The 115,343-nt window shown below is 30.5% G+C and carries 100 protein-coding genes, 6 tRNA genes, 3 rRNA genes and 2 riboswitches (2 of these 111 only partly in view); of the genes, 22 read left to right on the top strand and 87 right to left on the bottom strand.

Annotation, left to right across the window (positions count from 1 at the left end; all coding sequences use genetic code 11):
* The 11 genes from murB to NON08_RS07260 all read right to left on the bottom strand — a co-directional run.
* Nucleotides 1–566, bottom strand: the 5' portion of a protein-coding gene (gene murB / locus NON08_RS07310; RefSeq protein WP_256690803.1) for a UDP-N-acetylmuramate dehydrogenase. The gene continues 277 nt to the left of window position 1, outside the view; 566 of the gene's 843 nt are visible here — the first part of the coding sequence; it begins with the start codon at nucleotides 564–566; its stop codon lies beyond the left edge, outside the window.
* Nucleotides 553–1,902, bottom strand: a complete 1,350-nt coding sequence (gene murC / locus NON08_RS07305; RefSeq protein WP_256690802.1) for a UDP-N-acetylmuramate--L-alanine ligase — start codon at nucleotides 1,900–1,902, stop codon at nucleotides 553–555. The genes murB and murC overlap by 14 nt, the downstream gene beginning before the upstream one ends.
* Complete coding sequence (murG, locus tag NON08_RS07300) at nucleotides 1,903–2,979, bottom strand: undecaprenyldiphospho-muramoylpentapeptide beta-N-acetylglucosaminyltransferase (protein WP_256690801.1); 1,077 nt, start codon at nucleotides 2,977–2,979, stop codon at nucleotides 1,903–1,905.
* 10 nt (nucleotides 2,980–2,989) lie between these two features.
* On the bottom strand, nucleotides 2,990–4,303 hold the full coding sequence (gene murD / locus NON08_RS07295) for a UDP-N-acetylmuramoyl-L-alanine--D-glutamate ligase (RefSeq protein ID WP_256690800.1): 1,314 nt from the start codon (nucleotides 4,301–4,303) through the stop codon (nucleotides 2,990–2,992).
* Nucleotides 4,304–4,361: 58 nt separating this feature from the next.
* The gene (mraY, locus tag NON08_RS07290; protein WP_256690799.1) at nucleotides 4,362–5,450 is read right to left on the bottom strand and encodes a phospho-N-acetylmuramoyl-pentapeptide-transferase; all 1,089 of its coding nucleotides are present in this window, start codon (nucleotides 5,448–5,450) and stop codon (nucleotides 4,362–4,364) included.
* A gap of 17 nt (nucleotides 5,451–5,467) precedes the next feature.
* The gene (locus NON08_RS07285; protein WP_256690798.1) at nucleotides 5,468–6,796 is read right to left on the bottom strand and encodes a UDP-N-acetylmuramoyl-tripeptide--D-alanyl-D-alanine ligase; all 1,329 of its coding nucleotides are present in this window, start codon (nucleotides 6,794–6,796) and stop codon (nucleotides 5,468–5,470) included.
* A 27-nt stretch (nucleotides 6,797–6,823) separates the two neighbouring features.
* Nucleotides 6,824–7,714, bottom strand: coding sequence for a YegS/Rv2252/BmrU family lipid kinase (locus NON08_RS07280; RefSeq protein ID WP_256690797.1), 891 nt, complete (start codon nucleotides 7,712–7,714; stop codon nucleotides 6,824–6,826).
* A gap of 35 nt (nucleotides 7,715–7,749) precedes the next feature.
* Nucleotides 7,750–7,866, bottom strand: a 5S ribosomal RNA gene (rrf, locus tag NON08_RS07275).
* Between the two features lie 49 nt (nucleotides 7,867–7,915).
* Nucleotides 7,916–10,825, bottom strand: a 23S ribosomal RNA gene (locus NON08_RS07270).
* A 172-nt stretch (nucleotides 10,826–10,997) separates the two neighbouring features.
* A 16S ribosomal RNA gene (locus NON08_RS07265) occupies nucleotides 10,998–12,510 on the bottom strand.
* Together the 16S, 23S and 5S rRNA genes form the textbook arrangement of a ribosomal RNA operon.
* Nucleotides 12,511–12,704: 194 nt before the next feature.
* Nucleotides 12,705–13,559 (bottom strand): hypothetical protein, encoded by an 855-nt coding sequence (locus tag NON08_RS07260; protein ID WP_256690796.1) that lies wholly within the window; start codon nucleotides 13,557–13,559, stop codon nucleotides 12,705–12,707.
* Nucleotides 13,560–13,731: 172 nt separating this feature from the next.
* Here NON08_RS07260 and corA point away from each other — a divergent pair, with 172 nt between their 5' ends.
* From corA to bioD, 4 genes are read left to right on the top strand one after another with little or no spacing between them, the layout of a single operon-like run.
* Nucleotides 13,732–14,781: a magnesium/cobalt transporter CorA gene (gene corA, locus NON08_RS07255; protein ID WP_256690795.1), complete on the top strand. Its 1,050-nt coding sequence runs from the start codon at nucleotides 13,732–13,734 to the stop codon at nucleotides 14,779–14,781.
* Between the two features lie 45 nt (nucleotides 14,782–14,826).
* Nucleotides 14,827–15,651, top strand: coding sequence for a mechanosensitive ion channel family protein (locus tag NON08_RS07250; protein ID WP_256690794.1), 825 nt, complete (start codon nucleotides 14,827–14,829; stop codon nucleotides 15,649–15,651).
* A gap of 20 nt (nucleotides 15,652–15,671) precedes the next feature.
* Nucleotides 15,672–16,661, top strand: coding sequence for a biotin synthase BioB (bioB, locus tag NON08_RS07245; protein ID WP_256690793.1), 990 nt, complete (start codon nucleotides 15,672–15,674; stop codon nucleotides 16,659–16,661).
* Nucleotides 16,651–17,322: a dethiobiotin synthase gene (bioD, locus tag NON08_RS07240; RefSeq protein ID WP_256690792.1), complete on the top strand. Its 672-nt coding sequence runs from the start codon at nucleotides 16,651–16,653 to the stop codon at nucleotides 17,320–17,322. Before bioB ends, bioD begins: the two co-directional genes overlap by 11 nt.
* Before the next feature lie 42 nt (nucleotides 17,323–17,364).
* Here the strand turns inward: bioD and NON08_RS07235 are convergent, their stop codons facing one another.
* The 31 genes from NON08_RS07235 to NON08_RS07085 form a co-directional block, all read right to left on the bottom strand.
* On the bottom strand, nucleotides 17,365–18,783 hold the full coding sequence (locus NON08_RS07235; RefSeq protein ID WP_256690791.1) for an aspartate ammonia-lyase: 1,419 nt from the start codon (nucleotides 18,781–18,783) through the stop codon (nucleotides 17,365–17,367).
* A 175-nt stretch (nucleotides 18,784–18,958) separates the two neighbouring features.
* Nucleotides 18,959–19,669 carry a GntR family transcriptional regulator gene (locus NON08_RS07230; protein WP_256690790.1) on the bottom strand — a complete coding sequence of 237 codons (711 nt, stop codon included), beginning with the start codon at nucleotides 19,667–19,669 and terminating at the stop codon, nucleotides 18,959–18,961.
* A 116-nt stretch (nucleotides 19,670–19,785) separates the two neighbouring features.
* Nucleotides 19,786–20,190, bottom strand: a complete 405-nt coding sequence (gene cdd, locus NON08_RS07225; RefSeq protein ID WP_256690789.1) for a cytidine deaminase — start codon at nucleotides 20,188–20,190, stop codon at nucleotides 19,786–19,788.
* Between the two features lie 5 nt (nucleotides 20,191–20,195).
* A complete protein-coding gene (gene deoD, locus NON08_RS07220; protein WP_256690788.1) occupies nucleotides 20,196–20,900 on the bottom strand; it encodes a purine-nucleoside phosphorylase in 705 nt (234 codons plus the stop codon).
* 22 nt (nucleotides 20,901–20,922) lie between these two features.
* Nucleotides 20,923–22,104, bottom strand: coding sequence for a phosphopentomutase (locus NON08_RS07215; RefSeq protein WP_256690787.1), 1,182 nt, complete (start codon nucleotides 22,102–22,104; stop codon nucleotides 20,923–20,925).
* A 65-nt stretch (nucleotides 22,105–22,169) separates the two neighbouring features.
* Complete coding sequence (locus NON08_RS07210; protein ID WP_256690786.1) at nucleotides 22,170–23,135, bottom strand: BMP family lipoprotein; 966 nt, start codon at nucleotides 23,133–23,135, stop codon at nucleotides 22,170–22,172.
* Nucleotides 23,136–23,210: 75 nt separating this feature from the next.
* Complete coding sequence (locus NON08_RS07205; RefSeq protein ID WP_023051677.1) at nucleotides 23,211–23,498, bottom strand: metal-sensitive transcriptional regulator; 288 nt, start codon at nucleotides 23,496–23,498, stop codon at nucleotides 23,211–23,213.
* Between the two features lie 14 nt (nucleotides 23,499–23,512).
* Complete coding sequence (locus NON08_RS07200) at nucleotides 23,513–25,993, bottom strand: heavy metal translocating P-type ATPase (protein WP_256690784.1); 2,481 nt, start codon at nucleotides 25,991–25,993, stop codon at nucleotides 23,513–23,515.
* Nucleotides 25,994–26,082: 89 nt separating this feature from the next.
* On the bottom strand, nucleotides 26,083–27,144 hold the full coding sequence (gene disA, locus NON08_RS07195) for a DNA integrity scanning diadenylate cyclase DisA (RefSeq protein WP_256690783.1): 1,062 nt from the start codon (nucleotides 27,142–27,144) through the stop codon (nucleotides 26,083–26,085).
* Complete coding sequence (gene radA / locus NON08_RS07190) at nucleotides 27,137–28,522, bottom strand: DNA repair protein RadA (RefSeq protein WP_256690782.1); 1,386 nt, start codon at nucleotides 28,520–28,522, stop codon at nucleotides 27,137–27,139. Before radA ends, disA begins: the two co-directional genes overlap by 8 nt.
* A gap of 2 nt (nucleotides 28,523–28,524) precedes the next feature.
* Entirely contained in the window at nucleotides 28,525–29,007 is a 483-nt protein-coding gene (gene coaD / locus NON08_RS07185; RefSeq protein WP_256690781.1) for a pantetheine-phosphate adenylyltransferase, read from the bottom strand.
* A 7-nt stretch (nucleotides 29,008–29,014) separates the two neighbouring features.
* Nucleotides 29,015–30,481 (bottom strand): Rne/Rng family ribonuclease, encoded by a 1,467-nt coding sequence (locus NON08_RS07180; protein WP_256690780.1) that lies wholly within the window; start codon nucleotides 30,479–30,481, stop codon nucleotides 29,015–29,017.
* Nucleotides 30,453–31,502: an elongator complex protein 3 gene (locus tag NON08_RS07175; RefSeq protein ID WP_256690779.1), complete on the bottom strand. Its 1,050-nt coding sequence runs from the start codon at nucleotides 31,500–31,502 to the stop codon at nucleotides 30,453–30,455. Before NON08_RS07175 ends, NON08_RS07180 begins: the two co-directional genes overlap by 29 nt.
* Complete coding sequence (gene rnc / locus NON08_RS07170) at nucleotides 31,489–32,199, bottom strand: ribonuclease III (RefSeq protein ID WP_256690778.1); 711 nt, start codon at nucleotides 32,197–32,199, stop codon at nucleotides 31,489–31,491. The genes NON08_RS07175 and rnc overlap by 14 nt, the downstream gene beginning before the upstream one ends.
* Before the next feature lie 15 nt (nucleotides 32,200–32,214).
* Complete coding sequence (gene fabF, locus NON08_RS07165) at nucleotides 32,215–33,453, bottom strand: beta-ketoacyl-ACP synthase II (RefSeq protein WP_256690777.1); 1,239 nt, start codon at nucleotides 33,451–33,453, stop codon at nucleotides 32,215–32,217.
* A gap of 74 nt (nucleotides 33,454–33,527) precedes the next feature.
* On the bottom strand, nucleotides 33,528–33,752 hold the full coding sequence (gene acpP, locus NON08_RS07160) for an acyl carrier protein (protein ID WP_256690776.1): 225 nt from the start codon (nucleotides 33,750–33,752) through the stop codon (nucleotides 33,528–33,530).
* Between the two features lie 86 nt (nucleotides 33,753–33,838).
* Entirely contained in the window at nucleotides 33,839–34,744 is a 906-nt protein-coding gene (gene fabD, locus NON08_RS07155; RefSeq protein ID WP_256690775.1) for an ACP S-malonyltransferase, read from the bottom strand.
* 72 nt (nucleotides 34,745–34,816) lie between these two features.
* Nucleotides 34,817–35,809: a beta-ketoacyl-ACP synthase III gene (locus NON08_RS07150; RefSeq protein ID WP_256690774.1), complete on the bottom strand. Its 993-nt coding sequence runs from the start codon at nucleotides 35,807–35,809 to the stop codon at nucleotides 34,817–34,819.
* On the bottom strand, nucleotides 35,799–36,815 hold the full coding sequence (plsX, locus tag NON08_RS07145) for a phosphate acyltransferase PlsX (RefSeq protein ID WP_256690773.1): 1,017 nt from the start codon (nucleotides 36,813–36,815) through the stop codon (nucleotides 35,799–35,801). Before plsX ends, NON08_RS07150 begins: the two co-directional genes overlap by 11 nt.
* 99 nt (nucleotides 36,816–36,914) lie before the next feature.
* On the bottom strand, nucleotides 36,915–37,097 hold the full coding sequence (gene rpmF / locus NON08_RS07140; RefSeq protein ID WP_023051690.1) for a 50S ribosomal protein L32: 183 nt from the start codon (nucleotides 37,095–37,097) through the stop codon (nucleotides 36,915–36,917).
* A 36-nt stretch (nucleotides 37,098–37,133) separates the two neighbouring features.
* Complete coding sequence (locus NON08_RS07135) at nucleotides 37,134–37,616, bottom strand: YceD family protein (RefSeq protein ID WP_256690771.1); 483 nt, start codon at nucleotides 37,614–37,616, stop codon at nucleotides 37,134–37,136.
* Between the two features lie 89 nt (nucleotides 37,617–37,705).
* Nucleotides 37,706–38,800 carry a redox-regulated ATPase YchF gene (gene ychF / locus NON08_RS07130; RefSeq protein ID WP_256690770.1) on the bottom strand — a complete coding sequence of 365 codons (1,095 nt, stop codon included), beginning with the start codon at nucleotides 38,798–38,800 and terminating at the stop codon, nucleotides 37,706–37,708.
* Nucleotides 38,801–38,904: 104 nt separating this feature from the next.
* Nucleotides 38,905–40,380, bottom strand: a complete 1,476-nt coding sequence (locus NON08_RS07125) for a Na+/H+ antiporter NhaC family protein (protein ID WP_256691233.1) — start codon at nucleotides 40,378–40,380, stop codon at nucleotides 38,905–38,907.
* 116 nt (nucleotides 40,381–40,496) lie between these two features.
* Nucleotides 40,497–40,673: riboswitch (Lysine riboswitch) on the bottom strand.
* A 52-nt stretch (nucleotides 40,674–40,725) separates the two neighbouring features.
* Nucleotides 40,726–42,246: a 2,3-bisphosphoglycerate-independent phosphoglycerate mutase gene (gene gpmI, locus NON08_RS07120; protein ID WP_256690766.1), complete on the bottom strand. Its 1,521-nt coding sequence runs from the start codon at nucleotides 42,244–42,246 to the stop codon at nucleotides 40,726–40,728.
* Nucleotides 42,247–42,268: 22 nt separating this feature from the next.
* Nucleotides 42,269–43,027 carry a triose-phosphate isomerase gene (tpiA, locus tag NON08_RS07115; protein ID WP_256690765.1) on the bottom strand — a complete coding sequence of 253 codons (759 nt, stop codon included), beginning with the start codon at nucleotides 43,025–43,027 and terminating at the stop codon, nucleotides 42,269–42,271.
* Nucleotides 43,028–43,141: 114 nt separating this feature from the next.
* Complete coding sequence (locus tag NON08_RS07110; protein WP_256690764.1) at nucleotides 43,142–43,732, bottom strand: hypothetical protein; 591 nt, start codon at nucleotides 43,730–43,732, stop codon at nucleotides 43,142–43,144.
* Nucleotides 43,733–43,753: 21 nt separating this feature from the next.
* Nucleotides 43,754–44,236, bottom strand: a complete 483-nt coding sequence (locus NON08_RS07105; RefSeq protein ID WP_256690763.1) for a ComF family protein — start codon at nucleotides 44,234–44,236, stop codon at nucleotides 43,754–43,756.
* A 121-nt stretch (nucleotides 44,237–44,357) separates the two neighbouring features.
* The gene (locus tag NON08_RS07100) at nucleotides 44,358–44,579 is read right to left on the bottom strand and encodes a zinc ribbon domain-containing protein (RefSeq protein WP_256691232.1); all 222 of its coding nucleotides are present in this window, start codon (nucleotides 44,577–44,579) and stop codon (nucleotides 44,358–44,360) included.
* On the bottom strand, nucleotides 44,563–44,925 hold the full coding sequence (locus NON08_RS07095) for a YraN family protein (protein WP_256690761.1): 363 nt from the start codon (nucleotides 44,923–44,925) through the stop codon (nucleotides 44,563–44,565). Before NON08_RS07095 ends, NON08_RS07100 begins: the two co-directional genes overlap by 17 nt.
* Nucleotide 44,926: 1 nt before the next feature.
* Nucleotides 44,927–45,541 carry a ribonuclease HII gene (locus NON08_RS07090; RefSeq protein WP_256690759.1) on the bottom strand — a complete coding sequence of 205 codons (615 nt, stop codon included), beginning with the start codon at nucleotides 45,539–45,541 and terminating at the stop codon, nucleotides 44,927–44,929.
* 48 nt (nucleotides 45,542–45,589) lie between these two features.
* Nucleotides 45,590–46,540, bottom strand: coding sequence for an RluA family pseudouridine synthase (locus NON08_RS07085; protein ID WP_256690758.1), 951 nt, complete (start codon nucleotides 46,538–46,540; stop codon nucleotides 45,590–45,592).
* Between the two features lie 189 nt (nucleotides 46,541–46,729).
* On the opposite strand from NON08_RS07085, the gene NON08_RS07080 reads away from it, so the two are divergent.
* Entirely contained in the window at nucleotides 46,730–47,443 is a 714-nt protein-coding gene (locus tag NON08_RS07080; RefSeq protein ID WP_256690757.1) for a porin family protein, read from the top strand.
* A 54-nt stretch (nucleotides 47,444–47,497) separates the two neighbouring features.
* On the opposite strand, the gene NON08_RS07075 is transcribed toward NON08_RS07080, so the two are convergent.
* Complete coding sequence (locus NON08_RS07075) at nucleotides 47,498–48,283, bottom strand: family 1 encapsulin nanocompartment shell protein (protein ID WP_256690756.1); 786 nt, start codon at nucleotides 48,281–48,283, stop codon at nucleotides 47,498–47,500.
* 12 nt (nucleotides 48,284–48,295) lie between these two features.
* Nucleotides 48,296–48,658, bottom strand: coding sequence for a hypothetical protein (locus NON08_RS07070; protein ID WP_256690755.1), 363 nt, complete (start codon nucleotides 48,656–48,658; stop codon nucleotides 48,296–48,298).
* A 260-nt stretch (nucleotides 48,659–48,918) separates the two neighbouring features.
* Between NON08_RS07070 and NON08_RS07065 the strand changes: the two genes are divergently transcribed.
* Nucleotides 48,919–49,509 carry a sigma-70 family RNA polymerase sigma factor gene (locus tag NON08_RS07065; RefSeq protein ID WP_256690754.1) on the top strand — a complete coding sequence of 197 codons (591 nt, stop codon included), beginning with the start codon at nucleotides 48,919–48,921 and terminating at the stop codon, nucleotides 49,507–49,509.
* 34 nt (nucleotides 49,510–49,543) lie between these two features.
* Here NON08_RS07065 and NON08_RS07060 read toward each other — a convergent pair whose 3' ends face one another.
* Nucleotides 49,544–51,253 (bottom strand): proline--tRNA ligase, encoded by a 1,710-nt coding sequence (locus NON08_RS07060; protein ID WP_256690752.1) that lies wholly within the window; start codon nucleotides 51,251–51,253, stop codon nucleotides 49,544–49,546.
* A 54-nt stretch (nucleotides 51,254–51,307) separates the two neighbouring features.
* On the bottom strand, nucleotides 51,308–53,368 hold the full coding sequence (gene recG / locus NON08_RS07055) for an ATP-dependent DNA helicase RecG (RefSeq protein ID WP_256691231.1): 2,061 nt from the start codon (nucleotides 53,366–53,368) through the stop codon (nucleotides 51,308–51,310).
* Between the two features lie 169 nt (nucleotides 53,369–53,537).
* Nucleotides 53,538–53,613: riboswitch (cyclic di-GMP riboswitch) on the top strand.
* Nucleotides 53,614–53,694: 81 nt separating this feature from the next.
* Here recG and NON08_RS07050 point away from each other — a divergent pair.
* From NON08_RS07050 to NON08_RS07040, 3 genes are read left to right on the top strand one after another with little or no spacing between them, the layout of a single operon-like run.
* Entirely contained in the window at nucleotides 53,695–54,132 is a 438-nt protein-coding gene (locus NON08_RS07050; RefSeq protein WP_256690751.1) for a hypothetical protein, read from the top strand.
* Between the two features lie 44 nt (nucleotides 54,133–54,176).
* Nucleotides 54,177–54,605 carry a DUF4402 domain-containing protein gene (locus NON08_RS07045; RefSeq protein ID WP_256690750.1) on the top strand — a complete coding sequence of 143 codons (429 nt, stop codon included), beginning with the start codon at nucleotides 54,177–54,179 and terminating at the stop codon, nucleotides 54,603–54,605.
* Between the two features lie 48 nt (nucleotides 54,606–54,653).
* Nucleotides 54,654–55,109, top strand: coding sequence for a DUF4402 domain-containing protein (locus NON08_RS07040; protein WP_256690749.1), 456 nt, complete (start codon nucleotides 54,654–54,656; stop codon nucleotides 55,107–55,109).
* A gap of 33 nt (nucleotides 55,110–55,142) precedes the next feature.
* On the opposite strand, the gene NON08_RS07035 is transcribed toward NON08_RS07040, so the two are convergent.
* The 15 genes from NON08_RS07035 to NON08_RS06965 all read right to left on the bottom strand — a co-directional run bounded on the left by NON08_RS07035 (nucleotide 55,143) and on the right by NON08_RS06965 (nucleotide 61,323).
* Entirely contained in the window at nucleotides 55,143–55,889 is a 747-nt protein-coding gene (locus NON08_RS07035) for a YebC/PmpR family DNA-binding transcriptional regulator (protein ID WP_256690748.1), read from the bottom strand.
* Nucleotides 55,890–55,939: 50 nt separating this feature from the next.
* Nucleotides 55,940–56,992: a glycosyltransferase family 9 protein gene (locus NON08_RS07030; RefSeq protein WP_256690747.1), complete on the bottom strand. Its 1,053-nt coding sequence runs from the start codon at nucleotides 56,990–56,992 to the stop codon at nucleotides 55,940–55,942.
* 1 nt (nucleotide 56,993) lies between these two features.
* Nucleotides 56,994–57,572, bottom strand: a complete 579-nt coding sequence (locus NON08_RS07025) for a uracil-DNA glycosylase family protein (protein ID WP_256690746.1) — start codon at nucleotides 57,570–57,572, stop codon at nucleotides 56,994–56,996.
* Between the two features lie 9 nt (nucleotides 57,573–57,581).
* The gene (locus NON08_RS07020; RefSeq protein ID WP_256690745.1) at nucleotides 57,582–58,355 is read right to left on the bottom strand and encodes an MBL fold metallo-hydrolase; all 774 of its coding nucleotides are present in this window, start codon (nucleotides 58,353–58,355) and stop codon (nucleotides 57,582–57,584) included.
* An 88-nt stretch (nucleotides 58,356–58,443) separates the two neighbouring features.
* Nucleotides 58,444–58,605, bottom strand: a complete 162-nt coding sequence (locus NON08_RS07015) for a rubredoxin (RefSeq protein ID WP_256690744.1) — start codon at nucleotides 58,603–58,605, stop codon at nucleotides 58,444–58,446.
* A 21-nt stretch (nucleotides 58,606–58,626) separates the two neighbouring features.
* On the bottom strand, nucleotides 58,627–58,998 hold the full coding sequence (locus tag NON08_RS07010) for a desulfoferrodoxin family protein (protein WP_256690743.1): 372 nt from the start codon (nucleotides 58,996–58,998) through the stop codon (nucleotides 58,627–58,629).
* Nucleotides 58,999–59,047: 49 nt separating this feature from the next.
* Nucleotides 59,048–59,458, bottom strand: a complete 411-nt coding sequence (locus tag NON08_RS07005) for a Fur family transcriptional regulator (protein WP_256690741.1) — start codon at nucleotides 59,456–59,458, stop codon at nucleotides 59,048–59,050.
* 83 nt (nucleotides 59,459–59,541) lie between these two features.
* Nucleotides 59,542–59,994 carry a GNAT family N-acetyltransferase gene (locus NON08_RS07000; protein WP_256690740.1) on the bottom strand — a complete coding sequence of 151 codons (453 nt, stop codon included), beginning with the start codon at nucleotides 59,992–59,994 and terminating at the stop codon, nucleotides 59,542–59,544.
* A gap of 8 nt (nucleotides 59,995–60,002) precedes the next feature.
* On the bottom strand, nucleotides 60,003–60,737 hold the full coding sequence (gene truA / locus NON08_RS06995; protein ID WP_256690737.1) for a tRNA pseudouridine(38-40) synthase TruA: 735 nt from the start codon (nucleotides 60,735–60,737) through the stop codon (nucleotides 60,003–60,005).
* A 72-nt stretch (nucleotides 60,738–60,809) separates the two neighbouring features.
* Nucleotides 60,810–60,892 (bottom strand) — tRNA-Leu (locus NON08_RS06990).
* 7 nt (nucleotides 60,893–60,899) lie between these two features.
* Nucleotides 60,900–60,975, bottom strand: a tRNA-Lys gene (locus tag NON08_RS06985).
* Between the two features lie 17 nt (nucleotides 60,976–60,992).
* Nucleotides 60,993–61,068 (bottom strand) — tRNA-His (locus tag NON08_RS06980).
* A 4-nt stretch (nucleotides 61,069–61,072) separates the two neighbouring features.
* Nucleotides 61,073–61,149, bottom strand: a tRNA-Arg gene (locus NON08_RS06975).
* Between the two features lie 18 nt (nucleotides 61,150–61,167).
* A tRNA-Gly gene (locus NON08_RS06970) sits at nucleotides 61,168–61,243 on the bottom strand.
* A 3-nt stretch (nucleotides 61,244–61,246) separates the two neighbouring features.
* A tRNA-Pro gene (locus tag NON08_RS06965) sits at nucleotides 61,247–61,323 on the bottom strand.
* A gap of 221 nt (nucleotides 61,324–61,544) precedes the next feature.
* Between NON08_RS06965 and NON08_RS06960 the strand changes: the two genes are divergently transcribed.
* Entirely contained in the window at nucleotides 61,545–62,177 is a 633-nt protein-coding gene (locus NON08_RS06960) for an OmpA family protein (protein ID WP_256690736.1), read from the top strand.
* Between the two features lie 43 nt (nucleotides 62,178–62,220).
* Here NON08_RS06960 and NON08_RS06955 read toward each other — a convergent pair whose 3' ends face one another.
* The 8 genes from NON08_RS06955 to asrA all read right to left on the bottom strand — a co-directional run bounded on the left by NON08_RS06955 (nucleotide 62,221) and on the right by asrA (nucleotide 69,794).
* Nucleotides 62,221–62,577, bottom strand: a complete 357-nt coding sequence (locus NON08_RS06955; protein WP_256690735.1) for an FMN-binding protein — start codon at nucleotides 62,575–62,577, stop codon at nucleotides 62,221–62,223.
* 12 nt (nucleotides 62,578–62,589) lie between these two features.
* Nucleotides 62,590–64,143 carry a bifunctional metallophosphatase/5'-nucleotidase gene (locus tag NON08_RS06950; protein ID WP_256690734.1) on the bottom strand — a complete coding sequence of 518 codons (1,554 nt, stop codon included), beginning with the start codon at nucleotides 64,141–64,143 and terminating at the stop codon, nucleotides 62,590–62,592.
* Between the two features lie 110 nt (nucleotides 64,144–64,253).
* Nucleotides 64,254–64,730, bottom strand: a complete 477-nt coding sequence (locus NON08_RS06945; protein ID WP_256690733.1) for a hypothetical protein — start codon at nucleotides 64,728–64,730, stop codon at nucleotides 64,254–64,256.
* On the bottom strand, nucleotides 64,717–64,962 hold the full coding sequence (locus NON08_RS06940) for a hypothetical protein (protein ID WP_256690730.1): 246 nt from the start codon (nucleotides 64,960–64,962) through the stop codon (nucleotides 64,717–64,719). Before NON08_RS06940 ends, NON08_RS06945 begins: the two co-directional genes overlap by 14 nt.
* Nucleotides 64,963–64,980: 18 nt before the next feature.
* Nucleotides 64,981–66,738 (bottom strand): YeiH family protein, encoded by a 1,758-nt coding sequence (locus NON08_RS06935; RefSeq protein WP_256690728.1) that lies wholly within the window; start codon nucleotides 66,736–66,738, stop codon nucleotides 64,981–64,983.
* Between the two features lie 125 nt (nucleotides 66,739–66,863).
* The gene (asrC, locus tag NON08_RS06930; protein ID WP_256690726.1) at nucleotides 66,864–67,934 is read right to left on the bottom strand and encodes a sulfite reductase subunit C; all 1,071 of its coding nucleotides are present in this window, start codon (nucleotides 67,932–67,934) and stop codon (nucleotides 66,864–66,866) included.
* Nucleotides 67,935–67,947: 13 nt separating this feature from the next.
* Nucleotides 67,948–68,757 (bottom strand): anaerobic sulfite reductase subunit AsrB, encoded by an 810-nt coding sequence (asrB, locus tag NON08_RS06925; protein ID WP_256690725.1) that lies wholly within the window; start codon nucleotides 68,755–68,757, stop codon nucleotides 67,948–67,950.
* On the bottom strand, nucleotides 68,757–69,794 hold the full coding sequence (gene asrA, locus NON08_RS06920; protein WP_256690724.1) for an anaerobic sulfite reductase subunit AsrA: 1,038 nt from the start codon (nucleotides 69,792–69,794) through the stop codon (nucleotides 68,757–68,759). Before asrA ends, asrB begins: the two co-directional genes overlap by 1 nt.
* Nucleotides 69,795–70,136: 342 nt before the next feature.
* On the opposite strand from asrA, the gene NON08_RS06915 reads away from it, so the two are divergent.
* Nucleotides 70,137–71,009 (top strand): RluA family pseudouridine synthase, encoded by an 873-nt coding sequence (locus tag NON08_RS06915; RefSeq protein WP_256690723.1) that lies wholly within the window; start codon nucleotides 70,137–70,139, stop codon nucleotides 71,007–71,009.
* 48 nt (nucleotides 71,010–71,057) lie between these two features.
* Here the strand turns inward: NON08_RS06915 and NON08_RS06910 are convergent, their stop codons facing one another.
* Complete coding sequence (locus tag NON08_RS06910) at nucleotides 71,058–72,329, bottom strand: dicarboxylate/amino acid:cation symporter (protein WP_256690722.1); 1,272 nt, start codon at nucleotides 72,327–72,329, stop codon at nucleotides 71,058–71,060.
* A gap of 201 nt (nucleotides 72,330–72,530) precedes the next feature.
* Here NON08_RS06910 and NON08_RS06905 point away from each other — a divergent pair, with 201 nt between their 5' ends.
* The 5 genes from NON08_RS06905 (at nucleotide 72,531) to hdcA (ending at nucleotide 79,138) form a co-directional block, all read left to right on the top strand.
* Nucleotides 72,531–73,493, top strand: coding sequence for an aromatic acid exporter family protein (locus tag NON08_RS06905; protein WP_256690721.1), 963 nt, complete (start codon nucleotides 72,531–72,533; stop codon nucleotides 73,491–73,493).
* Between the two features lie 68 nt (nucleotides 73,494–73,561).
* Nucleotides 73,562–75,817, top strand: a complete 2,256-nt coding sequence (locus tag NON08_RS06900) for an Orn/Lys/Arg decarboxylase N-terminal domain-containing protein (protein ID WP_256690720.1) — start codon at nucleotides 73,562–73,564, stop codon at nucleotides 75,815–75,817.
* A 20-nt stretch (nucleotides 75,818–75,837) separates the two neighbouring features.
* The gene (locus NON08_RS06895) at nucleotides 75,838–77,301 is read left to right on the top strand and encodes a basic amino acid/polyamine antiporter (protein WP_256690719.1); all 1,464 of its coding nucleotides are present in this window, start codon (nucleotides 75,838–75,840) and stop codon (nucleotides 77,299–77,301) included.
* Nucleotides 77,302–77,320: 19 nt separating this feature from the next.
* Complete coding sequence (gene ctlX, locus NON08_RS06890; RefSeq protein WP_256690718.1) at nucleotides 77,321–78,241, top strand: citrulline utilization hydrolase CtlX; 921 nt, start codon at nucleotides 77,321–77,323, stop codon at nucleotides 78,239–78,241.
* A gap of 18 nt (nucleotides 78,242–78,259) precedes the next feature.
* Nucleotides 78,260–79,138 (top strand): histidine decarboxylase, pyruvoyl type, encoded by an 879-nt coding sequence (gene hdcA / locus NON08_RS06885; RefSeq protein WP_256690717.1) that lies wholly within the window; start codon nucleotides 78,260–78,262, stop codon nucleotides 79,136–79,138.
* Nucleotides 79,139–79,185: 47 nt separating this feature from the next.
* On the opposite strand, the gene NON08_RS06880 is transcribed toward hdcA, so the two are convergent.
* On the bottom strand, nucleotides 79,186–81,264 hold the full coding sequence (locus NON08_RS06880; protein ID WP_256690715.1) for an HD domain-containing phosphohydrolase: 2,079 nt from the start codon (nucleotides 81,262–81,264) through the stop codon (nucleotides 79,186–79,188).
* Nucleotides 81,265–81,521: 257 nt separating this feature from the next.
* Here NON08_RS06880 and gap point away from each other — a divergent pair, with 257 nt between their 5' ends.
* Entirely contained in the window at nucleotides 81,522–82,529 is a 1,008-nt protein-coding gene (gene gap, locus NON08_RS06875) for a type I glyceraldehyde-3-phosphate dehydrogenase (RefSeq protein ID WP_256690714.1), read from the top strand.
* A gap of 110 nt (nucleotides 82,530–82,639) precedes the next feature.
* A complete protein-coding gene (locus NON08_RS06870) occupies nucleotides 82,640–83,839 on the top strand; it encodes a phosphoglycerate kinase (protein ID WP_240219439.1) in 1,200 nt (399 codons plus the stop codon).
* Nucleotides 83,840–84,091: 252 nt separating this feature from the next.
* On the opposite strand, the gene NON08_RS06865 is transcribed toward NON08_RS06870, so the two are convergent.
* The 4 genes from NON08_RS06865 to NON08_RS06850 all read right to left on the bottom strand — a co-directional run bounded on the left by NON08_RS06865 (nucleotide 84,092) and on the right by NON08_RS06850 (nucleotide 89,621).
* Nucleotides 84,092–85,501, bottom strand: a complete 1,410-nt coding sequence (locus NON08_RS06865; protein ID WP_256690713.1) for a hypothetical protein — start codon at nucleotides 85,499–85,501, stop codon at nucleotides 84,092–84,094.
* Nucleotides 85,502–85,521: 20 nt separating this feature from the next.
* Nucleotides 85,522–86,490 carry a type I phosphomannose isomerase catalytic subunit gene (locus tag NON08_RS06860; protein WP_256690712.1) on the bottom strand — a complete coding sequence of 323 codons (969 nt, stop codon included), beginning with the start codon at nucleotides 86,488–86,490 and terminating at the stop codon, nucleotides 85,522–85,524.
* A 138-nt stretch (nucleotides 86,491–86,628) separates the two neighbouring features.
* Complete coding sequence (locus NON08_RS06855) at nucleotides 86,629–88,494, bottom strand: bifunctional metallophosphatase/5'-nucleotidase (protein WP_256690711.1); 1,866 nt, start codon at nucleotides 88,492–88,494, stop codon at nucleotides 86,629–86,631.
* Nucleotides 88,494–89,621 carry a YibE/F family protein gene (locus tag NON08_RS06850; RefSeq protein ID WP_256690710.1) on the bottom strand — a complete coding sequence of 376 codons (1,128 nt, stop codon included), beginning with the start codon at nucleotides 89,619–89,621 and terminating at the stop codon, nucleotides 88,494–88,496. Before NON08_RS06850 ends, NON08_RS06855 begins: the two co-directional genes overlap by 1 nt.
* A gap of 145 nt (nucleotides 89,622–89,766) precedes the next feature.
* On the opposite strand from NON08_RS06850, the gene NON08_RS06845 reads away from it, so the two are divergent.
* On the top strand, nucleotides 89,767–89,916 hold the full coding sequence (locus NON08_RS06845) for a hypothetical protein (RefSeq protein WP_256690709.1): 150 nt from the start codon (nucleotides 89,767–89,769) through the stop codon (nucleotides 89,914–89,916).
* Between the two features lie 117 nt (nucleotides 89,917–90,033).
* Nucleotides 90,034–90,594, top strand: a complete 561-nt coding sequence (locus NON08_RS06840) for a HutD family protein (RefSeq protein WP_256690708.1) — start codon at nucleotides 90,034–90,036, stop codon at nucleotides 90,592–90,594.
* 199 nt (nucleotides 90,595–90,793) lie between these two features.
* On the opposite strand, the gene NON08_RS06835 is transcribed toward NON08_RS06840, so the two are convergent.
* The 3 genes from NON08_RS06835 to NON08_RS06825 are packed head-to-tail and all read right to left on the bottom strand — an operon-like array spanning nucleotide 90,794 to nucleotide 101,327.
* Entirely contained in the window at nucleotides 90,794–94,426 is a 3,633-nt protein-coding gene (locus tag NON08_RS06835) for a hypothetical protein (protein ID WP_256690707.1), read from the bottom strand.
* Between the two features lie 5 nt (nucleotides 94,427–94,431).
* Nucleotides 94,432–97,758, bottom strand: a complete 3,327-nt coding sequence (locus NON08_RS06830) for a GEVED domain-containing protein (protein WP_256690706.1) — start codon at nucleotides 97,756–97,758, stop codon at nucleotides 94,432–94,434.
* Between the two features lie 14 nt (nucleotides 97,759–97,772).
* Nucleotides 97,773–101,327, bottom strand: a complete 3,555-nt coding sequence (locus tag NON08_RS06825; protein WP_256690705.1) for a hypothetical protein — start codon at nucleotides 101,325–101,327, stop codon at nucleotides 97,773–97,775.
* Nucleotides 101,328–101,643: 316 nt separating this feature from the next.
* Between NON08_RS06825 and NON08_RS06820 the strand changes: the two genes are divergently transcribed.
* Nucleotides 101,644–103,041, top strand: coding sequence for a hypothetical protein (locus NON08_RS06820; RefSeq protein ID WP_256690703.1), 1,398 nt, complete (start codon nucleotides 101,644–101,646; stop codon nucleotides 103,039–103,041).
* 41 nt (nucleotides 103,042–103,082) lie between these two features.
* Here the strand turns inward: NON08_RS06820 and NON08_RS06815 are convergent, their stop codons facing one another.
* The 6 genes from NON08_RS06815 to NON08_RS06790 form a co-directional block, all read right to left on the bottom strand.
* Nucleotides 103,083–104,408, bottom strand: coding sequence for an HTH domain-containing protein (locus tag NON08_RS06815; protein WP_256690702.1), 1,326 nt, complete (start codon nucleotides 104,406–104,408; stop codon nucleotides 103,083–103,085).
* Nucleotides 104,409–104,548: 140 nt separating this feature from the next.
* Nucleotides 104,549–105,061 carry a TlpA disulfide reductase family protein gene (locus tag NON08_RS06810; RefSeq protein WP_256690700.1) on the bottom strand — a complete coding sequence of 171 codons (513 nt, stop codon included), beginning with the start codon at nucleotides 105,059–105,061 and terminating at the stop codon, nucleotides 104,549–104,551.
* Nucleotides 105,045–107,663 carry a hypothetical protein gene (locus tag NON08_RS06805; RefSeq protein ID WP_256690699.1) on the bottom strand — a complete coding sequence of 873 codons (2,619 nt, stop codon included), beginning with the start codon at nucleotides 107,661–107,663 and terminating at the stop codon, nucleotides 105,045–105,047. The genes NON08_RS06810 and NON08_RS06805 overlap by 17 nt, the downstream gene beginning before the upstream one ends.
* Nucleotides 107,664–107,684: 21 nt before the next feature.
* Entirely contained in the window at nucleotides 107,685–108,521 is an 837-nt protein-coding gene (locus tag NON08_RS06800; protein ID WP_256690698.1) for a hypothetical protein, read from the bottom strand.
* Nucleotides 108,522–108,579: 58 nt separating this feature from the next.
* Complete coding sequence (locus NON08_RS06795; protein ID WP_256690697.1) at nucleotides 108,580–109,107, bottom strand: hypothetical protein; 528 nt, start codon at nucleotides 109,105–109,107, stop codon at nucleotides 108,580–108,582.
* Between the two features lie 53 nt (nucleotides 109,108–109,160).
* Nucleotides 109,161–109,928 carry a DUF916 domain-containing protein gene (locus tag NON08_RS06790; RefSeq protein WP_256690696.1) on the bottom strand — a complete coding sequence of 256 codons (768 nt, stop codon included), beginning with the start codon at nucleotides 109,926–109,928 and terminating at the stop codon, nucleotides 109,161–109,163.
* Nucleotides 109,929–110,126: 198 nt separating this feature from the next.
* Between NON08_RS06790 and NON08_RS06785 the strand changes: the two genes are divergently transcribed.
* Complete coding sequence (locus tag NON08_RS06785; protein WP_256690695.1) at nucleotides 110,127–112,250, top strand: HD domain-containing phosphohydrolase; 2,124 nt, start codon at nucleotides 110,127–110,129, stop codon at nucleotides 112,248–112,250.
* Here NON08_RS06785 and NON08_RS06780 read toward each other — a convergent pair.
* From NON08_RS06780 to NON08_RS06770, 3 genes are all read right to left on the bottom strand, one after another.
* Nucleotides 112,237–112,794 (bottom strand): GNAT family N-acetyltransferase, encoded by a 558-nt coding sequence (locus NON08_RS06780; RefSeq protein WP_256690694.1) that lies wholly within the window; start codon nucleotides 112,792–112,794, stop codon nucleotides 112,237–112,239. The two genes, NON08_RS06785 and NON08_RS06780, sit on opposite strands and share 14 nt — an antisense overlap.
* Entirely contained in the window at nucleotides 112,787–113,740 is a 954-nt protein-coding gene (locus NON08_RS06775) for a PTS fructose transporter subunit IIC (RefSeq protein ID WP_256690693.1), read from the bottom strand. The genes NON08_RS06780 and NON08_RS06775 overlap by 8 nt, the downstream gene beginning before the upstream one ends.
* 73 nt (nucleotides 113,741–113,813) lie before the next feature.
* Nucleotides 113,814–115,343, bottom strand: partial view of a fructose-specific PTS transporter subunit EIIC gene (locus tag NON08_RS06770; protein ID WP_256690692.1) — the 3' portion only. The gene runs 288 nt beyond the window's last position; 1,530 of the gene's 1,818 nt are visible here — the last part of the coding sequence; the start codon falls outside the window, past its right edge; it ends in the stop codon at nucleotides 113,814–113,816.

The following is a 115,343-nucleotide window of genomic DNA, read 5'->3' as shown; positions in this document are numbered from 1 at the left end:
AGTTTATATTTTTCTACAACTTCCTTTAAATATCCCTCTTCAAATTTAAATGTGGCACTTACTACAACCCATTTTTTTTCTTTTATCTCTGTCACTCTATATGAAAATTTTAAGTTTTCTTTTTTTATTTTTCTAAGCTCATTATTTTCATCTATAACTTCAACTGATATTATCTTATCAAAAATCTCTGTTCCATGAGCTCCACCATTCATAAAAACAAGTCCACCTACGCTTCCTGGTATTCCTGCTAAATTTTCTAATCCTGTGTAATTTTTTTCTTCCATATAATCTATTAATTTAGAAAAATCTAATCCAGCTCCAACTTCTACAATTCCATTTCCCTTATCATCTATATAATCAATTGCCTTAAGAGAGATAAATATTGTTTCTAAATCTCCATCAGCTATTAAAGTATTTGTTCCATTTCCTAAAATAAATGTATTCTCTTTCTCTTTTAAAATCTCCAATAATTCGTCTCTATTCTCTACTTCTATAAACTCTTTTGCCACTCCTCCTATCTTCATATTCGAGTGTTCTTTCATAATGTGATTTTTATATAACTTCATTTCCTATTCTCCCTATATTATCAGCTATTGTATGAGCTAGTGTAGATATACTTCCTGCCCCCATAAATAAAAATGTGGCAGCACCCTTTTCTCCTACTACTAATTTTTCTATTTCTTCATTTTTTTCTATTATTCTACAGTGCTTATGCCCTATCTTTTCTTTTAACTTTTCAAGAGTTACCCCAAACTCATTTTTTTCTCCAGCACTATAAACTGGCATTAATATAACCTCATCTACGCCTTCAAAACTTCCCTTAAACTCATTCAAAAGAAATTTTACACGACTATATCTATGAGGTTGAAATATAGCTACTGTTTTATTTTTTTCTATAGTTTTTGCTCCTTGAATTGTCGCTTTTATCTCTGTTGGATGATGAGCATAATCATCTATTATTCTTATTTTATCACTGTGAAGAATATCATATCTTCTTTTCGCACCTTTAAATTTCAAAAGTTTTTCTGCTATTATTTCTTTTTTAATTCCATATTTTTTTGCCAAATATATAACAGGTAATGCATTTTGAATATTATGATTTCCTGGAATTGATAATTCAAACTCTCCAAATAATTCTCCATCTATAGTTACCTTAAACTTTGTTTTTGAATCTATTATTCTAATATCTGTGGCTATTATATCTGAATTTAACTTTTTTATACTATATGTTTTTATATTTTCTCTATTTTTTATTAAATCTAAACTTTCTTGACAATCATCACAAACCAGAATTTCCTTTTTTGTTTGATCCATAAATTGCTTAAATGACTTTTTTATATTCTCAAGAGATCCATGATTTTCAAGATGATCTGCTTCAATATTTGTTATTATTGAAATTTCTGGTGTTAGATGTAAAAATGAGTTATCACTTTCATCTGCTTCTGCAATAAAAATCTCTGCTTTTCCACATCTAGCATTAGAACCGATCTCTGGTAGAATCCCTCCTACTACTATTGTTGGATCAATGTCTAGAAGTAATGATCCTAACATTGAACTTGTTGTTGTTTTACCGTGAGTTCCAGCTACTGCTATTCCTTTTTCTTTATTCATCAATAAAGATAACAACTCTCCTCTTTTAATTATCTTTATCCCCAACTCTTTAGCTCTTTGAATCTCAGGATTTTCCTGTTTTATTGCACTTGAAGCTACAACTAAATCTACTCCTTCTATATTTTTAGCTACATGCTCCCCATAAATTTTTATTCCTAAGCTCTCTAGTTCTTCAGTTACATAGTTTCTAGAAAGATCCGCTCCTGAAACCTCATAACCTTTTAGCTTCATAATTTTCGCTAATCCACTCATTCCAATACCATTTATTCCAATAAAATATATATTATTCATTTAACTCCTCCATATGTCTAAGCATTCAACAATTTTTTCAGCCGCATTGCTTTTCTTTAAATTTTTAGCTTTTTTGCTCATCTTGTTTAGCTCCTCTTCATTTTTTATTAATTCAAGAGCTTTTTCTAGCGCCTCTTCTGCTTTACTATCACTATATAAAAGAGCTGCTTCATTTTCTGATAATATTTTAGCATTTTGATATTGTCCAACTTTAATTGAGTTGTATGGTATCAAAATAGATGGTTTTTCTAACTGCATTATTTCAGAAACTGTAAGAGCACCTGCTCTACAAACAATTAAATCTGCTGCTGCCATAATATTTATCATATTATTAAAATACGGTTTTATTATATCACTGACTTTTATTTGCTGATCTTCTAATTTTTCATTAATTTCATTAAAGTTTTTTTCACCAGTTGCCCAATAAATCCTGATGCTTTTATCTTTATAAATATCTTTTAAACTTTTAATTACAGCTTCATTTAAAGATTTTGCTCCTAAACTTCCTCCAGTTATTAAAAGAACTTTTTCATCTTTTCCAATTTTTAATCGTTCTCTTTCTGTTTCTTTATCCATAGCGTAGATATCCTCTCTCAAAGGATTTCCAGTTACTAAAAATTTGTGCTGATCTTTTATTGATATCTCTTCATATGTTGTATCAAAAGCTAAAAAACATTTTTTTGCTATTTTATAAAATAACTTATTTGCCATTCCTAAATCCGCATTTTGTTCTTGTAAATATATTTTTTTTCCCAAAATCATTCCTGCTAACAACACTGGTATTGATATATAATTTCCAAATCCTATTATTATATCTGGCTGTTCTTTTTTTACAATTTTAAAAGCTTGTAAAAAAGCTTTCATATTTGATACTATTTTTTTTAGATTTTGAAATGGATAAACGTCTATTCCTAAAAACCTAAATCCTTCTTCTGGAACAAGATCCTTTTCCATTCTAGTAGAACTTCCTACAAATAAAACTTCCATATTTCTATTTAAAAGTTTCTTCCCCACTGCTAAAGCTGGATATATATGTCCTCCTGTTCCACCAGTTGTTATTATTATCTTTTTTTTCATAAACTCTCTCCTAATTAAAATAACGTATTACCAATTCTTTGAAAACTTTCCCTCTCTCTTCAAAGTTTTTAAATTGGTCAAAACTTGATGTTGCTGGTGAAAACAATATTATCTCCTCTTGATCTTTATCAATTTTTAGCTTTAATTCTTCTAAAACTTTATCTAAAGTTTTTAAATTAAAAACTTTATTTTTAGGATAATTTATTTTTGCTAATCCTTCTTCAAGTTTATTTGCTATATCTCCAATCAAATAAACCTCTTTAACATTGTTTTTAATTAATTTCTCCAATGGTGAAAGATCTAACTCTTTATCATAGCCACCACATATTAGAATCGGATTTTTGAAAGCTTCTACTGCAAATTTTGTTGAATCTATATTTGTTCCTTTAGAATCATTTATAAATTCTACTTTTCCATAGTTAAAAAATTTTTCCATTCTATGTTCTAAAGTTTTAGTAGAATATAAAAATTCTCTTATAAGATTAGTAGATATCCCTAATAATTTTCCTACAGTAACTATAAATAGCATATTTTCCAAGTTATGTTTTCCCTTTAAAGAAGCTAAATTTTCATTTAAAACAAGTTCTCTCTCATAATATATATCTCCTTCTTTTACAAAACATAATTCATTTTTATTTGTTTTATTCATTCCTATAAAAATTTTTTTTCCAGAAATTTTTTCAACTCTTTTTAAACTTTCAGCACATGAAGTATTTACTATAAAATATTCATTTTCCTTTTGATTCCTCCCTATATTAAACTTTGTGTCATAATAATGATCTAAAGTTTTGTATCGAGACAAATGATCTGGAGTCAAATTAACTATTAAAGATATGTCTGCTTTAAAATCTTTTATATTTTCTAATTGATAAGAACTTGCCTCTAAAACATAATAATCTAAACTCGGATTTTCCATAATAGTTTCACTAAAAGAATATCCAATATTTCCACATACTTTTGAAGTGTAACCTGCTTTTTCTAACATTTCATTAATTTTTGATGTTACTGTTGTTTTTCCATTTGTTCCTGTTATTGCTATTATTTTCCCTTTAATATTGTTATTTATTTTATATCTATAACCTAATTCTATATCATCAATTACTTCTATTTTTAACTCTAATGCTTTTTTTACTAAATTTGTATATGGTACTCCTGGACTTTTTATAAAAATATCTATTTTTTCGTTTTCTAGAATTTTTAGTCCTTCCTCTGAAGAAATATCCGTTTTATCATCAATTAAAAAAACTTCATATCCCATTTCTTTTAATGTTTTTTCTGAGCCTTTTCCACTAACTCCAGCTCCAAATACCATTGCTTTTCTCATGGATTTACCTCCTTATTTTTAAACGACAAAAACCACAGTGACTTTCACTGTGGTCTTATTATAGTATTCCTCTTAATCTCACTATACCTAAAGCTATCATTCCTAAAAATAATGCCACAATCCAAAATCTCATTGTCACCTTTGTCTCAGGTAATCCAGCCAATTCAAAGTGATGATGTATCGGTGCCATTCTAAATACTCTTTTTCCTCTCATTTTAAAAGAACCCACCTGAAGAATAACAGATATCGCTTCTAAAACAAATACTCCACCTATTATCGGTAAAAGAAGTTCTTGTTTTAAAAGAATTGCTACAACTCCCAAAATCCCTCCTAATGTCAAGGATCCTGTGTCTCCCATGAATATTTGAGCAGGATAAAAATTATACCATAAGAATCCTAATCCAGCTCCTATTAGAGCAGATAAAAACACCGATAACTCACCAATCCCTGCTATATAGTGTAAATTAAGGTGATTACTTAACTCTATATGACCTGTGAAATAAGCTATTATCCCTAAAATTGTTGCCCCTATTATTACAGGCATTATTGCTAGTCCATCTAATCCATCTGTTATATTTACTGCGTTTGAAGTTCCCATTAATACCAATGCTATAAAAATAAGCATCAAAAAACTTCCTAAATAAAAACTACTATTAGATATAACCGGATTTACAATTGATAAATCTAGAACTTTATTTCCTGTCAATCCAAACTCTTTTATAAAAAACCATGTTACAATGGCTATAAAACATTGTCCAATTAATTTCTTCTTCCCTGACAATCCTTTTTTGTTAACAGTAAATTTTTTATAATCATCTACAAATCCTATACTACTAAAAAGAATTGTTATAACAAACATTAAAATTAAAAATTTATTAAATAAATCACCAACTAATAATGATGTCAATAAAGTTCCAAAAATTATTAAAATTCCACCCATTGTTGGAGTTCCCTTTTTTGAAAAGTGGCTTACTGGTCCCTCTTCTCTTATAGACTCTCCAAATTTTTTTACCTTTAAATACTGTATAAACGGTTTTCCAGTTACTAAAACAACTAAAAATGCTAGTATAAAAGCTAAAAAACTTCTTAAATATATCGATTTAAGCCCCTCTAAAACTGGTAAATACCCTGCCAATAAATATAGCATCCCTCTTACTCCTTTAATTACATAATTATTTCTTCTAACTTCATCCCTCTTGATCCTTTTAATAAAACAGCTATATTTTCCATTTTATTCAGCTCATCTCTAATAATACTTTTTTCTGCAAAATAAGTTATTTTAGAATTATTTAAAATTTCTGAAGCTTTTTTCATTCTTTGACCATAAATAAATATTTTGTCAAAGCTATGCCTCAAAGCTTCTAATAAAATAATCTTATGATACTCTATTTCTTTCTCACCTAATTCTAAAGCATCCCCTAAAACAATAATTTTTTTTCTACTTAGTGGCAATGATGAGAAAGCTTTTAAAGCCATCTCCATTGATACCGGACTAGCATTATATGCATCATTTATAAAAAGTATTCCATCTTTTTCTATTTTTTCAAATCTCATAGAAGTTATTTTTATCTTTTCCAAAGATTGTTTTATCTCTTGATAAGACATACCTAATAATTTCCCTATAGAAATTGCAAAAGAAGCATTCACAGCATTATATAAGCCATTTAAAGGGACAAAATACTTTTCATCATTTAATCTAAAATGAACTCCTTCGTATACTTCAACTTCATCACTTATTTTAAAATTACTTTTCAAATCAAAACCAACTTTTAAAGTATCTAAATTTTTAAGATATGGATCATCACCATAAACTAATACATGATTTTTGTTTAAATATTTCAAAACTTCAGTCTTAGCTTTAAAAACATTATCTCTATTTATTAAAAATTCTAAGTGAGAATCTCCAATATTTGTTATTATAGCATAATCTGGCTTTGATATCTTAGATAACAAATCTATTTCTCCTAAATTGCTCATTCCCATCTCTAAAACAGCAACTTCATCCTTTTCATCCAATTGAAGAATTGAAAATGGTAATCCTATTTGATTGTTATAATTACCCAATGTTTTTTTTGCTTTATATTTATGTGATAAGACTCCAAATATTAAGTCTTTTGTTGTAGTTTTTCCTTCGCTACCTGTTACAGCTATAATTTTTATATTTAAATTTTCTCTATATATTTTAGCTATATCTTGTAAAAACTTTATACTATTTGAAACTTTTATTATTTTTGAGTTAATGATATCTAAATCTTTGTCACAGATAATAAGCTCAGCTCCTTTTTCAAGAGCTTCCTCTATATAGTTATTCCCATTATTTATAGCAATAAATAATGATCCCTTTTCTACTTTTTTACTATCCATTTGTACATTCTTAATTGATAATTCTTTTGGTACACTTATTTTTAGCTTTTGAAAATAGTCTGATAAAACTTTAGTAAATACTTTCAATTCTACATCCCCTTTTTTTATATTCGCTTCATATTTTACCATTTTTTTAGTACTCTTTTCAAATTTTTTTTAACCAATCCCTAAAACTTTTAATCCTTTATGGATACATTCTATTTCTATTGGCAATTTAGGTCCAGTTTCTCCATCAATATCTGTAGGATAATTCTCAATTCCAACTATTTTCATAAATTTAGTTTTAAAATATTTTACTGAATGAATATTCTTTTCTAAATGAGTTTTTGTTGCTAATGCTGCGCTTATTTCTGGAACATCAACAATAAAATCTGGTTTTAAAAGTAATACGTCAAAATATCCATCATCTAATTTTGCATTATAAGCTAATTCAAAATTTCCTGCACTTCTCCCATTAAAAACTAAAAGTGAAACCATATCAGTCATTGCACTATATTCATCACTTTCTAATATTATTTTTAATTTTTTTATTTTTGCAATCTCCTTTATACCATTTAAAACGTAAGCTAATTTTCCCATAGTTTTTATCATATTTCTATCTGTTGTTTGAGAGATTGTTGAAAAAACACCAATGCTAACTATATTTATAAAATATTGACTATTTATTTTTCCTAAATCTATCTCTTTTATCTCAGTTGATAATATTTTTCTACAAGCTTTTTCTATATTTTTAGGCATTCCTATAACATTTGCAAAATCATTAGCTGTTCCTGTTGGCAATACAGCAATTGGAATATCTATATTATTTTTTTTTAAAATATTAACAAAACTATTTATTGTTCCATCTCCACCAGAAATCAAAAAATGATGATAATCGTCTACATTTTCTAAAATTTCATTTTTATTACAACTATGTGAAACTCTAAAAATATCAACAATATATCCATGTTCTTGGTATACTTCAAAAATTTTATCCAGCTCTTTTAAAATTTTTCCACCACCTGAAACAGGATTATATATCAATTTTACTTTTCTTTTTTTTATCATATAATCATCCTCCAGTTTTTTGGGTATAAAAAAAAGATTGGCAACTTCCTATCCTCCCAGGGGGCTGCCCCCCAAGTACTTTCAGCGTTTATGGGCTTAACTTCCAGGTTCGAAATGTTACTGGGTGTACCTCCATAGCTATCGTTGCCAATCAATATTTATTTGTGTTCTTGAACACTTGAAACTATATAGTAGTATATTAAGGTTAAAACTTCGATATATTAGTATTGGTCAGCTAAAAGTCTCACAACTCTTACACCCCCAACCTATCAACCTCCTAGTCTCGAAGGTATCTTAAAGAGTACTTATCTTGAAGTCAGTTTCCCGCTTAGATGCTTTCAGCGGTTATCTGTTCCAAACGTGACTACCCAGCTGTGCCACTGGCGTGACAACTGGTACATCAGAGGTTTGTCCATCCCGGTCCTCTCGTACTAAGGACAGATCTTCTCAATACTCTAACGCCTACAGTGGATAGGGACCGAACTGTCTCACGACGTTCTGAACCCAGCTCACGTACCGCTTTAATGGGCGAACAGCCCAACCCTTGGGACCTTCTCCAGCCCCAGGATGCGATGAGCCGACATCGAGGTGCCAAACTCTACCGTCGATATGGACTCTCGGGTAGAATCAGCCTGTTATCCCCAGGGTAGCTTTTATCCGTTGAGCGACGACCCTTCCATTCGGAATCGCCGGATCACTATGTCCTGCTTTCGCACCTGCTCGACCCGTCAGTCTCGCAGTTAAGCTCTCTTATGCCATTGCACTCTACGGTTGATTTCCATCCAACCTGAGAGAACCTTTGAACGCCTCCGTTACTCTTTCGGAGGCGACCGCCCCAGTCAAACTGCCCACCTAGCACTGTCTTCGAGGGTACAAACCTCAAATTAGAATTCCGACATAGTATGGTTGGTATTCCACCAGTGACTCCGCGTAATCTAGCGACCACACATCTTAGTCTCCCAACTATCCTATACATACGATGCCAAAACCCAATACCAAGCTACAGTAAAGCTCCATGGGGTCTTTCCGTCCTACTGCAGGTAACCGGTATCTTCACCGGTAATACAATTTCACCAGGCCTCCCGTCAAGACAGCTCTCAGATCGTTACACCATTCGTGCAGGTCGGAACTTACCCGACAAGGAATTTCGCTACCTTAGGACCGTTATAGTTACGGCCGCCGTTCACCGGGGCTTCAATTCGGAGCTCTCACTCCTCCTCTTAACCTTCCGGCACTGGGCAGGTGTCAGCCCATATACGTCGCCTTACAGCTTAGCATAGACCTGTGTTTTTGTTAAACAGTCGCCTGAGACTCTTCACTGCGGCCTCTCATAGCTTTGCGTCGCGTGTACACTCACCATAAAAGGCACCCCTTCTCCCGAAGTTACGGGGCTATTTTGCAGAGTTCCTTAACGAGAGTTAGCCTGTCCGCCTTAGATTTCTCATCCTGACCACCTGTGTCGGTTTGGGGTACGGGCACTAATATCTTTATAACGCTTAGAAGCTTTTCTCGGCAGTGTGGTATTTGCACCTTCCATCTTACGACTCCTCATCACACCTCACGTTTAGTCTAGCGGATTTTCCTACTAGACCACGCTACATGCTTGAACTGGCACTTCCGTTCGCCAGCGTGCATAACCTCCTGCGTCCCTCCATCACTTGATATCAGTGGCACAGAAATATTAATCTGTTTTCCATTCGCCTACGCAATCTAGCCTCGGCTTAGGACCCGGCTTACCCAGGGGAGACAAACTTTACCCTGGAACCCTTGGTCTTCCGGCGTGGGGGATTCTCGCCCCATTCTCGCTACTTATTCCTGCATTCTCACTTCTGATACCTCCAGAGTCTCTTGTCGATTCTCCTTCAACGGCCTACAGAACGCTCTCCTACCAGTCGCTTACGCAACTCCACAGCTTCGGTTTATAACTTAGCCCCGTTACATTGTCGGCGCAGAGACTCTCGACCAGTGAGCTATTACGCACTCTTTAAAGGTATGGCTGCTTCTAAGCCAACCTCCTGGTTGTTTGTGAATCTCCACCTCCTTTCCCACTTAGTTATAATTAGGGACCTTAGCTGGTGGTCTGGGTTGTTTCCTTTTGACCATGGAAGTTAATTCCCATAGTCTCACTCCTGAGCTCTAGAATTATGGTATTCGGAGTTTGATTGACTTCGGTAAGCAGTATGCCCCCTAGGTCATTCAGTGCTCTACCCCCATAATTGAACACTCAAGGCTGCACCTAAATGCATTTCGGAGAGAACGAGCTATCTCCTGGTTCGATTGGCTTTTCACCCCTAAACCTACCTCATCTCCCAACTTTTCAACGGCGGTGAGTTCGGGCCTCCACTGTGTCTTACCACAGCACCCTGGACAGGCTTAGAACACCAGGTTCCTCCTCTATGCCCAGCGACTATCTGGCCCTATTCAGACTCGCTTTCCTTCGGCTCCGTTAAACTTAACCTTGCCACTGAACGTAACTCGCAGGATCATTCTCCAAAAGGCACGCCATCACCCCAAAGGGCTCTGACCGCTTGTAAGCACACGATTTCAGGTTCTATTTCACTCCCCTCCCGGGGTTCTTTTCACCTTTCCCTCACGGTACTATGCGCTATCGGTAAGTAAGAGTATTTAGCCTTACGAGATATGGTCCTCGCAGATTCACACAGAATTCCTCGTGTTCCGTGCTACTTGGGAGAGATCATACATTTGATACGGTTTACCTGTACGAGGCTTTCACTCTCTACGGCAGGCCTTTCCAGACCTTTCCAGTTCGGCGTATCATAATGTCGAATACCTTGCAGTTCTTCAGACGATCTTCCCGCTACCCCGTAGATGCAACGGCTGCATCCTTGGCACATCTACGGTTTGGGCTCACCCCCGTTCGCTCGCCGGTACTTAGGGACCGTGTTTACTTTCTTTTCCTCGGGTTACTTAGATGTTTCAGTTCACCCGGTTCCCTCTTTCGTGCTAAGACTCCATCTTAGCAGATTTCTCCATTCGGAAATCTTGGCATCACAGTTCGATTGCAACTCCACCAAGCTTATCGCAGCTTACCACGTCCTTCATCGGCTCTTACTTCCTAGGCATCCTTCGTGTGCCCTTAATATTTTAACCTTGTAATATAATTCATATTATTTAGACAGACTAACTACTCAATTTAAGATTGACTTAAAAATGAATTGTTAGTTAATTTAGAATATTTTCTCAATATCTACTATATAGTTTCCAATGTCCAAGTTTGATAGTAAAGAACACTATCAATCGAATAGAGAAATAGTCTCCTTAGAAAGGAGGTGATCCATCCGCACGTTCCCGTACGGATACCTTGTTACGACTTCACCCCAATCGCTAATCACACCTTAGGAACATCCCTCCTTACGGTTAGGCCTGCTACTTCAGGTGCAACCAACTCTCGTGGTGTGACGGGCGGTGTGTACAAGACCCGAGAACGTATTCACCGCAACATGCTGATTTGCGATTACTAGCGATTCCAACTTCATGTACTCGAGTTGCAGAGTACAATCCGAACTAAGAACAGCTTTAAGAGATTAGCTCACCCTCGCGGGTTGGCAACTCTCTGTACTGCCCATTGTAGCACGTGTGTAGCCCAGCGTATAAGGGGCATGATGACTTGACGTCATCCCCACCTTCCTCCTGCTCATCGCAGGCAGTATCGCATGAGTGCTCAACTTAATGGTAGCAACATACAATAGGGGTTGCGCTCGTTGCGGGACTTAACCCAACATCTCACGACACGAGCTGACGACAGCCATGCACCACCTGTCACTAAGTTCCGGCAAGCCGGCACGAATCTATCTCTAGAAACTTCTTAGGATGTCAAACGCTGGTAAGGTTTCTCGCGTTGCGTCGAATTAAACCACATGCTCCACCGCTTGTGCGGGTCCCCGTCAATTCCTTTGAGTTTCACACTTGCGTGCGTACTCCCCAGGCGGATCACTTATCGCGTTAGCTTGGGCGCTGAGGTTCGACCCCCAACACCTAGTGATCATCGTTTACGGCGTGGACTACCAGGGTATCTAATCCTGTTTGCTCCCCACGCTTTCGCGCTTCAGCGTCAGTATCTGTCCAGTGAGCTGACTTCTCCATCGGCATTCCTACAAATATCTACGAATTTCACCTCTACACTTGTAGTTCCGCCCACCTCTCCAGTACTCTAGAAAAACAGTTTCCAACGCAATACGGAGTTGAGCCCCGCATTTTAACATCAGACTTATTTTTCCGCCTAGACGCGCTTTACGCCCAATAAATCCGGATAACGCTTGCGACATACGTATTACCGCGGCTGCTGGCACGTATTTAGCCGTCGCTTCTTCTGTTGGTACCGTCACTTTCTTCTTCCCAACTGAAAGCACTTTACAATCCGAAGACCTTCATCGTGCACACAGAATTGCTGGATCAGGCTTGTGGCCCATTGTCCAATATTCCCCACTGCTGCCTCCCGTAGGAGTAAGGGCCGTGTCTCAGTCCCCTTGTGGCCGTTCACCCTCTCAGGCCGGCTATCCATCGTCGCCTTGGTGGGCCGTTACCCCACCAACTAGCTAATGGAACGCAAGGCTCTCTCTTGGCGCATATAGCTTTCATAAGTTTCCCATGCGAGAATCTCATAATATCCGGTATTAGCTGTCGTTTCCAACAGTTGTCCCAGACCAAGAGGCAAGTTCCTTACGCGTTACTCACCCGTCCGCCATCCTCATTACCCGAAGGTAAATCGAATCGACTTGCATGTGTTAAGCATTCTGTCAGCGTTCATCCTGAGCCAGGATCAAACTCTTCATTCAAATATATTTAAAGTCCTAAGACTTACGTTTACACCATTTATTGGTTTGCCATTTCTGGCATTTGTTATTTTCATAACTTCTGACTATTTTCTCTATTCGGTTGTTAATGTCCTTTTCTATAATTCTTGCCGGCGGTGTTTCCCGCTGACAAAAATTATAGTATCATAAATTTTAAACTTCGTCAACAAGTTTTTTTATTTTTTTAATATTTGTTTTTCTTTTATATCTAACTCTTCAATAAAAATAAGGTTTTCAATTAGTAATTTTTCTTTTACCTCATCACAAAACTTTTCTCCTAAACTATACTTTAACGTTTCACCATATGCCATTATCAATGGAAAATATTCTTGCTCTAAAAAACCTTCTGGATTTTTTCTTCTAAATTTTGAACTTTGTGTAAGCTCTTTATTTATACAGGGCGTATCATAGTAATCTTCAATTGTAAAGCCAGTAGTAAAATCATCTGGAACAGTTATGTATAATAAACTCTCATCATCTTCTGTTATAATATCTATAGGCCATAAGCTACAAACTAAAGGTTTTTTCTTAACAATCTCTTCAATGCCTGATTCATTTTCTAAACAAATAGCATGAAGTGAACAAAGCACTGATTCATTATTTGGTTTAAATGAACATGTACAAAGGGAAACTTCATTCTCTACCACTTCATTAGGAACCATACACGAATCTTCTTCTATACTTTTTATTATTTCTTCAATCTTATACCCACATTCTAATAAAATATCAATATTTTTAGTTTTTTTATTATAGCTTTCTATGTTATCTAAAATAAACTCTCTTGTATTTTTCTCATAAATCACTGGATTATCAGCACAACATGGATCTTGGCAATTAAAGCAATCAAAGTTAGCTAAATTTGAAAAAGCTGTATAATCAACAATAGCTTCATACGTTTTTCCTCTTAATATAACTTCAGTTTTTAATATGTCTACTCTAGAAAAATGCTCTCTTAACATTTCTTCTCTTTTTTTATTCACTTTATAAACTTCTTCACCTTTAGGATGATTTAAAAATAAAAAATAATTCATAACTTTCTCCTTAAAAACTTAATTTACTATTTCTATTTTAACATACTTTCCTATTTTTTTACAATTTTTCACTCTTCATTTATCTTGTTTTATTTACCTGTTGTTTTTCTTTTATTGATATAGTAAGATATAGTATAATATATTACTATACTATCTAATAGGAGGTACTATTTTGAATAAAAAAGTTGGATTACAACCAGGAACTCTTCTTTATACCGGTGATCGACAATCAACCTTAGAGATTCCTATAACTCACTACACTTACAATCATGAATCTTTCAAAAAAAATAGTTTTATTTTTAGAGATGATCTTTTTATAGAATTACATCCTTCACATGTCAATTGGTTAAATATTGGAGGTATTCATAATACAGATCTTATAAAAAAAGTAGGGGAAGCTTTTAATATTGATTCATTAATTTTAGAAGACTTGTTAAACAGTTCCCAAAGACCTAAGTTAGAAATTAGAGATGATTACATTTTTATCACTTTAAAAATGATTTCTCACTCTAGCAAAAAGCACAAATATGAATATGAGCAAATATCTTTTATATTATTTTCTAATCTTTTAATAACCTTTCAAGAAAATCCATTTGATGTTTTTGACAGTATTAGATGTCGGATTGAAAAAAGAAGTGGACGTCTTAGAACAAAAAAGGAAGGATATTTAACTTACTCTTTAATTGATAGAATAGTTGATAACTATTTTGTCATTATTGAAGATTTAGAAGAAAGAATTGATGATTTAGAAGATAAAGTTACTACCGATCCTAAAAAAGAAGATTTTGATGAAATATTAGAGCTAAAAAAAGAGCTCCTAAAATTCAGAAGAGCATTAACTCCTTTAAAAGAAGTCTCTTCAAAATTTAAAGATTCTGATATTCAAGAATATCTTGGAGAAGATATAGATATCTATTTACGTGATTTGCAAGATCATATAATTATAGCAAACGAATCAAACGATGCTCTTTTTAATAGAGGCAATGAACTTTTACAGCTTTATCACTCTACTATTAGTACTGGAATGAACGAGATTATGAAAGTTTTAACTATGATTTCTAGCATATTTATTCCCTTAAGTTTTCTTGCTGGGTTATACGGTATGAACTTTGAGCATATGCCTGAATTAAGCTGGAAATATGGATATTTTATACTTTTAGGAATTATGGGATCTATAATTGCAGGAACTGCTTATTTCTTCAAAAAGAAAAAATGGTGGTAACATTTAATTTTATTTATAATTTTTTACATAGGAGGATTTCAACAAATGGAACAAACACTGGCAACTTTTATCAACGAATTTACTGCTGCTCTTGCTAAATCAGCACCTATATTCATTAAAAAATTGATTTTTTTAGCAATTTTATGGGTTACTTATAGACCTGTTCAAGGATTTATTATGAAAGCTTTCAATAAGTTTTTATCACTAAAAAAACTTGACGAACTTTTAGTACATTTTTTACAGTCTTTTTTAAATATTTTAATAATTATATTTTATGCTTTAAATATAATTCAAATACTTGGTATTGAAATGACATCTATCTTAGCACTTCTTGGATCTATTGGTATCGGTATTGGACTTGCCTTAAAAGGAAGTTTGTCTGACCTTGCTGGTGGTATGCAAATACTAGCTTCTAGATATTTTACTAAGGGAGACTATATTATAACTTGTAGCGTTGAAGGAACTGTTCAAAGAATAACTTTCCTTTACACTGTTTTACACACTGTAGATAACAAGTTTGTTGTTGTACCTAACGGTAAACTTTCTGGTGAGGTTATTGTTAATGCTGGTGCTAATGCTGAAAGAAGAGTAGATTGCGTATTCTCTGTTTCGTACGATACATCTATCGATCAAGTTAAAGAACTTTTAACTGACATTGCTAAAAACCACCATCTAATTCTTCAGGATAAAGATATCTTTGTAAGACTTAGTAAACATAACTCAAGTTCATTGGATTTTACAATGAGAGTTTGGGCGAAAAAGGAGCACTACTGGGACGTATTCTTCGATCTTCAAGAGCTTGTTAAAAAGAAATTTGATGAAAACGGAATTGAAATCCCATACAACAAACTTGATGTTTATCAAAAATAATTTTAGAGGTGACTATTAATTTGAAAGACTTTATTCTTACTTTAAAAAAAAATATACTTAACGGTAAGCAAATCTCTTTTGATGAAGCTAAACGACTCTTAGATTTAGACGTTACAACACAATTAGATGATATTTTGTTTTTATCTAATTGTGCAAACGAAATTAGAAAGTTCTTTTGTGGAGATAATTTTAATCTTTGTACTATTATGAATGCAAAGTCAGGAAAATGCCCAGAAGATTGTAAATATTGCGCTCAATCAGCGCATTTTAAAACATCTTCTCCTGTATATCCCTTGACAAATAAAGACGAAGCTTTAAAGCTTGCTCTAGATGTAGAAAGAGAAGGCGCAAATAGGTTTGCTTTAGTTACAAGTGGAAGAGGGCTATTTTCTTCAAAAGAGACACTAGAGATTTCCAATATTTATAAATTTATAAATAAAAATTCAAACATTCATCTTTGTGCCTCTCATGGTCTACTTACAAAAGAATCTGCAAAAGCTTTAAAAGAGGCTGGTGTAAAAACATATCACCACAACCTTGAAACTTCTAGAGAGTTTTACGATAAAATTTGTACTACTCATACTTTCCAAGATAGAGTTGATACAGTTTTAATTGCTCAACAAGCAGGATTAGAAGTTTGTAGTGGAGGAATATTTGGTTTAGGTGAAACTTCTATTGATAGGCTTAATATGGCTTTTGAATTAAGAGAGCTAAACATTAAATCAATACCTTTAAATTTTTTAACTCCTATTCCTGGAACACCTATGGAAAATTATCAACCTCTAGAACCTATGGAAATTATTAAAACTATTGCAATTTATCGTTTTATTCTTCCTGATTCTTCTTTAAGATATGCTGGAGGAAGACTACAATTAGGTAATTTGGAAGTTCAAGGAATTAAAGGTGGAATAAATTCAGCTTTAACAGGAAACTTTTTAACAACTACAGGAAGTACAATCTCATCTGATAAAGAGATGATTATAAAGGAGGGGTTTATTCTTGATAAATAAAGTGAATATTGGTTATTTTATTATAGGAACAGATACTGATATCGGAAAAACCTACGTTTCTTCTCTTATCTTTAAATCTCTAAAAGATTATAATATAGGTTACTATAAACCTTTTCAAACAGGATGTTACTTAGAAAATGAAAATTTAGTTCCATTAGATCCTAAGTTTTTATGTGATTTTAGTGAAGTTACACTAAAAGATGAGATGACTACTTATCTTTTTAAAACTCCTGTTTCTCCTCATTTAGCTTCTGAATTAGAAAATATCCCCATTATTATGGAAAATATTTTCAAACAGTGGAATACCTTAAGTTCTAAATACCAAACAACTTTTATTGAAGCTGCCGGCGGAATATATGTTCCTATAATTCGTAATCAATACTTCATGTTTGATTTCATAAAAGACTTAAATATTCCAGTTATACTTGTTTGTTCAACAAAAGTTGGATCTATAAATCATACAATGCTTACAATTAATTTTTTAAAGGAAAAAAATATTCCAGTTCAAGGTGTTATCTTTAACAACTACACTGGTGAATTCTATGAAGCTGATAATATAAAAGTAGTTTTAGAAACTAGTAAAATAAAAAATCATATTGTTATTAAAAATGGTGATGAAATCATTTCACAGGAAAAACTTATTTCTTTTTTATGTAAATAAAAAAACGATCTACTTGTACGTAGATCGTTTTTTATTAAATTTTTATCTATTTTTCAACAAACTCTTTCCTGGTATCCCTGGCTTCGTCATCTCAAAAGGATTTAAAATTATATCTAACTCCTCTTTTGTTAACAACTTTCTTTCTAAAATCAAATCTACAACTGATACTCCAGTTTTTATAGATGTTTTTGCTATATCTGCTGCATTTTTATAACCTATATGAGGATTTAACGCTGTTATCGTTCCAACACTCATATCAACTAATTGTTGACATCTTTCTTTATTAGCCGTAATTCCAACTAAACAATTATCTATCAATGTATTTACACCATTTTTTAAAATTTCTATAGATTGAAAAAGATTAAAAAATAATACCGGTTCAAATACATTTAATTCTAGCTGTCCTGCTTCAGCAGCTTTAGTTACTGTTTGATCATTTCCAAAAATTTGAAAACAAACTTGATTCATAACTTCTGGAATCACAGGATTTACTTTTCCTGGCATTATTGATGATCCTGGTTGTTGCTGAGGTAAGTTGATTTCAGCTAACCCTGTTTTTGGTCCTGAAGCCATTAATCTTAAATCATTAGCCATTTTTGATAAGTTAACTGCTGTAACCTTAAGTGCTGAAGATAGCCATACAAAACTATCTAAATTTCTTGTTCCATCAACTAAATCATCAGCTTGAATAAAGTTAACTCCTGTAACTTCTGATAAAATTCTAACAACATCCTCTACATATTTAGTATCTGCATTAATACCTGTTCCTACTGCTGTAGCTCCCATATTAACAGTTTTTAAATCTTCTAGAGCCATCTTTATTCTTTTTATATCTCTTGCTATAGGCTGAGCATAAGCTTTAAACTCTTGTCCTAATCTAATAGGCACTGCATCCTGTAAATGAGTTCTACCCATTTTTATAACATTATCAAACTCTATACTTTTATTCAACAGAGTTTCGTTTAATCTCTCTAAAGTTTTCAATAATTCATCAGACATCATTTGTAAAGCTAATTTTCCAGCTGTAGGAATTACATCGTTCGTTGATTGCCCGTAGTTTACATGATCATTTGGATGAACTTTATCATATTTTCCCAATTCTCCACCTAATAGTTCCCCAGCTCTATTAGCAATAACCTCATTCATATTCATATTCATTGATGTCCCTGCCCCACCTTGAATAACATCAGTTATGAATTGATCTATAAATTTCCCTTCTATAATCTCTTCAGATGCTTTAACAATAGCTTCTACAATTTCCTCATCTAACATTCCTGCTTCTAAGTTTGCAATGGCCGAAGCTTTTTTTACGTATGCCAAAGCTTTTATAAAATCATTTCCTAATTTATATCCAGTAATATGAAAATTATTTTTACCTCTCAATGATTGAACTCCATAATATGCATGCACAGGTACCTCTAATACTCCTATTGAATCACTTTCTAATCTAAACTTCTCCAACTTTTTCACCTTCCCTTTATTTTCCCCAGAACATAAAAATCCAAAGTATAAAATTTTATTTTCATTTTGTTTCTTTTTGAAAATAAACATTTCGTTCTTTATCCGTTCATTCGTGCTTTTATGTTTTAAAGTATACTGGTTTTTTTTTAAAAGTCAAGGTATTTTTAATACATTTTTATTTTAATAATATAAATGTATCATCTTTAGAAACTTCTTCTTTAATTTCAAAATATTCTGGATTTTCAGCTTCTAATTTTTTTAATTTTAGAAGTGTTCTTCCTAAATGATGTTCTAACATTCCTCTTAATTTTTCTATATCTTTTTTTTCTAGAGCCTCTAGTATTTCTTCGTGTTCTTTAACAACAGATATATCACTAGTTTTATTTTTAGCATTTAAAACACGAACCCTTTGATAATGACCCGTTCCATTTAAAGCTAGCTCCCACAATCCTGGAATTCCTGCTTTTTCAAATATCATTTTATGGAAGTCATTATCCATTTTATGAAATTCTAAATAATTACGATTTCCCTCACAATATACTCTTTGCATTTTTATGTTTGTTCTTAAATCCTCTATAAACTCTTCATCTAAAGTTTCTATTACTCTTTCAAAAGCTGCTGTTTCTAAAGCAACTCTTAAAACTTTTGCCTCAAGAACTTTTTGAGCACTAATTTTCGTTACAAAAGTTCCTTTTTGCGGAATGCTTTCTATTAATTGATCATGCTTTAAAAGAATCAAAGCTTCCCTAATAGGAGTTCTACTCATTCCTAATTTTTCACCTATAACTTTTTCACTAAGTTCACTTCCTGGTTTTAAATTTAATTCAAATATATTTCTCTTTAATATCTTGTATGCGTAAGCAGAGTTGCTATTTTCTCTTGACATTACTTCCTCCTAAAATTTAATTTTAAATATATCTTTATAATAGAATATACTAGTTACTTTGTCAAACTCAATATTTCAACATAAAAAATAGAGGTGATATACACCTCTATTTTACACTATAGTTCAAATCCATATGGTAATAATTCTTCCATTGACATTATTTTGTAATCTCTTTTTAAATTCCCTAAAATAATTACTGTATCATCATTTGCAAACTCTTTTATAACCTGTCTACATGCTCCACACGGACTTACAGGTCCTGTTGTATCTGCTACAACAGCTATTAATTTTATTTTTCTCATACCTTTACTTGCCGCAGCAAAAATTGCACTTCTTTCTGCACAATTAGAAAGTCCATAAGAACCATTTTCTATATTTGCGCCTGATGTTTCGTTTCCATTTTCATCTACTAATACTGCTCCCACTTTAAACTTCGAGTATGGTGCATAAGCATTCTCTCTTGCTGCGATAGCCTTATCAATATATTCTAAAATTATTTTTTTGTCTAATTGTTTTTTCATAATAATTACTCCGCTACACTTTCTAATGCAATTTCTATCATATCTCTTAAAGTTGTCTGTCTTTCTTGAGATGTTGTTTCTTCTCCAGTTACTAACGAATCTGAAATTGTTAATATAGTTAAAGCTTTCGCATTATACTTAGCTGCTATAGTATAAAGTGCAGCTGTTTCCATCTCAACACATAAAACTCCAAATTCTGCCCATTTTTTATAAGATTCGAAATTATCTCCGTAAAACTCATCTGCTGTTAATACATTTCCACCTTTTACTGCTATTCCTTTTGCTTTAGCAGCTTCAGCAGCTTTCATAAATAATCCAAAGTCTGCTGTAGGGGCATAATCTGCTCCACCAAATCTAAGTCTATTCATTCCTGAAGTTGTTGATGATGACATCGCTAAAATTACATCTCTTACTTTTACATCTTCTCTGTATGAACCTGCCGTTCCAACTCTAATAAGATTTTTTACTCCGTACTCTCTTATAAGTTCATTTACATATATTGATATTGATGGAACTCCCATTCCTGTTCCTTGAACAGAAATTCTTTTCCCTTTATAAGTTCCCGTGAATCCATACATACCTCTAACTTCATTATAACAAACAACATCTTCTAAAAATGTTTCTGCTATCCATTTAGCTCTTAATGGATCTCCTGGTAATAATACTGTTTCTGCTATTTCTCCCTTTTTTGCTCCTATATGTACACTCATTTTACCCTCCTAATTGGTCTTTTTATTTTGTTATTTTATCAGCAAAGCTTCCTTTTAAGTTTGTTCTTCCTAATAAAAGCTCCTCTATTGTTGCAGCTATTGTTGAAAACCCTTCTTGGACTCCTAAATCAACATTTTCTTTTAAATTTTTCCCGTACACTAATACTGGAATATACTCTCTTGTGTGATCACTTCCTTTGTATGTAGGGTCACATCCATGGTCTGCAGTTAAAACAAGTATTTCATTTTCTTTTAAATTTTCCATTATCTCAGGTAAATAGTTATCAAATTCTTCTAAAGCTAATTTATACCCTTTTGGGTCTCTTCTATGACCATATTTCATATCAAAATCAACTAAATTAGTAAATATAATTCCTTTTGTATCTTTTTTTAGTTCATCTATAGTTTTTAAAATACCATCTAAATTATCTTTATTTGTTCCTCTGCTTTCAGTTATTCCCACACCAGCAAAAATATCACTTGTTTTTCCAATTCCAATTACATCTAATCCTGATTTTTTTATTCTATCTAGCATGCTTTCAATTGGAGGTTCCACTGAATAATCATGTCTATTTGATGTTCTAACAAACTCTCCAGCTCTTTTCCCTGTATAAGGTCTTGCTATAACTCTCGCTACTGGAGATAGCTCGCTACATATTTCTAGTGCTTTTTTACACGCTGAATAAAGCTCATCTAAACTAATTAACTCCTCGTTTGCTGCAATTTGAAATACTGGGTCTGCTGATGTATAAACTATCCAAGCTCCTGTAGCTAATTGTTCTTCTCCATAAACATCTAAAACATCTGTTCCTGAATATGGTAAATTGCAAATTACTTTTCTTCCAGTAGCTTTTTCAAAAGCTTCTATTGTCTCTTTTGGAAATCCATTGGCATAAGTTGGGAATGCTTTCTCTTGAACTATTCCTGCAATCTCCCAATGACCTGTTGTTGTGTCCTTCCCTTTAGAAAGCTCTAGTGCTTTTCCATAAGCTCCAGAAGCAACGTTTGTTTTATCAACTCCCAGAATTTCTGTTATATTTCCTAAACCTAATCTCTCCATATTCTTTAGATTTAATCCACCTGTTGCAAGGGCTATATTTCCTAGTGTATTTGTCCCCTCATCTCCAAACTCTTTCGCATCTGGTAAAGCCCCAACTCCAGCACTGTCAAGTACTATTAGTGTAACTCTTTCTATTTTTTCCATAGTAATCCATCTCCTTTTTTATGAGGTAACAAAAGGCTGATCAAATATGACCAGCCCCCCATTTATTATTTATCACTTACCTTAATTTCTCCAGCCATTAATTTAGCTTTTATTTCTTCAAATTTAGCAAGTTTTTCTGCACCTATAATCTCTTTTGTAAATTGGAAATCTGTTACTCCAACTCCATTTTCTTTAGCTCCATAAACAGCTAATCCTGGTACAAACTCTCCTTTAGTTAAAGCTTTTATTGTATCAAAAACTCCAACATCAACATTTTTTAACATTGATGTTAATACAGTTCCTGGCTCTACACCATCTTGATTTGAGTCAACTCCAATAGCAAATACACCCTTTTCTTTTGCTGCTGCGATAACTCCCATTCCTGTTCCACCAGCTGCATGATATATTACATCTGCACCTTGATTGATTTCAGAAATTGCATTTTCTTTACCTCTTACTGGGTCATTAAATGGATTTGGTCCAGTTGTGTATACAGAGAAGAATTTAACCTTAGGATTTACATACTCTGCACCTTGCTTAAATCCAACTTCGAATTTTTTAATTAAAGGATTTTCCATTCCTCCAACAAATCCAACTGCATTATTTTTTGTCATTAATCCAGCTATAACTCCAACTAAGAAAGATCCCTCTTCCTCTTTAAATACCATTGACTTAACATTTGGTAAATCTACTACATCATCAATCATTAAAAACTTTGCATCTGGATAGTCCGCTGCAACTGTTCTTGCTGATTCTGTCATTTGGAATCCTGTAGCTATTATCAAATCATATCCAGCTTCAGCATACTCTCTTAAAAACTCTTCATCCTCTGCAGGAGAAGCAGGTTCAACATATTTAAATTCAATCCCTAACTCTTTTTGTGCTTGCTCTAATCCTCTGTAAGCAGCGTCATTAAATGACTTATCTCCCAACCCTCCAGTAGAAAGAACTATTCCTACTCTAGTTGGTTTTGCTGCAAATAATCCAATTGCTAACATCATTGACATTACAAAAGTAACTATTTTTCTCATTAACACCCTCCTAAATAACTTTATACTAGTAGAATTTTAACATATTATTAACTTAAATCAAAGAAAAATTTACTATTATTTCATCATTTTTCCTAATGTATATATTAATTCATCGATTACTTTGTTCTCTTCATTATTTTTTATCCCTGATACAACACACTTTCTCAAATGATTTTCTAGTATAACTTTTGCTATTCCATCTAAAGCTGCTTTAGCTGATGATATTTGATTTAGTACATCATCACAATAAGCATCTTCTTCTATCATTCTTTTTATTCCTCTAATTTGTCCTTCTACTCTATTTGCTCTTGCAATAAGCTTCTTTTTGTCACCACATATTTTATTTGAACAATTATCTTCCATAAATCCTCCTGTTACTATTTAAACCACTTTAATCTCAAGGCATTTGAAACAACAGAAACAGAACTCATTGCCATTGCTGCTCCAGCTATCATAGGATTTAAAAGATGTCCTGTAAATGGATACAGTATTCCTGCAGCCACAGGTATTCCTAGGCCATTATATATAAATGCCCAAAATAAATTTTGCTTTATATTTTTCATCGTTGCTCTACTTAACTCTATAGCTTTTGGTACATCTTTTATATTTTTACTCATCAAAACTATATCTGCACTTTCTAAAGCAATATCCGCTCCTCCACCCACAGCAATTCCTATATCAGCTTGTGTTAATGCGGGTGAGTCATTAATTCCATCTCCAACCATTGCTACTTTTTTACCTGAAATTTGTAGTTTCTTTATTTGTGAATATTTTTGCTCAGGAGATACCTCTGCTATAACTTTTGTCAATCCAACTTCTTTTGCAATTGCTCTCGCTGTTCTCTCATTATCACCAGTTAACATTATAACATCTATCCCAATATTTTTTAACTCTTCAATAACAACTTTAGAGCTTTCTCTAACTTTATCTGCTATTGCTATCATTCCAAGATATGTATCCTTAGCTGCTATGTATATAACTGTCTTTCCTTCATCAAATAGTTTTGCTCCCTCTTCTAAATGCTCTTCTATATTGATATTATATCTATCCATTATTTTTTTATTACCTACTATTACTTCTACATCTCCAACAGGGGTATCTTCTAATGTTCCTGTAACCCCTTCTCCTGTAACCGAATTAAAACTTCTCACACTAAACATCTCAAGTTTTCTTAAGTTTACCTCTCTCATAATAGCATCTGCTAAAGGATGTTCTGAATTTTGTTCTAAACTTCCAACTACTTTTAAGAGTACATTTTCTTCCAATCTATTAGATAATATATTTGTTACTGTAGGTCTCCCCATAGTTATTGTACCAGTTTTATCAAATACAACAGTATCGACCTTACAAGTTTTTTCTAAAGCTTCTCCTGATTTTATTAAAATTCCTAACTCTGCTCCTCTTCCTGTTCCAACCATTATAGCTGTGGGAGTAGCTAGCCCTAAAGAACAAGGACACGCTATTACTAGAACTGAAATCAATATTGTTAAAGCAAACACACTTGGCGTTTCATTTAGTGATACTAATCCTAAAGTTCCTACAATATACCATGTTAAACTTGAGATTACTGCTATTGCAATAACTACTGGTACAAAATAACTAGATATAACATCTGCCATTCTAGCTATTGGAGCTTTTGAACCTTGAGCATTTTCAACAAGTCTTATTATTCTAGAAAGAGTTGTATTTTCTCCAGTTTCTGTAACTTCTATTTTTAAACTCCCAGTTCCATTTATAGTAGCTCCATAAACTTTACTTCCATCTATTTTTTTTACAGGTATACTCTCTCCTGTCAACATTGCTTCATCAACACTTGAAATACCATCTATTACAACTCCATCTGTAGGAATTGATTCTCCTGGTTTAATCAAAAGAACATCTCCTACTTCAACTTCTTCTATATCAACTGTTACTATTTTTCCATTTCTAAAAAGATTTGCTCTTTTACTTTGTAAACTCATTAATTTTTTTATAGCTTCAGATGTCTTTCCTTTACTCACATTTTCTAAATATTTTCCCAAAGATATTAAAGCAATTATCACTACCCCTGATTCATAATAAAGATTATGAACAAAATGTAAATCACCTTCATATATTTTAAACGTTCCATATAAACTGTATATGAATGCTGCTCCTGTTCCTAAAGCTATTAAAGAATCCATACTAGGAGTTTTGGATTTTAATTTTTTTAATCCCGATATATAAAAATCTCTACCAACATAAACAACTGGTATTGAAAGAATCAGTTGAATCATTGCAAACAATAGTGGATTTGTATCATAATGAATTACATTTGGTACAGGTAACCCTATCATACTTCCCATTGATATGTAAAATATTATTGCTCCAAAGATTATAGCTATTAAAAATTCATTAAATTCTCTTTTTAGTTCTAATTTTTTCTCTTCTGCTCTTCTATCTATTACCTCTTCTGTTATTCTCTCTCCTGTATATCCAAACTTTGCTATTAAATGGAATACTTCTGATAGTTTTACTATAGCCGAATCATAAGTTATTGTAGCCTTTTCTGTAGCTAAATTTACAACTATCGAATCTACTCCCTTCATTCCTGAAATTATTTTTTCTACAGTTCCTACACAACTTTGACAATGCAATCCCTTAATTGAAAAGATAACTGTTTTCAAATCTTTAATCTCTTCTAAAGTATATCCTAGAGGAACAATTTTATTTTTTACATCCTCTTCCTTTATAACTTTTTCATCAAAATTAACAAACAATTCTTCTGTAGCTAAATTTACTTTAGCATTATTAATTCCTTGTGTAGATGTTAATATTTTTTCTATTAATGCCACACAACTTTGACAAGTAACATTCCCAATTCTATATCTTTTTTCCATTTTAACACCTCCTATTTTATAGGGTACACCCCTATAGTATGATAATAACATACAAATAAAAAAAAATCCACTCTTTATTGAGTAGATTTTTATTTTTCTAATTCAACTGTTACCTTCAATCTCTTTAAACCTGTTTGAATTGCTTTTATTTTAAATTTACTGATTCCTTTTATTTCTAAAAGCTCTTCTGTTGAAGCTTCTTGTATTTTCGATAAATTTCCATAATTATTTACTATTTTATCAATATCTCTTTTTGTTAATTTTGTTATTTTATCTAAAATTCTATATCCCTTTGGTGTTACTCTATTGCCCAAAGTTGAGTATGTTTTTCCGTAATCTAAAACTGCTGATAATTTTTCTAGTTCTTTTAATTCATCATCAGTTAATTTAGATAGTCTATCTGTTATTTCATCTAAATCAAAAGGAGAGTTAGAACAATTCCAATAATCTCTTAAAAAATCTTCTTTCTCGCTTTCTATATCTTGGATTAAATCATTTAAATGTAGTCTGACAAGTCTTCCATCGACTCCTAATTCAGTCATATAAGCATTCATTTCTTGAAATATTCTTGTTACTTTTTCAAATCTTTGTAATACAACAGTTACTTCGTATAGTGTAACTAAATCATCTAATTCAAGAATTGTTAAATTACCTAAAGCTTTATCTAAAACAAATCTGTAACGCTCTAAAGTATTTAAACCTTGTGATGCTTCTCCCATTAAATCTGGAGTATTTCTGAGCCTATGTTTCATTTCTCCCTTATATATAGTTACAACTTTTTTTCTTTCGGATACAGCAATTACCAATTTATCTGTTTGTTTTGCTACTCTTTGAGCTGTTCTATGTCTTGTACCACTTTCATTTGTTGAAAATCTCATACTTGGTTGTAAATGAACATTTGCTGAATGAATTCTTGTTATATCAGAATCTAATATTATAGCTCCATCCATTTTACACAATTCAAATAATTTCTCTGGTGTATATTCACAATTTATTTCAAATCCCCCGTCCATAATTTTTTGAACCTCATTATCTAGACCAACAACTATTAAAGCTCCCATTTCACCATCTAAAACATTATGTATTCCCTCTCTTAATCTTGTTCCTGGAGCCAAAAGAGAAAGAATCTCTAAGAATTCTGGGTTATTCATCTTTACTCATCCTCTCTAAAAATTCTTCTAAATTTTTTAAATATATTATCTTTAATTTATAACTATTTTTTTCTATCTCTTTTCTATTTGCTTCCGGAACATAAACCCCTTTAAATCCTAACTTTTCTAATTCTCTTAGTCTTCTATCTATAAAGAAAGCTTTTCTTATTTCTCCTCTTAAACCCAATTCACCAATAGCTGCTATTTTTTGACTAATAGCTACATTTCTATATAGAGAAACTATAGATATTAAAGCCCCTAAGTCCGCTGCTGGATCATTTATAGACAGTCCACCTGGAATATTTATAAAAAGGTCCTTCATTCCTAAACTTAATCCCATTCTTTTTTCCGCAATTGCTGTTAATATTTGCATTCTATTTCTATCAAACCCCTGAACAATCCTTTTAGGTATTCCAATTGTACAATCTGTTAAAAGGGTTTGTATCTCTAAAAGAAAAACTTTAGTTCCTTCTAAAACAGGAACTACCATACTTCCAATATTTTTTTCATCTCTTTCGCTTAAGAAAAATTCTGAAGAATTTTTAACTTCATGAATTCCTGTATCTTCCATACTAAATACTGCTAACTCATTTGTAGAACCAAATCTATTTTTCAAACTTCTTAGTATTCTATAAAAAAGTCCTTCTTCTCCCTCAAAATGGAATACAGCATCAACCATATGTTCTAATAATTTCGGTCCTGCAACTTTACCATCTTTCGTTATATGACCCACTATAAAAAATGAAACTTCATTTTTTTTAGCAAGTTCTATAATTTTCAAAGTACACTCTCTTATTTGGGTAGGTGTCCCTGGAATAGAATCTACATCTGAATTATACAGTGTTTGAATCGAATCAACAATAACTATTTTTGGTTTTTTTGTAATAACATACTCATATATACTCTGAATATCTGTTTCTGACATTAAATAAAGATTCTCTGAATATATCCCTAATCTCTCACCTCTAGATTTTATCTGAGCTGGCGATTCCTCTCCTGAAACATAAAGAACATCGCCATATTCTGTATATTCTTTAGCTGTCTGTAAAAGCAAAGTTGACTTTCCAATTCCTGGATTACCTGTTATTAAAACAACTTCTCCCTTTACTAAGCCTCCACCTAGGATTCTGTCAAATTCAGATATTTTAGTTTTATATCTAAAATTTTTTTCGATTTGGACATTGGCAAATGAAACTACTTTTTCTTGTATATTAACTAATGAATTTGTGGATGATTTTATACTTTTAGCTGCTATAGGTGAAATTTCGATTTCCTCTTCAAAAGTTCCCCACTCACCGCATCCATCACATTTTCCCATCCATTTTATAGTTTTAAAACCACATTCACTACATACATAAAAACTTTTTGCCTTTGCCATCATTACTCCTTAAATCTTTTTTTTATCTTTTCTATTACATATTCATCTAAATAATTGTCTAATTTACCATTATATAGGGCTAGTTCTCTAACAACAGAAGAACTTACATATAAGTACTCTTTAGATGCTGGAATAAAAACTGTTTCTATCTCACCTTCGGATATATCGTAATTTCCATAAGCTAAAGATAACTCATATTCATAGTCTATTACAGCTCTCAATCCTCTGATTATATATCGACACTTTATTTCTTTCATATAATCAACTAAGAGTCCACTATGTTCAACTACCTCTATATTTTTTATTCCTTTTAAGGTTTCTTCAACCATTTCTTTACGCTCTTCTAAAGAAAACAATGTTTTTTTCGAGTTATTATTTAAAACTGCAACAACTAATTTATCACACATTTTACTAGCTCTTTTTATTATCTCTTTATGTCCTTTTGTTATAGGATCAAACGTTCCTGAATATAAAGCTAATTTCATTCGACACCTAACTTTCTAATATTATTTCATAGTCTTTTAATAAATCCCTATTTTTACTAGTTATTTCAATTGATTTTCCAGAATTTTGTAAAAGAGCTTTTATAAATTCTAAATAAATTTCTTCTATTTTCTCTTTTACAGAAGGTTTTGTAACTATTTTTACTTTTTTTATATCTTTTTCTTGTATTATATCTTTTAGCTCTTTTATTATATTTTCAACAATTGCTCTACTTCCTTTTATTTTACCAGTTCCCTTACACATAGGACATTCATCTTGAAAATAATAGCTAAGTGGTTTTCCTAATCTTTTTCTCGTCATCTCAACTAATCCTAAATCAGTAAAATGAATTATATTAGTTTTAACTCTATCTTTCACTAAATTCTCTTCTAAAACCTTTAGTACTTTTTCTTTATCTTCTTCAATTTTCATATCGATAAAGTCTATTATTATTATACCACTTAAATTTCTTATTCTAAGTTGTCTTGCTATCTCTTCTGCTGCTTCTATATTTGTTTTAACAACAGTTTCTTCTAAGCTCATACTTCCAATATTCTTACCAGTATTAACATCTATACTTACTAATGCTTCTGTTTTTTCAATTACAATAGATCCTCCACACTCTAACATAGTAGTAGTTTCTAAAGATTTTTCTATCTCTTTTTGAATTCCATATTTATAGAAAATCTCCTCTTTTTCAGAGTATAATTTTATTTTCATTTTAGGTATACCTTCAGTAAAAGCTCTTACATAGTCTATTATCTCCCAATAAACCTCTTCATTATCAACAATTATTTCATCTATATCATTACCTATGATATCTCTTAATACTTTGCTTACAATACCATTATCTTTATATAAAAGATCACCTATTTTTGATTGTTTTATTTTAACCTCTATTTCTTCCCATTTTTTAATTAAATATTGCAATTCTTTTTCAAAGTGATAAATACTTTTTCCTTCTGCTGCTGTTCTTATAATAACTCCCATTCCTTCAGGAACTATTTCTGTAAATAATTTTTCTAACCTTTCTCTTTCTACTTCATTTTTTATTTTTTTAGAAATGGCGATATGATTATTATTTGGCATCAACACTAAAAACTTTCCAGGAATTGTATAGTGAGTAGTTACTCTAGCACCTTTACTTCCTCTTGGATCACTTAAAACTTGAACTACTACATCATCACCAACATTTAGAAGTTCATCAATTGGCTTTACACTATTTGCTATTCCTATTAAATATTTCTCTTCAAAATCTCTCAAATCCTTAACATACAAAAATCCATTTTTTTCAAGTCCTATATTGACAAAAGCTGATTCCATCCCAGGTAAAACATTGGCAACCTTTCCTTTATATATATTACCGTTTAATGTCCCTTCTCCCTCTCTTTCAATATGAACTTCCATAACTTTTCCATTCTCTAAAACTGCTGCTCTTGTTTTAAATTTATTGGTATTTATTATTACTTGGTTCATCTATCTCTCCCCTAAGAACCTGTTTCCACGAGTAAATCTTTTCATTGACTTTAATTGCATCTATCTTCATTGTATTATTTATTTTAATCTTTAGATTCTTTCCTAATTTTTCTCTATTAATTTTATTTATTCCTACAATTTTGGAAACATTCCGTTCATTTGTTTCTACTTCTAACTTTTCCTCTATATCATTTATTTTTTTTAGAAAATCATAATATATTTCACCAACTACTAATTCACGAAAAGCTGGATGGAATGGTCCCCCTAAGACATTCTCATTATCATTTAATTCTTCAGTTGGTTGCAATCCAACTCTAACAATATTTATATTATTATAATCTAAAAGTGAGTATATTTTTTTACATCTTTTTATTGCTTCGTTTAGTGATAAAGGAATATATCTTCCCTTTTTAAACATGTCTGCCATTTCAGTTTCTTTTATAACTAATGTTGGATATATTCTAGCTATATCAGGTTTTAATTCAACTGTTTTTATTGCACTTAAAAAATCACTTTCATCACTAGATCCAGGTAATCCTAACATAAGTTGTATCCCTAATTCAATACCTGCTTCTTTTATTAATCGTGAAGCTATATATACTTTCTCCATCGGATAAAATCTATGTGTTTGAATTAATACTTGTTCATCTAACGATTGAACTCCTAACTCTACAGTAGTTACTCCATATTTTTTTAGCATATCTACTATCTCTTTATTTATATAATCTGGTCTTGTAGATAACCTTATTCCATCAACAAAACCTTTTTTTATATATTCATAAACTACAGCTAGATATTCCTCTTGCAATTTTATAGAAATTCCTGTAAAAGTTCCACCAAAAAAAGCCACCTCTTTCTTGGATTTTTTTGGAAGAGTTTTTAAGTATGTTTCAATTATACTTTTTATATCTTCTGTAGTTACATCTGTTTCTCTACCATTAATTTTTTTTTGATTACAGAAAACACAATCATTTGGACATCCAAAATGACTTATAAAAATTGGAATATTATAGTGTTTCATAAAGTTTTACTCCCAAATTTTTGCAGATATCTTTTGCTGCTGATTGTTCTGCACTTTTTTTATTTTTTCCTTTTCCATATCCTTTTAAATCATCTTTTATAATTGCAACAACCTCAAAAACTTTTAAATGATCTGGTCCCACTTCGCTTACTACTTGATACGTTGGGATTATCTTATATTCTTTCTGACTGTACTCCTGCAATATTGTTTTAAAATCAAGTATATCTTCATTTTCATTTATATGTTCAATTGGATATTTTAAATATTTCATGGCTATATTTTTAGCTGTTACAAAATCTGAATCTAAATAGATTGCTCCTAATATAGCTTCAAAAACATCTCCTAATATCGAGTTTCTTTCTCTTCCACCTGTTAATTCTTCACCTTTACTTAGCATTAAATATTGACCAAAATCTAAATTTTTTGATATCTTTGCCAATACAGGCTCACTTACTACCATAGCTTTTAACTTTGCTAAATCTCCTTCCAAAGCATTTGGATAACTTTTATATAAATACTCTGTTACAATAAGATCTAGAACTGCGTCTCCTAGCAGTTCTAGTCTCTCATTATTTAACTTTCTGTATTTAGCGTGTTCATTACCAAAAGATCTATGGATAAGTGCATTTTTTAATAGTTCCTTATTATTAAAGGTATAACCTATTTTATCTTCTAATTCTAGATATGATTTTTTCACTTATCTTCTCCTTTTTTATTTATATTTTCTCATTGCTATTACAGCATTATGTCCACCAAATCCTAATGAACTTGACATTGCAACTTCAATCTCTCTTTTTACCATTTCATTCGGAGTATAGTTTAAATCTAATGTTGGATCTGGATTATCTAAGTTTATAGTAGGTGGTACTACCCCTTCTGCTATTGATAGAGCTAAAATTACTCCTTCAATTCCACCTGCTGCTCCTAATCCATGCCCTGTTGCACCTTTTGTTGAAGATATATTCATCTTATATGCTGCTTCACCGAAAGCATCTTTTATTGCAGCAGTTTCATTTCTATCATTAGCTGGTGTTGATGTTCCATGAGCGTTAATATATCCAACTTCTTCAGGTTTTATATTTCCCTCTTCCATAGCCATAACAAATGCTCTTGTTGCTCCTTCTCCACCTTCTGCTGGAGATGTTATGTGATAAGCATCGCAAGTTTCACCGTATCCTACTACTTCTGCATATATTTTTGCTCCTCTTGCTTTTGCTGATTCTAACTCTTCTAAAATAAGAATTCCTGCTCCCTCTCCCATAACAAATCCGTCTCTATCTGCTGTAAAAGGTCTTGAAGCTTTTTGTGGCTCATCATTTCTAGTCGATAAAGCTTTCATATTTGCAAAAGCATTTATAGCAAACTTTGTTATACAAGCTTCTGTTCCACCTGTAATCATTGCATCTGTTCTTCCTGATTTTATCATCTCATAAGAATCACCAATTGAGTGAGTTCCTGCCGCACATGCTGTTACTACAGCCTTATTAGGCCCTTTAGCTCCAAAATATATTCCTACATTTCCTGATGCCATGTTATTTATCATAGCTGGAATTGTAAATGGAGATATTCTTCTTGCTCCCTTTTCTAACATTGTTCCATATTGATCTTCAAAAATTTCTATTCCACCAATTCCTGACGATACAATTGTTCCAACTTTAGTTGCATTTTTTTCATCTATAACAAGACCTGAGTCCTCTAATGCCATTTTTGCAGCGGCAATTGCAAATTGTGTATTTCTAGCTAATTTTTTTACCTCTTTTTTTTCTATTCCAAACTCAGTTGGATCAAAGTCAGTAACCTCTCCTGCTATCTTAACAGCACTCTCTGTTGTATCAAAAGATTTAATCTCTTTTATTCCACATTTTCCAGCTTTTATAGCTTCCCAAGATTTTTCCGTCCCAGTTCCCAGTGAAGTTATTAAACCAACTCCTGTTACAACTACTCTTCTCATTATTTATCCACCTCTTTATTATTTTTCCAAAAAATATAACTAAAGGGGTACTTTCATACCCCTTTGAATTTATCTTACTTATTTGCCTCAATGTAGTTTACAACATCTTGAACAGTTTTAATTTTCTCTGCTTCTGTATCAGGAATCTCTACGTCGAACTCCTCTTCAAAAGCCATTATTAACTCAACAGTATCTAATGAATCTGCTCCTAAATCCTCTACGAAGTTTGCCTCTAAAGTTACTTGATCAGCGTCAACTCCTAATTGCTCTACAACTATTTCTCTTATTTTATCTAACATTTGTTTTCCTCCTAATTTTTAAATTATTTATATTAATATATTAGCAAATTTAATATATTTTTTCAAGTTTTATAATCTTTAAAAGACTAAGCTAAATCTGAAAGTTTTTCTACATTGATAACTTCAATCTCTTTATCAATTTTCTTTATTAAGCCATTCAATACTTTTCCTGGCCCAATCTCATATATAGTCGTCACTCCATTATCTTTTAAAGTCGTTATTGTATCTACCCATTTTACAGGTCCAAAACTTTGTCTGTATAACTCTTCTTTTAATTCCTCTACTGTTGTTATTTCTTTTGCTGTAGTATTAGCTATTAATGGTATCTCAGAATTTTTAAACTTAAACTCTTCTAAAGCTTCTTTTAGTATTTGTCCAGCTGGTTGCATTAAACTCGAGTGAAATGGTCCTGAAACAGCTAATTCCATAGCTCTTCTTGCTCCTGCTTCTTTTAAAGCAATACAAGCTTTTCCAATAGCTTCTTTTTCTCCAGCTATTACAGTTTGCTTTGGTTCATTGAAATTTACAGCTTCCACAACTCCGTCAATTTCTTTTAAAGTTTCAACTATTTTATCAGAATCAAGCCCTATTATTGCTGCCATTGTTCCTGAAACTTCTCCTGAAACTTTGCTCATAGCTCTTCCTCTTAAAGAAGTTAACTTTACTGTATCTTCCATTGATAAAAATCCAGCAGATCCTATTGCTGAGTATTCTCCTACTGAATGTCCTGCTACAAAATCTGGATTTATTCCTTTTGCTCTTAATAATTTTTCTAAAACTAAACTCATAGCGACTATTGCTGGTTGAGTATTTTTAGTATCTTTTAACTCTTCCTCAGTTCCTTCAAACATAACCGCTTTTAAATCAAAATCTAAATTAGAGAAGATCTTATCAAACTCCTTTTTAGCTATTTCGTTATTTTCATAAAGTTCTTTTCCCATTCCAACATACTGTGTACCTTGACCAGGAAAAACAAAAGCTATTTTACTCATCTTAACTCCTTTTTTATAAATAACATGTGTTTTTTAATATACCATATTATTTTTACTATGTCAATTTTAAATTTAATACGACCACTTTATAATCATTGATGCATATGTTAACCCTGCTCCAAATCCTGTTAAAGCAATTGTATCTCCTTTCTTAACAAGCCCTTTCTCTAGAGCTTCTCCTAAAGCTAATCCTATTGAAGCTGAAGAAGTATTTCCATATCTATTTAAATTTAAATAGAATTTTTCCATTGGAATTTCAAGTCTTTTTGAAGCTGCTTCAATTATTCTTACATTTGCTTGATGTGGAAATACCATGTCTATATCCTCTGCTTTTAAATTTGCACCCTCTAAAGCTTCTAATGTCGCTTTTGGAAGAGCTTTTACAGCAAACTTAAACACATCTTGCCCTTTCATTTGTAAAAAGTTAGATCTCTCATCTAAAACTTCTTGACTTAATGGTTTTCTAGTTCCACCTGCTGGTGTTCTTAAAGCCCCTTTTATATCGGCTTCAGCTCCTAAGAATTGAGATATCATTCCGTATCCATCTTCTACTTCTGCTACTACTGCTGCTGCTGCTCCGTCTCCAAATAAAACACAAGTATTTCTATCTTGCATATCTACACATTTCGAAAGAACTTCTGCTCCTATAACTAATATTTTTTTATTCATTCCTGATGATATAAGTCCTTTTGCCATTGTTAATGCATATACAAATCCACTACAAGCCGCATTTATATCAACTGCTGCTGCATTCACAGCTCCTATTAACTCTTGCACAACACAAGCTGTACTTTGAATTGGATAATCAGGTGTTGTTGTAGCTAAAATTATCATATCTATATCTTCTGCAGAGATTCCAGCTTTTTCTAAAGCTTTTTTCGATGCTTCTGCTCCAAGATCTGATGTAGCTTGATTTTCACTTGCAAACCTTCTTTCCTCTATTCCAGTTCTTGTTCTAATCCACTCATCTGATGTATCTATAATTTTTTCAAAATCAAAATTTGTCATTACATTTTCTGGAACATATGTTCCTAATCCTATTATACCTACATTTTTAAGCTTCATCGCTTCCTCCTTGGCTCTGTTTCATTACCTCTGTTAATCTATCTATAAATTTGTCTTCAGCAAACTTATTGGCAACTTTTAAAGCATTTTTTATTCCTCTAGCTGTTGAATTCCCGTGAGCTTTTATAGAGATTCCATTTATTCCTAAAAATAATGCTCCTCCATATTCAGAAGAATCCAATTTTCTTTTTAAATTTTTAAAAATAGGCTTTAGAAAAAGAGCTCCTATTTTTCCTAATAAACTTTTTTGAATTTCATCTTTTAATATAGAAAATATAAATTTAGCTGTACCTTCAGCTGTTTTCAAGACCATATTTCCTGTAAAACCATCAGTTACAACTACATCTACATCTCCGTCCATCATCTCTCTACTCTCTATATTTCCTATAAAGTTTATTTTATCATTATTTTTTAGAAGATTAAAGGCTTCTCTTGTTATTTCATTTCCTTTTCCCTCTTCCGTTCCAATATTGAGCAATCCAACTCTTGGATTATTTACTCCGAACATTTCTTCGTAATACAATGATCCCATTAATCCAAATTGGTTTATGAATTCAGGTCTACAATCTGCATTAGCTCCAACATCCATTAGAACTATATCTCTTTTTTTACTAGGAAATATTGTTGTTATGGCCGGTCTTAAAACTCCTTTTATTCTTCTTAGTTTCAATTGACTAGCACTAATTAGAGCTCCTGTATTACCAGCAGAAACTGACGCTTCTACATCTCCTGATTTTACTAGCTCTAACATTCTATTCATAGATGAATCTTTTTTTGTTTTTACAGCCGTCATTGGGTCATCTGTCATTTCTACCACTTCTCTAGCATCAAAGATCTCTATTCTATTTTTATCATATGTATACTTTTTTAATTCTTCTTCTATTTTTTCTTTTTTTCCAACTAAAACCACAGTTAAATTTTTTAGTTCATCTAAAGCCTGTACTGCTCCTTTTACTGTTTCAAAAGGTGCAAAATCTCCACCCATGGCATCTAAAGCGATTCTCATATTTTCTCCTCAATCAATATATAATTATTAAGTATTATATCATATTTTGGGAAATAAAAAAAAGCAAGATTTAACTATCCCGCTTTTTTTTATAAGATATTACTCTACTTCAGTAGCTAATACTTGCTTTCCGTTGTAATCTCCACATGCAAGACAAACTCTGTGCGGTCTTCTTGGTGCTCCACATTTGTCACAAGTAGCTAAAGTAGAACCTGTTAATGCGTGGTGAGATCTTCTCATGTTTTTCTTAGCTTTCGAAGTTTTCTTCTTAGGTACTGCCATCTTAGTTTCCCTCCTAATACATTCATATTTAAAAATTTAAAATTTTATGTCTAATAATTGCTGCCATCTTGGGTCAACATCTTCTTTAGAGTATTTCTCTACTTCAGAAGTATCCGAACACTCTGGAAGACATGCCTCATATTGTGACAAATCAAGTATTATATATTCTCTAACCAGATTTGAGATATTTATTTCGCTATTTACAGCTTCTTCAAAATGTTTGTCTCCAAACTCCTCTTCTGGCTTCAGACTAGACATATACTTAGAATATTCTTTCGGATCTAGATATTCTCCTTTAAATTCGCCTTGAATTAAAGGTTCTATTTCCGCCAAACATCTAACACACTCTAATCTTAGTACTGCTCTATAAGACCCTTCAACTACATAACTATTTCCCTCTTTATAGGCTTTTCCTTTTATAGTTACACCTTCTGGAGTGTCCATAGAATCCATAGTCTTTTCAACATAATCAAAGGCTACCTCTGATTCATTAATAATTTCACTAAGCTTGATTATCAATGTTATCCTCCTTATAATTACAATACCTTAATATTTTACTAGTTTTTTTAGAGGTTGTCAAGTAATTTTTCTTAACAACCCTTTATATTTTATACATTAAATAAAAACTCCATTAAGTCTCCATCTTTTACAATATATTCTTTTCCTTCTAGTCTTAGAACTCCAGCTTCCTGAGCTCCTTTCCATCCAGAATATTTTATGAAGTCTTCATATCCAACAACTTTTGCTCTGATAAATCCTCTTTCAAAATCTGTATGGATCTCTCCTGCTGCCTTTGGAGCTGTATCACCTATTTTTATAGTCCATGCTCTTACTTCTTTTACTCCTGCTGTAAAATAAGTTTGTAATCCTAGTAGTTTAAATCCTGCTCTTATCAATCTATTTAAACCTGGCTCTTCTACACCTAAAGCTTCTAAAAACTCTTTTTTATCTTCATCTTCCATCTCTTGAAGTTCTGATTCAACTTTTGCAGAAACCACTACAACTTCCGCTCCTAAATTCCCTGCATACTCTTTTACTTTCTCTACATATTCGTTTCCTGTAGCTAACTCATCTTCTGATACATTTGCTGCAAACATCATTGGTTTTTGTGTTAAAAGTTGGTATGTTCTCATTAACTCTTGTTCTTCAGGAGTTAATGCTAGTGTTCTTAACATTTTATACTCATCTAAATGAGCTTTACACTTTTCTAAAACTGGCATTAAAACTAACGCTTCTTTATTTTTTGCCTTGAATAATTTCGATTGTTTTTCTATAGCTTTTTCAATAGTCTCCATATCAGCTAAGATTAACTCTCCATTGATTATTTCAATATCTCTTATTGGATCTACGCTTCCACTTACGTGAATAATGTTTTCATCTTCAAAACATCTAACAACTTGGCAAATAGCAGCAGTAGTTCTAATATTTGATAGGAACTTATTTCCTAGTCCTTCTCCTTTTGCTGCTCCCTCAACTAAACCTGCAATATCAACAAATTCAACTGTTGCATGTTGAACTCTTTGGGGATTTATTATTTTTGATAACTCATCTAATCTTTGATCTGGAACTGTTACCATTCCTACGTTTGGTTCTATTGTACAGAACGGATAGTTTGCTGCTTCTGCCGCTCCAGCTTTTGTTATTGCGTTAAAAAGAGTTGACTTTCCAACATTTGGAAGTCCTACTATTCCTATACCTATCATTTTAGAGATTCCTCCTGAAATTTTATTTTACTTTAGATTTTACCATATATAAAACCTTTTGTAAATAAAAAAACCCTCACTTTATTTAGTAAGGGTTTTAATTTTTAAGCTTTTTCACCTACACAATTTTCTACAGTTGCCTTTTTTAATCTTACTTTTGGTTCACTTGGTAATCCAAATCTTGGAATAAATCTATCTAATCCTGTTAATGTTGCTATTAAAATTGTTGATACTGCTATTAATGCTAAGAAATTGAATTTGATTATATCCATTGCACTAAATTTATACAATGGATAAACAGCTTGAGCTATTCCTAAATAAAATCCTATATATACATGCCATGGAATTAGTTGTGATCCAAACACTCCTAGAGCATCACTAAATGTTGCATTTCTAAGTCTTAGTGTCTCAATATCCTCTGGTGATCCTTCAACATTTTTCTCAACAATCTCTCTTATAATTGGTCCCATAGTAACTATTTGAGCCATCTCATCTGCTAAACCGGCATTTCCTAATATCGATAATACTCCATTACAAAACATAAGTTGTCTTACATTTTTTGATACTGCAACCACTATATTTGATAAAGGTCTGAAAGCATCCATAAGCTTCATAATTCCGCCAAATGCAGCAACCCACATCATCATTACAATTACCCAAGATCCTGCACCCTCAAATCCTGAATATAGTAGATTTAAAAATGCTCCTGTGTTTTCAACTGTTCCTGCAAACATACCTAATATATATGCTGCAAATATACCTATAAACAAACATAAAAGTGTTGTTAATCCTCTAAACGCTGCTATTAAAACAAGAATTAAAGGTATTATCATATAAGTTGGCACACCTGTTTTAACTTGGTTTAATAATGTTACCGCCGATTCTCTTTTTTCTGCTAGCACTGTCCAAACTTCTTCAGGTATTTGTCCTATAGCTGTTGCTGCATCTCCTGTAGTTGTAGGTAATCCCATCACAACTCCTGCTATATAAAATGCCACTATTCCTAAAATTAAAACCATTCCAGACCAATATCCTTGGTGTCTTATTCTCTTTATTACTTCAACTTTTTGAATTCCAGAACTTACTATTGTTGTATCTGATATAAGTCCTATGTTATCTCCAAAACATGCTCCACCAGCTATCGCTCCTACTGTTAAAGCAATGTTTCCTCCTACAATATGGTTAAGCCATAAAAATATAGGTGCACAAGCAGCAAATGTTCCCCAGCTTGTTCCTGTTGCTATAGATAAAACTGATGTCACAACAATTCCAACAACTGCAACTGTTCTTCCTGTTAAACCTACATTTAATGCTAAATTTATTATTGATGCTCCAACTCCTGTGGACATAAATACTTCAGCCATAGCATATGCAACCATTAATATAAAGAATGCTACTTGCATCTCTTTTGCGTTATTTATAACTGCTTCTATTATATCATTTACTTTTTTCTTTTCTACAACCCCTGCAACTAATGCTGCGTATACTGTTGCTATTGGGGCAGCAATTAATGCATCATATCCCATAAACATTAACATTGCCAATACTGCAACTGGACTTAATTTTAATAGTTCTGTTATTCTGTTCATCCTAAAACCTCCAAGTTTAATTTTATTAGTTTAGTTTCACTGAAATTTTAGGTAAAAAAAACTACCGTATAAAAAATACGGTAGCTAATCTGCAAAATATATCACAAATTTTGGATAGCACAACACCAGAGTCCATCTGATGACAGTCATGTGAATTTTTTTCACATGCCCAATAAAGATTTTTGACACAATCTTTATTTCGGCGAATTCCCCTTTCTCTCAACTTCACAGCTCTGTCTAGCTCCATTGAGTTACTCTTGTTATTCGCAACCTCTACCTAAATATTAAATTTTCGAAACTTTAAATTATAGTATCATTATTTGTTTTCTCTGTCAATTATTTTTTTATTAAAGAAACACCGTTCATTTCAGCAGGTTTCTCAATATGTAATATTTCTAGCATTGTTGGAGCCACATCAGCTAACTTTCCGTGGTTTAATTCTCCTTTAAAATTATTAGAAACATATACAAATGGTACTTCATTTGTTGTATGCGCAGTAAACGCTTCATTAGTTACTGGATCCACCATTTTTTCTGCATTCCCATGGTCAGCTGTTATTAATACTGTTCCATCTAACTCTAGTACTTTATTAACAATTTCTCCCACACCTTTATCAACAGCTTTTATCGCTTTTACAGCTGCATCAAATACACCAGTGTGTCCTACCATATCAGGGTTAGCAAAGTTCATTACAATAACATCAAACTTATCAGAATCTAAAGCTTCTAAAACTTTCTTTGTTAATTCTGGAGCTGACATTTCTGGTTGTAAATCATATGTTGCAACTTTTGGAGATGCAACTAATATTCTTTCTTCACCTTTAAATTCAGTTTCTTTTCCTCCATTAAAGAAGAAAGTAACGTGTGCATATTTTTCAGTTTCAGCTGTTCTTAACTGAGTTAAGTTGTGGTTAGATATAACTTCTCCTAAAGTGTTAGTTATGTCTTTATCTGTATAAATAATTTCTGCATCTATAGTCGAATCATACTGTCTCATGCAGTAGTATTTAGGCTCTAAATATTCTCTTTGGAATCCTTTAAAATCTTTATCTGTTAAAGCTCTTGTTATTTGTCTAGCTCTATCTGGTCTATAGTTGAAGTTTATTACAACATCCCCTTTTTTAACCTCTCCTGATTTTGTTAATAAAACTGGTTTTATAAACTCATCAGTTATCTTTTCAGCATATGAATCTTCTATAATCTGCTCTGGAGTTTTTTCAGTCACTTCAACTTTTCCTACTATAGCATCATAAGCCTTTTCTGTTCTATCCCAGTTAGTATCTCTATCCATTGAAAAGTATCTTCCAGAAATAGTAGCAATTTCTCCTACCCCTATCTCTTTTATTTTCTCTTCTAATTTTTTTATAAACTCTAATCCTGAAGTAGGAGCAGTATCTCTTCCATCCATAAATGCATGGATATACACTTTTGTTAATCCTGTTCTTTTTGCCATCTCTAATAATCCAAATAGGTGATTAATATGAGAGTGAACTCCTCCATCTGATAAAAGTCCCATGAAGTGAATTGCTTTATCATTATTTTTAGCATAGTTAAATGCTTCTACAACTTTAGCTTTTTCAAAAAATTCTCCATCTCTAATCTCTTTTGTAATTTCTACTAGAGGTTGATAAATAACTCTTCCAGCACCTAAATTTAAGTGTCCTACTTCTGAGTTACCCATTTGCCCTTCTGGTAATCCCACAGCTTCTCCTGATGCTTTTATCAATGTATGTGGATAAGTATTAAATAATCTTTCAAAATTTTCTGGTTTCGCTTCTGCTATAGCATTTTTTTCTGCTGCATTTGGGTTGTATCCCCACCCATCAAGAACCATTAACATTAAAGGTTTTTTAGCCATTTTTAAGCCTCCTAATTTTTTATTATTTCGCTCCTGCTTTTATAACTTGAATAAATGTAGGTGCATCTAACGAAGCTCCTCCAACAAGTCCTCCATCTATATCTTCCATAGCTAATAACTCTGCTGCATTTTTAGCATTCATTGATCCACCATATTGGATTGTAATCTCTGCTGCTGCTTCTGCACCGAACATAGCTGCTAAAACATCTCTTATTTCTTTATGAGTCTCTTCTGCCATCTCAGGTGTAGCTGTTTTTCCAGTTCCTATAGCCCATACTGGCTCATATGCTACAATAACTTTAACTGCCTCTTCAGGTGTTAATCCTGCTAATCCTTCTCTAATTTGCTTTTCGTTTACTTCAGATGTTTTTCCTGATTCTCTTTCCTCTAATTTTTCTCCAATACATAGAATTGGGATTAAGTCGTGAGCTAAAGCTGCCTTTACCTTTTCATTAATGAAAGCATTTGTTTCATGGAAATACTCTCTTCTTTCTGAGTGACCTAATATAACATATTTTACTCCAATCTCTTTTAACATAACTGGCGATACTTCTCCAGTGTACGCTCCTGAATCTTTTGGATGCATATTTTGTGCAGCTATTGCAACATTTGATCCCTCTACAGTTTTTACAGCCGATTCTAAAGCTGTGAATGGAGCTCCAATTACAATTTCTACTCCTTCTACACCATTTGTTAATTCTTTTAACTCTGATAATGTAGCTTTTGTCTCTGCTACTGTTTTATTCATTTTCCAGTTTCCTGCGATTATTGTTTTTCTCATTGATTTCTCCCTCCAAAACTTTTATTAATTTTAATTTTATAATAACATAATTTTTTCCTTTTTAACACGCACCATATTGTCTATATTTTCATCCTATTTTGAGTACTTTTTTCTCTAATTCAAGAATTTCTTTCTACTTTCTTCTTTTAAAACTTCTTTCAAATAGTCTTTAGAATTTATAAGTAAGTCTTCAACTAAAGGAACTATAGCTCCTTCTAAAATTTCTAAAAGTTCTACAAAATCCTCTTTTTTAAAGGCCTCAAAAGCTTCTTCTGCATATTTTTTAAACTCTTGTGCGTAATCATTATAATCTGTATATATAAGATCAATCGCTGTAGCTTCCTTTAAAGATAAGACTATTCCTAATACCCATTCAACAAAGCTTACCATCTCTATTATCTTTGTCAAATCTTGAACATCTTCTTCTAGCTCATCAAAATTTTCAAAAAATCTTTCTGTATATGGCTCTAAAAGATACAATGATTCTATTAAAATCTCTCTATGAGATCGAGTTGTCAATTCTAAAACTTTAACCTTTTTATTCAATGGTAATGATTTCCCATCTACCATTTCTCCATCTAGTTTCAATTCAACAATTACTTCCCCATGTTTTATTACATTGGCCTCTATCTTTTCTAGAACATTTAATAACTTAGTATTTTTTATTCCAATATTTATTTTTTCTCCATTTATAAAAATCTCCATTTCCACCCATCCTTAATTCAGTCATTTAAAATATTCTCTAACTACAGTTAATGTAAAAAAAACTACTTTTTCTGCTTTTTGATTTTCTAACAGTTCATTTTCTAACTCTTTTATTGTTGTTCCTGTAGTGACAATATCATCAACTATTAATATTTTTTTTTGAGAATAATCACTTCTTATTTTAAAAGCATTTTTTATATTTTTTTCTCTTTCAATATGATTTTTTATCTTATACATATATTTTGTATTTTTAACTCTTTCAATACTCTCAAATTTTATATTCGCTGATTTTAGAATTTCATCAACTTGATTATATCCTCTTTCTAAGAATCTTTTCTTGTTTATTGGAACAGATATTATCGTGTCTATTTGTTCTTTCATCACTATACTGTCTATCGAAGTTTTAATATACTTACTTAGACTTTTTGAAACCCCTTTTCTGTTTTTAAATTTCAAATCAAATATTATTTTTTTTACATCTGTATAATAATATAAATAATACAAATTTTTTCTTTGCTTTAGAGTACTCATTTTTTCAAGTTTTATCCTACATTTGCAACATAAGTAGTCTTCAGTCTCAAGATGACAATTACATAAAGAACAGGTATTATCAAATAAAAATAATCTAAGGAGTCGCTTTAGCATACCGCTTTCCTTTTTTACTTTTTGCAAATTCCTTATCAACTATTTTAGCTGAGTAAAACTCAGTATAGCCACACTCTACACAAGTTTTTACATAATAAGTTCCTATCTCTATCTTTAATCCAGGGCTTTTTTCTGGTATTACTGCAGTTTTGACTATGTATCTATCACTTCCACATTTTAAACATCTATATTCCAAGTTCATCACCCCAAAAAATATTCTTAATCCAATCTAAATCTTCTCTAAAAAAAACTATTGCATCAAAACGTATTTTTTCATTTTCTAACCTATTTTTTCTTATAAACTCTTTTGCTGTTATATATATTTTATTCCTTTTTTTTCTATCTATTGCCTCTTGTGGCAAACCAAAATAATCGTTTTTTCTATATTTAACTTCAAAAAAAACAAGGGTATTATCATCATAGCCAATTATGTCTATTTCACCGAAGGAACCTTGAAAATTCATATCTAATATTTTTACACCAATACTTTCTAAAAATTTTTTACCTTTCTCTTCATATTCTTTACCCTTGCTTCTTTTATTCATCATTTTACTCTCCTAAAATTTTCTTTAAGAAACTTTTTCTGTGAATTCCTTCTATAGGTCCTTTTGTTATTATAATTTCACGATGTAATTTAGTTCCATATCCTTTATGCTTTTCAAAAACATATTCTGGATAATCTTTTGCTATATCTAACATTATTCTATCTCTAGTCACTTTAGCAATTATAGATGCTGCTGCTATAGATAAACTTTTAGAATCACCTTTAATTATAGGTAGCTGTTCTCCAGAATATTCTCTAATTTTATGATTTCCATCCACTAATACTCTTTCAAAAAATATTTTTTCATCTTCTATTTGAGCAAGGGCTCTTCTCATTGCTAAAAAAGTTGCATTCAATATATTTACATTGTCTATTTCTTCTACAGTAGCTATTCCTATTCCTATATAAAAATGTTCTTTAATAATTTCAAACAGTTCTTCTCTTGATTTTTCAGACAACTTTTTAGAATCATTTATTTTATTTAGTTTTTCATCAAAACTTTTTAACTTAGCTACAGCTGCTACAACTGGTCCAGCTAAAGGACCTCTTCCTGCTTCATCAACCCCAACTATTTTTCCATTTTCTAAATCAAAAATGTACATTTCATTTTTTATTTTCATTTTATCTCCACTATTCATAATTTCTACCTATTTTTTTTTAGTTTTCCTTTATTTATATAGTCTATAAATCTTATTTAAATCCAGCTTTAATTTTTTAGCAATTATTTTAAAATCCTCTTTTAATTGACCTAAAATTACTAATTCTTTATTTGTTATTGGATGGTTAAATTTTAAGTAATAAGAATGAAGCATCTGTCGCTTAGCAACTTCTGAAGTATTACCATATACAGAATCTCCTAAAATAGGGTGATTTAAACTTTTCATATGTACTCTTATCTGATGAGTTCTTCCTGTTTCTATACCCACATCAACTAACGAAAATCCAGGCACACTATCTACCACTTCATAATTTGTTATGGCTATCTTTCCATTATCATCAACAACAGCCATTTTTTTTCTATCTTTTGGATCTCTCCCTATTAAAGTTTCTATTCTTCCACTTGAACTTTTAAAATTCCCCTTACATATGCAAACATATCTTTTTTCAATAGTTTTTTCTTTAAACATGTCTGTTAGTTTTACATGTGCTATATCATTTTTAGCAATTACAATCAATCCACTAGTATCTTTATCTAGTCTATGAACAATCCCCGGTCTTATTACACCATTTATTGTAGATAAATCTTTTATATGATAAAGTACTGCATTTACAAGAGTTCCTGTATAATAACCTTGAGCTGGGTGAACTATTACTCCAGCATCTTTATTTATAATTACTAAATCTTTATCTTCATATACAATTTCTATCGGTAAATTTTCTGGTAAAACTTCTAAAAGTTCATCCTCTGGAATTTTTACAATTATTTTCTCTTTTCCTTTTAATTTATTTCCACTTTTTGTTTTAGATTTATTATCTATAACTACATTTTCATTATCTATTAGTTTTTGAATATAGCTTCTTGTTGCATCTTCAAAATTTTCACTTAAAAAGCTGTCCAATCGCTTTCCTTTGTCCTCATCTTTTACAATTATCTCTATAATTTCTTTATATTTCTCCATACGTCACATCCTAATTTAACTCTATACTTTCTAGATAAAATTATATCATAAGTTATTTTCTATTACAAAATTATTACTCAAAAAAAAAAGAAATTGAAATTTTTTGAGTATATATGTTACAGAATGGTGAAGAAATATTAATTCCATTTTTAATTTAAGGAGATTAATTAAGACGAGGAGGTTATTTTTATGAAAAAATTAACACTTTTAGCATGTTCTTTATTTGCTTTTGCTGCTGTAGCACAAGCGAAAGAGGTTGCTGCTCCTGTTACAAGTTCTAAAGAGGTTGTAGCTGAGCCAGTTGTAATCGAGGAGGTAGTTGTAGCTCCAGTTGTTGAAAACCCTTGGGGATTCATTAACTTAAGAGCTGGATGGGATTTCTGGAGTGAATATGGAAACTTTAACAGACATGAAGCTTATGATACTGATCTTTCTAAAAAAACTAAAGACTTTGGTGGAGAATTAGCTATTGAAGCTTACAAGTCTTGGGACTATTTCGATCTAGGTCTTGGAGTTGCTTATCAACATCACATGAAGAGAAAATCTTCTAATGGTGTTTCTGGAGGAGAATTCTCTTCAGTTCCTTTATATGTAACTGGTAGATATGATATCAATTACTGGGATTGGGCTGCTACTCCATATATCAAAGCTAATGTTGGTTACTCATTTAACTTTGACTCAAAGAGTGTAAATACTCCTGATAGAGACTGGGGAACTAAAGTTGACGATGGATTATATTGGGCAGCTGGTGTTGGAGTTCAATACGAAGACTTTAACGTAGATGTTTTATATGGTGCTAACTATGCTAAAACTAAAGTTGACGGAAATAATGGTAGCGATAAATTTGATAACGACTACGAGAGAGTTACTCTTTCAGTTGGTTACAGATTTAATATCTGGTAGAAAGCATTTTAAATATAGAAAAGGAGATAACTGTTTAGTTATCTCCTTTTTAATTTATTTATAAGTTACAACTCTTGTATCATCTAATACTCTAAATGTAAATGTTTCTGTAACAAATAATTCTACCTCTTCATTTGTATGCCCTTGATATCCTAAAGAAAAGTCCTCTCCTAAAATAAGTTCTATATTTTCATTATCATATGGCACTAATAAAGCTCCAGTTATATTATTTGAAACTATTATTGGCATCCCTAAAATCTTTTCTAATCTTTTCGCTAAAGAGTCATTTAAATTAACCATATTTAAATATATAAATTTTTCAAGTCCAACAACTAACGCATATGGACCTTTACTAAATCCTGTATTTCTAAGCTTCGAAACTCCATACATTAAGTTCTTTATTGTTTCTGGCTCTGTTTTTCCAAAATCAATTGTTTGTTTATCATCTTTAAAAAGACCAAGAATACAAGCTTCATCCAATCCAAAATAAATTGCTTCCTCTTCAAATTTCGCTGCTTTTTTTAAAGCTTCATCTAAACTAGTATAATCTATATCTCTTGCTCCTCTTTCATAGTTATCAAGTTCCCATCTACTTAACTTAAAAGTTATTCTATTTTCTACAAAAGGTTGTGTTTGATATACTCCGTAGCTTAGATCATCTTTTTTATGAATTGCTAATCTTCCCGTGTTAACTCCACCTTTTTCTTTTCCTATAGGTCCAGTTACTCTAACAAATCTTCTTGCTGATAATTGAGTTGTTAAAACCTCTCTAGCTCTATCTTCAATTTCTTTCCACACATGCTCACTTATTGGTGCTAACTCTTTTTTTAAAAAATCCATATTATTTCCTCCTTATCCCTTTAATGAACCTATATTTAATGATTTTACATTATTTCCTTGTTTGTTAGTTTGAGGCATTTCTTCTGCTCCATTTCGTCCCATTAATTGAGCTTCTATACCTACAATTTTACCCTGTCTAAATATGTAATCTTCCATCTCTTTTCCAAATTCAAATTGATTTCTTCTTAACCATTCTACAATCATAACTGCATGTTCCATCTCTTCATTTCTATTATGAATCATAACTTCTTTTAACTCGGGGTCCACTGCCATTTCAGCTCTTTGATTATAGTCATCTACAGCTTGTAACTCCTCTTTCAAGCTCTGAATCGCATAATCTAAATCTGTAGCTTTTTTGCTTATTCCATTTAACATAAAAACACCTCCACTTGATAAAAATACTCCTAATGTTTACTACATTTTTTTTGAGCTTTTCCTTCTTTAAATTTTATTTTTAAATTTATAATTCAAATAGGAACTATATTTTGGAAAAATTGAAATATAGATAACTGCATTTTTTTCTGATATCATAATATTATAGTATTGTTTTTTGTTTTAAAAAAACAAGGTTCTTTTAAAAGTTTAGCTTTTTTATTTTTTTTATTTAATTTTTAGAAAGGTCGGGGGACATAACTATGATTGAAAAAGAAGATATAATTTTAGCACAAAACGGAGACGAAGAATCAATTGAAAAAATCATCAAAGAATATCAAGGTGCAATCTATAAAAATAATCGTTCATTCTTTCTAAAAGGTGGAGATAGTGACGATTTGATGCAAGAGGGATTTATAGGACTTATCAAGGCTATAAAATCTTATGACGAAACACGAAACGCATGTTTTAGCACTTTTGCTAATCTTTGTATCAGAAGACAGATGATTACAGCTGTTAAAAATCATAACTCTGATAAATACAAAAACTTAAATTTAGCTATGCAAGGAGAAGGCTATTCAAATCATGAAGAAACCATCCATTATAGAAGACCTTCTTTAGGTTTTTATTCTCCTGAAGATATTTTCTTAGGAAAAGAGTTAGTTAACTTATTAGGTGATTTTCTAGAGAAAAATTTAAGTAGTTTAGAAAAAAAAGTTTTTGCATACTTATGTAAAGAGTATACTTATGTTGAGATTGCTGATTTTTTAAATGAACCTCCAAAAAAAATAGACAATACTATTCAAAGAATTAAGAAAAAAATCCTAATTTATTTAGGTTCTTACTCTAAATAAAAATAAGGAGAGGTAATACCTCTCCTTATTTTTATTAATATTGTTTCATCAATTCTTTTACTTTTGAAACAACTTCATCTTTATTAACTTCTACTGTTTCATTTGTTCTTCTAATTTTTAATTCAACAATACCTTCTGCGGCCTTCTTTCCAGCTACAATTTTAAATGGATATCCTATTAAATCTCCATCTTTAAATTTGAATCCTATTCTTTCATCTCTGTCATCTAATGCAACATCAATGTTAGCCTCTTGGAAATTCTTATAGATCTCTTCTGCTAAAGTCACTTGCTCTTCTGATTTCATATTTGCCGGTATTACTTCAACTACAAAAGGTGCAATTGCTGACGGCCAAATAATTCCATTTTCATCATTATTTTGCTCAATTGCTGACGCCATAGTTCTAGAAACTCCTATACCGTAACATCCCATTTCCATAACTTGACTCTTACCATTTTCATCTAAGAAAGTTGCATTTAATGCTTTTGAGTACTTATCACCTAATTTAAATATATGTCCACTTTCGATTCCTCTTGCACTTGCAAGTTCTCCACCACATTTTGGACACTTTTCCCCAACTACTACTGTTCTTACATCTGCAATTACTTCAGCTTCATAATCTTTTCCATAATTAACATTAATATAATGTGTATCTAATTTATTTCCACCTGCTGTGTGGTTAGATATTCCTACAATACTCTTATCTGCTATAACTTTTATTTTTGTTAGATCAGCACCAACTGGTCCTATAAATCCTTTTACTAATCCTAAATCCTCAATTTCTGAATCAGTCAATAATACAACATCTATTGTGTCAATTATATTTTTTAATTTAACTTCATTAACTTCAAAATCCCCTCTTATAAGAACCATATAAACATCATCTGTTACAACATCTTTATACATCATAGCTTTTACAGTTTGCTCTACAGGTACATTTAAGTATTCCACAACATCAACAATTTTTGATACATTTGGCGTATCTACTAATTTAATCTCTAATGCCTCTGTTTTTGGTAACTCAACTATTGTACTTGTTGCTGTTTCAACGTTTGCTGCATAGTCGCATGATGTACAGTAAATGATTTCGTCCTCTCCTGAATCTGCTAGTACATGGAACTCTTGTGATCCACTTCCACCAATTGCTCCTGAATCTGCTTCAACTGCTCTAAATTTAAGTCCGCATCTTTCAAATACTCTTGTATAAGCAGCCTTCATATTTTCAAATTCTTCATCTAAAGATTCTTTATTTGCATGGAATGAGTATGCATCCTTCATCATAAACTCTCTTCCTCTCATAAGTCCGAATCTAGGTCTTCTCTCATCTCTAAATTTAGTTTGAATTTGATATAAATTTAATGGTAAAGATTTATAAGATGATATATCATTTCTAATAATATCCGTTATTACCTCTTCGTGTGTTGGTCCTAATGCAAACTCTCTAGAGTGTCTATCTTGAATTCTCATCATTTCAGCACCCATTACATCCCATCTTCCACTTTCTTTCCAAAGCTCTGCTGGTTGTAATACTGGCATAAATATTTCTTGAGCTCCAGCTCTATCCATCTCTTCTCTTACAATATTTTCAACTTTCTTTAAAGCTTTTAAACCTAAAGGAAGGTATGTATAAACTCCACTTGCTAATCTTTTGATCATTCCAGATCTCAGTAATAGTTTATGACTTATTACTTCTGCCTCTTTAGGAGTTTCCTTAAGAGTTTTTACATAGTATTTACTTAATCTCATCTTATCCTCCACTTTTTTTAATTAATTTTACCTCATATTCTATCATAACATCTTTTACGAGGTCAAACTTTTGTTAAACTTTTCCTCTATATCCCATTTTAAAATTTCACTTTTAATTTTTCCTTCATTATCTTTTAAATAATCCATACATATATCTTTTACTAACTTTATTGTTTTTATATCATGGACAATATCTATAAACTTAAGATCACTTAGACCACTTTGTTTTACACCAAACATTTCTCCTGCTTTTCTAAGTCTCAAATCCTCTTCTGCAATTTTAAATCCATCTTCTGTACTTTCTAAAACTTTAAGTCTTGCAGCTGAGTTATCATTTTCTGTAGAAGATAATAGAAAACAATACGATTGATGTTGCCCTCTTCCAACTCTTCCTCTAAGCTGATGTAAAGTAGCTAATCCAAAACGTTCAGAATTTGTTATGACCATTATACTTGAGTTAGGAACATTCACCCCTACTTCAATTACTAACGTTGAAACCAAAATATCTAACTTATGATTTTTAAAAAGATGCATAATTTCATCCTTTTCTCTATTTTTCATTCTTCCATGCAAAATACCAACTCTATATCCTGGAAGATTCTTTAATACCTCTTGATAAAGCTCTTCTGTTGATTTAGCTGAAAGTTTATCACTTTCATCTATCAAAGATGCTACAAAATAAGCTTGCCTTCCCTCTTTTAATTTTTTATCTATGAAACTAAACATCTTTTCTTCATTTTCTTTCTCACTTATCCATTTAGTTTTAATAGGCTTCCTTCCTGGAGGCAGTTCATCTATAACTGCCACATCTAAATCTCCATAGATACTAAGTGCTAAAGATCTAGGAATTGGGGTAGCACTCATAACTATTAAATTAGCTAAAACCCCTTTATCTCTTAATCTTTTTCTTTGTAAAACACCAAATCTATGCTGTTCATCTATAACTATTAACCCTAGTTTAAAGAACTCTACACTTTCCTCTATTATAGCATGAGTACCTACTACAATATTAGTCTCCCCTGTTCTTATTCTCTCTAGAATTTCGCTTTTTCTTTTCCCTTTTACACTTCCAGTTAAAAGTTCAACTTTTATACCTAAACATTCTAAAGTTTCATAAATTGACAGATAATGTTGAGTTGCTAAAATCTCTGTAGGAGCCATTAGAACTCCTTGGTAACCATTTTCCACCATATATAGTAGCAGCAGAACTGCAACTATTGTTTTCCCACTCCCAACATCTCCTTGAATTAGATAATTTATAATTTTACCAGCATTTATTCCTTTATACACTTCTGTTATAACTCTCTTTTGAGCTGTTGTCAAAGAAAAAGGTAGATCTTTTAAAAATTTTGTGACTAAAGTTTTTTTTCCTTCTATATTATATATATTCTTATTATTCATATCTACTTCAAATCTTTTCTGAAGTATTCCCATTTCTAAAATAAGTAATTCCTCTATTGCAAAACGTCTTTTTGCCTCTTCTAAATTTCTTGGATTAGTTGGATAATGAATCTCTTTCAAAGCTTTTTTTCTATCCATCAATCTATATTTTTCTATGATTTCACTTGGAATATTTTCTTCAAATAAATTCAAGTAATCTTTTAAAGCTTCTTTTAATATCTTTCTTATATTATTTTGATTCAACTCTTTTATAGAGCTATATATTGGTAATATCTCTCCTTTATTTTCTTGCCCTTTATAAAGCTTAAACTCTGGATTTGTCATTTGAAAAGTGTATCCTCTTTTCACATTTCCTATAAATATATATTCTTCACCCATTTTTAAACTATTTCTTAAATACGGTCTTTGAAACCAAATCACTTCAAGAACTCCCGTTCCATCATTTATTGTGGCTTTTATCATTTTCATTCCTGTTCTTGTAGGAGGAGCAGAGATATTCATTATATTTCCTTTTAAAACAACATATTCATCTCCTCTTAATTCACCTATTTTCTTCAAATTTGTTCTATCATCATAAGCTCTTGGAAAATAATATATCAGTTCATAAAGGGTTTCTATATTTAATTTTTTTAGTTTAGAATAAGTTGCAGTAGAAACTCCTTTTAAGTTAAAGAGCTCTATCTCCTTATAAATATTTTTATATATCTCAATCACCACCTTTTTTTAATTATAACATACTTGTATATCCTTTTGTACACTTTATAATATGTTTTATATTTTTGTAATAAACACCCATAAAATAAGGAGTTGTGAAAAAAATATCTTCTCTTTTTTTGTAATTTTTGTTTGACATTTTTCATCTTTTAATATATTATTATTGTATAAAATTAATAGGCAAAGTAGAGGAAACTCTATGACGCAAAACTATAGGGTCTTTAAAATGACAGCCAGTTGCTATTACACTTTGGTTATCCAGAGTATAAATGCAACTGGCTTTTTTATTTTGAAAATTTTATGAAATTATGGGAGGGAATAAAATTATGAAAAAATTATTAACACTTTTATCTTTAACTATGGCTATGACAACTTTTGCAGCTCCACATGGAAATGAAGAAAAATCTGCTACTATGAATATTACTGCTACTGTTATTAGACCTCTTACTGTTGAAGTTGTAGATCATATGAACTTCGGAACTGTTATTCAAGGAAATAAAGTTACTGCTACAGGAAAGTATTTAATAAATGGAGAACCTGGTCAAAAGATAACTGTTACTACTACATTTCCTGAAAATTTATTTAATGTAGTCTCTAGATCAACTCTACCAATAGAATTAAATATGCCTATGCCTTTAACTGGATATGCTCTAGGAACAGATGGTGAACTCCCTTTAAATATCTATGGTAGTATCACTCCTAGTACAGAAACTGCTCCAGGAACTTACAAAGGACAAATTATAGCTAGAGTTCAATACCAATAATAAACAAATATCTAAAATATAAACTACAGGAGAAAATTAAATCTATGAAAAAACTATTAACACTTTTATCTTTAACTATGGCTATGACAACTTTTGCAGCTCCACATGGAAATGAAGAAAAATCTGCTACTATGAATATAACAGCGACGGTAATAAAACCTTTAACTATAGCTAAAACTGGTGATATGGATTTTGGAAATATAATTCAAGGAACTACAGCTACTGCTGATTCTGGATATACTATAACTGGTGAAAAAGGACAGCCAATAATTGTTACAATTGATAATTCAGTTTTATTATCTAATCAAAAAGCTAAAACGTCTCTAGCTGTTGGAATAAAAACTCAGCTTCCTAAATCATTAGATAAAGATGGAAATGCTAATGTTTCTGTTCAAGGATTTTTAAATGTTCCTAAAGATCAACATGTTGGAACATATACTGGAACTTTAGTAGCTAGAGTTCAATATCAATAATAATAAACAACTGGGAAATCCCAGTTGTTTTCATATAGGGGGTTATTTATGGCATTAATTTTAACTTTATTTTTATTAACTTTTACCAGTATATTTTCTTCTAATACTTCAGAAAAAAATATGGATATAAAGGCAACTGTTATAAAACCTTTACGAGTTATTCACAATGGTGATATAAACTATGGAAAAATAATTCAGGGTTCTACCCATTCAACTACAAGACATATTTTTACAATCTATGGAGAACCAAAACAAGATGTTGATATAACTCTTAATGAAAAAAATATAAACGCTCAAAAAAATTCTATTCCCCTTATTCATAAAGAAAATAATTCTCAAACTTTAAGTGTTCAATTAAAAAATGAAAAAAATGATGGAAATGATACAAAATTAAATGAAAAAGGAGAATATAGATATTCTTTTGACACTGAACTTATAGTCCCTCCTAATGCACTTGTTGGTGATTATTCCGGAACTTTAACTATGAAAGTAAGATTTAAATAGGTCCTGTTTAAAACAGGACCTATCTTTTTCTTTTTATAATTGCTCTAATAATTCATCTGATATATCAAAGTTTGAATAAACATCATTAACATCATCTAAATCATCTAACGCTTCATATAATGCCATTACTTTTTTAGCTGTATCTAAATCAGTAATTTGAACTTTATTATCAGGAATCATTGCAACTTCAGCTTCAGTTACATTGTACCCAGCTTTTTTCAATTCTTCTGCAACTGTATTACACTCTGCTGAATCTGTTAAAACAGTAAATTCTCCATCTTCTTCTTTAACGTCTTCCGCACCAGCTTCTAAAGCAGCCATCATTAGCTCATCTGCGTCTACGCCTTCAGATGCAACAATAATTTCTCCTTTTCTTTGGAACATCCATGATACAGCACCATCTGTACCTAAGTTTCCATTTCTTCTAGAAAATGCAGTTCTTACTTCTGAAGCTGATCTATTTTTATTATCAGTTACAACTTCAACTATGAAAGCTGTTCCCTCTGGACCATACCCTTCATATCTAATCTCCATGTAATCCACACCATCAAGTTCTCCAGTACCTTTTTTGATAGCTCTCTCCAGGTTATCTTTTGGCATATTAGCAGCTTTTGCTTTATCTATTGCAAGTCTTAATCTAGGATTAAAGTTAGGATCTCCTCCAGCTTCCTTAGCTGCTATCGTTAACTCTTTTCCTAATTTTGTGAATAGTTTTCCTCTTTTAGCGTCTTGAGCACCTTTTCTATGCTTTATATTAGACCATTTACTATGTCCTGCCACAAAAACTCCTCCTTATTTTTTAAATATCTCTTTAAATTTTATCATAAGCCCTATTTTTTTTCAATATATTTGGGCACTAACAACATTTTTTCCTTTACTTTATCTAAAATTATATCAGGAGTTATCAATCTATATTTTTCTTCATATGATAAATTTTCATATGTCTCGTCTGATAAAATCTCTTTTGGTTCTATTCCTTCATGTCTTTTATTATCTCTAGATAACCAATCTCTTTTACTAGATCCTGGACTAAATATAGCAAAACTTGGTATATCTATGGCTTGAGCCAAATGTCTTGGTCCACCTTCATTCCCCACAAAAATATCACAATTTGAAAGAAGAGATCCTAGTTCTCTGATACTCTTTGTGTTTATATCCGAAATTATTCTTTTATCCCAATTAAGAGCTTCATGAAATTTTTTAGCGAACTCTTTTTCATTTGGAGAATAATATAAAATTATTTGACAATTAAACGTATCTAAAATTTTCTTTGCTAACTCTCTCATTAGGTCAACTGGATATACTTTAGGTTCTCTCCTTGAATTTATAGCAAGAGGGATAATTATTTTACTAAAGTCTACCCCTGCTTGTATCATTCTTTCTCTCAACTCTTCTTTTTCTTCTTCTAAAAATGTTAAAGAATAATTCTTATCTAGCTTTACATCTATACCATCATTTACAAGTGGATCTAACATTTTTAAGAATTTCTCAGCTTTATCATATTCACTTGAAGGTTCAGGAATACTATGAGTGTAAGTATAACCTCTTTTAGGTTTCCATCTTCCTATTCTATACTTAGCTTTTTTAGAGAAAAATGTAAATGCTTCACTTTTAGGAGTTGACATTATATCTATAACAATATCATAATCGGCTCTTGTTACATTCCAAACCTTTTTCAAGTATTTAAAAGGATTCTTTTGCTCTTCCTTAGAAATCGATATAACTTTATTTAAATATTCTTGATGCTCAAATAGTGGTGCTACATGATCATATAAAACGTAATCTATCTTTGCTTCTGGATATGTCTCTTTTAAACTTTTACATATTACAGAAGAGAGTATTGCATCCCCAATTTGTTTAAATCTAACCACTAAAATCTTCATCCTAGATCTCCTCTATTAAATTTTTTATTGTTTTTAAATCTCCCCAAAAATCCACTGCTACTTTAGCTCTTTTTCCACCATCATCCCTTGATTTTTTAGCAAAATTTGCATCATATGTCACTAACAATTTTATGTCGCCTTTCCAATTCATAACTTTACCCTTTTCTTGAAGAAACTTAAATTCTCTTTCAAGTAAAAGCTCTGCTACATCTTGTCCTAAGGACACTATAACCTTAGGGTTCATAAGTGATATTTGAACCATTAAATACTCTTTCAAATCTCTTTTATCTTTTTCTTCTAACTCTCTATAATTTTTCTCTGATTTTGTAAGTGTAGTAATATAGTAATCCTCCGGCAATAATCCAACTATATCACAAAGTTTTATTAAGAACTCTCCACTAGAACCCGGTTTTACCTTAAAATTTTCATCTATATATAAATTTACGTCATCTCCTATAAAAAGAACATTTCCAGTAAAATTTCCTGTTCCTAAAACAATTTTTTCTTTAGTATCTTTCAAAGCATCTGTTGTCCCTATTTCAAACTTTAGCTCTTCCAATATTTTTTGAATCTCCTCCATAACAACCTCCTAAAACTTAATCAATTCACTACATATATCTTGATGAGCTATCTCTATTGATATATCTATGTTGTGTCTCAGTAGTTCGTCTAAAACTGCATCAATAGCAATTTTAGGATCATTACTATCTTTACTCATATGAGCTAAATACACCTTTTTTAAATTCTCATGATGCATCTCTTTTACAAATCTTGCACAATCATTGTTTGAAAGATGTCCATTCCTACTTTTTACACGAGCTTTCAAATCCCATGGATAAGAACATTCCATTAACTTATGATAATCATAATTACACTCTATAACCATTACGTCCACATCTCTAAAGGATTCTCTAACAGTATTATCAATGTACCCCAAGTCTGTTGCTATTGCAACTTTACTACCTGAACTTTCCTCTATTCTAAAACCTATCGTTCTTTCAGCATCGTGCATTACATCAAATGGATAAACCATACTTTCTCCAACCCAAAAAGCTTCATTTATAAATCTTAAGTTTTCATCTTTTATTTTTCCTAGCTTTAAAACTCCCGCTTCATAACTTTCCTTTGTAATATAGATTGGAACATCATATTTTCTAGATATTATACCTGCACCCTGAATATGATCTCCATGCTCATGAGTTATTAAAATCCCATCTATATTACAAATATCTACTCCTATTTTCTTTAATTGCTCCTCTATTTTTTTTCCACTAAATCCTGCGTCTATCAATAAGTTTATATTATCAGTTTCTAAAAATATAGAATTTCCTTTACTTCCACTTCCTAGTACTGCTAACTTCATAGCACTTCCTTTCAACAAATAATCTGTTTTATATTATATCATAAAAAAACCTCTTAGCATATACTTGCTAAGAGGTTATCTCTTCTAATTACATCTCTTCAAAATGATCTTTTCCTACATAACAAAGTGGACATATCCAGTCTTCTGGTACATCTTCCCATTTTGTTCCTGGAGCTACACCATTTTCAGGATCTCCAACCGATTCATCATAAACATAATCACATATAACACATCTCATGTGCTTACTCATTAAAAAACCCCCTCATTTCTCTTAATTACTCCATAACCCGTGAATATTACAATATTCTCTTGCACATACGCTTGCACCTTTTGGAACTTTAAAATATGCTTCTGGTGCTTCTCCTGGCTTTAAATATTTTCTATATAAAAAGTCGTCTACACAAATTTCAATTATTTGAATATAGTGTTCTGGTGTCATCGGATGTGCTGCTTCTTTTCCAACTTTTACTAGATATCCATCCTCTTTTTCTTCTACATAAGGTACATGTTTTTCAGTTGAAGCATCTTGAGTTTTTTCTTTCACTAACTCTAATCCTTCTATTACAACATCCTCCTTATCAGCTACAACTACCTCTACTAATACAGGATTTTCTTTCACTTTGTAAATTTCATAAACTTTCATAACAACCTCCTTAAACTAATTCAAAATAGTTTTAACTTTATAAAACACTTTATTTATTCTGGCAATGAGGACAAATTCCTTTAAAATAAACATGATACTCATCTATTTTAAATTCTTTCATATTTCCTGTTATAAGTTGATCTATTACAACTGGAATATCATACACTTTTTTACACTCTACACATTTAAAGTGTCCATGTACATGTGTATCAACATCATATCGCGTTTCATTTTCTTCTATTGTTATTACTTTAGCTATCCCTTTTTCTATAAAAAGATTTAATGTATTATAAACTGTAGTTTTTGAAAGAGTAGGAATCTCAGGACATAAAGCTTTATAAATCTCATCTACAGTTGGATGAGTTTTATTCTCTAACAAATATTCAAATATTTTCATTCTTTGATATGAAGGTTTTATGTCATGTATTTTTAGATGTTCACCTATATTTTCAATATACATGTTTCCTCCTTTTGAAATAATTACAATTTTGTAACCATTCTTTTTCTTTTAATATACACTTTTTTAGTATTTTTGTCAAGATTTCACATTAACTTTTTCATCATTAAATATCTATGAACTCCTCTACCATACTCATCTTGTTGTAATTCTTCTATTTTATACCCTTCTTTTTCATACATATTTATAGCTATTTTATTTTGAGGATCTACAGTGAGGTAGATTTTTTTTATTCCTATATCTTTTAATTTTCTATGAGTATCTTTCAGAAGTATTTTTCCATATCCCTTTCCTCTTTCCTTTAAAGAAGTTGAAAATCCATATAAAAAAGCTTCTTGTTTTCCAATGACCCCTTGATATTGAGCAACTGACAACAAATTATCCTTTTCATCCACTAAAGTATAAAGTTTACCATATCGTATAAAGCTCATAATCATCCACATATCAGCTCCACCCATAACTCCAAAACTTTCTAACTCATTCAAATATATCTTTTCTATTAATTCTCGATCTTTTGATTGCACTTCTACCACTCTCATAATTCCTCCTAATATCCTATATCGAATAGATGTAGTCCATTAGGTTCTGCAACTATTTTAGGATAATGAACATCTGGATTATTCAACATCTCTATCAAATAATTTTTTGGTTTTTTTTCAAAATAAACAGCCAACACTGTTCCAACAATTATTCTTATTTGAGATTTTAAAAAGGCATTTCCTTTTACATATAATTTAATAGTTTTTTCATCAACTCTTTGAAATTTAGCTTCATATATATCTCTAATAGTAGTATTACTTCCACAATCTGAAAGTCTAAAATTAGAAAAATTATGCCTTCCAACCAAAGGTGTAACTATATTATTTAATCTATTTAAATCTAAACTCTCTTCTACAAAAGTCACGTATCTCGATTGAAACGGATTCTTCTCCTCACCGATATAGTATTCATAAGCTCTATATGTAGCAGAAAATCTTGAACTAAATTCTACATCCATCTCCTCAACCTCTAAAATAAAAATATCTTTAGGCAGAAGATCATTCAAAATTTTCCTTATTTTTTCTAAAGGTATTTTTGAAGTCGTGAAAAAATTAGAAACTTGCTTTTTAGCATGAACCCCTCTATCTGTTCTACCTGCTGAAACTAAATCAATTTCAATTTTAAATACTATTTTCAAAACTTTTTCTAGCTCTCCTTGAACAGTTCTTAAATTAGGTTGTCTTTGAAAGCCATAGAACTCACTTCCATCATAACTATATGTCAATTTTATATTTCTTACCAATTCCTTCTCCTTTTCCTTTTGCTTATATATAAAAAAAAGTCTTGAAAAATCAAGACTCTGTAATATCATATGTGGTGCGAGAGGAGGGACTTGAACCCTCACGTCGAAACGCCAGATCCTAAGTCTGGTGCGTCTGCCAATTCCGCCACCCTCGCAAAAAGATGGTGCGTCATACTGGGCTCGAACCAGTGACAACACGATTAAAAGTCGTGTGCTCTACCATCTGAGCTAATGACGCATCTTTATAAAATTATTTGGGGTGACCGACGGGATTCGAACCCGCGACAACCAGTGCCACAAACTGGCGCTCTACCAACTGAACTACGGCCACCAAATGGCGTGTCTGAAGAGATTCGAACTCCTGACCCACGCCTTAGAAGGGCGTTGCTCTATCCAGCTGAGCTACAGACACATTTGATAAATATTAAATTGGAGCGGGAGACGAGGGTCGAACTCGCGACATTCAGCTTGGAAGGCTGACGCTCTACCAACTGAGCTACTCCCGCAGATGGTCGGAATAGCAAGATTCGAACTTGCGGCCCCCTGCTCCCAAGGCAGGTGCGCTACCGGACTGCGCTATATTCCGACTATTTATTTTTCGTAGCTCTTGTTCGCTACAAAATTATAGTATCACAAATTATTATTTCTGTCAATAAAGTTTTTTATTTTTTTTATTTTTTATTTTTATATTTATTTCTATACTCAAAAAGAAGGATTGATTTTGCTAAAAAAGAATAATAATCTATATACAAATTTAAAAAGTTTTTTTATAATATTAATAATTATTTTTGCTAAGGAGGTTTTATAATGAAAAACACAAAACTTATTTGTTCAGTTCTTTTAGCTGGTTCTCTTTTCGGAGCATGTACAGCTACTGGATATAACAGTAAAACTACTGGTACTGCTGGTGGAGCTGCTGTTGGTGCTTTAATAGGACAAGCTATTGGACAAGATACTAAAGGAACTCTTATTGGTGCTGGAATTGGAGCTCTTGCCGGATTAGGTTGGGGAGCGTACAAAGATCAACAAACAAAAGAGTTACAAGCTAGATTACAAAATACTCAAGTAAAAGTTACCGATGAAGGAAACTATATAAATCTTAATCTTCCTGGTGGAGTTACATTTCCTACAAATGGATATGTTATAGGCAATGGATTCTATGGGCCTCTTAATGATATTGCCTCTGTTTTAAATCAATATCCTGAAACAAGAATAGTTATTTCTGGTAATACAGATAACACTGGTGCTTACTCTTATAATATGAACCTATCAGTTAAAAGAGCAAGAAGTGTAGCTGATTATTTAGTTCGTAGAGGAGTAAACCCTAATAGAATTACTATTAACGGTTTTGGTCCAGATAGACCTATCGCAAGCAACGCTACTGCTACAGGTAGAGCTCAAAATAGAAGAGTTGAAATTCAAATATTCCCAGCTTATTAAAAAATTTAAAAAGAGAGTTCTTAAAGAACTCTCTTTTTTATTCTTACTTTATTTTTTCAATTGCATTTTTAGTAGCTTCTCTTACACCTTCAGATGTATAAGTCGCTCCTGAAACTACATCAAATTCTGTATTTTGATTTTTTAAAATATATGTCTTTACAACATCTATAGCTGGATCTGCAATTGGTGGTGTATCTTGATGTATTACATCAAATCCTATTATTTTAAAACCTTCACCTTTTGGTTTCACCTGTAACTTTACTGTTAAATCTCCATTATAACCTGTCGATGTTCCTTCTACAACCAACGGTCCTGGCTTATTCGCTTCATATATTCCCAGTAATATTCCAATTACTACAAAAGCTAATACTAACTTTTTTCTTAAAGATTCTTTATTCATTCATAACCCCTTCTATTTTTTTGGTATCAATCTTGGAACTACCTTATCTCTACCGTCTAATCCAACTTTTTGAATATATTCAATTAGAACTTCATCTAAAGCCGGGTAATGTCCTAATTCTTTTCCATTAGCTAAAGATGAATATCCATCTCCTCCAGCTGCCATAAAGTCATTTGTCGCAACAACATATGTTTTATTTGGATCTAACTTTTCATTTCCTACTTTTATTTCTAAAATTCTTCTATATGCTGGATTTTTAACATTAAATTTAACTGTCATTCCAGCAACTTGTGCCATTGCTCCTAAAGATTCTGGGTAAGATCTTATTCCATTTTCAACAGCTTTTTGTAAGTCTGATCCTTTAACTTCTTTTGTTATAACATAATTTCCAAATGGTAATACACTGATTACATCTCCTACAGTCACTTCTCCTGGATTTATAGATGCTCTAATTCCTCCACCATTTGTTAATGCCACGTCTGCTCCTGTTTTCCACAACATTGCATCTGTTATAAGTTGAGAAAGATTTGTTTCTCCTGTTCTAACATATGCTCTATCTCCCTGTAATAAAATTGGTGACTCTCCTACTTTTACACTTGTTATCATCTCTTGCTTTCTTGAAATCTCATCTATTGTAGCCTTTACCTTAGCATCTTCTGGAACTGGATTATCTCCATTCATAATTACATTTTTTGTATATAAAGTATAATCGATAGCTTCAATTTTATTTTTTAATTTGTCAAAATCTACCTTTACAACTCCAACATTTTTAGCATATTCTCCAGTTTGTACTATTGTTACTCCATTTACAACTTTTTTCTCTTTTAACTCAGTATGGCTATGTCCATCAATGATTAAATCTATTTCAGGTACTGCTTCAGCTAATCCTATACTTTGTAATTTCTTAGCTGTACTCTCATCGTCCCCTAAGTGAGATATAACGACAATAAATTTAACTCCCTCTTTTTTCATTTGAGCCACAACTGATTTCGCAGTTGATATTGGATCAGCTATTGTTATATTTTTTACATTATTTGGATTTGTTTTAAAATATGTTTCAGGAGTTGCTAATCCAAAGAAACCAACTTTTTTACCATCTATTTTTTTTATATCATATGTTCCCGCTATTGGCTTTCCTGTTGTTTTATCTACAACATTTGCTGCTAATGTCTTATATTTTTGCATAGATAATAACTCTTCTAATCTATCTTGTCCATAGTTGAAATCATGATTTCCCAATGTTGCATAATCAAGTCCTGCAGCATTTAATGTCTCAACCATAGATTCTCCCTTTGTTAATGTCGCAAAAGTTGTTCCATGCATTGTATCTCCAGCATCTATAAGTAAAACTTTTCCATTATTTTTATCCTGTTCTAAGGCTTTAGCTATTGTTGCTACTCTAGCTAACCCTACACCATCATATTTCCCCTCTTTTGCTCTTCCATGAACATCATTTACATGAACTAGAGTCATTTCATATTCCCCATCTTTTGGTGGTAATACTTTACACGCCGAAAGGGCTAAAACCAATCCCATCAAACCAAAAACTTTTAAATTTTTATTCATTCTTCCTCCCTAATTAACCCTATTTTTCAATTAAATTCGAACATATTTTATCATATTTAGACAAAATTGTAAAAGAAAAAACTGCATACAAATGCAGTTTTTTATCTGTTTTATATTTTGCTATTTAATACATTCAAAAGTTTTAAACTAACTTCTAAATTGTCCCCTTCTGATTTAAAAATATCCATCCACTTTTTTAAAGTTTCAATCTCTTTTAATCTCATTATTTTTTCACTTTTTTCCTGAAAAATATAATCTCTTATAGTTAAAGCTTCTTGGATTTGATATTCATAAAACTCAATATATTTTTCATCTTTTATTAAGAACGATTCTATTTTCTCTTTTAATTCTTGTTGATTGGAACACCCGTTCTTCAATAAATCAATTACTATTTTTTTTAGATATAGATATTCTTTTAAGAAAAACTCTTTTTTATAGCGATACACTCTTAATTCTTGAATAAAGTTAATTAAAAGAAAAGGAAATATAACTACCATCATAGATATCTTAGGTTTTTCTATTATTTCATTTGATATTTCTACCGCTCTTTTTTTTTCTTCTTCTATAAAAATATCAACGTTTTGCATCTTTACTCTCTCCCCAATTAGAGTAAGTTAATGTATGTCTAACATTTTCTGAGCTTGGTTCAACTTTTTTTACAAAGATATAATACCACGCTCCAGATTCAATATCTTCCTCTGCCAATTTTTGATGAGCTTCTTTAAATCCTAATGTTTCATCTAAAAAAGGTAACACAGAAAAACAAAAGAAGTATATACATACAAAACTACCTATGAAAGCTGACCACTTTTTTATCATATCTCCTCCTAATACATCTTATAAGCTCATTAAAGATTTTGTTATATCAGGGAAAACTACGTGGAACATTAAGTATGCTGCTCCAAAAGTTACTCCTAAGTTTATAATCTTTCCTACTATATAAAGAGTTATTGGTTTCCCACCTTTAAATAGTTTGCTTAACTCTCCAAAGTTCGTAGATAATCCAATACTTGTAAAGGCTAAACAGAACAACCATCCTTGTAAAGGTGATATTAATCCATTAACCATTCCTTTGTCTATGATTATCTTAGATCCATCTATTCCTAATATCCCGTAAATTCCTGAAAATACAAGAGAAGCTCCTATAAATCCTAAAATAAATTTAGGGAATCTTGTCCAAATCTCAACTAATGATCCTTTTAATGAAAAATCTCTTTCTTCAGCCATAGATTTATCAACTTTTAATGACCAATAAGCTGCTACTCCTAAAGCCATAACTCCAATTATGATATTTTGAATCATTTTTATTGTTGCTGCTACATCTCTTGCCACTGGCCCTAAGTATTCTCCAGCTGCTACTACAGCACCTGTAGAATCAACTGTTCCTCCAATCCAAGCTCCCCCTAATACCGGATCCATATTTAGAGCTTTTATAAACATTGGCATTGCGATCATCATAAACGCAGTAAACATAATTGAAATACTTACAGATAATGTTAGCTCCTCTTTTTTAGCCTTACAAGCTGCTGCTGCTGCAATTGCTGCTGATACTCCACTTACAGACATATCTGCTGACATTACCATATTTAAACTTTTTGACTCCATCTTTAAAATTTTATCTCCAAATCCAAAAGTTAAAACTAAAACTACTGGAGTTACAAACCAAGTTACGAAAATACCTGGTATACCTATTAATAAAACTTTATTTACTAAAACTGTTGATCCTAACAGTATTAATCCTGTTTTTATAAAATATTCTGTTTGAGCTGCTGCTAAAAGCTTTTTCGGTGTCCCTACTGTATTACTAACTATTAATCCCAAAACTAGACCCCAGAAAACATATCCTAGACCCCAAGCTTTTAAAGTTTCTTGCTCTCCTAACAAATAAGCTCCTGTAGCTAAAGCAAATACTGCTGGAAATCCTTGTAAAAATCCTTCTCTATCTCTTCCCATTTTTTTCATTCCTACACTGAAGTAAATTCCAATAAATGCCAATAATATCGCTAAATTAGGAATTAAATTGTATGGTTTTACAATTGCTTTTGATTTCATTTTATTCTCTTTATCTCTACTAATTAACCACTTATCTACTAAATCACTTGCTGCAGTATTTAAATTTGTATCTGCAAAAGCTTTTTCTTGTGCTAAAGCAGTTGCTGCTAACGCTTGATTTTTAATTGATATTGTTTCTTTCTTTAAATCCTCATATTGTTGAGCAAATGGTGCACCTTTTGCTTTAGCTGCACTTTCACTTAAATATATTGATTCAACTGGATTTTTAACCCATTTTTTAGGTTTTCCTAATATTTCTTTTACTTTTTGTGATGTAGATGTCTTTATAGCCAAACTATTTTTATCAAACTGTGCTTCGTGCCACTGAACCGTTTTAAAAGGTGCTTTCTCTCCCTCAGATTTCATTATACTATTATAAACTTCTGCCTTACCTAAAACACTTTGCGAATCTGACCCCATATAAATAGATACACAAAATATAAGTATAATTGTTGCTAATAATATTGCCCAGTAGTCCTCAAACTTAAATAAATCTAGTACCGTTTCCTTTAAACTTTTTTTGTTCTCTTTTATAGCTTCCATTTTTACCCCCTAGGTTTTTTTTAATGTGCTCTGTTGAACTAGTATTCAAAGTCCCAAACATGACTAATGGGAACCCTTTTGGGGTCCCCATTACTCTGACTATATTTTTAATTTTTAAACTCTTTTTAGTGTCCTCCACCGTAGTTAAAAGGCTTCTCTAAAGTATAAGATTCTCCTGGACTTGGATGTTGAGAAATAGGCTTAACGTTGATGTTAGCTCTATACTCTGTCTCTGCCCAAAGAATTCTTTGTGCTACTTGTGCTTCTGGATTTAATTCTACTCCATCAAGTATCATCTCTTTAAACTTTTGGTATCCAGCTCTGTCAATTAAGTGACCTCCATGGATATACATAGGTTTATGGTGTAATACGTTAGCAGAGAATTTTTGCCAGTTTCCTATAACTTGAAGAATTACATCTTCTGTTACCCAGTTTAGGAACATTTTACCCATTCTTGGATATTGCTTTCCTGTTCTTCCACCTATTGTCATTCTATATAATTTTTGCTCTGGTCTAACCCATGCAGATGATGGACATGCTTCAACACACTCTCCACATCCTACACAACAGCAAGAATCTTTTACAATTCTATGATTTTCTAACTTTAAAACTCTTGTAGCAGCGTGGTCACAAACTTTAACACATCTTCCACATCCGATACATCTATCTTTTAAGTAAATTGGCTTAGTTACACCCATGATTCCAAAATCGTTAAAGTGAGCTTTAGCACAGTCATTTGGACATCCAGCTATAGCCATCTTAATATGATAGTGGCTTGGGAAAATTTTCTTCTCAAGTTTTCTCGCTAACTCCCAAGTATTGATGTTAGCTTTTACACAGTGAGAGTTTCCTATACATGCCATGATGTTTCTAGCTCCGATAGTAGGATATCCAGCTTTGTTAACTTCCATCTCAGCTCCACACATCTCTACATCTACTTCTTTAATATATTCTTCTAAATAAGCATTTACTGCGTCTACATTTTCAAATTTTATTCCAGGAGCGTTAAGAGTTTGTCTCATACCCATGTGGAATGTTCCATCTCCCCATCTCTCTGCAATCTCTTGTATTACTTTTAAATATTTAGCTTCTATTAATCCACCTGGAACACGAAGTTGGATCATGAACTCTCCAGGTACTTTTGATTGACGGAAGCAGTTTAATTTCAGTTTAGTTATATTAATATCGTGATTCACTTATTTTACCCCCTTAGTCGATTAAATATTTAGCTTGAGAATAGTTAAATACTGGTCCTTCTAGACATACATAAACTTCATCAATTCTGCAGTGACCACATTTTCCAATTGCACATGACATCTTTCTTTCAAAAGAAACCCAAATCTTATCAGCTGGAACTCCTAGCTTTTCAAATTCAATAGCTGTATATTTCATCATATTAGGCGGCCCAACAATTACAACTTCTAAATCGTCGAATTTATCTGATACCATTTTTAAATGAGGTACATACTCAGTTACAAGTCCTACACACTCACCATCTAATCCGCATCCTTTATCTACTGTTAATACCATTGGATGTTTCTTTCTCCAGTTGATAATTTCATCTCTAAATAATATAGATGAATCATCTTTAAATCCAAATAATAACTCCATTGATTGAACTTCTTCTGGATTTCTATAAATATGATTGATTAAAGATCTAACTGGAGCTAATCCTGATCCTCCTGTTACAATAACCACTTTTTTATTTTTTATATCAATTGCATCAAAACCTTTTCCATAAGGTCCTCTCATTGGTAATAAATCTCCTGCGTGAAGATTAAAAATCTCATCAGTTACTATTCCAACTTTTCTAATTAAGAACTCTACCCAACCTTCTGCTGCAGAGAAATCTGTAACAGATATTGGACACTCTCCTACCTTTGGTAAAGATAATTGCATGAATTGTCCAAACTTTACATTTCCTGCCTCTGGATATTCAACTCTAAATAAGTATTCTATATCAGTAACTTTTTTTACATCTAAAAGTCTATATGGCGTTGGCATTATTAAATTTTCCATTACTTATTACCTCCATTTAGTTTATCAACTTCTGCAGCTAACTTGTTTACAGTAGTTGAGAAAGATATAAACACTGGACACTTATCGTCACATCTTCCACATCCAACACACATATGGTGCTCTTTGAATCTCTTCTTATGGTCATGGATCTTATGCATAACTTTAAATCTCATTCTTTCTCCACCAGTTTTTCTAAATGAGTGGTTTCCTGCCATGTCAGTATATCCATCCACGTGACAAGATGCATTTATTCTTCTTCTCTCTCCTGCATTTGTATCAGAACTGTAGTTCATATCGTAAGTTGTGAAACAAGTACAAGTAGAGCATGATACAGTACAGCTTCCACACATTAAACATCTCTTATCAAACTCTTTCCACATCTCTAAAGATTTTACTGCGATCTGAGTTTCTTTATCATTTATTTCTGGAATTCTTACAACTCTCTCATTTTCTACAACTGGAGTTACTAAGAAATCAATTGCTTCATTTCCTGCAAAGTAAGAATTAAAAGCTTCATCTTTAGTTTCTACTAAAACTTCTTCACCATTAAACTTTACTCCAAATGCGTACTCATCAGCTGATCCAGTACCCATTGAAGCACAGAAGCAAGTATCCCAACCTTTTGAAGGGCACTCCATTAATATAAACTTTGTTTTTTCTCTCATTCTCTTATAATATGAATCCTCAAATCCTCCATTTTTTAAGAAGATATCATCATATCTTTTGATTGAGTGAATATCGCAAGCTCTTGCAAATACAAGCATTGGTCTATCGTCAACAACTTTTGACTCTCTATAATCTGCATCTGTAAAATATAAAACTGTTTCTGTTATAGGGCTTAATGCTTCCTTTGCTGCGTAATCTGATTTCTCTTCATGTACAATCTCATTTGCCGAATAAACTCTATCATATCTCACAATGTCTGTGTCTGAATATCTTCCCTGCTTAGGAAATCTCTTTGGAGCATAAATTTTATACTCTTTACTAAGATCTTTTAACAAGCTATCAAAATTTTCTGCTGTTATTTTGTATCCCATTCTTACTTTGCCTCCCTGTTATTTGAATTTTTATTCAATCCATTATATGTTTATATTACAACCTTTATGTTTTTTTGTAAACCATTAATTCCTATTTTTTACTCTTTGGTTAAATTTGAATTTTTAGTCGAAAGGTATTTGGTCATAGTTTTATTTCTTTATTTTTCTAATAAAGTTTTTACTTTTGAATGTCCTGTCAAATTCTAATTTTATACAACACTAGTATACTTATACACTAGTGTTGTCATGATCATTTTTTTATCATTTTTTTATCAAAAGATTGTTTTTTTCTCAATTTCATTATAAAATATTAAAAACAATAATAATTTTAAAGGTGGAAAAATGAAAAAATTTGTGGTTGAACCTGAATTTCATAATATGAAAATTTCTCAATACCTTAAAGAAAAAGGATATTCGGGAAGAGGTATTAGAAATGTAGAAGTTTATTTAAATGGAAAAAGAACAAAGACAACAAAACAAGTTAAAAAAAATGCCAGACTTCTAGTTAAAGAAAAGGAAAAAGAGGTTGGTATTAGATCTATTCAAATGGATTTAAAAATAATATACGAAGATAAAAATCTTCTTATAATTGATAAAGATCCATTTCTTGTTGTTCACCCTACTACAAAAAAAACTGATTTAACTTTAGCTAATGGTGTTATATACTATCTTCAAGAACAAACAGGAAAAATACAACCTCCTAGATTTTTTAATCGTTTAGATATGAATACATCAGGGCTGATTGTTGTAGCTAAAAATGCATATACACAAGCTTTTTTACAAAGTGATAAAGAAAAAGTTTCTAAGTTTTATCAAGCTATTGTTAAAGGTATTGTAAAAGAAGATGAAATGATAATTGAAATCCCTATCGGTAAAGAAGGAGACGAACTTAGACGTAAAGAGATGTCTCCAGAAAATGGAGGACAAACAGCTAAAACTCAAATGAAGGTTTTAGAACGTTTTCCTAATGAGGATTTAACCCTAATTGAATTAAAATTATTTACAGGTAGAACACATCAGATTCGTGCTCACATGTCATTAGTTGGACATCCAATTCTGGGAGATGAACTTTATGGTGGCGATGACATTAGAGCTAAAAGACAACTTCTTCACGCTTTTAAATTAATTTTCACAGATGTTGAAAGTGGTGAAAAAATCCAAGTTCAAGCTCCTTTACCAGAAGATTTTAAAAATATTCTTCACATTGCAAAATAACTTTATTAACATTAAAAAAAGATACCAAACATGGTATCTTTTTTTACTTTAAGCTAATTTATTCTTCTTAACTGTTGTAGCTACCTCTTCTCCTTTTAATTCCCCCTCTGTTCTAGCTACAATCAGTGTACAAACTGCATCTCCTGTTATATTAACAGTTGTTCTAAACATATCTACAAATCTATCTATTCCCATTACTAGAGCCATTCCCTCTAAAGGCAGACCAACTTGTTGAAGTACCATTCCTAACATTATTACTCCCACTCCAGGTACTCCAGCTGTACCTATAGATGCTAATGTTGCCGTTATAATAACTGTTACAAAATCTCCCATTGTTAAGTTAACCCCGTAAATCTGAGCTATAAAAATTGTCGCAACTCCCTGCATTATTGCTGTTCCATCCATATTTATTGTACTTCCTAAAGGAAGTGTAAAAGATGATATTCCCTTTGACACACCAAAATCATCTTGCAATGTTTCCATCGATGCTGGTAAAGTAGCGCTACTTGAAGACGTTGAAAAAGCTACCATCATAGGTCCTGAAAACTTTTTCAAAAATTTAATTGGATTATATTTTGCGACAAATACTAATAAACTTTGATAAGTTATTAAATAGTGTAACAATAAAACCACTATTACTCCTATAAAATATTTGAATAACGGTAACATTGCTGCATACCCCAATGTTGCAAATGTTTTTCCTATTAACCCATATACTCCAAATGGTGCTAATTGCATAATTATTTCAACTAGTTTTAAAACTAAGTTATTTAACTCTTCCATCCCTTTTCTTATCGTTGAAACTTTATCTCCTAACATAGCCATAGCAACACCACATAAAATAGAGAAAATTATTATTTGTAACATATCTCCTTTTGCCAGAGCTTCTATGGGATTTATAGGAATCATTCCCAATAAAATATCTACAAAGGGCTTTGTCTCAGCTACCGAAACATTAGTTGTAGCTATTTGTGATAAAACTATACCTTTTCCAGGATTTATTAAAGAACCCACACCTAAAGCTAATGTTATTGCTACTGCTGTGGTTCCAAGATAAAATGCTAAAGTTTTTACTCCCACTCTTCCTAATTTTTTTATGTCTTCTATTCCTGCTGCTCCAACAGTTAAAGAACAAAATACCAATGGAACAACAATCATTCTAATCGCTCTAATAAAACCAGTTCCTAAGAAGTTAAAAAAGAAATCTATAATATATTTTTTTACAATTAAGTTATCTTTAAAGGGATACAAAACCAACCCACTTATAACTCCTAAAATCAATGATATAAATATCTTGTTAGTTAAACTTAATTTTTTCATTCAAATTCACTCCTTTTTAAATTCTTATTCTTACAAAACAAATTATATATTCAAAAATCAAAAAAATCAAGGAAAAAATAAATTATTTTTTTGTATTTATTTTTTTTGAAAATATTTTTTTAGTTTTTAGTTTTACAGGATTTTATATTTTTTTTCAGAATATAGTTTATATACTAATATTTTTTATTTGGAGGAGTTATTATGATTTTTGATAAGTTAAGTACCTATGATAAACATAAAGTTTTTAAAAACATGCTCGCTCCATATACTGCAGTTCTTATTGCTCAGTATTTTTCCTTAGAATATCAGTACTCTGCTGCTACCATTTGTATTTTAAGTCTAGAAAGTACTCGAAAAGCTTCTCTTAGAAGTTCTTTTGAAAGAGTTTTAGCAGCATCTTTTGGATTAATTTTATCTGCTTGCATAATTAAATTTTTTCATTTTAATCCGATATCTCTAGTTTTATTCACAGGTATTTTTATGCCTCTTTGTATTCGTTTCAATTTAATGCAAGGTTTTTTTACCAACATTGTTTTAGCAACACATTTTTTATTAGATAAAAATGTTTCTCTTACATTTGTTTTTGATCAATATCTTCTTTTACTTGTTGGAGTTCTTTGCGCTATTATTTTTAACCTTTATATGCCTAGTCAAAATAATGAAATCTTATCTCAACTTGAAAAAATTGATTCAATCATGAAAGATATCATTTTTGATTTCGCTAAAGCTTTAAAATACAAAGCGGTTTCTTTGAGACAAGATGAACTTTTTGAAGAGTTAAAGATAAATCTAGATAATTGCAAAAATTTAGTAGAAATGGAAAAAGATAACAACTTCTTCTTTAAGAAAGTCGATATCTCAAAAAATTATTCTTTGAAATTTTCAGAATATGTAACTCTTTTAAAAATCAGAGAGTGTTTTAATAAAATATCTACTGATATTCCAATCACCTCTGAATTGGCTTCTATATTAAAGGAATTAGCTACTCTTAATGCTAACACCTACGCATATAATATCCTTTTAAAAAAAATCAAACACTCTGAAAATCGTTTTAAAAAAGAAATTGATGAAAAAAATCTAAATATTGAAAATAAGGCTACTTATTTTTTACTTATAGAAAATATTAAGGATCTAATAAAAATTAGAATTAAAAATATTTTTTAAAGGAAAATAAATTATTTTTTTTAACAATAACTAGAACAATTTTTTTTCTGAATTAAGGAGGTTTTATTATGAAGACTATTGATTATTTAAATTGGCCACTATTAGTATTTCATGAATTAGATTCAACTTATGAATCTTCTAAACAACTAGATGCACTTTTAGAATGTTTCAACACTTCTTTTGTTGATAATACGACTGATTTTAAAAGAGTTTTCTCCTCAGATAAAGCTATTTCTGGAATTATTTTAGACTCTAAAGAACAACTTGAAGATTTAGTTAAATTTGTCAGAAAAAGCAACCCTAAAATCCCAATTATTCTTTTAACAGAAAAAAGTTCTTCTGAGATTCCTTTACAAATTTTAAGTTCAATTAATATTGTTATGAACATTTTCGAAGATAGTTCAACATTCTTAGCTGGACAACTAGAAATTGAAATTGAAAAATATTTAAAATCTATAAAACCTGTTTTCTTCGGAGAACTTATGGATTATACTCAAAAATTCAAATATCCTTGGCACACTCCAGGACATGCTGGTGGACTTATGTTTATGACTAATCCAATTGGAAAAATGATGCTTGATTTTTACGGAGAAAATACTCTTAGAGCTGACCTTTCTATCTCAGTTCCTGAACTAGGTTCTCTTCTTGACAATGAGGGACCTGTTAAAGATGCTGAAAGTAATTCTGCTCGAGTTTTCTCTGCAGATAAAACTTATTATATATTAAATGGTACAAGTTCAGTTAACCAAGTTATTTGGAAAGGTAGAGTTACTAAAGATAATTTAGCTTTTGTCGATCGTAACTGTCATAAATCTTTAAACTATGGAATGGTTATAACTGAAGCTATTCCTATGTACATGATTCCAAGAAGAAATAGTTTAGGTATAATCGGTCCTGTTAAATTAAATGAATTTACAAAAGAATATATTGAAAAAATGATTAACAGTAATCCAAAATTAACTGATGAACAGAAAAAACAAAAAATTAAGATGTCTGCATTAACAAACTCCACTTATGATGGACTTTGTTATAACGTCAACAAAATAAAAGAAACTTTAAATAATAATGTAGAAAATCTACATTTTGACGAAGCTTGGTATGCATATGCTAAGTTTCATCCTATATATAAAAATCACTATGCTATGACTGAATCTGATAACTTTATTGAACATCCACCAATTTTTGCTTCGCATTCTACACACAAGTTGTTAGGAGCATTTTCTCAAGCTTCTATGCTTCATGTAAAAGATGGAACTAAAGATAAAGTTGATTTTGTTGTTTTTGACGAAGCTTATTTAATGTATGGTTCAACTTCTCCTCAGTACAGTATGATTGCATCTTTAGATGTCTCTACTGCTATGATGGATTTTTCTGGTAAAGAACTTATGGATGAAACTATATTAAATGCAATTCACTTTAGAAAAAGAATTGCTAAATTAAATAAAGAATATGCTAGTTTCAACCAGTGGTTTTTCTCTTTATGGCAACCTGAAAAAGTTTTATATAATGGTGTTTTAACTAATTTTGAAGATGTTCCTGATAAATATTTACTTGAAAATCAAAGTTGTTGGACTTTAGATTCTAATAATAACTGGCATGGTTTCAATGATATTGAAAAGGATTATGTAATGTTAGATCCAATAAAATTAACATTAAAGTGTCCTGGTTTAAATGTTGATGGAAAATATGAAGATATTGGTATTCCTGCATCTATTTTAAGTAACTACATTATCGATAGAGGTGTGGTAAATGAAAAAACGGATACATACTCTCTTCTATTCCTTCACTCTATTGGAACTACTATAACAAAACAAGAAGCTCTTATTAAAGTTTTAATGGACTTTAAAAAAGATTTTGATAAAAATACTCCACTTATTGAAATATTCCCAGATTTAGTTAAATCTTATCCTGAGAAATATTTCAACAAAGGACTAAAAGATCATTGTTTAGATATGCATAGATATATTATAGAATCAAAACTTTTAGAGCTTATGGATAAAGCATTTCAAATTATTCCTAAGCAAGAATTAACTCCTGCTGAAGCTTCAAGAGAAGTATTTAGAGGAAATATTGAACATTTACCAATAAAAGATTGTATTAATAGAGTAGCTGGAGTTATTGTTGTACCTTATCCTCCAGGAATTCCTGTATTAATGGGTGGAGAAAAAATAGATGAAGTATCTAAACCTATTTTAGATTTCCTTTTAGCAAGGGAAGAGTTTGAAAGAGTATTCCCTGGATATTTTAGTGATATTCATGGAATAGAGGCTTTTGTTGACAATGATGGAGTTAGACGATTCCATACTATGGTTATAAAAAATTAATTTTTTAAGGAGGGTTTAAAATGGCTGATGATAGTAAAAAACTTGGTTTAGTAGCTCTTACTGCCGTTGTTATTAGTGCTATGATTGGTGGAGGAGTATTTAATCTACCTCAAAACATGGCTCAATCGGCGGGAGCAGGAGCAATTATTATTGCATGGGTTATAACGGGTATAGGTATGTGGTTTGTTGCTAATACATTTAGAATTTTAGCAGAAGCTAGACCTGATGCAACAACAGGAATTTATGCTTATGGAGAACTTGGTTTTGGAAACTTCACTGGTTTCCTTATGGCTTGGGGTTATTGGATTTGTAACTGTTTTGCTAATATTGGTTATGCAGTTTTACTAATGGACTCATTAAATTATTTCTTCCCAGGGTATTTTACAGGTGGAAATAACTTTAACTCAGTTATTGGTGGTTCTTTAGTTATTTGGATTATTTATTTTATAGTTCTTGCAGGTGTTAAAGGAGCTACTTCTTTGAACACTATAGGAACAATAGGAAAATTAGTTCCAATTGTATTATTTTTATTAATTACCGCTTTTGTGTTCAAGGTTGGATTTTTCTTTACAAATTTTTGGGGAACAGAAACTATAACTACACTTTCAGACAAACCTCTTGGTAGCCTTTTAGAGCAAGTTAAAGGTACTATGCTTGTTACTCTTTGGGTATTCATTGGAATAGAAGGAGCTGTTGTTGTATCTGATAGAGCAAAAGATCAATCTGAAGTTGGTAAAGCAACTCTTTTAGGATTTTTAGGATGTTTGATTCTTTATACTTTATTATCTTTACTTCCTCTTGGACATTACTCACAAGGTCAATTATCATCTATGGCAGCACCATCAACTGCTGCTGTTTTAGGTGGAATTGTTGGGCAGTGGGGAGACTGGTTAATGAATATTGGTGTTATGATAGCAATTTTAAGTTCTTGGTTAGTTTGGACTATTATGCTTGCTGAACTTCCATTTGCTGCTGCTAAGGGTAAAACTTTCCCTAAAGCTTTTGCTACAGTGAATAAAAATGATTCTCCATCATTCTCTCTACTAATTTCAAGTATCATTATGCAAGTTACAATGGTTGTAGTTTATTTCTCTAATAACGCTTGGAATCTAATGCTTAGTATAACTGGAGTAATGGTATTACCATGCTATATTGTTTGTACAGCTTACTTATGGAAAATTGCTGCTAAAAACGATAATTATCCAACTAATATATTTGCAAGCAGAAAAAATGCCGAAATCACAGGACTTTTAGGAACTGTTTATGGTTTATGGTTAGTTTATGCTGCTGGATTAAATTACATGTTACTTGCTGCTGTTATCTACGCTATTGGTATTCCATTTTTCGTTAAAGCAAGAAAAGAATTTGATCCTAGTAATCCTGAATTTACTAAAGAGGAAAAAGTTTTCTCAATAATTCTATTTATACTTGGAGTATTAGGACTTATATACTTAATTATGAATTATAAATCTTTACTAGGATAATAGAAAAGAGATGATAAAAATGAATAGTCAAATTACAAATAAAGTTCTTATGATAAAGCCTATTAAATTTTATTATAATGCTCAAACAGCTGTAAATAATGCCTATCAAAAAAATCTTGAGGAAAATCCTGAGATAGTAGAACAAAAAGCTTTAAATGAATTTGATTCTCTTGTTAATAAAATGAAAAGTGTTGGAATTGATGTGGACGTTATTCAAGATACGTCCACACCGTATACACCTGATAGTATTTTTCCAAATAATTGGTTTAGTTCTCACTCGAACAATACACTTATTATATATCCTATGTTTGCAGAAAATAGAAGACTTGAAAGAGATAAATTCCTTCCAACATTAAAAAGCTTTTACACTGAATCTATTAATATTATAGATTTAACATCTTTTGAAAAAGAGAATAAATTTTTAGAGGGAACAGGAGCGCTAGTTTTAGATAGAGTTAATAAAATTGCATATTGTTCTATTTCTCCTAGAGCAAATGAAGATGTTTTAGAAGAATTTTGTAAATTGCTAAATTATAAAGCCATTAAATTTCATTCCTTGCAAGATTTTAACAACAAGGAAACTGCTATATATCATACCAATGTAATGATGGGAGTTACCGAAAGTTTTGTTGTAATCTGTTTAAATTCAATAATAGATTTGAAAGAACGTGAATTTGTTAAAAATTCTATTATAAATTCTGGAAAAGAGATTATAGATATCTCTTTAGATCAAGTTTTACAATTTTGTGGTAATGTTTTAGAATTAAAAAATTCTTCAGGAAAACACTACACTCTTATGTCAAAGTCAGCTTTTAATGGCTTTACAGAAGACCAAATCAAAACAATTAAAAAAAGGTCTGATATTATTTATTCTGACATCTCTACTATTGAAACATATGGTGGGGGATCAGTTAGATGTATGATTGCCGAACTTTTTTAAATTAAAGGAGGAACAAAAATGAGAATTGACAAAACAGCTATTAGTTTTTATGAGGATTATTGTGATGGATATGGAGCTCCTGGATCGACAGGAAATGGATATGTTTCTGTTTTAAAAGTTTCTGTAGGTACAGTTCCTAAAACAGATGATATTTTAATAGATGGGATTGTTGCTTACGATAGAGCTGAGGTTAATGATGCTTACGTTGGACAAATTAATATGTTAACTGCTTCATCTTTCTGTGGTCTTGCTGGTCAAGTTTGGGGATATGATTTAGCTAAACATGATTCAATTGCTGATGATTTAAATCCAACAGTTTTAGAAGTTCCACAATTTGATGGCTCAATTTTAAAAGTGTATGATGCCAAACCCCTTTTAGAAGCTGGTGTTGAACTTTTTGGTACTGAATCAAAAAGAAGATTTACTCCACTTCCTGGTTCTCATATGATTTGTGCTAATAAAGGAGTTACTGCATATAGACCAATTGAAGATAGAGAGTTCAAAGAAAACGAAGGGTATGGAGTTTGGTGTTTCATAGCAATTTCTATAGCTAAAGATAGAGATAAAGACGCTAGTTTATTTATAGAAGATGCTGGAGTTTGGACTGAAAACGATAATCCTGAAGATTTAAAAAAATTCTTAGAAGATCATAGAAAAGCTATTATTTGGTCTGTTGTTGAATGTGGAAAAGACTCTCATGTTGCGTATGATAGAACGTATGTAGGATTTGCCTATACTATTATGAAACCTGGTGAAATAGGTACATCTTTAACTTGTGGACCATATGTTACTTTAGCTAGAAAAGCTATTCCTGAAAAAGGTTTTGGTGAACTAAATAACCTTACTCTTTCTCAATGGTTAGATGTTCAAGGATTAGAGCCTATCATAAAAAAATAATTTTAAATATTTAGATTTAATAAAAAGGAGCTAATTCTAGCTCCTTTTTATATATTTGAATTAAACAACCTTTCAAATTTAAATTCATTTTCTAAAAATACTTTTACAATATATGGATCAAAACTTCTTCCACTTTCTTCTCTTATTATATTTATAGCTTTCTCATGAGTAAATCCCTCTTTATATATTCTTTTTTGTCTCAGTGCATCATATACATCTACAACAGAAACTATTCTTGCTTCTAAAGGAATTTCATACCCTTTTAAACCACACGGATAACCTGATCCATCCCATTTTTCATGATGGTATCTTGCTATATGTTCAGCCATTATACTAACCCCTGATTTTTTAATAATTTCATATCCTATTTCAGGGTGTGCTTTTATGGCTTCAAATTCATCATCAGTTAATTTTCCTGGTTTTTTCAATATACTTCTATCTATACCTATTTTTCCTACATCATGTAACGAGGCAACTCTTCCAATTTCTTCATAAAATTTCTTACTAGATCCTAGTTTATTAGCTAGTAGTTCTGAGTACATATTTAATCTTTTTATATGATTCCCTGTCTCTAAATCATTAAATTGATTTACTGCTTCTAAAGAAGAAACCAAAGAAAGCATTAAATCTTCGTATTTTCTTTTTTCAATTAAATTTTTTCTTCCTCTATATAATAAGATTAAACTTAACAATAATAATCCTAAAGAAAATAACAATATTTCTTTTGATTTATCTGTCTCATAACTATTTTTTTCTAAGTATATATTTTTACTCATATTTTCATTTAAAAAACTTGCAGATATATCTTTTAAAGCTTCATAGAGATCCTCTTCATCATCTTTTGTTACCATAGATACATCATATTTTTTATCTAAAATTCCAGCTATTTTAATCTCTTTATCAAATCCACTATTATAAAGTTTATTACTTAATGTTTTGTAGTCACATACACTGTAATCAGCTTCTTTTTTTCTAACTTTTTCTATTGCTTCATCTATATCTTTTACATATATAAAATTTTCTTCTTTTAAAAATCTTTTCAAGTAATCCATATAATAGGAGTTTTCTACAACTGCAAATCTTTTTTTTCTTGCTTCAACTAAATTATTTATAAAGCCATCCTCTTTTCTATTAAATATAACAGGAGTTAAAGTATAATATGGATTTGTATAATTTTTATTATCTTTTATGCTACTCTCTATTGTAGAAGCTATTGTTATGTGATTTATTTTCCAATCCTCTTTTTTAGAAAAAAATACTTTTTTAATTTTAATCTCTAATATCTCTTCTACATCCTTTAGATATTCTATAGCCAAGCCTTTTTCTACTCCATCCTCTATATAATAAAGAGGATAATTGCTTTTTTCAGTGGGAAACACTACATCTATCTCTTTTCCTTTTAAATCAACATACTTATCTTTAAACTTATCTATATAATATTCTTTACGAGATTTACTTATCATTGCTTTTAAAACCTTAGGTGATATCTCTTCAAAATATTTTTTCAATTCAGTATAAAGTTTTTTTTCTGTTTTAGGAACTGCTAAAGTTGTTACCATTATAGGAATTCTATTTAACTCTATTTTTCTTAAATTATCTTTAAAACCATACTGATTATCCGTTACAAATCCATCTATCTCTCTATTTTTAAGCATTTCTAAGCCTTTTTCACGAGTTTGAATATCTATAATTTGAGTTTCTAAAAAATCATATTTTTCTAAAAATTCTTTATCCAAATAAGTTCCTTTTACAATTCCTACTTTCTTTTTATAAAAATTAGTTATATCTATATATTTATCATTTAAAAAATACATATTTGCTTTTAAATAAAAAAAAGTAGGAATAAAGTAGTACTTTTCTCTTCTTTCATCAGTTTCAATTAAATCCATTATTAATATATCTTTTCCCTTTTCCATATCTAAAATTAAATTAGTCTCTAATTCTTTTAATTTTAAATTCATTTTTTTCTTTTTATTTATATCTTTAAATATTTTAGGATATAAACCTTTATAGTCATTTTTTTCTTTATAAAAGAAAAAACTATTTTCATTTTCTAGTAATATTACATGTTCTTTCCCCACTATAGCGGTATATAAAAAAAGAGAAAAGAGTATAACTTTTAACATGTATTTAATCTCCCTCAAATTTATTTTTTTCAATTATACTATAATTTTAATGAAAAAGTAATCATAAAAAGATTAATTTTAGTTCCCATGAATAAATTGACAAATTAAACAAGATAATATATCATTAAAACATAAACAAAAGCATTTTAGAAAAAAAGAAAAAAGGAAATACAGGTTTTTCTCGTATTCCTTAAAAGATGTACAAATATTTATCGAACTTAATTTAAAAAAAATATAAATTTTTAGGAGGTTTCCAAATGGCAGTTAAAGTAGCGATTAATGGATTCGGAAGAATTGGAAGATTAGCATTAAGATTAATGATGAACAACCCTGAGTTTGAGGTAGTAGCAATAAACGACTTAACAGATGCAAAAACTCTTGCTCACCTTTTCAAGTATGACTCTGCACAAGGTAGATTCAACGGAACTATCGAGGTTATCGAAGGAGGATTCTCAGTTAACGGAAAAGAGATTAAAGTTTTAGCTGATAGAGATCCTAAAAACTTACCATGGGGAGAGTTAAACGTAGACGTTGTTCTTGAGTGTACTGGATTCTTCACTTCTCAAGAGAAAGCTGGACTTCACTTAGAAGCTGGAGCTAAGAAAGTTGTTATATCTGCACCTGCAACAGGAGATATCAAAACTGTAGTTTATAACGTAAACCACCAAATTTTAGATGGTACAGAGACAGTAATTTCTGGAGCTTCTTGTACAACTAACTGTTTAGCACCAATGGCTAACGTATTAAACAATGAGTTTGGAGTTGTAGAAGGATTAATGACTACTATCCACGCTTATACAAATGACCAAAACACATTAGATGGACCACACGGTAAAGGAGATTTAAGAAGAGGTAGAGCTGCTGCTGCTAACATCGTTCCTAACACAACTGGAGCTGCAAAAGCAATCGGATTAGTAATCCCTGCACTAGCTGGAAAATTAGATGGAGCTGCTCAAAGAGTACCAGTAATCACTGGATCATTAACTGAGTTAGTAACTGTTTTAGAGAAGCCAGTAACTGTTGCTGAAATCAACGCTGCTATGAAAGCTGCTGCAAACGAGTCATTCGGATACACTGAAGAGGAGTTAGTATCTTCTGATATCATCGGAATCGAATTCGGATCATTATTTGATGCAACTCAAACAAGAGTTATGACAGTTGGAGATAAGCAATTAGTTAAAACTGTTGCTTGGTACGATAACGAAATGTCTTATACTGCTCAATTAATAAGAACTTTAAAGTACTTCGTAGAAATTTCTAAGTAATTAGAGCATCTAGGAAAAACAGAATAAACAGAATAGCGGGACTATTTAGTTCCGCTTTTTTTTAAGAAAATATAAAGAAATTTATTAAAATTTTGGGAGGTTCATACAAAATGGCAAAGAAAATTGTAACTGATTTAAATGTAGCTGGTAAGAAAGTTTTAATGAGAGTTGATTTTAACGTTCCTATGAAAGATGGAAAAATCACTGACGAAAACAGAATCGTAGCTGCTTTACCAACTATAAAGTATGTTTTAGAAAATGGAGGAAAAGTAATCGCTTTCTCTCACTTAGGAAAAGTTAAAGAAGCTGCTGATTTAGAAAAAAGAAATATTGAGCCTGTTGCTAAGAGATTAGCTGAGCTTTTAGGACAACCTGTAACTTTCATCAATGCTACAAGAGGAGAGGAGTTAGAAAAGGCTGTTGCTAACTTAAAAGACGGAGAAATCTTAATGTTCCAAAACACTAGATTTGAAGATTTAGATGGTAAAAAAGAATCTAAAAATGATCCAGAGTTAGGAAAATACTGGGCTTCTTTAGGAGATTTATTCGTTAACGATGCATTTGGAACTGCTCACAGAGCTCATGCTTCTAACGTTGGAATCGCTGCTAACATTGGAGAAGGAAACACTGCTGCTGGATTCTTAATGGAAAAAGAGATCAAGTTTATCGGTGGAGCTGTTGATGCACCAGAGAGACCTTTAGTTGCTATCTTAGGAGGAGCTAAAGTTTCTGATAAAATTGGAGTTATTGAAAACTTATTAGTTAAAGCTGATAAAATATTAATCGGTGGAGCTATGATGTTCACATTCTTCAAAGCTTTAGGAAAAAATACAGGAAAATCTCTTGTTGAAGAGGATAAAGTTGAGTTAGCTAAATCTTTATTAGAAAAAGCTAATGGAAAGATTGTATTACCTATTGATACTGTAATCTGTAAAGAGTTCTCTAACGATGCACCTCACTCAGTTGTATCTGTAGATGCAATTCCTGATGACGAGATGGGATTAGATGTAGGACCTGCTACAGTTAAGCTATTTGCTGATCAATTAGTTGGAGCAAAAACAGTTGTATGGAACGGACCTATGGGTGTATTTGAGATGTCTAACTACGCTAAAGGAACTATCGGAGTTTGTGAAGCTATCGCTAACTTAGAGAACGCTACAACTATCATCGGTGGAGGAGACTCTGCTGCTGCTGCTATCTCTTTAGGATTCGCTGATAAGTTCTCTCACATCTCTACTGGTGGAGGAGCTTCTCTAGAATATTTAGAAGGTAAAAAATTACCAGGTGTAGAATCTATTTCTAACAAGTAATATATATTTAAAAATTAAGACTACCACATTAATTTTTAAAACAAACGGGATATTTTTATATATCCCGTTTTTATTTTACTATTAAATTAGTAATAAAAAAAGAACTCCGGGGGGTGGAGTTCTTCTGGAATTTTCTCAAATATATATTAGGGGGGATATATTAGAGAAAAGGATTTGTACGTATAGAGTATCATTTTTACTTACCTCTGTATATATACTTTTTTTATTGTTTTTCTCTTCATAAAAAATATATTATATTTCTTCAAGATTTTTAAAACGTTTATCCAATGCATATTCTATAAAACATCTTTGAATCTCTCTTAAACTTAATGTATTAACTTTTCTTAAATTTTTTATAGTATAGCTTTCTGTATCTGATATTATTAAATTATAACTTTCAATCTCTTTTTTACTTTTAAACCTAAACTCTAAAAAAGACTCTGTTGTAAAAGAGATTTTTGGATAAAAAACTTTTAATGAGTTAATAACTCTTTGACTATATTCATTATTTACATCTCTTGATACGCTTAGTACTTTAAATCCCTCTACATATTCCTCTATCATAAAAAAATTAGTTATACATCCTGCTAATCTTAAAATATCTGAATATATCATTTCTATATTTAACTCTTTTAAAACTCTTTCTACTAACTGCCCCAATCTTTTACACCTTTCAGAATTAGGACTTTTTCTCACCCACAATACTCCATACTTCTTGTCTAAGTAACCCATTGTATAACAAGTAATTAGTTGTCTATGAAGCTCTTCGCTCTCTTTTTCTGTAAGTTTAAAAATATTTTTTATTTTATCAATAAACTTTTTATAACTCTCTTTTAATGGTGTATCTAAGTTACAATTATATCTTATTTTTAAAATTACACTTGCTAAAAAATTTTTAAACTGAGGTGACAATTCTATTGGAAACTCCATTTTTTCCAAAGCTAAACATACATCATGATAATTTTTATGCGTTTCAATTTGACTTAATTCATAATTTATTGGTCCTTTTAACTTCTCAATAATAGCCATAGTATAAACTGCATAAAAAGAAAATACCGATTTTTTCAAATTAAACTTTTCTGTTATACTGCTATAAATCTCTAAATAAACATCCTCTTCTAGTATTGCTATCTCTTCTAAAAGTTCCTTCCTCTGCTTAGATAAAAACTCTCTATCTATAAGAAGTTTCATTATTTTTTCACAAAGTATATTATACAAATTTCCTTCATTTACTTCTTTCAAAAAAATTCCTTTAGAATTTCTTGATTCAACTTTTATATTCTTTTCCTCTAAAAATTCTTTCACTTTTTTCAAATCTTTTATAGCTGTAGTTCTTGAAACTCCCATCAGTTGTCTTTCTTTTTCTAAATTAATAAACCCATCTAGTAATAATCTTATACAATATATATCTTGTCTTTCTCTTGATGATAAAATATCTAATTTTGAAAAAAACTCAGAAAATTTTTCATCTTTATTTTGAAGACTATAACTATTATTAATTTTTCTTATAGGATCAATTCCTCTTTCTTTTAAATATTCATTTAAAACGTTTATATTTCTTTCTATGGAATTAATATCTAAATCTACATATTTTGTTATCTCATCTAATTGGATATCTCCATGTAACAAAACTTTTAGCAGAGCTATTGCTTTATTTGACATATACCATCCCCCTATTTTTTTTATATGTAACTTTTCATAATCTCTAACTTCCCACTAATTTCAACTGACATCTTAGCTGGTATAAAGTAAGTATCTCCCTTTTTTACCTTATATTCTTTATCTTCAGAATTTAATACTCCATCTCCGTCTAATATCGAGTATATTTTAAAATTTTTGTAACTCTTGTCACTAAAAGTTCCATCAACTAATATTCTATCAATTGAAAAATAATCTCCTCTTATTAGCTCTTCAACCGTTGCATCTTGAATTTTTATTTTTTTTCTTGATTCCTCAGAACTTATTTCAACATCTTTTCCAAACTCAATAACATCCATAGCTTTATCTAGGTGTAGCTCTCTTTTAACTCCGTTAACCTCTCTATCAAAATCATATATTCTATATGTTGTATCTGAATTTTGTTGTATCTCACATATCAATATAGATCCTTCTAGTGTACCATGAACTACTCCAGGTTTAACATCTATAAAGTCCCCTTTTTTTACACTAATCTCATTAAATAAACCTGTAAAATCTTTTTTATCAACCTTCTCTTTATATATTTCTGGTGTAACATCATTTTTCAGACCTAAAATTAATTTCGCATCTGAACTTGCTTCCATTACATACCAAACTTCACTTTTTCCAAATTCTTTTTCTACTCTCAATGCATATTCATCACTTGGATGAACTTGTACTGATAGTTTATCGTTAATATCTAAATACTTTATTAGAAGTGGAAATTTATCTCCATATTTCTCTATAATTTCCTCACCTACAAGATCTTTTCCATATTTTACAAAAATCTCCTCTAGACTTTTTCCTTCTAATTCTCCATTTTCGACATAAGACATTCCAGCTGGATGGCAGCTAACTTCCCAAGATTCTCCATATAACTCATCTGTTGGTAGATCAAATCCCAAAGTTTTTTGAAATCCTCTTCCTCCCCATACTTTTTCAACTAAATTTTTTTTAAATTTTAATAGATACATCTTTCCTCCTGTAACTTACACAAATGGCATATATTTAGTATATGATTTTTTTAATTCCCTTTATTGTAACTTGATTTATCAAAAAAGTAAACAAAAAAAAAGAGGAAAAAACTTTCCTCTTTAATGCTTTTGTTCCGATTATAGATCATTAACGTTTACTGATTGAACATTTAACGTTCTTCCATCCTCAGACATAGGTATTTTAATTTCACCTGTTTTTATTTTTTCAATAATTTCAGCTTTTCCAGGTACATTTTCATCAAACCCTATTATTTCCCAGTTGTTATCTACTTTTGGATTTAATTCTCCATTTAAATTTTCTTGAACATATCTTACAATAAGATCTCTAATTCTTCCACCATCTTGTAATTCTTCATATGAATCATAATATTTGTCCCTATCTGTTACAAGACCTAAATTCATAAGTGTTCCAAATCTATAATTATTTACTGCTACTTTGTATGTCTTTTTAGGATCAATTGGCTCTCCCTTTATTGTAGCATCTACGATTCTTTGTCCAGCTGGTTTAGATATATCTACTTTATAGTTCACACCATCAAACATATCATAGTTGTATCCTCTAACTTTTGGATTAAATGATACAGTTACATCACCAGGTTTAGTTTGATTATAATAATCCATTGACCATTCCATGTATTTCAATAGATTTTCTCCAGTCATATTTACACCCATCAAAGTATTTGTATACTTATAGATAAATGCTACATCTTTCTTTTTAAAATCTCCTGCATTTAAATTAGAGTCAAAATTGAAAACCGCTGCTGCTGATACGTCAGATTTAGCAAAATGATTTTGCACTTCATTAATAAGCTCTATTATAGCATTATCTTGAAGTTGAGATGTTGGCATTGTTGTAACTTTGTCTTCACCAGTTATATAATCTGTTCCTTCAATAAATTTGCCATTAACTTTTCCAACTACTTTATTTGCATCTGCTCTAGACTCATCATGAACATTTTTAAATTGATCTAACATTGAGCTATCTGCTTGAACATCTTTTGTTTCAACGTTTTTAGCCACAATATCTTTAATCTCCCATTTTCCATCTTTCTTAACTACTTTAATCTCACCATTTGAAACTCCCCATCCATAAGCACCTGGCTCAAGAACAGTAGTTCCATTTACATCTGTTACATATCTAGCATGCTCATGACCTGCAAATATAAGATCAAATTGAGGGTATGCTTCTGCTAAATCAAATACTCCAGTTTTCCCGTACTCATCTTTTCTTCCTAAGTGAAATGCTCCTACAAGTACGTCATACTTTCCTTCTAACTCATCTAAAGTTTCTTTTACTGCTGTCATAGGATCTTCAAAAGTAAGTCCTTTAAAGTGTTCTGGTGCTGAAGCTTCCCACATAGGTACATGAGGCGGTATTCCTCCAACTAAAGCTACCTTTACTCCTTGAATATCATATATTTGATATGGCAATACAAATTTTGATCCATCATCTTCATTTTCTATGTTTACAGAAATTACAGATCCTTTGAAATTTTTAACATTTCTTAATAAGAAATCTTTTTCAAAGTTAAATTCATGGTTTCCTAAAATCCATGCATCATAATCCATTGTATTCATAGCTTCAACCATTGGGTGCGTTTCTAAGTTGTTAAATAACTCAGCACTATTATCTTGAACAGTATCTCCAATATCCATTAAAATTAAGTTTGGATTTTTCTCTCTTAAATTTTTTACAATTGTATATGTTTTAGCAAATCCTGCACTCTTATCTTCAGAATCTATTCCATACTCATATGGATATATTCTTCCGTGTACATCTGATGTAGCTGCAAATGAAAGAGTTACCTCTTCTGGTCCTGCCTCTCCCTTTTTAATAACTTTTTTCTCTAGATCAAGTTTATTTTCCTTATACTCCTTAACCTCTGTGTTTGTTGCTGTTTTAGGTGCTTCCTCCTTCTTTCCACAACCTATTAAAGTCATAGATAAAAGAGCTCCTAAAACTAAGAATTTAGTACTTCTCACTATTTTTCCTCCCCTTTTCTTTTTATTAATAATATTGAAACAACTGCCGTTACCGGTACAGTTGCTATTATACCTATACTTCCAGCCAAAGCATTCACTACCTCAATAGCTATAGCTGGTATATTTATAAATTGTTGATAAACCATTCCATATCCCCAAATCATCATCATAAGAGGTAATGATCCTCCTGCAAATGCAAGTATTAATGTATTTATCATTGTTCCTACAATATCTTTTCCTATTTCCATTGCTGAATGAAATAGTTCTTTTGATGTTAAAGTTTTTTTATGTTGATAAATTTCATTTACAGATGATGATATAGACATCGCCACATCCATAACTGCCCCTAAAGAAGCTATTAATATCGAAACAAATAGTAGCCCCTCTATTTGAAGTTTAAAATCTCTTGTTATATAAAGTAATTGCTGTCCTTCTGATAAATTTAATCCACTTAAACTCATTATTTTTCCAAATCCATAAGATATTAATCCTGCAATTGTTATTCCACTTATTGTTCCTATTATTGCAGAGTATGTCTTTCTGTCATAACCTCCTATAAGAAGGAAACTCACAACTATTATAATTGATGATAATAGTATCGAAGTAGAAATTGGATCTACTCCTTTAAAAAGAAGTGGTAATAATATATAAATTATTACTGACCCTGTAAAAATTAAAGCTAAAAGAGATTTTAAGCCTTTCATTTTACCTAATATTAAAACTGCCCCTATAAAAATTGCTCCTAAAAGATAGATTGCTCGATCTCTTTTCAGATTATATAACCAAACTGTTGTCTTATCTTTCTCCTCTCTTACAGTAAATATCGCCTTTAAACCAACATCTGCATAAACATTATGAAGAGCACTAAGAGAGTTATAAACCTTAAAAGATTCACCTTTATGCTTTCCTTCTAATATTTTTACTTCTAAATTTTGTCCACCTCTAAATTTTCCTTTCATAATAGGATCTTTCATTAACTCTTCATCTATAACCTTAGTTACTTCACCCTTTACAAACTCTTGTGGAAACTTTGTCTTTCCCTTTAAATCCACACTGAGTTTAGGTGAGTAAATTGCCATTATAAAAATAGAGATAACTACTAATAACGGTAATATTATCTTCTTCATTTTGACCTCTTGTTCTATTAAAAATCATTTTCACTAGAAAGTATAACATTTTTTTAAAAAAAAATCTCTTTTTTGTTTGACTATTTTATAAAATTTTTGTATTATAATATGTGTACGATTAAAACTTTTTTAGTGAGGTGTAAAAATGCTAGAAACTAACATAAAAGAACTACTAAAAGGTAAGACTGTGGATGAATTATTAGACTTAATAATTCTAGGATTAGAAGCTACTGATGAGAACGATTCTATAATTAATACTTTTAAAAATGACAAACCTCTTATGGAGATTGCTTAATAACTCTCTTAATATAATTTTGAGAGTTTTTTTTATTTTTTGTAAAATTTACCTTGATTATTTGGATTTTATGAGCTATATAAGTAGTGAGATTAACTTCAATATATGGAGGGTACTATGGATTATAAAATTGTTAGAAAAGAAAACCAAAAAGAACGTCTTTGGACTGGGGGAGTTTCTAAAGAACTGTATATATATCCTGATGGTTCTACTATTAACAGCCCATTTAATTTTAGAGTTTCAACAGCAACTATAAATCCCGGAGAATACAATTTCACATCCTTTAAAGGATATAAAAGACTCCTTATCCTTCTTTCAGGAAGTCTAAAATTAGAAGTTGATGAAAAAGAGTACTTTTTAGAACCTCTTTCTCATATATTTTTTTCAGGTGATAGTCATACGAGCAGTTCTACTAGTAAAAATTGTATTGACTTCAATTTAATTTATAAGGATAACATTGAACTTTTAGAATTTAAAATTGTGGAAAAAAATTTTATTGGTAACTCTCTTTCTTCAAAAGCTATAAATATTTTTTATAATTTAGAAGAAAGTAAACATGCGTATATTAATACTAATGAATATCTTTTAAATGCTGGAGATACTCTAATTGCTTGTGGAAATAATTTTAATTTAGAAGGAGTTGGAAAAGGTATTATACTTTCTTTAAATATAAAATAAAAAAGCCCAAATATGGGCTTTTTTATTTTAAGCTATATTTCTCATGAACATTAATGTAAGTAAAATTAGCATAGTTATTGTGACTTTCTCTTCCAACTTAAAACTCCTCCTATTTTTACTAATCACTCTATTTTATCACTGAATTTCAACTTTTTCAATAAATTTATAAAAATGAGAGAGTTAAAAACTCTCTCATTTTTTATTTATTCTTTTTTTCCATTTCTAAATCTTTTAGCGGCGGTAATTTAACCCCAAAATTAAACTTCATCATAACTTTTCCTAAATGTCTAACTCTTGGATTTTCAGTTGTAAACTGTGTATCTTTTGGTAAAGTAGTTGGATCTACTTTAATAATATAATTTTTCCCTAATGTTTCTGCTACTGGAGGTACATGATATCTTCCAAATCTATCAGTTTCTACAACTATTCCTTCTGGAGTAGCTAATCTAACACCTGGTAATCCCTCTTCTTGTATACCATTATTTAATACAAAAATCTCAAGCATTATTTTATTATCTTTATTTTTCACTACTCTTTGAGTTATTACTATGTCTTGATTTGTCATTCCTTTTGCTTTATCACCTATATGATTTGTTATAACTTTTCCGTTACCTTGTTGAGTTATATCTGTTCCACCAAATGTTTGAACTCTTACACTTGCCATTACAGGTTTTACTAACTCTTTTCTTATAACAACCATATTATTTGTTGCTGGTTCTAATTCTGATACTCTTCCCTTAATATTTCTTATTGTTATTGTTGCATAATTATCAGCAAAAGAGTATGTTTTTCCATCTTTAGAAACTGTTGTTGTATTTTTTGCATAATACTCTTTTGGAATATTAACTGTTATATGAACTTTTCTTGCGTCAGCATAATCTTGAATTCCATCTTCATCTCTATCGTGGAAAACTTTCCCTATAACTGTTGTATGTTCAAATATTGGATCTGCAACTATATCAATATCAACAGTGTCTGTATTTGAAATATTTTCTTTATTTTCATTTTTTACAACAGCTATATTTTTATATGTTCCTGGTTTTACACCAACTCCAACCTTTAATAAATATTTTATTACTATTGTTTCCCCAGATTTTATCTGAGAAATAGGTCCGATCTCTATCTCTTTTGTTCCTATCACTTGAAGTTTTTTCTGTGCATATCCATCTTTTAGTTCTTGTACAGCAGAACCTTCTACATATGTAAATCCTGGTGGAAGTTTATCTGATATAATAATATTATCTACAGGATCCTGCCCCATATTTTTGATTTCTATTGTATAAGGTACAAATTTACCTACTGAAGCTTCTTCTATTTCAACACTCTTACTTAATACTAAATCAGCTTCCCTTCTTCCTATTACAATTACAGCTTTTCTTAATTCTCCTTCACTAGTATTTTGCTCTGGATCAAATGGTAAGAATGCATAGGATGTTATTCTTGTATTTTTATTAAACACTCCTTTTGGATTAACAGTTGAAGAGAATACAAAAGAAATAGCTGTTCTTGAAGGTATTTTCTCTTCAAAAGTAAAGCTGCTAGTTTTTGGTGTTATCTTTAATTCACTAACTCCTGGTAAAATTCTTGCTGCTCTTGTATTTTTAGTTTTTGTCTGTCCTCCATTTAATTCTTTTTCACTATAGAAGACTTTTTCATTTGTATCTAGATTTGTCAATACAATTCCTTGGAACATATGCTCACTAAAAACAGGATTTCCTTCATCATCTTTTAGTTGTTTTCCGTCTAATTGGTGATTTATATCAGATTTACCTTTTAAATCTACCTTAGAAGGATTAACTAAACTTATAAACTGGATCGCTTTGTTGCCCGGAAATATAACTGGTGGATTGCTATTCTTATTTTCGATATTTTCAAAATCTGTTACTATACCGTTGTCTTGATTTATAAGTTCATCTGAATTGTCAAATTTTTCATCATATTCAAATGCATCGTGTCTCAATCTAACTACAGGTTTATCTACTTCGATTATTATATCTTCTCCAGCATTTACTGAGTTTAGTATTGTTTTATTCAAATAATTTTCTGGTACTTTTATTGTATATACTATCGTTACCAATCCTGGCATTGTATCTATTTGTGCCGGTACTGTTACTGTTCCTCCTTCACTTTCAAATATATCTCCTGTTAAAGTTCCCCCTGTTATAGCTAGATTCGTCGGTTTTGTTAATCCTGTATTTGCTGTTAACAGATTGTCTTTTACTATATAATTATTCGCTGGAGTTTTTCCTGTATTTGTTAATGTCAATTTATACTCTATCACTTCTCCCGCTTGAACTACTTTTCCTGTTTTATCTGAACTCTTTGCTACTAGTACCTTTGGAGCATCATAATCCACTACCACTTCTTCTCCATTATTTACTGAGTTTACTATTGTCTCATTTGGATAATCGCTTGGTACTGTTACTTTGTATGTTATCGTTACTGTTTTTCCTGCTGGTACTGTTACACTTCCTCCTTCACTTTCAAATATATCTCCTGTTAACTCTCCTCCTTCTACTAACACTTCTTCTGGCTTTGTTAACAGTGGATTACTTAATAGCGTATCTTTTACTGCATAGTTCTTTGCATCTACTTTTGTTGTATTTGTCAATTTTAATGTATAACTTATTACTTCTCCTGCTTGAACTACTTTTCCTGTTTTATCCGAGGATTTTAATATTTTTACAAATGAAAGCTCCACCGTTGATTCTGCTTTCTCATCCTTGTTATCTATCAATATACTAACCGTATTTGTTATGTTTGGATTTGTTGGAGTATACTTCGAACTATCTATCTTTACATCATAGCTTAATGTCACTATTTCACCTGCTACTATTGATGCTGGTAAACCATTAAATGATATTACTCCTGATGCATATGTATATGTTCCTGTTTTATCATTGGTATCTATTGATGAATCATATCTATAACTTCCTGATGTTGATACTATATATTCTCTATCTTCAGTCAATATTGTATCTTTTAATGTATTTAATGGTATCAATACATTTCCAGTATTTTTTAATGTTACTGTATAGTTTACTAAAGTTGCATCAGTTGTTGAGATTTTTCCAACTTTTGAGATTGTTCCTTTATTTACTTTTGCTAGTTCTACCGTTGATTCTGCTTTCTCATCCTTGTTATCTATCAATATACTAACCGTATTTGTTATGTTTGGATTTGTTGGAGTATACTTCGAACTATCTATCTTTACATCATAGCTTAATGTCACTATTTCACCTGCTACTATTGATGCTGGTAAACCATTAAATGATATTACTCCTGATGCATATGTATATGTTCCTGTTTTATCATTGGTATCTATTGATGAATCATATCTATAACTTCCTGATGTTGATACTATATATTCTCTATCTTCAGTCAATATTGTATCTTTTAATGTATTTAATGGTATCAATACATTTCCAGTATTTTTTAATGTTACTGTATAGTTTACTAAAGTTGCATCAGTTGTTGAGATTTTTCCAACTTTTGAGATTGTTCCTTTATTTACTTTTGCTAGCTCTACCGTTGATTCTGCTTTCTCATCCTTGTTATCTATCAATATACTAACCGTATTTGTTATGTTTGGATTTGTTGGAGTATACTTCGAACTATCTATCTTTACATCATAGCTTAATGTCACTATTTCACCTGCTGCTATTGATGCTGGTAAACCATTAAATGATATTACTCCTGATGCATATGTATATGTTCCTGTTTTATCATTGGTATCTATTGATGAATCATATCTATAACTTCCTGATGTTGATACTATATATTCTCTATCTTCAGTCAATATTGTATCTTTTAATGTATTTAATGGTATCAATACATTTACAGTATATATAATGTTACTGTATAGTTTACTAAAGTTGCATCAGTTGTTGAGATTTTTCCAACTTTTGAGATTGTTCCTTTATTTACTTTTGCTAGCTCTACCGTTGATTCTGCTTTCTCATCCTTGTTATCTATCAATATACTAACCGTATTTGTTATGTTTGGATTTGTTGGAGTATACTTCGAACTATCTATCTTTACATCATAGCTTAATGTCACTATTTCACCTGCTACTATTGATGCTGGTAAACCATTAAATGATATTACTCCTGATGCATATGCATATGTTCCTGTTTTATCATTGGTATCTATTGATGAATCATATCTATAACTTCCTGATGTTGATACTATATATTCTCTATCTTCAGTCAATATTGTATCTTTTAATGTATTTAATGGTATCAATACATTTCCAGTATTTTTTAATGTTACTGTATAGTTTACTAAAGTTGCATCAGTTGTTGAGATTTTTCCAACTTTTGAGATTGTTCCTTTATTTACTTTTGCTAGCTCTACCGTTGATTCTGCTTTCTCATCCTTGTTATCTATCAATATACTAACCGTATTTGTTATGTTTGGATTTGTTGGAGTATACTTCGAACTATCTATCTTTACATCATAGCTTAATGTCACTATTTCACCTGCTGCTATTGATGCTGGTAAACCATTAAATGATATTACTCCTGATGCATATGTATATGTTCCTGTTTTATCATTGGTATCTATTGATGAATCATATCTATAACTTCCTGATGTTGATACTATATATTCTCTATCTTCAGTCAATATTGTATCTTTTAATGTATTTAATGGTATCAATACATTTCCAGTATTTTTTAATGTTACTGTATAGTTTACTAAAGTTGCATCAGTTGTTGAGATTTTTCCAACTTTTGAGATTGTTCCTTTATTTACTTTTGCTAGCTCTACCGTTGATTCTGCTTTCTCATCCTTGTTATCTATCAATATACTAACCGTATTTGTTATGTTTGGATTTGTTGGAGTATACTTCGAACTATCTATCTTTACATCATAGCTTAATGTCACTATTTCACCTGCTACTATTGATGCTGGTAAACCATTAAATGATATTACTCCTGATGCGTATGCATATGTTCCTGTTTTATCATTGGTATCTATTGATGAATCATATCTATAACTTCCTGATGTTGATACTATATATTCTCTATCTTCAGTCAATATTGTATCTTTTAATGTATTTAATGGTATCAATACATTTCCAGTATTTTTTAATGTTACTGTATAGTTTACTAAAGTTGCATCAGTTGTTGAGATTTTTCCAACTTTTGAGATTGTTCCTTTATTTACTTTTGCTAGCTCTACCGTTGATTCTGCTTTCTCATCCTTGTTATCTATCAATATACTAACCGTATTTGTTATGTTTGGATTTGTTGGAGTATACTTCGAACTATCTATCTTTACATCATAGCTTAATGTCACTATTTCACCTGCTGCTATTGATGCTGGTAAACCATTAAATGATATTACTCCTGATGCGTATGCATATGTTCCTGTTTTATCATTGGTATCTATTGATGAATCATATCTATAACTTCCTGATGTTGATACTATATATTCTCTATCTTCAGTCAATATTGTATCTTTTAATGTATTTAATGGTATCAATACATTTCCAGTATTTTTTAATGTTACTGTATAGTTTACTAAAGTTGCATCAGTTGTTGAGATTTTTCCAACTTTTGAGATTGTTCCTTTATTTACTTTTGCTAGCTCTACCGTTGATTCTGCTTTCTCATCCTTGTTATCTATCAATATACTAACCGTATTTGTTATGTTTGGATTTGTTGGAGTATACTTCGAACTATCTATCTTTACATCATAGCTTAATGTCACTATTTCACCTGCTACTATTGATGCTGGTAAACCATTAAATGATATTACTCCTGATGCATATGTATATGTTCCTGTTTTATCATTGGTATCTATTGATGAATCATATCTATAACTTCCTGATGTTGATACTATATATTCTCTATCTTCAGTCAATATTGTATCTTTTAATGTATTTAATGGTATCAATACATTTCCAGTATTTTTTAATGTTACTGTATAGTTTACTAAAGTTGCATCAGTTGTTGAGATTTTTCCAACTTTTGAGATTGTTCCTTTATTTACTTTTGCTAGCTCTACCGTTGATTCTGCTTTCTCATCCTTGTTATCTATCAATATACTAACCGTATTTGTTATGTTTGGATTTGTTGGAGTATACTTCGAACTATCTATCTTTACATCATAGCTTAATGTCACTATTTCACCTGCTGCTATTGATGCTGGTAAACCATTAAATGATATTACTCCTGATGCGTATGCATATGTTCCTGTTTTATCATTGGTATCTATTGATGAATCATATCTATAACTTCCTGATGTTGATACTATATATTCTCTATCTTCAGTCAATATTGTATCTTTTAATGTATTTAATGGTATCAATACATTTCCAGTATTTTTTAATGTTACTGTATAGTTTACTAAAGTTGCATCAGTTGTTGAGATTTTTCCTGTCTTTTCTATTTCTCCTTTTACCGTTTCTATTATTACTGCATAGTCTTCAACTTCTCCATCCTCTTCTGTTCCCCCTGCTTGATTTAAAACATCATTACTTTTTTTAGTACTCGCTATTCTCATTCTTAAGTATGTTCTTTCTTTATCTAATTTTGGTAAATAAAAATCTATATCTATTTCTCCTGAACTATCTATTTTTTGATCATAAATATATTCTCCATTATCAAACGTAGAATTTATATTACCATTGTTAGATCCATCAAGCCATATTTTTACTTTTGCTGGCGATTCTTTTCTTACACCTTTTACTTTAATTTTAATTATATTTTTCTTTTTATCTTGTTTAGAAGCTCCTTCTCTTAAATATATTGGGCCATTTGTATAAATAATTCCATTCACTGATATAATACCATCTTCATCATCACCACTAGAATTTCCTAAATAATAGTTACTTTGATTTTTATCATCTGCGTCTGCATTAATACCTAAAGGTATTATATCCTCTTCACTCTCATAATCAACTCTTTCTCCAAAATATGGACCTTCAAATACTTTTTTATGTCTTGCACCTGAAGTTCCTAATGTTTTGTAATCTCCATTTCCATTCCCATTTCCAGTATCTGGTGCATCTCCATAATCAAATAGTTCTTTTGAAGAACTTCGTTCAACCGATTTTCCATCTAATAGAGATTGCCCTGCTATCAACATTAAGCTATTTATAAAAAATACTAATATAAATATCAAATTTTTTATATGATCTTTATACTTTAACTTCATAATAACCTCCCTCTCTAGAATTTACCTATAATGTTAATAAACCAACCCTTAGCATTATAGTCTAAGTCACTTAAATCATCATCGAATTTAGTAAAGTTATATCCTACTCCAACTTTCAAATTCTGCTGCACTTCTTTATAAACTCCTAAAATTGCCCCGTGCTCGTACGAATCATCCTCTATCTCTCTTAGCAAGTGGTATTCTCCAAAAGCATACCAACTCTTAACAACTTCATAATTTAATCTAACTGCATATAGATCTAATTTTGAATTGAACCAATCTCCTTCTCCTCTACCTGCACGAAGTTCTTCTGTACGGAATGCATATTTTCCACCAATATCAAGTCTTTGAGTTAATTCATAAATTCCTTCTAAAGATATTATATGAGCTTTAGTATCATTTGTTGCATTAAATTGATTATTAATTCCTATATTTTGTACATACTCATACTTTCCTATAAGATTTAATCTATCATTCCAGATTGGTCTATATCCTAATCCTAAACCGGCTTCAACTGATCTATCATCTTTTTCTTCCTTAGCATCTCTATATAAATAGTTAAGTTCTCCAAATAGTGTGTATTCATCGTTTAATATTAACTTTCCTCTATTTATAGTAGCCCATCTATCAGCTGACATACCTGCTCCTCTATCTTTTCCAAATTCAAGTTTATTTCTAATCATAAAATCTCTTTTATAGTATCTGCTATAAACACTTACTGATGTTCTTGATAAATTTCCATCATAAGTATCTAAATCACCATCTTGAATTAATGCTCCAACTGTCATATCTTCAGAATATGTGTAATCCACACCATAAGATTGTAGAATACCCTTTCCAACATTGTCTTTTAAAAACTGATTCTCATGATACATAGATGTCTTTTCATCATACAAGAATTTTTGTCCCACTGTAAATGTATGTTCTTGTCCATAATTTGATCCAAAGTCATTATTATCATCTAATGCGTATCCCATATAAAGACTATGCTCAGGTGTGAAATCATATGTTCCTAATACTTCTACTCCATTACCTTTATTTCCTGTACTGCCTTCTGCATTTAGTCTAAATTTATCTGTTACTCTTAAATCCGTACCTAAGGTATAAATATTATTTGCTCCATAATTTTCATCCCAAATTGCAGTTTGTACTATTCCATATATTGTTCTGTTTGGTTGAAACTCATAATCTGCTCTAATTCCTGCTAAAAGGGCCTCTTCATTTGGATTACCTAGATTTTCAATTCCACTCTCTTTATTTTTTAAATACTCTAATTCAGCTGATAATTTTAATTTTTCTGTATATTGATATCCAATAGTTCCATTTATTCTATCTTCCTCTAGCGATATCGGATTTCCTGTATATAAATCTGAATCATTTTCTTTAAATTTATTTGCTCCAAATCCTATATCCCATTTATCATTTAATTGAAATTTACTTGTAAATCCGTAATCATCATGCTCACTACTATTTGAAAATCCAGCACTAGAAAATCCTTTATCTTTTCTGTTATACCAAAATGTTCCACTATCTCGACTATCAAATTTATCACTAAAATCTCTAAAAGCAATTTCTCCTGATATTGAATAAGCATCTCCTGATATACTATTAAAATATTTCATAGGATTAGCTATAATCTCTTCATATTTATCTCTATCTAAGAATGAATCATATCCACCATTAAAAGAGAAATTATTTACTAAAGCTTGAGTCCCTTTTGAATGAGCATATTCAACTCTCATAAAAGTATTATCTGTTTTTCTTAAAGTTACATCTACTCCTTGTAACTCATAGTCTTGTAACTCGTCTCCTCTTGCTTCTGATACTAATGTTCCTCCTATTGCAACATAATCTGTTACCCAAGATTTTCCTCTAATTCCATAAGTTGTTTTTGCAAAATCTGTGTCATTAGAATAAAATTCATAGTCTACAACTAAATTTACATTATCTCCATAATAAGGCTCATCTTTTATTATTCCACCATCTGTTGTTGCAATTATTGTTGGTAATGGATTTTTCAAAATAATTCTACCTTGAAGTTCATTAACATCATAATCTCTTCCATCTTGTAAAACTATCTCTCGTAAAATTCTACCTGTTCTTCCATCAGTTACTTGAATTTTTACTTTAGCACTTCCTGTTACTATATCTTGGAAACTTAAAAAATAAACACTTCCACCTGTCCCTCTAAATTCATCTCTAGTAAACAGTGTTTCTGGTTCACTTACAAAAATATTTGCTTGAGTTCTTGTATCTCCAAATTTTGTAGATTCATTACTATTGTATAATCCTTGGAGTCCATATAGACTTCTATCATAATCTGCATAATAGTTACCTGTAAAACCAGTATTAAAACTTCCCCATAATATACTTGATTTTTGTTTTTCTAATTTAACATAAAACTTACCTGCAGTATCAGTATCTCTATAGTATGTTGATTCATCTCCTAAATTAAATTCAATATCATCTCTTTCTAATTTTTCAAAAAGATCTCGGGGTCTTCTTTTTGAAAACCCTTTAAATAGATACTTTGTTTCTTGCTCCCATGTATCTGCCTGTGCAGTTAATCTATAATCATCCCAAACTTTTTTATAATAAAAGGCTAATCTACCTGAAGAAAATACATTATCATCATATTTATAATTATCTTGAAGTATCGCATCACTTCCAGAAACATAATTTCTTCCTACGAATATATCTGCTATACCAACTGCAAAATCATAAGATTTGGGTAAATCTATATACATTGGGTATTCATAATTATTTCCATCTTCATCTGTCATTAAAACAGGTAAATTTAAATCTCCTATCATATCTGTATAATATTCATATGCAAAATCACCTTTAGAATCTAAATTAATTTGATTATTATTAATTGATAATTTTTGAACTCCTTGAAGATCTTTACCATAAACTCTTACCTTAGAACCTTTAAGTTGAATATTTCTTATTACTGTATCATCATCTCCATACACTTTATTAGCTAAATCTACGTTCTTAGTTGCATTAATAGGAGTTGTAAATTCTAATGGATATATATCTGTTTGATCAAAACTTCCATCTTTATCATAAACTTTTAAAGTATAGTAATATTTATCGCCCTCTTTAATGCTATTTTTATTAAAATTAAATATTATTGGTTTATTTAAAAGTAGTTCTGTTCCTTCTATCTTTCCTATCGGATCAAGTCTATGTATATCTTCCTCTTCATAGATTAAAAGTTCCCATTTTTTTATTGTTTCTTGATAATTTGAGTATACATAAAATTCTATTACTTCTGTTTCTATATTTTGTTTTTTATTTGCTTCTATTGAAAGTTTGGGATCTGTAGGAATTGGATCTACTATAGAATATATATATCCTCCATTATTTTTTAATGTTATTCTTCCTGGTGTTACTAAATTTTGCTCTTTATAAGGTGCATCTAAATTGATTTGCAATTCACTGTCTGTTGTTATTTCTTTTAAAATAACTTGATTCTCCAATTTCTCATCAGTATAAGTGTTCCGTGTGACAACAAGAAATGCCGATAAAAATAGTAATTTTTTTAAATTTTTTTTATCCCTCATTCACTTCACCCCTTTTATATATTTTCTTTTAACGTTTTTTCTATCGTTTTCTTTTCATTCCTTTTTACCGAAAAAAAGTTTTAGAACAAAATAAAAAAAGTATTAAACGAACACTTTTATATACTTTTAAGTACTATATTTTTATTACTTATAAAATAAAATTATAAAAAATTCTTTTTTATATTAACTTACTTTTTTTAATTATTTTTTATTCTTTGTATTTTTTTACAACTATAAAAAAAGGAACAAAATAAAAAAACAGTAGATATTGTCACGTTATTTATTTTTATTTAATTTATAATTGGGGGGAAAACTTATGTATATTAACAGCAAACATCTTCAAATATTAAAATTTATAAAAAATAACCAAGTTTCTTCAATCAAAGAGATTAGTGATATTTTTCTACTTTCTAATCAACACACTAAAATACATCTCGAAGATATTTACTGCGAACTTTTTCTTGAATCGTCAGGAGATTTAAAAACAGAATCTATCATAAAAAAAATCAAAGACTTTCCTAACTCTAAAAATATTTTAAAAAATTCACAACAATTTACTAAAAATCAAAAAATATTTTATCTTATTTTTAGATTAGTTAAGGATCGGCAAATTAAACTTTCGCATATTTGCGAAGATTTAGAACTTACAAAGCGAAATTTAAATAACTACTATGAAGAAATATCTAAAATTATTGATCCATATAACTTGAAAATCAAGATAACTAATAAAGGATTAACTCTTTTAGGGTCTCCCTATGCTATAAATAAATTCACTTATCTTCTTATTTTTAAATTTTTTATAGAAAAAGACTTTTTACCAAAAAAATTAAGAGAGGAGTTAACAAGTTTTATAAAAATTAAAAATTTTTATAAAATTAGAAAAGATATAACAGCATTTATATCTCTATTAGATTGTCCTTTTTCAACTCATTCTGAAATAGCATTATTTTGTTTTTATATCTGTTTAAGAGCATCTAATCAAGAAAAAAAAATTGAAGATATATCTCTTCAAGAATCTTTAAAATATAAACCCAATTACTATAACACTGATTTTTTTTATGAAATTTTAACATTTTTAAAAAATAGTGTTTTCAAGGATATCTCTTCTACTTCTCTTAGCGGAATTTTCGATCTAATCGATATCTTTAAATATTTTAAAAGTCGTTTCAATAAATCTGTTCATAATAAAGCTGAAGAAATTCGTCCAATTTTTGCAAAATATATTGGAGATCACGTATATAAAGATCCTAATTTTTTTCATATAGTTAATCCGTGGATAAATTATAGTTATCTTAAAGATCTCTTTAATATTGAAGATTATTCTTTTTTAAACCTAAATTTAAATTATTTTGCTAATTCTAACATTGATGAAATGACAAAGGAGATAAATCTTATTATTCCTAAATTTACACTTTTTGAAAGTATTTTTATATGGTACAATTTTTCTAAAATTGAAACTAATAAAAATAAAAATATTTTTGTATTTAAATATCTTCCAAAATCCATTATTCCGACTCTTGTTGAAGAGATTTATAAAAAACATAATATTAAAATTTATGAATCAGTTGATATAAAAGATTTTAATCATTATAAAAAAAATAATACAATCAATAGTATTATTACAATAGAAAACATTAAAATTTACGAAAATAACATCCCTGTTAAAAACCTATTTTTTCCTATTCCTAACTATAAAAGAATGATACCAACATAAAAAAGGATTAAATCCTACAATTGGATTTAATCCTTTTAATATTACTTTATATTTTTTAAAATAAAAAATTTTAAATCTAAAAGATTTGATTCTAATGGAAATCTATTTATTCTATATACTGGTGTATCAAGTATATCATTTATATTTCCACTTGTTATTATTAAATCATAGTCTTTCTCACATCCAAATATCTCAAATATATGAGAGGATACTTTATCTACCTCTTGAAAATTAAACATGTTTTTTAATTTTCCTAATATAATATTTTTTACACTATCAATCTCATCTGAAACAAATAAAATTTTCATTTCTTGAAAAGATTTATAATTTTTTAATAATAAATTATTATATAGAATATAAAATACGCTCTGTGTATCCTTTTTTATAAGTTCTGTATGTTTTATCTTTTCACAAAACTCTTTATAAAAATTAGTTTCACATATTTTTTCTGGAATTGGAAGTCTCTCTCTAACATCGTTGATTTCTAAAAGAAGACTATTTAGAAGATCTTCTTCATCTTCTAATTTTAACTCTGCAATTACATCTTTTAATATGCTTTTTATCTCTATTATTTTATCTTTTTTATTATTTTTATCGTTATTTTCTCCAACTACTTTTTTTATAAACTCTTCTCCTAATTCACAAAGAATAAATTCAGTAATCTCATCTGTATTATACTTTTTTATGTTTTTATCTAATTTATGTCTTGTATTTACAGCTGCTAATTTACAAAACACTTTATTATAAGAGTTTCTACTATAGTTCTCTCCAAGAACCTCTTTAACTCTATTTCTTAAAACATCTGGTGCTATATCTCCAACTATTTTTCCAACAATATTTTTTATTAAGTTTGGAAGATTTATAAACTGTTTTTCCATTGTTTCAAATATCTCTTTTTCTAAAACTTCTGATATAATCTCTTCATTTCCTACAATCTTTATCCCTTTTGATGGAAGTTCTTTTATCTCTAAAGATTTTTTTAAAAACTCTTCTTTTATTACTATTAAATCCTTTTTTAGTGTTGTTCTAGATGTATTTAAATAATCTGCTTCTTTTGTTAGATTCACTATATATTTTGAAAAAAGTTTAAGCTTCAAATATCTTCTTCTATTTTCAGAAAACATTCCACTAAAATCATTGATTATTTTATTTATCTCATTATTTTTTAAATTTACAGTAAAAACACCTTTTTCACATTTTTTTATTGTATTTAGTTTATACATTTTTAAAATATAATTTATATTATCTATATCATATCTTATTGTTCTTGTGTGGACATTAAAATTCTCTGAAAGTTTTTTTAAAGTAAATTCATTTGTTTCATTTAAAACAGATAATATATTTATGCATCTTTCATTTATAACCATTTGATATCCTCCCCCAATAATAATTTATATAGATATTGTATCTTTTTTTTCAAAATGAGTCTTTATGAAAAAAAATTTATTTTTATTATATTTTTTTTCTCTATGAAAAATTTTTTTTTATATTTAAATTTTTTTTCACACTATTTGAAATATTTCATCTCTTTATATCCTGATTCTACATTTACATCTTCTAAAACTCCCTCTTCATTTATAAAAAATGTTGTTGGAATATTTACTACACCAAATTGATTATAAAGCTCTTTTCCCTCTGTATCATAGTATGCTGTAAATGTATATCCATTTTTCTTCATATACTCTTCTACTTTTTCTTTGTTATCGCTTTTGTATGGACCAAATACAATTATAAATTCAACATTACTATCCTTATACTTCTCTGCATATTCAGGACCTAATATCTCCTTTTCTTTTATACAATCTGGACACCATGTTGTTGTAAAATTTAAAAATACTTTCTTTCCTTTTAAATCATCTAAACTTATAGTTTTTGTTCCATCTAAAGATGTTACCTCAAAGTTATCAACTTTTTCACCTATTAAATATGTTAATTCCTCTTCTCTTGGATCTCTTTCATTGGAAAATACTATACTAAAAACCGCTAACATCATAACTATTATTTTAACTATTTTTTTCATTTTCTCCCTCCTGTGTATTTTCTTGAGTTAACTCTTCTGATTTTTCTTCTTCATCTAAAATTTCATCTTCAACTATCTCAATATTTTTTACTAAGAAATTATTATCTTCATAATAATCTCCTTCTCTACCAGTTTTTATCTTTATCTCTATTTTTTGCTTATCAAAGTCACCTTTATAACGCTTACTTGATGGTACTAATTCAACAACATAATCTCCTGGCAATATATCTTCAAAGAAATAATATCCATCTATTTCTGGTTGAGTTCTTTTTATCTCTTCATTGTCTTTTTTCAAGATTACATCTATTCCTGATAGTACTCCATTGTATCTTCTTTCTTCGATTTCTTTTCCACTCTCAATAAAACCAGATACCATAGAAACTGGTACTAAAGGTATATCTACTTTTACTCCAGAAGATATGCCACCTTTAAATCTAATCATCTCTTTGCCTTGAATTAGCATAGGATCAATAGTTTCTCTATTAACTTCTATTGTATGAATATCCCTATTACTTATATTTCCAACTATATATTTACCTTTTTGATCTACTAATCCATCTCCACCTGGAGTTACTACTTCTGCCCCTTCATATATTGCTTCTTTTCCATCCATTATCCCATTCCCATTTTCATCTACAAAAACTTTTCCTTCTACCCATCCATCTGTTACATTGTCATTGTTTATAGGCAGCAATGGATTTCCTAAATAAAAAGCTTTTTCTACTCTTCCTCCCACTCTAGTCTTCTTATCTTCCGTTTTTATATCAGGGAATTCAATATATATATTATTATCAAATATATATGTAAATCTCATTTCAAAAAATGTTCCTTTTTCTGTTGAATGTCCAACTTCAAAAGTTGTATCTATATTCTTAAAAAATCCCGTAGCAGTAGGTGTTCGAGCTACTCCTAATTTTATTTCATCATCTATTCTTTCGTTTTCTTCATAATTTATTTTTCCCTCTAATATAGCTACTATTCCATTTGATGCAGAATATGTCATCCTTGCTTCCACGCCATATCCCTCTAATTTTGTAACATCTTCATTTCTAATATTATTTCTATAATATTCATTAGTCAAACTTAACATAAGATTACTTGCTAATACATAATCTAGATTTAAATAAATCTCTTCATACTCGTCATCTATATACATATCTTTAGTATAACCTAAACTTCCACTTAAACGTTTGAATGTTTTATTAAGCTCTATATTATATGTTTTTTCTCTTCTTAACCTTTCAGCTGTTTTACTTCCATAGGTTTCATATCTTAATATTAAATTGGTTTCCCAAGGTAATTTTTGTTCAGCAAACCCTTTAAAATTTAATTCACTATCATTTAATTCCTCTAAAATTGTTCCTGAGATTAGTGTAGGATATTTTTCTAGTCCAAATCTATAAATCAACCCTCCCTCAAGAACATTATATTTTTCTGATTCATCATTTTCTAAAAATGAGGTTCCAATAGTACTAGTCAAATTTTTAGTTAATCCATAGGAATACTTACCTAAGTATTGTATTTTTTTGTCCTGTATTCCTTGTCCTCCTTGTAAAACAAAATCACTTTCACCTTTATTTAATATATTTTGATTTCCAAGTATATATATTTCTTTTGTTTCCTCTCTCCCATCTCTATAAAAAATCTTTACTGTATATCTATCTGCTGAAGAGACATTTCTTACATCAAATCTAAAATCATTTCCTGTCATAAGCTGAAAATCTGATAGAAATCCGTTTCTATATAACTCTACCAAGTTTGCATTATAAGCTTGACCTTCTATTATAGTACTATTGTCTATTCGTACTCCGTAATATTCATTTTTTGAAAAACTAACTCCTCTTAAACTTCTTTCAGCATCAAATATACTATCACTTTCTAAATAAAAATCTCCAAATGTTAAAAAATAATCTCCAAATATCTCGCTATATTGTAATCTTATGTATTCCAAACTACTTTCTGGATATATCTTTTGAGAAACTTGAAACTCTCCATATAAAAGCTCTGTTCCATAATCTATGTCAAAAGAGTAATCATTTTCTTGAAAATCATCATTGATGTAAACCAATTTTAATATTCCAGGACTTAAAACACTTTTTTTAGCTTTTATATAGTCATCATTTCCCAGTAATTCCTCTTCTCTTTTAGCTATAGCTAAAAGAGATCTTTGGGCATTTAATTCCTCCTCTTGTTCTTTTTGTGTTTTAAAATTTGGATTTAAATTTAAAATATACCTCTCTTCATCCCAAGTATAATCTTTTATATGAAAATACCTCTTTAAATCTTCTACTTTTAAAAAAATATCATCATCCATTTCTATAATAGACTCTTTAGAAATTCTAGTATCAATACTTATATTTCCATCTAATCTTCCTTTTATTCTTAATTTTTTTTTATCGAATTTTAAATCTGGAAATCTCATAAAGTCTATAAACTCTCCTATTCCTACATATACTTCTTGTTTTCCTTCATCTATCAATACTCTATAAAATTCATTTATTTGTCTTCCCATCTTTAATTCTATATATGCCTCTTCAGGCGCTGAAAATATAATTGTTTTAAATATAATAAATAAAACAATTATTTTTTTTTTTCTTTTCATTGTCCCTCCCCACCATCTAAATTATCTTCTAATTATTACTTTTTTATCAGAGCTCTTATTTTCAATCGAATAATCTAAATATTCATAGTAAGCTTTTAAAATTACACTCTCTTTATATTTTCCTGGAGATACATTTGGTGCTGTTGAATATACTCTTCCTTCAAGTTTAATTTTTTCTCTAGTATTTTCTTTTTTAGGAATAAATCCCACTATTTTTACGTGTTTTCCATTTTCTACTTTTTCTAAAACAAAGTCTCCTTTTTCTTTACTTTCAATTTTTACAATTAGTTGACCATTTGCCATACTTACTTCCTTAGGATACTGAAAATACATCTTTGTATTTCCCACATCTCTTTTATCTATATCTAAAGTTATATCAACTTGTGAGTCTCTTTTACTTTTAAAACCATTTTTTGGAATCTTTGAGGAAATAATACCAAAATCTATATCTCCTTTTACTTTCATATCTATACTTCCCAGTTTTCTAAATTCTACAGCTATATTTCCATATAGATTTTCTACTCTACCAATTTCATTTAAAAATTCTAATTTACCTACTAGAATTTTTTCTTCTATAGAATTAATTTTATCTTTATATATAAAATCTATTTTTAAACTATTAGTATTTATTTCATAGATATTATTTTCATTTTTATGTCCATTAACTCCTAACAATTCGATATCTTTAGATGGAATTAATTGTATTCTAGAATTTTTTTTCTTACTATTATTTTTAATATCAAGAGTTCCCTTATAACTTGACCCTCTTTTTTGTAAATTATATATTTGACCTACCATATCAAAAGAAAATAAATAATTACATAAGATTAAAAATATTAACATTAATTTTTTTCTCATCTTCACCACTCCTATATAAAAGGGCATAGTACTGAACTATGCCCTAAATATTTTATTCCTAGAATGAGTCATATTCAGCTATTAAAGTAGCTTTTGCTAAGTATTCTCCACCTGCTTTTAGTTTTACATTGTGATCTACAGGATTTAGTGTAGCTTTTACAATTCCATCTGCCTTTCCTTCATCATCTAAAATTTTATGTTTTGAATCTAAAGACATCTTTGCATAGAACCCTGCTCCATGATTTCCATCTTTTGTTTTTTTCTTAAACTCAACTTCTTCTTCTTTAAAACTAACTTTTACTTTTGCATTTTCTTCACCTTCTAAATTATAACTCGCTTCTCCTTTTATAGTTTTTGTTCCACACCATTTTCCTAAATTAATATTCTCTAAACATTTAATTTTTAATTGTGTAGGTATTTGTACTTTTATATACATATCCTCTTCCACTTTACATGCACTCGTATAGCAATCTGATGGATTCCCTCCACCGTTTCCTCCACCGTTTCCTCCACCGTGACTTAAATCTGTTTCTGCTAATGCTGCTACTGATCCTAAAATAAATAATGCTGATAATAATTTCTTCATACTTAATACCTCCACTGTTTATTTTTATATACTCAATTTAGTTGAGTTACAAGTTATAGTGGTAGTTCTTTACTACCTAGCTTTAATCCACTTTTATCTTTAAAATCAATTCTAACAAACTTAGCTCCTTTTGGAATATTTCCTAAAGATGTTTCTATTTTTGTATTTTGCTCTCTTGAAGTTATTCCTAACTTTATTTCCTCTTTTCCCAATACTTTTTTACTTGCATCAAGATATTCAAAATTCCCAACTACTGCAAACCCGCTGTTACCTTTTAAGTTAAAGTTCGCTACTAAATGTTTATTTCCGCTAGAATCGCTTTTTATTTGACTATTTGTAAGTTGACCTTGAACCTTTCTTTCTCCCTTTAAACCATAAGCTGCTAAATGTAGCTCAGTTAACATTTCAAACTTCACATCTATATCTTCGCCATTTTCCCCTTGAATTTTTTGCTTTATTTCTTGTGGTTTTGATCCTACCTCTTTAAAAACTAACTTTGTTTTATATTCTCCATCTGGTAAATCCTTATCTCCTCTTACAGCAAATCTTACACTTCGACTTCCATTTGGTTTAACTGTTATACTTCTAGGATATATCTTCATCATATCTTTCATATCATATTTTTCCCAACCTTGAGCAGGCTCAGCATTAATTTCTACTCTTACTGATTCTGGAGTATTATTAGTAACCATAATCTCATGAGTCTGATTTTTATCTAAAGATGTATAAAATCCTGTTGGAGCTATTCCTATATTAAATGCCATTATTTTTGTAAATAATGATAAATATGCAATTCCGTAAAATAAATTTCTTAGTTTCATAATCCCCTCCAAAATTTTTAATCATATGTTTTACTTTCATGCCCTTTTATTCGCCAAATTTTTTTTACTCTTTTTTTAACCTCCTTACACCCTTTTTCATTTTTCTTGAACTATTTTTCTTTTGAAAAATAATTTCCTATTTATTTAACTTTTTCAACTTCTATGATATAATTCTCTAAAACAGGGGGAGGTGTTAAGTTGTTTAAATCTTTTTTTCTTTTTTTTCTCATATTTTTAAATGCATTTTCACTTGATTTAACTAAATCTGAAAAATCTTGGATTAAAGAAAATAAAAATAAAGTTTTTTTAGTTGATAGCTATAATCCAAATCATGTTTATTTATATAAAAAAGACTCTGGTGAACTAGCAGGAGTTTATATAGAATTTTTTGAAAAATTAGAACAAGAAACAGGTTTAAAATTCAAAATTCAAGCTTCTGGAAAAAATAAAATGAAAAATTTACTTACCAATGGGGAAGGAGATATTCTTTTTAATGTGGCTAAAACTGCACAAAGAGAAAAAAACTATTTTTTTATTCCAACTTATAATACCTACAATGTTGGATTATTCAGTAAAAAAGGAACTTCTCTTAATTTAAATAATATTAACAAATATAAAATTGGCCATATTGAAGGAACTTCTGATTCTATATTAATTCAAGAGTTTTATCCTAATTTTAAAAATCTCACTTCTGTTGATGACAATGGAAATTTTGGATTTTCTGCCCTAGAAAATAATGAAGTAGATGCTATTGTAGGAAAAAGCAGTAATGATATTTTTAAACATTACAACTTTACTCCTTTAAATGATATCCCATCCTCTCAACTTTGGATGGTTGTTAACAAAAAATACCCAATTTTAAGAGATATTATTGAAAAATTTAGATTGGACTTTTCTGAGCAAGATGTTGTTAAGTCACTAAAAAAAGAACGACTAATTTTTTATAAACAACTTTTAAAAGATGATCCTGTCATTGGAAGATTGAAAAAAAATTATAAAAATTTTAAGGTTTTAATACCTGGTAATGGAGATATCGTACCTTTATTTTATTCTTCAAAAAATGGATATAAAGGCTATGTTGTTGATCGTCTTAACGAACTTTCATACCTAACAGATATTCCCATTTATTACACAAATAATCCTAAGGGAAACTATGATATTAAGGCTATTGATACTAAAATATTCGATTCTTCTGAGAAATATTTTATTCCATACTATGCCTCACAATTAGCTGCTTTTTCTCTTAAAAATAATAATTTTGTAGATTCATATTCAGATATTAAAAATAAAAAAATTGGTCTTGTTTCTTATGAAACACTTAAGATTAATGATATAAAAAATCTTACTACCTCTAACAGCTTTAGATTTTTTGAAGATACAAAATCAGCACTAACCTCTCTATTAAATAAAGATATCGATTATCTTTATGGAGACTTTAAAATTATTTCTATGGCTATTTCTAATGAATATTTAGAAAGTGATATTAAAGTAGCTGGTTTTTTTAATAAAATTACTCCTGTTGGATTTGGAATAAAAAGTGATTCTGATTTAGCTAATTTTATTGATAAACTTTTTCCAAGTCATCTATCTGAAAGCAAAATACTTTATAGTGAACTTGTTGTTCCTAGAAAATTGTCTCCTAATTATAAATATTTTTTAATTTTATTTTTGATATCCACATCAATTATTTCAATTTTATTTTATTTTCTTAGAAAAGCTATTATTGCTACTAAAAAAGAGAGACTTATTACCCGAGCTTTAGTTGAAAGTTTTGAAGCCGCCAATGAATTAAACGATGAAGATACTGGAAACCATATCTTAAGAGTTAACCTTTATTCTAAACTTTTAGCTGAAAAATTAAAATGTAACAAAAAATTTATTGAAGAAATTGGAGAATATGCTTCTTTACATGATATTGGAAAAATTGGTGTTTCTGATTCTATATTAAAAAAACCTGGAAAATTATCTCCACATGAATTTGAAGAGATGAAAAAACATGTTCTTTTAGGTAAAAAACTTATTGATAAAATGCAATTAGGAACTGTTGCTCAAAATGTTGCACTTTACCATCATGAAAAATGGAATGGAAAAGGATACTATTACGGATTAAAAGAGAGCGAAATCCCATTAGAAGCTAGAATTGTTGCCTTAGCTGATGTTTATGATGCTCTTAGACAAAAAAGAGTTTATAAACATGGATTTTCTCATGAGGAAACTGTTGAAATAATAAAAAAAGAGCGCGGTCAACATTTCGATCCCACTCTTGTAGATATATTTTTAGATTATCATAATGAATTTGATAAAATTTTTATTGAACATTAATTTTTTCAAAAACTATATTCCAACCTTTTCTATTTTTTTCAAAATCGTAAGGTTTAAATCCAAAGTCTAAATATATTTTTATAGCTACATAGCTACATGTTTGTGTGGAGAGGTATAATCCCTCTCCCATTTTTTTATCTTTAAATATTGATAATAATTTTGATACTAAAGCTTTTGCTAAACCTTTTCCTCCGTGTTTTGGATCCACTGCTATCCAGTGCAAACGCATCTGTTTGTTTTTATCCTCTAGAAAATGTTTCCCTTCCCAAATAGCTCCTGTTCCAACTAACTCTCCATTTTCATCCTCTATAAAAACCATAACTTCTTCTAATAGATCTTCTTTTTTTAAAAATATCTCTTTAAAGTATTCCTCTCCTTCACTTCTATCTAAAATATGCCCTGATGCTACTTGAATATCTACCCATCTATCCATCATTTCAGGTTTATACATAACAAATTTATATCCTTCTGGAAGTTTTTTCTCATTAAAGTTTAAATCCTCTTTTATCATAAGAAGATGTATATTTTCTACGTTTCTATCCATTGCTTTCCCCTTTTTTTAAAAAATATAACATAAATATTGTCGAAGTAACCCCAATAGAAAGTGCAATTAAAAAACCAAGTTTATTTTCTATTAAGGGAAGTATTATAATTCCCCCATGAGGCACAACTGATTTTACTTCTAATATTGATGCTGCACCAGCACCTATTGCTGCGCCTATAACTGTTGTTGGTAAAACTGCTATATCTCTTGTTAAAAACAGAAGTGCTCCCTCTGTAATTCCTAAAAAACCTAACAATATTGAGATTACTCCAGCTTCTCTTTCAGTCTTTGAAAATCTTTTCTTCAATATAAACTGAGATAAACCCAAAGCTAAAGGTGGCGTTGATATAGCCACTGCTATTGGTCCCATTATATCTCCTCTTCCATACTCTAAAGTATTTACAGCATAAACATATGCCACTTTATTTATTGGTCCTCCTAAATCTACTCCTATAAGTCCTCCTAAAACAAAATTTAAAAAAACATTATTTTTATCATCTAAACTATTTAAATATACTCCTAGTTCATCTAATACAAATTTCATTGGTCCTTGAAAAATATAATAAAGTCCTAAACCTACAACTAAAGTTGATAGTATCGGTATTACAACTATATACATTATTGAAGACATCTCTATAGATATCTCTATTTTTTTTAAGGCATTTATAAAATACCCCAGAATTACTCCAACTAATATCCCTCCAAACATTCCAAGTCCAATAACTCCAGATAGATACCCCAAAATTAATCCTGGAATAAAACCAACACTTCCTGAAATCTCCTTAGCTATATACCCTGCTAAAAGTGGTGGTGCCATTAAAAAACTATATCCACTTAGATCTTTTAAAAATTGATTATCTGTATATAATGATATTACTGATAAAATCCCTCCAATTATAAACACAGGAATAACTTGAACAACACTTTTTAAAACTCTTTTCCTCATAAAAAAACTCCCACGTACTTTTTTACTAAATAGTATCATGGGAGTCTTATTTCATCAATATATTAATCTATTACTATTGCTTTTTAAATTTTTTAAGAATATTAACCATTATTGCACTTATTAAAGAACCAACTACAATTGCAATAACAAACATCAACTTATTATCTACAACTGGTAGAACAATTGGTCCCCCATGAGGAGCATGATCTGCAACTTTTCCTATTGCTGCTATAACAGCTCCAACTCCACTTCCAACCATTATAGATGGAATAACTCTAAATGGATCTGCCGCTGCGAAAGGTATAGCTCCTTCAGTAATTCCTATAAGTCCCATTGCAAAAGCAGCTTTTCCTGCTTCTCTTTCTCCTACTTCATAATTTTTAGGTGCTATCATAGTTGCTATTCCCATTCCAATTGGTGGAATACATATTGCAACTGCTATTGGTCCCATTACTGTTGGAACTCCTTGAGTTATCATTGCTGATCCAAATAGGAATGCAACTTTATTTATTGGTCCACCCATATCAAATGATATCATACATCCTAAAATAAGTGCTAAAAATACTGATCCAGATTCCATTCCTTTTAGTACATCTGTTAAAAGATTCATAAATCCACTAATAGGTGCTCCTATGAAATACATTATAACTCCAACTAAAGATGTTGATACTAATGGTATTACAAATATTGGCATAATAGGTTTTAATCCCTCAGGTACATTCCAAGATTTTACCCACTTAGCTATATATCCTGCAGCAAAACCGGCAACCATACCACCTAAGAATCCTGCTCCAACTGTATTTGCTAAAGCACCACCAACAAGTCCTGGAGCAAGTCCTGGTCTATCAGCTATACTCATAGCTATATATCCTGAAAGAATTGGAATCATAAGTCCAAATGCTGCAACTCCTAAATCTAACATAGATTTAAAGAATGGGTTTGTTACATCTGCTCCTGATCCAGCTTTAATTCCTGAAAGTGCTATAGATAGTGCAATTAAAACTCCTCCACATACAACTAAAGGTAACATATGTGAAACACCATTCATTAAATGTTTATAAATACCTGTTTTCTCTTTTTTAGGAGCTTCTTTTGAATCTTTTGAAGTTGCTCTATAGATTTCTCCCTCTCCATTTAATGTTTTTTCTATTAACTCTTTCGGAGCTCTAATAGCTTGCTTTACTGGAACTTGTATAACTTTTTTTCCTGCAAATCTATCCATATCTATTGTTTTATCAGCTGCAACTATTACTCCAGTAGCTCTTTTTATATCCTCTGGTGTAAGTTCATTTTTAACCCCTACACTTCCATTTGTTTCAACTTTTATCTCCACTCCTAACTCTTTTCCTTTATTTACTAAAGAGTCAGCTGCCATATATGTATGAGCAATACCAACTGGACAAGCTGTTACTGCTATTACATATCCATCTCTTTTTTCAGTTGTTTTGCTTTCTGCTTTCTTCTCTTCATTTAATATCTCAATTATCTCTTCTTCAGTTTGAGCATTCTCTAATTTTTCTCTTACTTCATCATCTAATAGTTTATTAGTAAGTTTAGATAATGTCTCTATATGAGAATCTGTTGCATCTTCTGGAGCTGCAAT

Source organism: Cetobacterium sp. NK01 (genome assembly GCF_024506395.1).
Classification (GTDB): Bacteria; Fusobacteriota; Fusobacteriia; order Fusobacteriales; family Fusobacteriaceae; genus Cetobacterium_A; species Cetobacterium_A somerae_A.
This window is presented reverse-complemented; position numbering and strand designations above follow the sequence as displayed.

Bases quoted from the DNA above. Each gene is read 5' to 3' on its own strand.
- murC (WP_256690802.1), bottom strand. From the start codon at position 1,902: ATGAATAATATATATTTTATTGGAATAAATGGTATTGGAATGAGTGGA.
- murG (WP_256690801.1), bottom strand. From the start codon at position 2,979: ATGAAAAAAAAGATAATAATAACAACTGGTGGAACAGGAGGACATATA.
- murD (WP_256690800.1), bottom strand. From the start codon at position 4,303: ATGAGAAAAGCAATGGTATTTGGAGCTGGAGTTAGTGGAAAAGGCTCA.
- mraY (WP_256690799.1), bottom strand. From the start codon at position 5,450: ATGCTATATTTATTGGCAGGGTATTTACCAGTTTTAGAGGGGCTTAAA.
- NON08_RS07285 (WP_256690798.1), bottom strand. From the start codon at position 6,796: ATGGTAAAATATGAAGCGAATATAAAAAAAGGGGATGTAGAATTGAAA.
- NON08_RS07280 (WP_256690797.1), bottom strand. From the start codon at position 7,714: ATGATAAAAAAAAGAAAAGTAAAATTGATATATAATCCTGTTTCAGGT.
- NON08_RS07260 (WP_256690796.1), bottom strand. From the start codon at position 13,559: ATGAATTATTTTTTATTTTTAAATCATCCTAAAGGTGAAGAAGTTTAT.
- NON08_RS07250 (WP_256690794.1), top strand. From the start codon at position 14,827: ATGGAACAAACACTGGCAACTTTTATCAACGAATTTACTGCTGCTCTT.
- NON08_RS07230 (WP_256690790.1), bottom strand. From the start codon at position 19,669: ATGTCAAGAGAAAATAGCAACTCTGCTTACGCATACAAGATATTAAAG.
- cdd (WP_256690789.1), bottom strand. From the start codon at position 20,190: ATGAAAAAACAATTAGACAAAAAAATAATTTTAGAATATATTGATAAG.
- deoD (WP_256690788.1), bottom strand. From the start codon at position 20,900: ATGAGTGTACATATAGGAGCAAAAAAGGGAGAAATAGCAGAAACAGTA.
- NON08_RS07215 (WP_256690787.1), bottom strand. From the start codon at position 22,104: ATGGAAAAAATAGAAAGAGTTACACTAATAGTACTTGACAGTGCTGGA.
- NON08_RS07210 (WP_256690786.1), bottom strand. From the start codon at position 23,135: ATGAGAAAAATAGTTACTTTTGTAATGTCAATGATGTTAGCAATTGGA.
- NON08_RS07205 (WP_023051677.1), bottom strand. From the start codon at position 23,498: ATGGAAGATAATTGTTCAAATAAAATATGTGGTGACAAAAAGAAGCTT.
- NON08_RS07200 (WP_256690784.1), bottom strand. From the start codon at position 25,993: ATGGAAAAAAGATATAGAATTGGGAATGTTACTTGTCAAAGTTGTGTG.
- disA (WP_256690783.1), bottom strand. From the start codon at position 27,144: ATGAATAACCCAGAATTCTTAGAGATTCTTTCTCTTTTGGCTCCAGGA.
- radA (WP_256690782.1), bottom strand. From the start codon at position 28,522: ATGGCAAAGGCAAAAAGTTTTTATGTATGTAGTGAATGTGGTTTTAAA.
- coaD (WP_256690781.1), bottom strand. From the start codon at position 29,007: ATGAAATTAGCTTTATATTCAGGAACGTTTGATCCTATAACAAAAGGA.
- NON08_RS07180 (WP_256690780.1), bottom strand. From the start codon at position 30,481: ATGAACCAAGTAATAATAAATACCAATAAATTTAAAACAAGAGCAGCA.
- NON08_RS07175 (WP_256690779.1), bottom strand. From the start codon at position 31,502: ATGAAACACTATAATATTCCAATTTTTATAAGTCATTTTGGATGTCCA.
- fabF (WP_256690777.1), bottom strand. From the start codon at position 33,453: ATGAGAAGAGTAGTTGTAACAGGAGTTGGTTTAATAACTTCACTGGGA.
- acpP (WP_256690776.1), bottom strand. From the start codon at position 33,752: ATGTTAGATAAAATAAGAGAAATAGTTGTAGAGCAATTAGGAGTTGAC.
- fabD (WP_256690775.1), bottom strand. From the start codon at position 34,744: ATGAGTAAAATAGCTTTTGTTTTTCCTGGTCAAGGTACACAGTATGTT.
- NON08_RS07150 (WP_256690774.1), bottom strand. From the start codon at position 35,809: ATGAAGCTTAAAAATGTAGGTATAATAGGATTAGGAACATATGTTCCA.
- plsX (WP_256690773.1), bottom strand. From the start codon at position 36,815: ATGAGAATCGCTTTAGATGCCATGGGTGGAGATTTTGCACCTTTTGAA.
- rpmF (WP_023051690.1), bottom strand. From the start codon at position 37,097: ATGGCAGTACCTAAGAAGAAAACTTCGAAAGCTAAGAAAAACATGAGA.
- ychF (WP_256690770.1), bottom strand. From the start codon at position 38,800: ATGATAGGTATAGGAATAGTAGGACTTCCAAATGTTGGAAAGTCAACT.
- gpmI (WP_256690766.1), bottom strand. From the start codon at position 42,246: ATGGCTAAAAAACCTTTAATGTTAATGGTTCTTGATGGGTGGGGATAC.
- tpiA (WP_256690765.1), bottom strand. From the start codon at position 43,027: ATGAGAAAAACAATAATCGCAGGAAACTGGAAAATGAATAAAACAGTA.
- NON08_RS07110 (WP_256690764.1), bottom strand. From the start codon at position 43,732: ATGGAGATTTTTATAAATGGAGAAAAAATAAATATTGGAATAAAAAAT.
- NON08_RS07100 (WP_256691232.1), bottom strand. From the start codon at position 44,579: ATGAACTTGGAATATAGATGTTTAAAATGTGGAAGTGATAGATACATA.
- NON08_RS07095 (WP_256690761.1), bottom strand. From the start codon at position 44,925: ATGATGAATAAAAGAAGCAAGGGTAAAGAATATGAAGAGAAAGGTAAA.
- NON08_RS07090 (WP_256690759.1), bottom strand. From the start codon at position 45,541: ATGAAAATAAAAAATGAAATGTACATTTTTGATTTAGAAAATGGAAAA.
- NON08_RS07085 (WP_256690758.1), bottom strand. From the start codon at position 46,540: ATGGAGAAATATAAAGAAATTATAGAGATAATTGTAAAAGATGAGGAC.
- NON08_RS07080 (WP_256690757.1), top strand. From the start codon at position 46,730: ATGAAAAAATTAACACTTTTAGCATGTTCTTTATTTGCTTTTGCTGCT.
- NON08_RS07075 (WP_256690756.1), bottom strand. From the start codon at position 48,283: ATGGATTTTTTAAAAAAAGAGTTAGCACCAATAAGTGAGCATGTGTGG.
- NON08_RS07070 (WP_256690755.1), bottom strand. From the start codon at position 48,658: ATGTTAAATGGAATAAGCAAAAAAGCTACAGATTTAGATTATGCGATT.
- NON08_RS07065 (WP_256690754.1), top strand. From the start codon at position 48,919: ATGATTGAAAAAGAAGATATAATTTTAGCACAAAACGGAGACGAAGAA.
- NON08_RS07060 (WP_256690752.1), bottom strand. From the start codon at position 51,253: ATGAGATTAAGTAAATACTATGTAAAAACTCTTAAGGAAACTCCTAAA.
- NON08_RS07050 (WP_256690751.1), top strand. From the start codon at position 53,695: ATGAAAAAATTATTAACACTTTTATCTTTAACTATGGCTATGACAACT.
- NON08_RS07045 (WP_256690750.1), top strand. From the start codon at position 54,177: ATGAAAAAACTATTAACACTTTTATCTTTAACTATGGCTATGACAACT.
- NON08_RS07040 (WP_256690749.1), top strand. From the start codon at position 54,654: ATGGCATTAATTTTAACTTTATTTTTATTAACTTTTACCAGTATATTT.
- NON08_RS07030 (WP_256690747.1), bottom strand. From the start codon at position 56,992: ATGAAGATTTTAGTGGTTAGATTTAAACAAATTGGGGATGCAATACTC.
- NON08_RS07025 (WP_256690746.1), bottom strand. From the start codon at position 57,572: ATGGAGGAGATTCAAAAAATATTGGAAGAGCTAAAGTTTGAAATAGGG.
- NON08_RS07020 (WP_256690745.1), bottom strand. From the start codon at position 58,355: ATGAAGTTAGCAGTACTAGGAAGTGGAAGTAAAGGAAATTCTATATTT.
- NON08_RS07015 (WP_256690744.1), bottom strand. From the start codon at position 58,605: ATGAGTAAGCACATGAGATGTGTTATATGTGATTATGTTTATGATGAA.
- NON08_RS07010 (WP_256690743.1), bottom strand. From the start codon at position 58,998: ATGAAAGTTTATGAAATTTACAAAGTGAAAGAAAATCCTGTATTAGTA.
- NON08_RS07005 (WP_256690741.1), bottom strand. From the start codon at position 59,458: ATGTATATTGAAAATATAGGTGAACATCTAAAAATACATGACATAAAA.
- NON08_RS07000 (WP_256690740.1), bottom strand. From the start codon at position 59,994: ATGAGAGTGGTAGAAGTGCAATCAAAAGATCGAGAATTAATAGAAAAG.
- NON08_RS06960 (WP_256690736.1), top strand. From the start codon at position 61,545: ATGAAAAACACAAAACTTATTTGTTCAGTTCTTTTAGCTGGTTCTCTT.
- NON08_RS06955 (WP_256690735.1), bottom strand. From the start codon at position 62,577: ATGAATAAAGAATCTTTAAGAAAAAAGTTAGTATTAGCTTTTGTAGTA.
- NON08_RS06950 (WP_256690734.1), bottom strand. From the start codon at position 64,143: ATGAATAAAAATTTAAAAGTTTTTGGTTTGATGGGATTGGTTTTAGCC.
- NON08_RS06945 (WP_256690733.1), bottom strand. From the start codon at position 64,730: ATGCAAAACGTTGATATTTTTATAGAAGAAGAAAAAAAAAGAGCGGTA.
- NON08_RS06940 (WP_256690730.1), bottom strand. From the start codon at position 64,962: ATGATAAAAAAGTGGTCAGCTTTCATAGGTAGTTTTGTATGTATATAC.
- NON08_RS06935 (WP_256690728.1), bottom strand. From the start codon at position 66,738: ATGGAAGCTATAAAAGAGAACAAAAAAAGTTTAAAGGAAACGGTACTA.
- asrB (WP_256690725.1), bottom strand. From the start codon at position 68,757: ATGGAAAATTTAATAATGCCAACGCCATATAGACTTTTAGATGTAAAA.
- asrA (WP_256690724.1), bottom strand. From the start codon at position 69,794: ATGGGATACAAAATAACAGCAGAAAATTTTGATAGCTTGTTAAAAGAT.
- NON08_RS06915 (WP_256690723.1), top strand. From the start codon at position 70,137: ATGAAAAAATTTGTGGTTGAACCTGAATTTCATAATATGAAAATTTCT.
- NON08_RS06910 (WP_256690722.1), bottom strand. From the start codon at position 72,329: ATGAAAAAATTAAGTTTAACTAACAAGATATTTATATCATTGATTTTA.
- NON08_RS06905 (WP_256690721.1), top strand. From the start codon at position 72,531: ATGATTTTTGATAAGTTAAGTACCTATGATAAACATAAAGTTTTTAAA.
- NON08_RS06900 (WP_256690720.1), top strand. From the start codon at position 73,562: ATGAAGACTATTGATTATTTAAATTGGCCACTATTAGTATTTCATGAA.
- NON08_RS06895 (WP_256690719.1), top strand. From the start codon at position 75,838: ATGGCTGATGATAGTAAAAAACTTGGTTTAGTAGCTCTTACTGCCGTT.
- ctlX (WP_256690718.1), top strand. From the start codon at position 77,321: ATGAATAGTCAAATTACAAATAAAGTTCTTATGATAAAGCCTATTAAA.
- hdcA (WP_256690717.1), top strand. From the start codon at position 78,260: ATGAGAATTGACAAAACAGCTATTAGTTTTTATGAGGATTATTGTGAT.
- NON08_RS06880 (WP_256690715.1), bottom strand. From the start codon at position 81,264: ATGTTAAAAGTTATACTCTTTTCTCTTTTTTTATATACCGCTATAGTG.
- gap (WP_256690714.1), top strand. From the start codon at position 81,522: ATGGCAGTTAAAGTAGCGATTAATGGATTCGGAAGAATTGGAAGATTA.
- NON08_RS06870 (WP_240219439.1), top strand. From the start codon at position 82,640: ATGGCAAAGAAAATTGTAACTGATTTAAATGTAGCTGGTAAGAAAGTT.
- NON08_RS06865 (WP_256690713.1), bottom strand. From the start codon at position 85,501: ATGTCAAATAAAGCAATAGCTCTGCTAAAAGTTTTGTTACATGGAGAT.
- NON08_RS06860 (WP_256690712.1), bottom strand. From the start codon at position 86,490: ATGTATCTATTAAAATTTAAAAAAAATTTAGTTGAAAAAGTATGGGGA.
- NON08_RS06850 (WP_256690710.1), bottom strand. From the start codon at position 89,621: ATGAAGAAGATAATATTACCGTTATTAGTAGTTATCTCTATTTTTATA.
- NON08_RS06845 (WP_256690709.1), top strand. From the start codon at position 89,767: ATGCTAGAAACTAACATAAAAGAACTACTAAAAGGTAAGACTGTGGAT.
- NON08_RS06840 (WP_256690708.1), top strand. From the start codon at position 90,034: ATGGATTATAAAATTGTTAGAAAAGAAAACCAAAAAGAACGTCTTTGG.
- NON08_RS06830 (WP_256690706.1), bottom strand. From the start codon at position 97,758: ATGAAGTTAAAGTATAAAGATCATATAAAAAATTTGATATTTATATTA.
- NON08_RS06825 (WP_256690705.1), bottom strand. From the start codon at position 101,327: ATGAGGGATAAAAAAAATTTAAAAAAATTACTATTTTTATCGGCATTT.
- NON08_RS06820 (WP_256690703.1), top strand. From the start codon at position 101,644: ATGTATATTAACAGCAAACATCTTCAAATATTAAAATTTATAAAAAAT.
- NON08_RS06815 (WP_256690702.1), bottom strand. From the start codon at position 104,408: ATGGTTATAAATGAAAGATGCATAAATATATTATCTGTTTTAAATGAA.
- NON08_RS06810 (WP_256690700.1), bottom strand. From the start codon at position 105,061: ATGAAAAAAATAGTTAAAATAATAGTTATGATGTTAGCGGTTTTTAGT.
- NON08_RS06805 (WP_256690699.1), bottom strand. From the start codon at position 107,663: ATGAAAAGAAAAAAAAAAATAATTGTTTTATTTATTATATTTAAAACA.
- NON08_RS06800 (WP_256690698.1), bottom strand. From the start codon at position 108,521: ATGAGAAAAAAATTAATGTTAATATTTTTAATCTTATGTAATTATTTA.
- NON08_RS06795 (WP_256690697.1), bottom strand. From the start codon at position 109,107: ATGAAGAAATTATTATCAGCATTATTTATTTTAGGATCAGTAGCAGCA.
- NON08_RS06790 (WP_256690696.1), bottom strand. From the start codon at position 109,928: ATGAAACTAAGAAATTTATTTTACGGAATTGCATATTTATCATTATTT.
- NON08_RS06780 (WP_256690694.1), bottom strand. From the start codon at position 112,794: ATGGATAGAAACGTAGAAAATATACATCTTCTTATGATAAAAGAGGAT.
- NON08_RS06775 (WP_256690693.1), bottom strand. From the start codon at position 113,740: ATGAGGAAAAGAGTTTTAAAAAGTGTTGTTCAAGTTATTCCTGTGTTT.